Below are 115,343 nucleotides of genomic sequence, written 5' to 3' on the forward strand. Positions count from 1 at the left end.
AACAGTAAAACCCTTCAGATGCTGGTAAAGTTGATCACGGTCTTTATTAAGCTGATGGAAATCAAGTGACAAACGAACCGGAAGATTCTCAAGTCTTTTTGAAACACCAATTGTGATATCAAGCGGAAGATCCTCTTTTGTATCAACGTATGAAGAAAGCTGTGTTCCGAGATTGAGTACAGTTGCTGCAAGATTCATTTTTTGGTTTGGAATTTCATAATTAACTCCGAAATCAAGACCAATTGCACTTGATGATTTATCCTCAATGCTCGAGTAAATTACTTTTGCATTTGCACCATAATAAAAATTCTCAGTGAATTCATTTGTGTAGCCAAGGATAAAAGCGAGTTCACCTGCGCCAAACTCACCAGTCTTGTTTCCGAATTCGTCAGCACCATCGAATGTTCCATAGTTGATATATTTAACGGCAGTTCCGAATCTGCCGATGTTTTCAAATTCTGTTGAGTAAGCTAAGCTGAAAAGATTGATATCCATCAGGTGTTTTACAAAGGAAAATGAAACAGGATTTTTTTCAAGGAAGCTCATACCAGCAGGATTGTAGAAGAGAACATCAACATCATCGTTATTTGTAGAAAAGCTTCCGCCAAGTGCTGCTGCTCGGGCGCTCATATCAATATTCATAAATCTGTATGTATCTTGCCCAAAAGCGATTGAGCCTGCTAAAACAAAAATGATAAAAAGCGATGAAAGTATGGATCTCATTTAAACTCCTTGAAAAATGCTGTGTCTATTTAAGGATTATAGCAAATAAAGGCAAGGGGAGAAAGAATGGATAAGTAATAATTTATAATGTATCACAAAGAATTATGAAACCCATAATAAATATAGTCATCTCACAATATGTTGAAACGAAACTTTTCACAGCTTAGATTTGTTTCCACATTTAAAAAGGAGAAAAATTGAACGCGGTTAAAACAGTATTCTTAATGACATTAATGATGGCTCTTTTCCTGTTTATCGGCTATTATCTTGGCGGTAACACGGGAATGACCATCGCTTTATTATTTTCATTACTTATAAACTTCGGTTCGTTCTGGTTTTCGGATAAAATTGTTCTTGCGATGTACAGAGCAAAAGAAGTCAATCGTGAATCAGCACCAAAGTTTTATGATATGGTTGAAAGATTAGCACAGCAAGCTAATCTTCCGATGCCTAAAGTTTATTTGATAAATGATCCAACTCCGAATGCGTTTGCAACAGGAAGAAGTCCGCAGAAAGCAGCAGTCGCAGCTACAACTGGAATTCTACAAGGATTAAGCAACGATGAACTTGAGGGAGTAATGGCTCACGAACTTGCGCACGTGAAGAACAGAGATACATTGATCAGTACAATCGCAGCAACACTTGTCGGTTCGATTTCTTACATTGCTCAAATGGCGGGATGGGCAATGATGTTTGGCAGAAGTGATGACAGAGAAGGCGGAGGATTTGGTGGATTAGTTCTTTTGATTTTATCCCCGATTATGGCAATGCTTCTACAAATGGCTATTTCACGTTCACGTGAATTTTCTGCAGACAGAGGTGGAGCAGAGATCACCGGAAATCCATTAGGACTTGCTTCTGCACTTACAAAAATTTCAAGAGGAAATCAAATGAAGCCTGTTAATCATTCGGACCCGGCAACGGCACATATGTTTATTATCAATCCGTTAGCTGGTGGTGGAATTTCAAAATTGTTTTCAACTCATCCTCCAACTGAAGAGAGAATTAAAAGATTGCAGGCAATGGTTAGGTAATGTATAATTAACAATCTTGACCTGAACTTGTTTCAGGATCAAATTTAGAATTAAAAGCTGTCAGATTCCGGACGACCTGTCTGCCGAACAGGCGGGGCTGGATTGACAGCTTTTGTATTTCATACAAAAAACAAGTATCGAGTATTCAGCATCAAGAACGTCTTGAAACTCTTAGCCATTCTGTGGATATTTGCAGCGTAATGCAAATTAAGTTTGTGAATAAATATTTTCTTCGCATAGTGCGATTTTCCTTCCTGTTATCAATCCTGATTTCTTCTTTAAATCTAATTGCCCAAAAAAAAACTAATCTGGAAATTTTTTACACATTGACTGATTCGCTTGTAGATAAAATCTGCTCTGAACTTCCACAGTCAGAAAAAAATCTGCTTCTTAGATTAAATCTTGGTCAAAGCTACTCCCTGTTCTCGAACAATATCAAAGAAAGATTTAAAAGTAACGGAAAGGAAATTCTTCAACTTTCATCGGGTGATTTGGACAATCCTGAAATTAATATTGTATTGGAAGGTGCTGGAGTTGAATACGGTGAAATGTTCAGAGATGGCTGGTTTGGTACACATTACATTCAACGCTACTCCACAATTTTCGGAAATTATTTTAATACTTTCTCAGGAGGCAAAAAAACAGAATTTGAAATTACTAAACTCGATACTGTAAAAGTTGAAGATCTGAAATATCTTGAGAACGAATCTTTTCCATTCACAAAAGGAACTATTCCATCAGAACCATTTCTATCCGGATTTGCAGAACCATTAATTGCAATCGGGACTGCTGCTGCGGTTATTGTGTTGTTCTTCACTGTGAGAAGTGAATGAATGATTTTACCTTTGAAGCAACTTCAATTATAGCTAATATTGTCTGTTATTTTTTGAAATCAAAACACTTATGAGAAAATATCCATTATTATTTATAACACTTTTAGCAATTGTTTGGGGATGTAGTTCGACCCGCGATCTTAGCAATCTGTCAGCAGATGACAGATTAAAATATGCTATGCAGCTTTATCAGGAAGAAGATTTCGAAACCGCAGCTACTGAACTCGAAGCTCTGCTTCTTCAATATCCGGGAAGCAGTATTGTTGATGATGCTCAATATTATCTTGGCTTATGCAGATTTTTTCGTGAAGAATATATACTTTCTGCGTATGAGTTCAGCAAGCTGATAAAAAATATGCCAGCAAGTGAGTTAGTCGCAGATGCTCAGTTTATGCTTGCTGAAAGTTATTATGAACTTTCACCGGATTATACACTCGATCAAAAATATACTAAGAAAGCAATAGAAGAGTATCAGGCTTTTGTGGATTTCTTCCCGTTGAATGACAAAGTTGCACAGGCTGAAACTAAAATTTCTGAAATGAATGATAAACTCGCACGCAAAGAATTTACGATTGCAAGTATTTACGAGAAGATGGATTACTATACTGCTTCACTAAAATATTTTGATGCAGTCGTTGAAGTTTACCACGATACACAATATGCACCTTTAGCACTTTATCGCAAAATAAAATTACTTATGGACAGAGAGAGAGAAGACGAAGCTTTGAAAGAGATGAGAAAGTTTGTTCGTATGTATCCTGATGATGAACATTTCAAAGAAGTGAATGATTTAAAAAATTCACTCGAAGCAAAACTTAAAGGAGGCTTTTCCACTAATTAATGAACGTCAGGAAAGTTAGTGAATCTCAGATTACGATGACCGAGCTGGTTCTTCCTCATCATACTAATCAGTTAGGAACCCTGTTCGGCGGACAATTGATGTATTGGATAGATATGTGTGCTTCACTTAGTGCCGAAAAAATTACCGGACGAGTTTGTGTTACTGCTTCAGTTGATAAAGTAGATTTTCTTCATCCTGTAAAACTTGGCGATGCTGTTACACTTCTTTCATCAGTTAACAGGGTTTTTAATACTTCGCTGGAAATCGGAGTAAAAGTATTTGCACAAAACTTCAAAGAGGGTACGGTTAAACATACTAATTCAGCTTATCTGACTTTTGTAAATGTTGATCAGCAAGGTAAGCCTGTTAAAGCAGTAGAAGCTGTACCGGAAACAAATGAACAAAAAAGACGATTTAATGAGGCGCTCATCAGGAGAGAAAATAGGCTCAAAAGCAGATCTGTTGAAAAATAGTTTCATTTTATTTTTTTTATTATTTCAAACTCTATCCTTCAGCCAGGTTCCGATTAATGGATTTTGTTTTCGGAATGATTACACAATTCCCAAAGGTTATAATCAAATTATTTCTGCTGATCTGAATTTAAATGGCAGAAGTGAATTAATCCTGTATTCACCTGCACAAAAACATATTGGTGTACTATCAGGTATGCCTGAAGACACGGTATTCAATGATTTGGAAACAAAATTTGAAATCTTTCAACTTAAACATCTGAAGAATAAAACAAGCTCAAATAATCTTTTTGCTGTTGTAGAGCGCAAGCAAAGAAAAATTTCAGTGGTTAATATTTATGTTGACTCCATATCAGGAAAGCTGGCAGAGATTTCGTTCGATTCATATCCTGAAAATATTGTTACAGGTGATATTGATTTGAATGGCATTGAAGAGATTCTCGTCTATGGAAGCGGGTTTGATGGGCTCTCACTGCTTTATAGAGCTGAAGATGGAATAGGTGAAAGAAAAATTGTAACCGGTACAAGTTTCAGTGAAGCTGTCTTTATTGATTTGAATGATGATGGATATCCGGATGTTGCTGCATTTGATATTCTTGATAATTCTCTTCGGTTCTTTTTAAATAATACGAAAGGTGTTTTTCGTGCAACGCGTACAATCCCGTACTCCGAAAAAATAAAATCGCTGGAAAGTTATGATCTGAACAACGATGGTTTTGCAGAAATTATTTACGCAATAAATAATCAGTTAGAAATTTTGTATGGTGATTATCAATCTGCCTTTAACCAGAAGAAAGTTCTGAAACTTGGTGATAAACCTGTTTCACTATTAATTGGTGATTTTAACGGTGATAAATATCCTGGCATTATCTATTTAGTTTCAAATGGTATTTTGAATGTAACTATTGGTAAAAATGGTTTGGAATTTTTTGAACCGATTCATTTGTTAAAGGAAACTTCATTACTGGCTTTCACAAGGTTTAAATCTGAATCTAAAAATCACATTGCCTGTTTAACTCAGGAAGGAGAGCTTATCCTTTTCAGTTCAGGATATTTTAACGGGCAGGATCAGAATATTTTTTTTGCTATTGAAGCTAATACAGTAAAAAAATTTGATTTTGAAAATGATGGCATCCCCGATATAGCAGTAGTTGATAAATATGATAACCTTTTAAAGTTAATCCTGAACAATTCTGCTGCAGTACCAACAAAATATTATTCAATCCCGTTAGCCGAAGATCACAGTGAAATTCTTATTGATGAATTTTTCAGCTTCAGAAAAATTTTTTATTGCTATTCAAAAGGAGCTCCGCTGCTTGAAGTGTTCAGATACAATTTCAGAACTGATAAATTAAACAGGAAGCAGCTTTATGCACCGGGAGAATTGCTCGATGTAGCTTTCCAGCGGATTGACAGTTCTTTCGTGAATATTTTTGTATTGTATGAGAAAAATGCAAAAATGTATTTGGGAAAATTTGAAAATCGTGATGTAAGTATAACTTTCAAAGAATATCCTTTTATTGACAGGAATGTGATTGCCGCCGAACTTTTCATAACAGATGAACCTGTTGTTTACTATTGGAAATCCGAAAATGATAAGCTTGAATTTAATTCGGCTGTAATCAAATCCGGTCCGCACGAATTTAAAACGCATTTAATAGTACCAAAGACAAGTGAAACTCAGGTTGATCTGTATGGAGCAGATTTTTACGACAATGAATATCCATCCGTAGTAAGCGTAGTTCAAAGTGAAAGTGAAGAGTATTTAATTGTAGTCACCGCAGGCAGTGTGGATATATCCAAACAAATAAGAGAATTTAGTGGAAATAATAAACTTAAATTTGGACGTGCATTTTTTGGTGAAATCTCAATTAAAGGGATTATTAATTTTACAGTAAATAGTTCTAATGATAATTATATTTACAAACTGATTTATCGGCAGATTGATAAAGCATTTTCACTAAAACAAATCATTAAAGCTGAAAATGTGTCTGATTACTTTTTCGCAAGACTCGATAAGAAAAATTATTTTTTAGTTTATTCAAATAATAAAGAAGGCTGCATATCAATAAAATCACTCAAAAAATAATTCTATTGGGAATATTAGTTATTATTCTCTTTTCATCAAATTCTTATTCACAAAATTTGGATCGTAATCAGCTTGATTCACTTTATCGTAAATTTCTACAGTTGAGAGCGCCTGAATTATTACCTCAAACCGAAAAAACTTCTGAGCTAACACTTGAAGATAGAAAATGTGGATTTATTGTAGTAAATGATGTGAAAGCGAATTTTGATTTTTTCACCACTGAACAGCAAAATCTATTAAAAACTTTTCTAACCAGACCAACAACTCTGCAAACAAGTGTTGTTTCTCCATCAGGTTTATTCAGAATTCATTATGACTCAAGCGGAACTAACAGACCAAACTATTCAAGCGGACTGACAGTTGACCAAAATGTTGCAGAAGTAGCAAACGCACTTGATTCAGCCTACAGATATCAAATTGATTTTCTTGGTTTCCTTCCTCCTCCTGCTGACAACAATGCTGGTGGTGATTCGAAATATGATGTTTATATAATTAATCAAGACAACAGTGTTTATGGTTATACTGAATGGGAAAATAAAGTCGGTCCCGTAAACTGGATTTCGTTCATGGTTATTGATGATGATTATGCAGGATATTATTCAACTGGACTTAATGGAATGAAAGTAACAGTTGCTCACGAGTTCCATCATTCAATTCAATTGGGAAATTATTCTGTATTTAATGGGACAAATCCGTACAGATCTTCCGATACTTTTTTTTATGAACTTACTTCAACCTCGATGGAAGAATTTGTTTATGATGATGTGAATGATTATTACGCTTATATGGATTCATATTTCCGCAGACCATTTACTGCTCTCCCAAATCAGAATGGATATAACATTGCCATCTGGAATCTGTATTTAGTTCAAATGTTTGGACAGGAAACTGGATTTGGAATATTGAAAAGACAATGGGAATTAATTCCGAACATGGCAGCTATTCTTGCAATCAATCAAAGTCTGAATGAAGCAGAAACATCATTTCCCAGAGAGTTGAACAAATTTGGAGTATGGACTTACTTTACAAGTTTCAGATGGAATCCTGATCCACAAAAAGCATTCGAAGAGGGAAATAGTTATCCATTGGTCATACCAACTTTTACAATTCAGTTCCCATCTGTTCCACCGGATATGAAGTCAGCACCGACAGCCAACAACTTTGTTAAATTTAATATCTCATCAAATAGTGACACGTTAGTTGCGATAATAACTAATGCAGACGCCTCAGCAGCAAATGCAAACCCTACTCAATTATTTGATTTTCAGTACACACTATTTAATGACCCCAACAGCGGACAAAGAGAATTAACATCCGAATACTCTTCAACTTTTTCAGCTAGCAATCCTGGTTATTGGGCAGTTTCTGAAGTTCTCAATAATCAATTAATAAGAGAAGATAGTCTTATTATTCCTCCTGCAAGTAATCTCACGTATGCATATCCAAACCCGTTTAACTATAAATCGAATTTATTGAGTTCGCCATCAGTATTCATTCCGGTTGAAGCTTATGTTGGCGAAACTGTGGATTTAAATATTTATTCAACCGATATGCAATTGATTTACAGCCGGGAAACAATTATTCAAATTCTTCCTGGCGGGCAGGAAGGAATTAGCTGGAACGGAATGGACGATAATAACAACAAGCTTGCTTCAGGTGTTTACATTTACGTGATTAAAAAAGGGGATGAGGTTGGAAAAGGAAAAGTAGTAATCTTCAATGAGTAATTACTCAATCCAATCTCAAAATCTTTCCAAACTCTTCGGAAGAAGATTAATTTTTAAAGACATTAATTTTAATTGGATGGAGAATGGAATCTTTGGAATCTCAGGTCCAAATGGTTCAGGAAAATCTACTCTAGTAAAAATTGTTGCCGGACTCATTAGTGCTTCATCAGGCAAACTGATTCATAAAAATTCAATTGGCGAAATAATTCCGGAACAGATTCATAATCATATCGGTTTTGTTTCTCCCTATTTGGTTTTATACGAAGAATTTTCTGCGTGGGAAAATTTGAAAATATTTTCACAGATCCGTGGAGTTCCATTTAATGAGGAGCGAATATTATTTTATTTAAAACAATTTTTGCTCGATTCAAGAAAAAATGATCTTGTAAAAACCTATTCATCGGGAATGAAACAGAGGTTGAAATTCATTTTTGCTTTAATGCATTCTCCTGAAGTTCTGATTTTTGATGAACCAACTTCCAATCTTGATGAAGAAGGAAAAAAAGTTGTGTACGATATTGTTCGAGAAGAAGGAAAATCAAGAATCGTTGTAATCGCTTCAAATGAAGAACGGGATTTAGAATTGTGCCACGAAAAAATATTATTGGAAAATTTTAAAACAATAGAACGCAGGTGACGCAGATTTTAAAGATCAGCGCAGATCTGCTCAATCAGCGTAATCTGCGTTCTATTAAAAATTAAAAAAATATACAAGATTGAAACCATACTCATTATTTAAAAAAGATTTTCACTCAGAGATGAGAACTCGTTATGCGATAAACTCGCTAGCGATGTTTATCATTGTTGCCATTAGTGTTATTCTTTTCTCCATCGGGAATGAAACCATAACTGAAAGTTTAACCGGCGGACTTTTCTGGGTCGTAATTTTCTTTACCGCAATGTCCGGACTTTCAAGAGCTTTTGTTTCTGAGGAAGAAAGAGGAACAACTCTCACACTTCAACTAATTGCTTCTCCTTCCACAGTATTTTCCGGCAAACTGATTTTTAATCTGATTCTCGTCTTTTGTATGAACTTAGTAATTGCCATTCTCTATTCAGCGTTGTTCGAAAAGTTCGTTATTCAAAATTTTCCTCTTTTCTTATTAACGTTTATACTTGGAAATATTGGACTTGCTGTTTCATCAACTATTATTGCTGCCATTATTGCAAAAGCTGGTGCAAAAGGAACTCTTTATCCCGTTCTCTCATTTCCGATTTTATTACCTTTGATTCTTACCTGTGTACAATTAACTTTGTTCTCAATCGATGGTACAAGCTTTGAAGAATCTAAGTTTGAATTAGCAATAGTTGTTGGTTACGATGTAATTATGCTTACCGCATCTTATATGTTGTTCGATTTTATATGGAAAGATTAACCAATTTCACAGGATTTTTGAACAAATAAATTATGATCTGGAAAATTCTATTATTCTTACTTTTAGCATTTGTATCAATAGCAGGAATTGCATTTCCAATTGTTGAGAAACCGAGTGCGTGGTACGAATTTCCATTCATTCCCGGGCTTGAAGAAAACGCAAAAATTATATTCTTTCACGTTCCGACCGCATGGCTTACAGTGATTGCTTTTCTTATGTCAACAATCTTCAGTTTCAGATATCTTAGAACTAAAAATCTTGATGAAGACGCAAAAGCATATTCAGCAGCTCAGCTCGGTATGATTTTCTGTATTCTTGCTACTGTTACTGGTGCCGTTTGGGCAAAATTTGCATGGGGACAATTCTGGAGCTGGGATCCAAGACAAACAAGTATCTTTGCGATTTTATTAATCTATGGAGCTTTGTTTGCTCTACGTTCTTCAATTGAATCTGAAGATAAAAGAGCAACACTTTCTTCAGTCTATTCATTGATAGCTTTTGTAACAGTTCCATTTTTTATATTCATTATGCCGAGGATAATGAAAGGGCTTCATCCGGGATCAATACCAACAAATCCAGGTGAAGAACAAGTTAGCCCGGTAATAGATTTTAAAATGAATTCGAATATGCAGTTAATATTTTTCCTTTCATTAATTGGGTTTACAGTTTTATACTTTTGGATGTGGAGAGTTGGTTACAGATCAATAATCATTAAAGATAAACTTAATAAACAATTAACCGGTCAATCAGCAAGTTAATTAGGAGATATTTTGGACGGTCTATATAATTTTTTGCAGGACAATGCTATCTATATTGTGATGATAATTGTTCTTATAGTTTGGGTTGGAATATTTTTCTATATGTTCACACTCGATAAAAGATTAAAAAATATTGAAAAAGAATTAAGCGGAGATAAAAAATGAAAAATAAATATGTATTCGGCGGAATTATAATCGCGGTTTTTCTTGTGTTGATGGGTTATTTATTTACTCAAAGTAATATTGAGTACGTTGATGATTTCAACAAGGTGATGTCAACAGAAAAAACTGTAAAAGCAACAGGAAGCTGGGTTAAAGAAAAGAATTATCAGATCAACAATCAGAGTAAAACATTCTCTTTCGTGATGAGTGATCACAATGGAAAACAGATGAATGTAGTTTATGAAGGCACAATTCCTAATAACTTCGAAAGTGCAACAAGTGTTGTCGTAACCGGTAAATATCAAAACGGTTATTTTCACGCAAAGGACATTCTAACTAAATGTCCAAGCAAATATGAAGAGCAGACTACAAACTCATCATTATAAAAGTTTAAAATGGAAAAGTCAAAATTTGTTTTCACAGGAATTGTATTAAAGGATGGTTCAGCATTCAGTTCGCTATGTATTGAGGTTGATGTTGCATCGGAAGGAAAGAATATAGCCGAAGCAAAGAAAAATTTGTTTGAAGCTGTATCTTTATATATTGAATCTGCCATTGAAAATAATTTACCTGTACTGCGACCTGTTCCTATAGAAGGAAATCCATTATCACAGTCTCCCGAAAAAATTGTTGAAAAATTTCCACTTAAAATAAACTTTTCAGTGAAGGCGTATGCCTAAACTTCCTGTTGTAAAACCGGAAAGATTGATTAAAGCGCTTAAGAAAATTGAATTTATTGTGATTAGACAATGGGCAGCCACGTTCAGCTAAAGAAAGGAAATTTACTCGTTACTGTTCCCGTTCATAACAAGGACTTAAATCCAACCACGCTAAAATCAATTTTACGACAGGCAAGAATTTCGATTGATGAATTAGTTGAGATTTTGTAGTAATAATAATTTTGCCAGGTAACTTAAATTAAAAATCAGCATATAACATAGATCGAGGAATCAATGGTAGGAAGTATAATACTCACACTTGCGCTTGCATTCAGCATTATATCAATGATAATGTATTTCCTGAATTATCGTGGATATACCAACACACTTAATTATGGAAGAATCGCATTTCACGGAATGGCTGTTCTGGTCATTTCTGCTTCCGTGTTTTTATGGTATTCAATTTTAACACACCAGTATCAATATCAATACATTTACAGTTACAGTAATAATGCACTGAGAAATCTTGGACTTTTCCAGCTCGCTTCTTCATTTTGGGGAGGGCAGGAAGGAAGCTTTATGCTATGGCTATTAATGACTTCGATAGTTGGGATAATTCTTCAGTCATATACTTCTAAAAGAGGTGATCTCGAACCACGCGTAATGGCTGTTTTCACTTTGGCAACATCATTCTTACTTGTAATGGTTTCACCATGGTTTAAAAATCCTTTTGAATATATCTGGATGAACCCGACATTCATAAAAATTGAACATCTCAATTCAAACCTTTTTAATCTTCCTTTCATCCAGCAATTTTATTTTACTGATCAAAGTACGAATCAGGGATTTATAAAAATTGATTCACAATTTGCTTCACTGCTAACTCAAGCAGGATACTCAATGAATCAATTCATCATAGATGGCAAAGGATTGAATCCTCAACTATTAAACTTCTGGATGCAGATTCATCCACCCATTTTGTTTGCAGGATTTTCAATGGCAACTGTTCCATTTGCTTTCGCAATTGCTGCATTGATGAAAAATGATTACAGAGATTGGGTAAGACAGGCATTCCCATGGATGCTGGCTGGAATGGGAATACTTGGTTTAGGAATTATGCTTGGTGGTTACTGGGCTTATGAAATGCTTGGTTGGGGTGGTTATTGGGCATGGGATCCGGTTGAAAATTCAAGTTTGATTCCGTGGCTTGTTGGTGTTGCAGGAATTCACACTTTACTTGTTCAAAAGAAAAGTCAGGCAAAAGGTGGAATTGGTAAATACGCAAAGACTAATTTATTCTTATGCGTACTTACTTATGTACTGGTTCTTTACAGCACATTTTTAACGAGAAGCGGTGTACTCGGTGATGCTTCTGTTCATTCTTTTGTTGATCCGGGAATGATCGTTTATTTCTTCCTCGTATTATTTATGGGAACATTTTTGTTTCTTGGAATTGGTATGATTATTTACAGATGGAAAACTTTAAACGAAAATATTAAAGATGAAGAAAGTATTCTTTCCCGTGAACTCGCGCTTTTCACTGCAATGATTGTATTAATTGCTTCAGCAATAATTGTTCTTGCCGGCACTTCTGCACCTCTTTTTGGGACTTCAGTCGATACAGCCTTTTATAACGAAATGCATCTTCCTCTAGTAATTATAATAATGTTCTTAAATGGAATTAGTTTACTGATCAAATGGCAGAGATCAGATGCAAATGAACTTATAAAGAAATCGACTTATGCAGCAGTTGGTGCTGTTTTATTTACGATGATGCTTGTGATATTTGGTGGAGTCAGTGAAATAATGATAATAATACTTTCACTCACAACTTCATTTGCACTTTTTGTGAATCTTGATATCGCAATAAAAATTGTAAAAGGCAATATGAAAATGCTTGGTGCTTATGTTGCACATACCGGAATTGCTTTGTTTATACTTGGAGTAATTGGTTCGGCAGTTTACAGCCAGGAAGTTACAGTAGAACTTGTAAAAGGAAAACCCTCGACAGCTTTTGGTTATGAATTAACATTCACTGAAATTTATCCCGTTGAGAATAATACAAAGTATGCATTCAACGTAGATGTCAGAAAAGATAACTCAGTTTATACAATTGCTCCGGTGATGTATAGGAGCGATTTCAATAATAGTATAGTTCGTGAGCCTGCAATTCTTACTCTACTTACAAAAGATATTTATTTCGCTCCTCTTGGTTATGATGATGGCAGCCAGATGAATACCCAGCACTCACATAATCATATTTCACTCGAAAAAGGCGGCTCGACGGAGTTTGACGGAACAAAAATAACTTTTACAAAATTCGATATGGCTGCTGAAACAATGCAATTAATGAGTGAAGGAAAAGATTTCCAAATGGGTGCAGTAATAGAAATAGAAAAGGATGGAAAGAAGGTAGAAACTGAATTAATCAGAAAATTAACTAATGGTCAGGTCGAATTTACTTCATTCGAATCAAAGGATATGAATTTAAAAATCGAATTAGAAAATCTTTCAGCAGGCAATATTGATATTGCAGTATCTTCGCTTAATGGTAATGAAACTACAAACCAAATTCAGCAAACCCAATCTGAAGAGGTATTAAGTGTTTCAGCAAGCATAAAGCCTTTTATAAATCTCGTTTGGGTTGGTGTTGTGGTGATGGTTATCGGTTTCTTTATTGCAATGACAAGAAGGCTGAAGGAATCGAAGATAATTTCCTGAATTGAATTTCAATAAAACTAATTGCCCCGGAAATTAACGGGGCATTTTTTTGTACTAATTATTATCAAAAAAAAACCGGCTTCAAGCGAAGCCGGTATATGGTGGTTGTGGTTGAGTCGAGATAGGAAGAGTTAAAATTTTTTCCGCAGTTAATTTGTCATTTAATATTAGTTGTAAGTAAAAGTTATTCTTCATATCTCAACTGACATGCCATCGGTGGGTATGAATAGAATTTTGTCTCATTTAGCGAGTTGAAAAAGTCAGTTTTGGCGGAGTACACAAATTCATTTGGAAAAGGAAAAATATTTATTGAGAAAAGTTTTATTATGAGATGATAGAATTGTCGTCATGATAAATCCTTCCTGTAAATATTACGAAGAAGAATTTTTGATAGAGAATATTTTGGTGAAAAATAATTCTGTGAAAAAACCTCGTCGAAATTGACGTGAATATTTTTAAAAAACAGAAATCAAAAAGTGCTATTTATACTTCTCTCCCAAAATTTTTATTAACAAAATCAGGAACTTGAATCCTTCAATAAAGTGAATGCACTTCACGAAATAAAAACTTAAAATTGATTCAAAATGCACGAAGAAATCAACCTAAAAGAATTCTTGACATATGTTAAATGAGTCGTTAAATTTGTCCCTCAATTTCAAAGAATTCCGCAGTAGCTCAGTTGGTTAGAGCACCTGACTGTTAATCAGGGAGTCGTAGGTTCAAGTCCTACCTGCGGAGCTAATATCCGGTAGTTGCCGGATATTTTATTTTAAATAAAACAAGAAAAATGTATTACACTTACGCTTTGTATTCACGGAAATATGATAAGATATATGTTGGCTCAACATCTGACATAGACAAAAGAGTAGCTAACCACAACGAAGGAAAATCAAGATACACAAAAAGTTACATACCGTGGGAATTGATTTACTATGAAGAATTTGTGACAAGATCGTCAGCTATGAAAAGGGAGAAGGAATTGAAGACACATCAGGGAAGAGATTTTATAAGGAAGAAAATCTCAGTTGGTTAGAGTCCGGCAGATGCCGGATTAATCAGGGAGTCGTAGGTCGAAGATTCGGCAATTGACGAATTCTTCCGAAGGAATCCATTTGAAATAGTGTTGTTTGCTGAAATTAATTATCAGTTTATATTCCCGATTGTATATTTTAAACCTTGTAACACATTCTAAATTATAAATTCAAATTTTAGAAATGACTAATCTAATTACCGGTATAGTTTACGATCCCATTTTCTTACAACACGATTTTCATGGTCATCCTGAAAACTCCGCAAGGCTAAAGTCTATCATCACAACATTAAAAGAAAAAGGATTATTACAGGAACTTGCACAGGTAAAATCCCGGCAAGCTGATTTTAATGAAATAAGACTCTGTCATACAAAAGAATACATTCAATATGTAAAAAGTTTTTGTGAAAAGGGCGGAGGTTATCTTGATCCGGATACCTATTCAACCAAATATTCTTTTCTCGCTGCTGCAACTGCCGTAGGAAGTTCGATTGATTTAACTAAGAATGTAATCAATGGAAAATTAAAAAATGGATTTGCACTGCTTCGTCCTCCCGGACACCACGCACTTTCAAATCGTGCAATGGGATTTTGTTTATTTGGTAACATTGCAATCGCTGCAAAATTTGCTTTGACTCAAACAGGAATAAATAAAATTGCGATAGTTGATTTCGATGTTCATCACGGAAATGGAACCCAGGCACTTGTCGGTGATGATCCAAATATTCTTTTCATTTCATCTCATCAATATCCTTTTTATCCAGGTACCGGTTCAATAAATGAAATTGGATCAGGCGATGCAGAAGGAACTATTTTAAATATTCCTTTGCAAGCTGGAGTTGGTGATGAAGGATTGAAAATTGTTTATGAAGAGGTTGTAATTCCTTCCTTGGAAAGATTCAAACCTGATTTAATTTTAATATCTGCCGGTTACGATGCTCACTGGAAAGATCCACTTGCAAATCTTGATTTAAGTCTTGTTGGTTTCAATTGGATATCAAAACAATTAATTAATTTTGCAAAAAATATTTGCGGTGGAAAAATAATTTTCTTTCTGGAAGGAGGATATGACCTTGATGTATTAAGTTATGGTGTAACTAATACAATTCGCAGGCTTCTCGGAATTGATGAATTTGAAGACCCAATTGGTAAATCAAATCAAAATGAACCTGATATTAAAAAACTCATAAAAGAACTAATAAAGATTCATAATCTTTAATTGAATTCACTCAGGCAAATAAATCTGTAATAGCATTTTCATCTTCAAAATAGCAATGAATAAATTCGGCTTTTTCATTGTCCACTGCGCAAGCACCATAAATCGCATTACTTAATTTGAAAACTTCAATAAATAAATCTGCAGACTGCTTCTTCAAATTTACTTTGTATTTATAGGATTCGTCAGGTTTCAATTCTTTCAATTCCACATCAAAATCCTTTAGTGAGAATGAAAGTCCCATTCCGAATAATTTAATTACAGCTTCCTTTGCTGTCCAGCAGGAATAAAATCCATCACGCAATTTATCAGCTGGAAAAGAAAACAGGTTATCAAATTCCGAATTAGAAAAAAATCTTTTTGCGATCCTGAGATGGTCTTTCGATAGATTCATTAACTCTATATCAATCCCGATTTGGCTATTGATAATAAAACCGATACTTAAAAAGTTTTTAGAATGAGAAAGATTAAAGTGAAGATGCGTGCTGTTCCCATCAATTGCTAACGATGGCTTACCGAAATTATTAAAGACAAATTTAATTTCCTTTGCTGGAATCGATGTATAAATACTGACAAAATTTCTTAACAAACCTCTGTTGATAATGAACCAGTATTTATCTCTGTTAAAATAAAATTTACCGGCTCGGATTAATTCTTCACGGGATAAAATACTTTTGAACTTATCAATCAGATTAAGATATTTATTCAGATCGAAATTCCAGATGTGAGCTTCATTTTCACCAAGCCGGATTTCCTTGTTATTGAGTTTATAAATTCTTTTCTTCATTTGTGCTAATCTAATAAATATTCGAAGAACAGATTCAGTTTTATTGTTTTGAAGCTGAATTAATAAGTAATTCTTGTTAATGTTATTTATTTTTGCTTCGAGAATAATCATCAATTATTAATTAAGTATAATTAAATGAGAAAAATATTTCTGGTTTTCATTTCGGTCTGTGCATTCTTTTTATTTTATCGCTGTGGTGACAATACGCCGTCAGAGAATAAATTAAAGTATGAAGTAGTGAAGTATGAAAAACAATCTGCGGGATGTGATAGTCTGCGGGAGGATAATTGTGCAAAAATAAAAATTGAATTTCCGGAGATAACTGAATATGAGAATGAAACAATAAAAAATAAAGTCAACAAATCAATTGAAAACCTGTTCTCTTCAAGCGGTGAAGATGGAGCAGCTTCAATTGATTTTAATTCTCAGATGGAGATATTTATAAACGATTATGAATCATTTATGAAGGAATTTCCGGATGCCTTTCAATCGTGGTTTATTGAAAGATCAGGTGAAGTTAAATTTAACAAAGAAAATATTTTCTCTATTGATTATATGGAATACTCATATACTGGCGGGGCTCACCCGAATACTTACGTAACTTTTAAAAATTTTCTTCTGACTAACGGTGAAGAAATTTCTCTTGATGAAATTATTTCTGAAGATAAACAGCAGGAGTTAACAAAAATTGCAGAAGCCGAATTCAGAAAAATGAAAGAGCTTTCGCCTGATGCTGATCTTGGTCAGGCGGGATTCTGGTTTGAAAATAATAAGTTTTATCTGAATGATAATTTTTTGATTGGCGACAGCAGTCTTGTATTTTACTATAACAATTATGAAATTACTGCGTATGCTTTTGGTCCGACTGAACTGACAATACCTTATTCAGAATTAAAATCTATTATAGACAATAAGAGCGTACTTTATAAGTTAGTTAAATAATTGATGAAAAATTAAGTGAACCAACTAAATGCTCTGCCCCGTTTGTAATAATCCAATGATCGTGCTCGAGTTAGAGCAAGTGGAAGTTGATTACTGTACAAACTGTGCAGGAGTCTGGCTTGATGCAGGCGAGCTGGAACTGCTTCTTGAATCGCATGAAGAAAGAAACAGACTAATCAATTTGTTTAAAGAAGCTGAAGCTGTAAATGAAAAAAGCCACAAGTGCCCAATCTGCAGAAAGAAAATGATAAAAGTTGAAGTTGGTGAGAAAGGAAAAGTTGTAGTTGATAAATGCAAAAAGAATCACGGGATCTGGTTCGATAAAGGCGAACTTCAAAAAGTCGTTGAGTTCGGATCTGTGAACAAAGAAAATAAAATAATTAATCTTTTAAAAAATATGTTTGAAAATTCATCCCAAAATAATGGAGGTAATAAATGACCGGTTTAATTATCGTAATCATTGTGATCGCAGTGGTTGTATTGTTTGTGATTTCGATGTACAACTCGTTAATTCAGTTGAGGAACAGGGTAAAAAATGCCTGGTCGCAGATCGATGTTCAATTAAAAAGAAGACACGATCTTATTCCGAACCTTTTAGAAACTGTAAAAGGTTATATGAAGCACGAACGCGAGATTATGGAGAACATTACAAAATACCGAAGCCAGGCAATGGATGCCGGAACAGTTGGTGAAAAAGCACAAGCTGAGGGTTTACTAAGCGGTGCTCTTGGGCAACTTCGTGTTCAGGTTGAAAATTATCCGGACTTAAAAGCAAATCAAAATTTTCTTGCGCTGCAAGAAGAACTTACTTCAACTGAAAATAAAATTTCGTATGCAAGACAGAGTTATAACGATCAGGTATTATTTTATAATAATAAGATTCAGATGTTTCCATCAAACATTATTGCGGGAATGTTCAAGTTTATGCAGGAAGAATTTTTCCAGGTTGAAGATGCAAAGGAAAAAGAAGTACCAAAAGTTAGCTTCTGAAAATTTAGTTCTTTGTTTGTTGGTTTTTAGTTTTGGTTTAGAAGTTTTCGGTTATGTCTATTAGTTTCTACTTATTGGTTACCAGAAACAAAAACAGGCAACTAATAAACTATGACTATTAACAAATAACTAATAACTAAATAATTAAACACAGTATGCAATCATTAAAACATTCATCTATACAATTATATGGACAAAAGTTTTTTGGAGCAATTAACTGATGTGGGAACTTATACAGTCCAATAGAAGAAAATCGCTGATACTTTTTATTTCTCTTGGAATCACATTATTACTTCTGGGATATTTTTTTGGAAGTGCATATTACGCTGATGGCGGTGGGTTCATCGGAATCTTCTTTGCACTTGTGATCTGGGGAATACTTTCACTCATAAGTTACTTCAGCGGAAGTAAAATACTGTTAGCAGTAAGTGGTGCAAAAGAAGTTACAAAAGATGTTCATCCACAACTATTTAATGTAGTTGAAGAAATGAAAATATCTGCGGGACTTCCTGCTATGCCAAAAATTTATATCATGAATGAAACTGCACCGAACGCTTTCGCAACGGGTATCAAGCCAGAAAATAGTGCAGTTGCTGTTACTGCTGGCTTGCTTGCAAGATTGAACAGGGATGAACTGCAGGGAGTTATTGCTCACGAAGTTTCTCATATAGTCAATCGCGATGTTATGTTTATGACTTTTGCAGGAATTATGCTTGGAAGTATTGTTTTAATCTCTGAAGTTTTTCTAAGAAGTCTTTGGTTCGGTGGAGGAAGATATAGTTCAAAATCTTCAAAGAGCAGTGGACAGGGACAATTGATAATTATGATCGTTGCAATTGCATTCGCAATACTTGCGCCGATACTTGCTCAGCTTCTTTACTTTGCAATTTCAAGAAAGAGAGAATATTTAGCAGATGCATCAGCAGTTCGTTATACAAGATATCCCGAAGGACTTGCTTCTGCTCTGGAAAAAATTTCTCAAAATACGATTGAGTTAAAGACTGCGAACAAAGTAACCGCACCGATGTATATTGTTAATCCTTTAAAACCTAAAGAGCAAAAACTATCTGATCTTACAAGCACTCATCCACCAATCTCTGAAAGAATTAGAATTCTCAGAAGTATGTCAGGTGGAGCAAATTACATCGATTATCAGAATGCTTTCAATGTAGTAAAAAAACATAAAGTTAATCTGATTCCTTCTTCCGGACTTGCCGATCAAACTTCAGTTGGTTTGAAGGAAATAGTTTCTTCATCAATTCCACTTGGTTTGACCAAACAAGTAAAACGGGAAGCAGGTGACATAATGATGAAGGTCAATAACTATTCTTTCGTTGATTGTGAATGTGGACTGAAAATAAAAATTCCACCTGACTTTAAAAAAGATACTGTGATATGTCCACGCTGTGGAAGAACTCATAGTCTGGCTTCATGAACAAATGACTTTGTTCAGTAAAACAAAACGGAAAATTTTGATAAATATTGATCGTCAGTTAGTCAGAATGAAATAAGCTGGCGGAATTAATTAGTACCTGTAATCTTTAATACTCAAACTGCATTTACGGCAGTAACTAATACCTTTGATATCAACTTCTTCAATTCCCGGAGATGAATGCATCACACAATCCCAATCAAGACAATGACGAAGACCAAAACAATGACCTAATTCGTGAAGTGCTTCTTTAATTGTTCTTTCAAGCAGAAGATGTTTGTTCGAAATGTTTGAATAGAATTCCTCGTACAGCCGGCAGACGGAAAGAATAGAATGCTTTCCGTTTAACTGGGCTTCACCAAAAATGAAAGTCAGCGCCGGAACAAAAATGTCAACATCAGTTAGCATAACAATCTTGCCATCAAATTTATCAGTCAGCTTAATTGCTTCTGCAATAATCTGAGTTGAAAAATATTGCTTCCTTTCGGCTGAAAAGAAATTATCAATATTTAATTTTAAGTCTATTACTTTTATGTCTGAGGAAAATCGCTTTGATAATTCTTCAATAAGATTTTGAAGCAGAGGCATATTATGGAATTTAACAGGAGCAATGAAAAGTTCCATCAATACTCAGCTTTGCGCAAACTATATTTATCTATTTTGTTGTAGAGTGTAACTCTGTCAATCTCAAGTAACTGAGCAGCTTTGGAAATATTCCAGTTATTTTCATTTAATGTTCTAAGAATAAATTTTCTTTCCATCGATGCAAGACTTTTATCATCGTCAGTAAACAGACCATTGATTTGTGATAGATGGAAGGGAAGATCATCAACTGTAATAGAATTTGATTTACCAACAACCATCGCTCTTTCAATAGCATTCTCAAGCTCACGGACGTTGCCCGGCCAATCATGATTTATAAGGAATTCCATCGCTTCTTTTGAAACTGTTTTCACCGGCTTATTCATCACAGTTGAAAATTTCCTGATGAAAAAATTTGCAAGCAGAGGAATGTCATCTCTTCTTTCCCTTAATGGAGGGATAACAACTGAAAATACGTTCAACCTGTAATAAAGATCTTCTCTGAACTTTCCGGTTTTCACAAGTTCTTCAAGTGCCTCATTTGTAGCGGTGATAACTCTGAAATCACTTTTTATTAAATCATTTCCGCCAACCCGGTTGAATTGTTTTGATTCGATCACTCTTAAAAGTTCCACCTGCATTTTAAGGGAGATTGAACCGATCTCATCGAGGAATATTGTTCCACGGTCCGCCATTTCAAATTTTCCTTTTCTTCTGAATTGAGCACCGGTGAAAGACCCTTTCTCGTGCCCGAATAATTCGCTTTCAAGAAGTGATTCTGCAAGAGCTCCGCAGTTAACAGTTATAATCGGAAAATATTTTCTGTTACTGTTAATATGAATTGCTTTTGCGATCAGTTCTTTTCCGGTTCCGCTCTCACCCCTGATCATTACTGTAGTATCTGTTTTAGCAACGGTGTGTACCAGCTCAAGAATTTTTTTCATTTGAAAACTTTCACCGATCAGATTATCGGGCTTGATTATCTCATCAATATTTTCTTTCAACTGAATGTTTTCCATCTTCAGAGCTTTTTGTTCGAGAGCACGTTTAACAAGATGTGAAAGTTCATCAGGATCAATCGGTTTTGTTACATAATCGTATGCACCATTTTTCAAAGCAGTGATCGCAGTAGGAACTGAGGCAAATGCTGTGATGAGAATAATAAGAGCATCTTTATCAATTGCTTTAATTTTGGAGAGCAGGTCTAATCCGCTCATACCCGGCATCTTCATATCAACAAGAAGAAGATCATATTTCTCAACCGTATATTTTTTTAAAGCAATTTCACCGTTTTCTGCTGTGTCAACGAGATAATTGTCATCTTCAAACCAGTTTTGAAGTGATTCTCTGATAACCTTTTCATCATCTACTATCAGTATTTTTTCTTGCTTCTCCATAATTGAATTCCTTATACAGCGTGTTCGGCTGTTGGCAAAGTTATTTTAAATGTAGTTCCCTGGTTTGAAGTTTTTTCAACTTCAATATTTCCACCGTGATTAGTAATAATTCCGTAAGCAACTGGCAGCCCAAGTCCTGTACCGTTAGAATCTTCTTTAGTAGAATAAAATGGCTCAAAGATATGAGGTAAATCCTTATTCGAAATTCCGGTTCCTTCGTCTGCAACTTTTATTATTATGTTGTTTTGTTCGGGGACAATGCTGACGGTTATTTTTCCTCCATCAGGTGATGCTTCAATTGAGTTAATCAATAGAGCCATCAGTGCCTGCTGAATTTTGTCTGCATTACAATAAATTAAAATCGGAACATCAGGATAATCCTTTATCAACTTTATTCCATGAATTTCGAGATGATGATTGATAACAGTAATGCTGTTATCTGTAATTTTCAATAAGTCTTCTTTAGCATACTCATCTTGTTCAGAACGGGAAAATATCAACAAGTCTTTTACAATTTGACCGCATCGTGCAGCTTCGTGTGAGATAATGTCAAGAAATTCAATCATTTTCTGATGCTCAGTATCTTTCTGAAGATTCTGTAATTTTTTGGATATCAGCTTGCTGTAATTTAAAATTCCTGCAAGCGGATTATTCAATTCATGAGCTACTGTGGCAGATAATTTTCCAAGCGAAGCCAGTTTTTCAATTTGATTGACCTGATCATAAATATTTTTCAGCTCTTTTGTTTTTTCATTCACTTTATCATTTAGTGTTTCAGACCAGTTTTTAATTTCTTTGTATGCCTCATTTAATTTGGTTGACATTTCATTAAACCGGTAAGCCATTTGACCCAACTCGTTTTTAGAGTTGAGTTCAATTTTGTAATCTAAATTTCCATTACCAACTGCTTCTATACCGGCTCTGATTTTTTTAATCGGCTTATTAACTAACTTTGTTATGAACAGATCAGTAAAAAAAGAAATGATAAGAACCAGAAACACTGAAACCAAAATTACTCTTGTCGTACTTTCTTCAATTATAGTATCAAGCTCATCAAGAGTCACGCCTACATCAAGAACACCGAGAATATTTGTATCGGACGAATGAGCATGACAATCAGCATTTGAACAGTCAGGTTCATTTTGAATCGGATTAATCAAACCCAGTATTCTCTTATCATCTGAGTTTTTATAAATCCGGATTTTATCCTCGTTGGTTAAACTTTTTAAGGGAACAGAACTGTTATGACATACAATGCAAGCATCATCTGTTAAATCAACCTGAGAGAGAATCTCTTCCGGTTTGGTAGAAAAAATTACTATACCAAGTTTGTTATAAATGCGGATCTCTTCAACTCCAATCTCGGATCGAAGGGTATTTATAATCTGATGAACATCTTCCCGCCGATTTAAAAGCATTCCGTAGCGAGTAGATTTTTTAATTATGTCACTGATGTTATAAGCACTCTGAAATCTCAGGTGAGTCAGATAACTATCAAGATTTTTTATAATGAAGTAAGTATAAACTGAGAGAATTACAACGAGGATACACGAAATAGAAATGATGAGTCGAAAACTTAGTCTATTTAAAACCCCTATTTTCATAATTTTTTTAATCTAAGTGGTTTAAAGTTAGACAATACTTCAACGATTTACAATCTATTTCAAATGCACAAAGTAGTGAGAAAAAGGAATTGTGTTTTGGAGCAATTAAAAAAGCAAGATACTTATTAGCAAAATGATAAAATCTTAATTTGAAATCAGCGATTTTAAAATGTTTAAATACTTATTTTTTCCAACAAGCTGATAAAGATATTTTATCTTCGTTCCACCATCCATCATAGTATTACCAACCTGCGGGATGTATGATTTAATATCTTCAATTATACCGATTGCATTAGCGTGAAGATTTTTCAATTCAGGTTTGTATAACTTTCCTTTTTCAATTTCCTGATTTGCAGCATCAATTATTGCAAACCATTGTGAATTAAAAATAACCTTTGTCGGATCACCGGGAATATCGTGTATTAAAAAATTCATTGGTGCAGAAATACTCACAGAACCCCATTCACCTGAGATTTGAAGAATCTCCTTTCCTTTGATAATATTTTTTTTGCATTCGGATACTGTTATGCTATCTATAGAATCAAGAAAACTAATGAGTACAGGATTTAAACCAAGATAAAAAGTATTTGGACATATTTGCTTAACCATCAGGTTATTTTTCAGATAGATAATCTGATCATCAAACCTGATGCTGTTCAGATTTTGTGTAATAACATTTGTAATGTTTGAAATATCGTGATTCTCTGTTCGGTTATCACAAAGCAGATTCGTCATAACTTTATCAAACGGACAATTCTCACAATCAAAGTTGTTATCGCACAATTTGTACTCGACGATCTTTGAAGCCATCCAGATACACTTCAGGCTTTGATAATCGTTGTTTCTGAATATATCCTTGTTATTCATATTGTTCACTTAAAATTATTGGTTTCGGTTTATTTGAAGCAATGACGTTGCTTGTATGCTCAGAATCTTCATCTGCAAAAAGGGAGAAGTTCTTCGCAATTAATTTGAACGCAAATATTGCCATAACAACAAGCATCATTGTGATACTGATTTCATCGAATGATGGGAAATAATTTACTCCTGAGGTCGCGGCTAATCCTGTGATGGCAACATTTATTCTATTAAGTATCAATCCACTGATTACGCAAATTGAAATAATATAAAGCCACTTTTTATCCTGTCTGATTTTTTTATTGCTGAGCAAAATGATAGGGAAAATTGTTCCAAGAATTATTTCTAAATAAAATAAATTTGTTTCTAATGAAGGAACAGTTAGATAATGAAGTTTTCCATTGCTGATAAAATCATACAGCTTTAACAGCAATCCGGCAATCAGTGCAATCCAAACTACAAAGGCTGCACCAGATAAAATATTTATTTTCAAACCTGTATTAGTAAATCCTTGTTCTTTTGTACAACTTCTTGCAATCAGATACGATTCAAATATTATCATTGATAAACCTGCTGCAACACAGGAAATAAAAAAGTGCACAGGTAACAAAGACGAGTACCATAATGGATGTAATTTTCCCGGAACGATCAGGTAAAGAGAACCAAACGATGATTGGTGTAATGTTGAAAATAACACACCAGCAATCACGACAGGGATTGAAATTATTTTAAGAATTTTAATAGGACCTTTGAGTTTGAATTTTTCAAGAATGACCGGTGCAAATTCCAGAAGCAGAACAGTTGAATAACATATAATGCACCAGGTGATTTCAAACATAACTGAATGAATATTCCACATCACTAATGGATGCCAGAAGTTTTCTGGTCTGCCAAGATCTACCAGAAGCAAGCAGACAACAACCATATATCCGAGAAAAGCTGTTAGAATTGCAGGACGAACAAGAGACTCATATTTGTGAATATTAAATATGTGAACAGTTGCAGCGATAGTAAATCCTGCAGCAGCAAGACCTACACCAATAAAATCAAATCCAATCCATAATCCCCAGGGAACAGAATCTTGCAAGTTTGTTGTTGCGCCGAGTCCTTTTGTAAATCTAAGATAAGTGGAAACTAAGCCCATTGTTACAATGATAACTGAGACAACTTTCCAGAACGAAGGTTTTAATATTTTTTTAATAGTCATTTTCATTATTCTTTATTATTAATTTTTTCTTCTTTAGCTATTTGATTTTTTCTTTTAGTAAGCCAGTACATCCCGGCTAAAAACGCTCCACCACCAACAACAACGGATGGAATTTTATCCATCGCCTGCGCTGTGAAATCCGGCATTGCCTTTTTAGGAAGCTTTGAGATGTAACCTAATTGTTCGAATGGAACCGGAGATAAAATCATAACGTTACTGCCACCGGCTTCTTCAAGACCATAAATATGCTGATAATATTTCTCAGGGTTATTTAATAATCTTTTTTTGGCAATTTCGATCAACTGTTCTTTGTCACCGAATAAAGTTGCTTCGGTTGGGCAAGAATCAACACAAGCAGGCAGTTGACCTTTGCTAACACGTTCGGTGCACATATTACATTTTTTAATTCTTGGTTGTGTTGAACTCCATTCATATCTTGGAACATGATGAGGACAAGCCTGCATACAATATCTGCATCCAATGCATTTATCAGCATCATAAACCACAGCACCGGATTCCTGCTTCTTAATTGCGCCAACAAGACAAACGGAAACACAAGCCGGATCATTACAATGCATACAAAGTTTTCTTGCGTACAGGTTGTCATATTGCTCAACGATTGTAAATGTATTGTCGGATAGGTGATCTTTCAAAAAATCATTACTTGTTTGTTTTAAGTTATTCTGCTCTTTGCAGGCTTGGTAGCAAGCTCCACAACCTACACAAAGCGTTACATCAAATAGGAGTCCTTTTTCTTTCGACATTTAATTCCCAGTTTCTTTAAAGTGATAAAAATTCTTTTTCAAAATCAGTAATACTCAGTTCATCCAATGAATCAACTGTTTCATTTGTCAATGTTCCTCCATCAAACATTGTTGCACCAGCGGCTTCAACTTTCAGCAGATGCTTGTTGATAAATGATTTCAATCTGGAAGTCTCTTTCTTCATCCAGTTATTGGCATCATTACCGGTAAAAAAATTATCGCGGCTTTCAGTAAAATCCTTTGATGATAATTTAACGCCCCAGTTTTTATACGGATCGCCAATTTTTTTATTAATAATATTTGTGTTAGTTGAGTTTACAATTCCATCAATGGGAGAGAAGAATTTTACTTTTTTGTTTCCGTATGCGCCTTCAAATAATAAATCTCCCTGCCTGATTTGTTTACCCGTTTCTGCACAGGATAAAATTGATAATGAACCCAAAGCATTAGCTCCGAATTCATCCACACCAATTGCTACTAATCCATTATTATCCGGCTGCAGCCAGGTATGACCTTTCGATAAAAATATATTTGAAGGAACAGCAAATTTTGCTTTTTCAAAAATTGGCAGGCTCAGTTGAGATAATTCAGGTTCAAATGCGGGATGAAATTTTCCCTGGACTTTTAATACATAAAAGTCAACCACAAGAAATAATAAAAATACAGTCAGAACAAAAATCGCAACCATAATGTATCCTTTACTATTTAATTATTTTTATTTGAGTTTGAATCGCTTGTGGAATTCTCATCATTCGCATCAATCGGTTTACCGTCTTTGTGAATTTCACCACCGTCGTACATCGTTTCACTTGCAAGACGGATAGTAGGATCGAATCTTGGTATGTAGGTTTTCGCCAATTTGTTTTTCTTTTTTGATGCCAATGGTTCTATAACAAATCGGACAAGCAGTTCAACGCCGATGAAAACCATAACAAGAATTAAAATAAATGTTAGCATGATATTCTCCTTTCAAGAATGTTTTTATTAATGAAGTTGCAATCAAGATGCCAACTCAAAATAATTTTTTTTTATTCTTGTATCACATTGACTTGTAAGGACTTAAATTTTTTCTGACGAATTGTTAAACAATCCGGTTAACAAAAAATGTAAATTATTTCAACAGCCAACTGTTGAAAAACACATCACAAATTTTGAAGAGAAAAGTTTTAGGTGTTTAATTTTTTTTCTCAATGATCTCTGTTATGAAAAAAAATATTCGTGAACTGTTAATCAGTGAGTGAAAACATTTTTGGATGCTAAATGTTTATCATCAGTTAATAATTAGCAATAATTATAAAAAATTAACTTTTTTTAGGGATGCTTTCCATTCTTAAAAAAAAGATTACTTATTGTCAGTATTGATAAAAAATCAAGAAAATCTCATCAACTAAATAGATTTATGCTTCCCAACTATTGCTCTATTTAACAAATTCTAACAATTGAAGATCTGGCAATTATCATTAAGAATGGCATAAAATTATATCAGTATTGGCGATCCTTATCCGGTTTGAAAAATATTTAGTTAATTCTTGAAAGGAATAATAAGATGCCTGGTAAAAGCCGCCGTGATTTTCTTAAGACATCTGCTTTAGTCGGAGCCAGTGTAGCAGGTATTTCAACTGTTGCCAAAGCTGGTCCTAAAAACATTTTATCTGAAGACCGGATGGGAGTTTTAGTAGATACTACGGTTTGCGTTGGCTGCAGAAATTGTGAATGGGCTTGTAAAGATTCTCATAATCTGCCCGCAGGTGAATTACATTCTTATGAAGACAGAAAAATTCTTGATACAAAACGAAGACCAGACAATACAGCCTTAACAGTTGTGAACGAATTCTCTCCGGGAAAAAATTCTAACTTGCCTGTTGATGTAAAAGTTCAGTGTATGCATTGCGATCATCCTGCATGCGTGTCAGCATGTATCGTCGGTGCATTTAGTAAACATGAAAATGGAAGCGTAACGTGGGATACCGATATGTGTATCGGCTGCAGATACTGTATGGTCGCCTGTCCGTTTCAGGTACCTGCGTTTGAATATGATAAAGCACTAAACCCATTGATAATGAAATGTGATTTTTGTTTTGAAAGAGTAAAAGAAGGAAAAATTCCTGCGTGTGTGGAAATTTGTCCGGTTGAAGCACTCACTTATGGTGTGAGAAGTGATCTGATTAAAATTGCTCGTGATAGAATCAAAAGAAATCCTGAAAAATATGTCGATCATATTTTCGGAGAATATGAAGTTGGAGGGACTTCATGGTTATACTTAGCAAATAAGGAATTTGCAGAACTTGATTTTCCAAATCTTGGCGAGAAACCGGCTCCGGGTGTTTCGGAATCAATTCAACATGGAATTTTTGCTTATTTTGTTCCTCCTGTTTCATTGTATGCATTACTTGGAGGAATGATGTGGTTATCTAAACGTCGAAAAGAACTTGATAAGGAGGAAGAATAATGAGTCACGAGAATGTCCATCCTGTTCCTATCAAGCACAAGTTTTTTACACCAGGTGTAGTTGTATTAATTCTTATTGCATTAAATGGCATTGTGTTTTTGATGGGAAGATTTTTCTTCGGGCTTGGTGCTGTTACAAATCTGAATAATCAATATCCATGGGGATTATGGATTGGTGTTGATGTGGCAGCAGGAGTTGCGCTTGCAGCAGGCGGATTTACAACTGCTGCACTTGGTCATATAATGCATAAAAATGAATACCACGCAATCGTTCGTCCGGCATTACTAACTGCAATGCTTGGTTATACTTTTGTAGCATTCGGTGTATTTGTTGATATTGGAAGATGGTATTACATCTGGCATCCGTTGATTATGTGGAATGGTAATTCAGCTCTTTTCGAAGTTGGTATTTGTGTTATGATCTATCTGAGCGTTCTTTATATTGAATTTCTTCCCGTGATTACTGAAAGGTTTATTGGAAAAGTTAATCTTCCGGGAATTTTTTCAGGCTTAAATAATATTACTGATAAAGTACTTCGACTTCTTGATAAAGGTTTATCAAAGACGATGTTTATTTTTATTATTGCCGGTGTAGTGCTTTCAACATTGCATCAATCATCTTTAGGAACTTTGATGATAATTGCGGGACCAAAAATGCATCCACTCTGGCAAACACCAATTCTCCCGCTTTTATTTCTTCTTTCAGCAATATCAGTTGGCTTTCCGATGGTAATTTTTGAATCAATGCTTGCTTCAAGATCTTTGGGATTAAAACCTGAGATGCACTTACTTTCGAGATTAGGTTCAATGATTGCACCACTATTGGGAATTTATTTAGCTTTCAAAATTGGTGATATGTTTATTCGGGAAACATTTGTTTACTTAAATGAATTCAACACAGCAAGTGTGATGTTCACAATCGAAATGTTATTCGGAGTAATTATCCCACTCCGGATGTTTCTTTCAACAAAAGTATTAAAATCTCCGTTATTTCTTTTTATTGCATCTTGTTTAGTTGTCTTCGGCGTACTGCTGAACCGGATAAATAATTTTATAGTTGCATATGCACCACCGTACAGTACGGAATCTTACATACCATCATTCGGAGAAATTTCTTTGACAGTTGGTTTTGTAGCCTTATTAGTTCTTTTATATAGATTTTTTGTAATAAATTTTCCGGTGATAAGTTTACCCGGAAAAGAATCAGCACCGCGGACTAAGTACACTATCAGAGGAGAGAAGTGATGAGAAAATTATTTATAGTTATAATAATAATATTTTTTGCCACTTCAATTAATGCGCAGGTAAAGCAGCTTAAAGATCATTCGAAACTAAATATAAGCTGTAAAACATGTCACACGTGCGATGTCCCAACAAAGAGCGAACCTTGTCTTGTGCTGTGTCCCAGAGAAAAAGTAGCAACTGTATATCAAAAACCTGAACAAACACCTGAGTTAATTAAAATAGATCAGTTGAGTAACCGTTATAGTCCGGTTTATTTTTCTCACAGGATGCATGCACAGATGTCAGAAATGGGTGGAGGATGTCAGAGTTGTCATCATTATAATACTTCAGGTCCGATATTGAAATGCAGTAACTGCCATGAAACTTCAAGAAAACGTGAAGATGTCAGCGTTCCGGATTTGAATGCCGCTTATCACAGACAATGTATTGATTGTCATCGTGAATGGAGCCGTACAACAGATTGTAATTCTTGTCATATTCCTAAAAAGGATTTGAAGGGTGATGAAAAATTAGCATTGCAGAAAAATTATTCGAATAAAAATCATCCCGAAGTTCTTGAACCAACAAAATTAGTTTATCAGACAAAATCAGATAAAGGAAAACTCGTTACTTTTTTTCACAATGATCATACAAAGAAATTTGGATTGGATTGTGTAACCTGTCATAAACAGGAAAGCTGTACAAAATGTCACGATGTAAACAGAACAACAGACAGTAATCTTAAAACGGTAAGTACAAAGAAAACATTTGAAGAACAGCATAAGAATTGTATCAGTTGTCATCCCAAAAATGAAACATGCAGTAATTGTCATAGTGACAAAGCACTTGAACCATTTGATCATGGCAAGAGTACCGGCTGGGCATTGAAGACTTATCATTCAAAGTTGAGTTGCAGCAATTGTCATGGTTCTAAAATTCCATATAAAAAACTTGATAACAAATGTTCAAATTGTCATGTTGGCTGGAATAGTGAAACCTTCAAGCACTCAGTAACTGGTTTGCAATTAGATGAAACTCATACTGATTTCGAATGCAGCGACTGCCATGCGGGTGAAGATTATTCGAAGAAGCCATCCTGCGACGGATGTCATGATGATATGATATATCCGCAGAATAAGCCCGGGAAAACAATTAAATAGATGTTGGTTAACAGACACTGATTGAAATGATAATGAAAAAAGCAACAACAAAAATTAGTTTGAAGCTGATACTAACAGTCGGTGTTGTAACATTTGCAATCATTAGTATTTATTCTTTTTTAAGTATATCAGCACAAAGAAATGAACTGCTTTCTCAGGCGGAAAATTATGCAAGCAAACTGAGTGAAACGATAAAAAACAGTACGCACCTTAGTATGCTTCAGAACGAAACTGATAGAACTTATCAAATTATAAATATGATTTCACAGGAACCTGATTTGAGCGAGATACGTATCTTCAACAAAGAAGGAGAGATAATGTATTCCTCAAAAAAAGAATTGATTGGACAAATGGTCGATAAGAATACTGAAGCCTGCTATGCCTGCCATACAGCCAATGAACCACTTGAAAAACTTCCAATGGATGACAGGATGAGAATTTACCATGCACCTCAGGATTCAAGTCGTACACTTGGAATCATTAATCCGATTTACAATGAACCTTCATGCTCGGAAGCTGATTGTCACGTTCATCCGGCAGATCAAAAGGTGCTCGGAGTACTCGATGTAAAAGTTAGTCTTAAAGATGTAGATGCTCAGATCGCAGGCAGTGAATTCCGTTCGATTATTTTTGCAATAATTGCAATTGCATTGTTGAGTCTGATCATAGGAATTTTTGTGAGAAAGTGGATTGAAAGACCTGTTCACGAATTAGTCAATGCAACTGAACAAGTTGGAACTGGAAATTTAAATTATCTGATCAAAGACTTGAGTTCGGACGAACTTGGGCTGCTTGCCAAATCATTCAATAGTATGACCAACAAACTTGCTGAAGCAAGACTCCAGCTTTTTCAATCCGATAAAATGGCATCGATGGGAAGACTTGCGGCAGGAGTTGCTCACGAAATAAATAATCCATTAACTGCCGTTCTTACTTACAGCAGTTTCCTTTTAAAGCGAGTAAATGATCCTGAACTTCAGGAAGATTTGAAAGTAATCGTTAGAGAAACTAAAAGAAGCAGGGAAATAGTAAAAAGCTTATTGGATTTTGCAAGACAGTCGGTGCCTAAAAAAGGCAATGCAAACTTAAATGAAATTATAAATAATGCTGTCGCAGTGGTTGACAACCAGCTTTCAATGAAACACATCAAGCTGGAAAAAAATCTTGAAGAAAAGATTCCCATATTTAAAATTGATTCGAATCAAATGCAGCAAGTATTTATAAATCTGCTTGTCAATGCATCAGATGCTGTTCAGGAAAGAGAAGGTAAGATTGCAATTTCTTCCAGGCTGATCAGTCTCTCTCCGTATGGTACTCTCCAGATTAAAAATGCAGTTTGCTCAAAACGACATTCACTGATGGATGAAGAGGTAAGAATTGATGGCAAACCAAGTGTGAAATTAAAAATCGTTCAGAATGGAAAAGAAGGATTTGTAAACCTCGATCCGATTTACGGAAAGAATAAAGATAAATATGGACTAGAGATTAAAGCTTCTGAGCAAGTACAAATATCCTGTCCGAAGTGTAATATGTCAGTTATCGATAAAGAATTAACTTGTCCAAAATGCAAAAGCACGATTTACTCATTTGAAGTTCCACCACAGGGAATGTTTGAAGGATGTATAAATCCAAAATGCGACTGGCAGCGATGGACTTTTGTAGATGAAGCCGGTGTTAGAGATTATGTTGAGATAAAAATCTCAGATAATGGAATCGGAATTTCAAAAGAAGATTTGCCCAGAATATTCGAACCGTTCTACAGCACGAAAGGTCAGAAAGGTACCGGACTCGGATTAGCTGTTATCTGGGGAATAATTGATAATCATGACGGAACAATAAACGTTGAAAGCGAAATTGGAAAGGGAACAACTTTCTCAATACTTTTACCAATAAAGCAAAGTGCATAGCCAAAAATGTTTAGAGATGCAAAAATATTAGTTGTTGATGATGAACAAGTAATACTCAACGCAGTTTCGAGAATTGCTTCAGCAGAAGGATTCCAGGTTGATTCTGATAATGATGCATCATCTGCATTAAAAAAAATATCGCAGAAAGAGTATTCATTAATTTTATGCGATATAATGATGCCGCAGATGGATGGATTTTCATTTCTGGATGAGATTCAAAAAAGAAGAATTCTGACACCGGTGATTATGATAACCGGATTTTCGACTGTTGAGAATGCGGTGAAATCACTTTACAAAGGTGCGATTGATTTTGTGCCAAAACCATTTACATTCGAAGAGCTAAATAGTTCAATCAACAGAGGTATAAGATATTATCGGGTACAAAAGGGAATCGAAGATGCTAAATTCCGAAATGACAAAACATCAATCTCTTATGTTCCCGGACCACCAAAGTATAAACGACTTGGAAATCTTAGCTGGATGAATCTTGAGAATGAAGGTATTGCCGTGATCGGCGCAACAGATTTATTTCTTGAGACAATCGAAAAACTTGTAAAGATAGAATTGATGGAAAACGATGAAGAAATTATCCAGGGAGATACATCTGCAAATCTTTTAACGAGTGATGAACTCATTCACAAATTACTTTCACCTTTAAGTGGAAGAATTATTGAACGAAATGAAAAAATAATTAATGATATAAACTTACTTGAAAAAGATCCATATTTTGAAGGCTGGATATACAAAGTAATCCCTTCAAATATTGAGTTCGATTTGAAATATCTTGTGCCTTTTGCATCTGACAGATTGTAGGAACTTAAAATTGGAAGTAGAAAAAAATATTTTACGAAATTATAAAAGGGAGTTAACATGGCACTATTTGTATTAGCCGTAATAGTTTTCGTCATTGCTGATATTACAATCAGATATATTGCGAAAAGAGTAAATGAAAAGAAAGTACACCAGGAAAGAGAGGAAGCACTCAAAGTAAGTCTTAATCTTGATTTCAGCAGGGAAGCAAAAACGCTCAAGCGTGCTGACGTAGAAAATCCAAAAGCCAGAATTCTTTGTGTGGATGATGAATCTGTTATTCTCGACAGCTTCAGAAGAATTCTCGTGCTTGACGGATACTGTGTTGATACAGTTGAGAACGGGAAAGAAGCCCTTGGTCTTATTCAAACTCACTCGTATGATTTTGTATTTACAGATTTAAAAATGCCTGAGATGGATGGACTGGAAGTAACCAAATCTGTAAAACATCTCCGACCGGATATTGATGTCGTAATCATTACAGGTTTTGCAACTGTTGAAACTGCTGTTGACTGTATGAAATACGGTGCGATGGATTATGTTCAAAAACCTTTTACAGAAGATGAGCTGCTCGAATTCGTCAAGAAACTGCTTATCAAACGTGAAGATAGAATCAGTAAAACTCTTAAACCGAAAGTTCATATTACACATCTGAAAGAAGTTGCTGGAACAAAAGCTCCCGAATTTCAGATTCCGGGTGGAGTATTTATTTCTGATGGACATTGCTGGGCAACAGTGAGTGAAACAGGAACTGTTAAAGTTGGAATAGATGATTTTGCAAATAAAGTTATCGGGAAAATTGATTCAGTAGGTTTACCAAACTTAGGAATGGTAATTAAGAAAGGACAATCACTCTTTACAATCACTCAGGGACAAAGAACAATCTCATTTAAGTCGCCGGTCAGTGGCAAAGTTAAAGAAGTTAACAAGTTTATAAACAGCGAACTTGATTCATTCGAAATTTCTTCTTATGAAAAAAATTATGTTTGTGAAATAGACGCCGATGAATTGGATTCTGAAATTACTTCATTGAGAATTGGTAAATCTGCAGTTTCATTTTATCAGGAAGATATTGAAAGACTTCAGGTATTAAAAAAGAAAACTATGACCAGCAAAGAAGCCGGACTTGAACCCGAAGGTGCAATTTTCGTTGGAGAAATGGAAAAGCTGGACGATATTAACTGGAAGAGGTTCGCCGAAGAATTTTTCGAGAAGTAGGCCCCATCCCCAACCCTTCCCCCAAGGGGAAGGGAGTTTTAATTTACATTTTATAATTCGTTGATTTAAAGTTCGCGGTGTCATTCCAGCGCTCCACCAAAAGTGGAGAGTCCGGAATCTGAGTTCCTTATTTCGGCTTCTTTGCAGTTGCAGTAATTTTTATTTCACCTGCTTGTTTAAAGTGAAGAACAAACTCGCCTTTATCTCCATCATTAATATTTTGCTTTAGTTTCATTACCATAATATGATGTGCACCTGGTTTCAATTCAAAAGAACTTCCTCCTTCGATAATGATCATATCAACTTTACGCATACCCATCATTTCACCTTCCGAATACGTTTCATGCATTTCAACCTTTTCAGCGAGCCTGGAATCTATTTTAAATAATGTATCCGCAGTTTCAGATTTATTTTCAATTATAAAATAAAGTGCAGTTGTCATTTTTTCTGCTGATGGTCGCATCCATGCATCTTTGATTTGAATTTTATCTCCGGAGCCAAAGAAGACGAATAAGAGTGAAAATAAAATATTCATTTTTTATCCTTTAATAATTTTATGTCTTTAATTAATTCTTCAACGTTTAATTTGCTGCCCACATAATTTTTCTTCAGGCTGGAGTTTTCATCAATAAGAGAAATTCTATCTGTATGCATCATCGAATATTCATAGTTACCGGACGAATCTATTGCTTCATCTGTTTTGATGGCTTTTACATCAAACCTTTTTAACAACTCATTGATAGTGCTTCTCTCACCGGTTAACAATGTCCAGCTACTAAAATCCAGCTCACGCGCTTCTGCAAATTTTTTAAGTACTTCCGGAGTATCTCTTTCAGGATCAAAACTTAACGCCACGAATTTTACGTCATCAATTCCATCTTCCTTTAGTTTTTTTTCTGTCAGAAACATATTGTGAGTCGTCATCGGACAAATGTCAGGACAATGAGTGAAGATAAATCCCATTACAGTAATTTGTCCCTTTATAACATCAGGAAAAATCACGTTCAGGCTATCCTGATTAATTAATTGATAACTTTTCTTTGTCAAATCTTTATCAAGAGGCAGTTGCTCGGTGCACGAAAAAATTAAAATCAGGATAAATACTAATATGATCGGAGTAAATTTATTCATAGATATTTGATGTGAAATTATTTTTAATCACACACATAAACTTATCAAAATATACTAAGTGAATAAAGACAAATTCATTTCTTATTTTTCCGTCATAGATTATTTATAAACGAATGAGAAAAACTATGTCAGATATGCCAATTGAAGAATTCAGAAAAAGCGGTCATCAACTAATTGATTGGATTGCTGATTACTTAAATGATATTGAAAAATATCCACCACTGTCACAAGTAAATCCTGGCGATATTCTCAAAAGAATTCCTGAATCTCCACCACAGAAAGGCGAGGACATTGAAAATGTTTTGAAAGATGTTGACAAAATTTTGATGGATGGAATTACTCATTGGAATCATCCGGGGTTTATGGCTTACTTCAATTCAACTTCAAGTGGTCCGGGAATTCTCGCAGAGTTATTGACAGCAGGATTAGGAATAAACGGAATGCTGTGGAAAACTTCTCCTGTTTTCACTGAACTTGAAAGAGCAATGATGAATTGGTTCAGACAAATGATCGGTTTGCCGGAAAATTATTGGGGAATTATTTACGATACTGCTTCAACCAGTTCGATGCATGCGATTGCTTCTGCACGTGAGCAATTGAATTTGGTATTCAGAGAAAAAGGAATGACTGGAAGAGAAGAAATCCCAAAACTCAGAATGTATTGTTCAGAACACGCTCACTCATCAATAGAAAAAGGAGCCGTTACACTTGGAATTGGTATTGAAGGCGTGAAAAAAATTCCTGTCAACAATAAATTTGAATTGATTCCTAAAAAACTTGAGCAGAAAATTGTTGAAGATTTTTTAGAAGGGAATAAACCATTTTGTGTTGTTGCAACAGTTGGAACAACATCAACGACAAGTATCGATCCTATTGAGGAAATTGCTGAATTATGTGAGAAGTATAATATCTGGCTTCACATTGATGCTGCTTATGCTGGAGTTGCTGCAATGATTCCTGAAATGAAATGGATTACAAAAGCCTGGGAGAAAGCAGATTCAATAGTTGTTAATCCTCACAAATGGATGTTCACTCCAATGGATCTGAGCATCTACTTTACACGCAAGCCAGAAATACTTAAGCAAGCATTTAGTCTGGTTCCAGAATATCTTAAAACAAAAGTAGATGATGAAGTAGAAAATTTGATGGATTATGGAATTCAGCTTGGAAGAAGATTTCGTTCACTTAAATTGTGGTTCATCATAAGATATTTTGGAGTAGATGGATTAGCTTCAAGAATTAAAAATCATATTAAACTTGCAAAAGAATTTGCTGAATGGGTTGACAATGAAAATGATTTTGAGTTGATGGCTCCTGTGCTGTTTTCCACTATTTGTTTCAGATACAATCCCGGAAATAAAACAGAGGAAGAATTAAACAATTTAAATGAAAAACTATTTGAAAAAATTAATTTTTCCGGAAAAATATTTTTATCTCACACAAAACTTAATGACAAGTTTGTAATAAGACTGACAATTGGAAGTATAAGGCACGAAAGAAGACATATTGAAGAAGCATGGCAGATTATTAAAAAATTAACTCATAAGTAACACTTTCATCACAAATAATTATCAGGCTGCTCATACAATCGAATACATTTTCTTCTTATTTATCTTTTTCTTCTCAACGAATAGAAGTAAAAAGTTTTGTTCTAGTAATACTCACGTGAACGATTTAATGCTATTTTGATTATGCAATTATTGGACTGAATCTTATTACTGAACATTGCATCTTACTTCTACGATTTAACATATTTCTGAAGAAAGGGAGAAATGGAAACAAAAAAAGTTTACCTGAAGCAAGTAAAGGGATTGACATTTACGGCAAAAGGGGATACAAATCATTGGATTACAATGGATGGTCCTGAAAAATTAGGTGGAAGCGATGCTGGTTCAAGACCAAAAGAACTGGTTCTTATGGCATTAGCTGGCTGCACTGGAAGCGATGTTGTGAGCATTCTTCAAAAAAAGCGGGTTAATCTTTCTGATTTTGAAATTAATATCACGGCACAGCAAACCGAAACGCATCCAAAAGTATTTTCACACGTAGATTTGGAATACGTTTTTTACGGAAAAGACATAAAAGAAAAAGATGTTGAAAGAGCAATAGAACTTTCAACTCAAACTTATTGCGGTGTATCTGCAATGCTGCAAAAGGCAATGACTATAAATCATACTTACCGGATTGAAGAGACCGAAGAAGCAAAAATAATTTCAGCTTGATTAGTTTTTATACAAAAATTAATCTTAAAACTTATGAGCTTTTTTGATAAAGTCCGATGCTGTTGCCATCAAGATCAAAAATGACAGCGTACCAACCCATTGCGGGGATAGTAGTTTTTCCGGTTTTAATATGACCACCGGCAGAAATAGCTTTTTCCAGAATCTGCTCAAGATTATCAATAGTTACGTGGAAAACTGTACTATCCCCTTTAACTACAGATTCTACTTTTCTCAACCCTGCCATAATTCCCTGATGGTTGTTAAAGAGTAAATAACCATTCCCGAAAGGTTTGAATTCCCAATTAAAAACTTTTTTGAAAAATTCAGATGAACGTGTAAGATCTGTAGATGGAATTTCGATATGAGAAATAAGTGGATTTGACATTACAACTTCCTTAATTTTCTAAGAAGATTAAATAGAATTTATTACTTATCTGACTGTAAAAATAAAAATATATCTTTGAACCCGAAAACACTTTTTTAGTATGGTAAAAATTTTATCAAATACCGATTTTTATAATGAAATAGCATCAGGTTATGATGATATGGTGTCGTTTGGAAAATTAATTGAAAAGAAAAGTAAAGATTTAGCCGGATTCATAGATGATAAAATTAAATCTGCTGCAGACATTGGTTGCGGCACCGGTGTTGATTCGATAGCTCTTAGTTTATCAGGATTGAAAGTTACTGCATTCGATCCCTCATCTGAGATGATCAGTGTGGCAAAAACAAATGCAGCCATATATGACAGTCAAATTAATTTCTATATTTCTTCTTCTGACGAAATCCCGAAGGAGTTTAATGATCAATTTGATTTAGTAGTATCTCTTGGAAATACATTCGCTAATATTCCGTCAAACAAATTTGCTGAATCAATACAACGGTGTTATAGGATTCTAAAACCTGGAGGAAGATTATTAGTTCAGATTCTTAATTATGCAAATATTCTGAACAATGAAAAACGAATAGTAAATATCAGAGAGGGAAAAGACAATTATTTTATCAGGTTTTATGATTTTTATAATGAGTATTTAGTCTTCAATATTTTAACTTTCTCAAAATTAAAACCATCTGAACAGTCTCTGATTTCCACAAAACTTTTTCCACATTCTAGAGCGGATTTCGACAGAGAATTGCTCAAGACCGGCTTTTATTCAATTCAGTTTTTCTCAGATCTCGGCTTATCAGATTTTAATGTAGAATCTAAGGACCTGGTTGTCTCTGCATGGAAAAAATAAATATGGAATCCGATATTATCTTTACGTCATTTTGCTGATCTCATAAATTATGTCTGAATGTAAATCAGATGATAGTTTTAATAAAATAAACCGGCTCAACTAACTATTGATTTGAAAAGCTAATTTTGCTAAGTTTTGTGAGCAATCTATTATGAATTTAATTTTCCATGATGTTCAATTCGTAATAATATTAGAGTGCAAATAATTATTGACCATCAACAAAAAAATAATTTGATCGGAGGCTCAATTATGTGGAGAATAATTACCTACCTTTTCCTTTCTACAATAATCCTGCTTGCAGGTTGTGGTAAGGGAGATAATAACCAGCCAAATGAAAATCAAAAAAATGAATCTGAAGATAAAACAGGTATTAAAAGTCTGGATGATTTTGTAGATAATATGAAAGATGTCCAGAAAAATATTGAAGAAGGTAAAAAATATGAAGTTGTTGACTTTAGAGAACTGAAAGCTTTGTTACCCGAATCACTTGGTGATTTAAAACGAACAAATGCAGAAGGTGAAAAAAGCGGTGCAATGGGTTTTACTGTTTCGAAGGCTGAAGCAGATTACAATAATGAAGATTATTCCAAACGTATTGATTTGGAAATAACGGATATAAGCGGCGCAACCGGATTTACTGGTCTTGCAGCCTGGGGATGGTCAATAGCAGATATAGATAAAGAGGACGAATCAGGTTATGAAAAAACGATCAAATATAAAGGGCACAAAGGTTTTGAAAAATATAACAATCAGGATCAGTACGGAAGTTTTGAAGTTTTAATTTCAGGTAGATTTATTGTTGCGGTTCACGGCAATGCTGTTTCGATGGCTGAAATAAAATCTGCTATTGATCAGGTTGATATTGGTAAGCTGGAATCAATGAAAGAAGCAAACCCAATTAGTGAATAACGAATTTCTCTTTCACATTCATCAACATTAAAAGGAGTAATTTATGAACCTTGTTGAACGGGCAAAAAACATTATTATAACTCCCAAAACGGAGTGGGAGAAAGTAGCTGCTGAGGAACCAAATGTTCAGCAGATCATGGTTGGATATGTTCTTCCACTTGCATTAATACCAACGATTGCTTCGATAGTCGGCTGGGGTGTTATTGGCATTTTGGGTTTTACATCCGTTACTTACGGAATTGCCATGGGACTTGTTCAATTGCTAAACGCATTTTTATCAGTACTCATTGCAGCTTTTGTTATTGATGCATTAGCCGGAAGTTTTGGTTCTGCAAAAAACTTTGGACGAGCAGTTCAACTGGTAGCATATTCAATGACGCCAATTTGGATTGCGGGAATACTTGGCATTCTTCCGGCAATAGGTTGGCTTGCGTTTTTACTGGGTTTGTATGGACTGTTTTTGCTATACATGGGCTTATCTCCAATAATGAAAACCCCTGAAGATAAAAAAGCTGTTTACCTGATTGTTATTATTATTGTGCTGATTGCTATCTACTGGATTTTAACGCTGATCCTGACTGCTATTTTCTTTGCAGTATTTGGCTTAAGTCTTCTTTCAGCATTAACAACATATTAAGAAGGGCGTAATGCATTTTAAACCTGTCCGAATAATATTGGACAGGTTTTTTTATTAATTTTTTTTAACCGAACCAAATCATAATTGTGTTGAAGTGTGAAAAAAGTTAATCTAAGATTTTTTAGAGGAATGTGTTAGTGAATTTAACTTGCCACTAATTTTTCAAGGTAAGTAATATCTGCTTTTGAATCTATCTTTTTAAAATATCCAAGTGCTTCATTAAGATATTTACCGGCTTTCGCTAACTCGCCTTTTTTCTTAAACAAGACACCAAGTTCGCATGCAACCTCAGCTAAATTTAACTGGTTGTTCAAATCTTTATTCAACCTGTAAGCCGTGAGCAAAGAATTTTCAGCAGCTTCAATATTGTTCTTATGACTATTAATGATTCCTTTTATTTTATAAACTTCCGCAATGGAAAGTTTATCGTTTATTTTGTTGGCTATTTCCATAGATTTATTAGCGAAAGCGCCTGCAAAATCAAAGTCATTTTGCTGGAGATAAACAAAAGCTTTGTTGATGTAAGCGATACCTAAATTCTGCAAATAATTGGAACGGATAGATAGTTCAATACTTTCGTTGAACTCATTTATTGCAGTTGAATATTCTTTCTTCTTTGTATAAACCATTCCAAGATTCTGTTTAATTTCAGCTATTCTTTTTATGTCACCAATTTTTTCAAAATTCAAAAGTGCCCTTTTCAGGTATGAAAGAGCTTCATTAAAATTACCTTGCATACCATTGATTATTCCAAGATTAATTTCAATAGTACCGATTAATGAAATATCCTTTACTTCCTGCAATGCAATTAATGCATTTTCGAAATGCTCTTTAGCTTTGTTTAGATTTCCCTGATCACCATGAATAGTTCCGAGAATATTCTGACAGTGAATGTTTCCCCTGGTATCGTTTTCATTCCGGAAAATCTGAATTGACCTGTCCAGATAACTTATACTTAATTCCCATTGTGCCTGACGACTATAAATCTCACCTATTGCAAGCAGTGCGTTAGCTCCGATATCAGTCATCTCAATTTTATCATTGCACAAGTGGATAATTTTTTCGTGTATTTCCAATGCGATCGTATTTTCACCAGCGATGATTGTATGCTGACCAAGATAAAGTAAAAATTGAATAAACTTTTCTTCGTTTAATCTTGTCTCAGCAAAAGTAATTATCTGGTCTATCTGGTAACGAGTTTGCGGTGATGAACTTATATCTATAATACGATCTCTGGTGCTATCCTTTGCACTATCCTTTTGAACAGTATCAATGGACAGTTTGTCAACAAAATCTTTTCTATCAGCTTTATCGAAAAAATTTTTTAACGCTTCATCCACAATGGGGTGAGTATTTAATACTGTATTATTCACTCGGCTGTTCGTTCAATTCTTTATAACTGACTTATTAATGTTATGTTACGGCAAGCCTTGTGCCATCATGGAAATATTATGGTATTGGAATACCGAGTTTTTTGAATCGATTTAGGGTAAAATTTACAGTATGTATTCAAAAATCATAGCAAATCGCAATGTTTTTTTGCTGTTAGAAAATTTAACATTTGTAGTCAAAGCAAATGAACCACAGACCCACCTAATTTATTTAGATAGGTGATGAGTTTTAAAATAAGATACTTTAGCGTCCGCAAATAATATAATGTACAACCTCTATTGATAAAGCAAAAGAAAGAAGATAAGTTACAGACGGGAAATAAAAGCAGAAAGAAAGCGGGAGAAAAACCTTTCAATCAGTGGAGTAAAACTTTATGAAAAGAAGTTTGGAAAAAAAAGAACTTGACAAACAAAACAAATTGAGTAAACTTTCACTACTCACTACTCACTACTCACTACTCACTACTTACTTTTACTTTTTACCTATTGCTTCTATCTTCTAGCGTTACCGCCCAAGTAATAATAAAAGAAAGAGTTGAAATAGAACCGTTAAAAATACCTGTATCGAACAATCCTACATTTAATATCGACACATCAATCTGTAATAAATTTGAATATGATCCTGAAATAATTGTTACAGATGGAGATGATAAAACATATTCGGTATGGTATGGTGATTGTTCAGCCATCGGTTTTGGCGGATACAACGATTGTATTCACTTTGACTTTAATGATGATTACTGGATAGTAACAATAGAAGAAGGATTTGAATATGTTCAACCAAGGACAAGCTTCCTGGATTGTGATGGACCATATTCAGATGAGGGAGAAAATTTTTATATAGATTACAATTATTGCTTACATCTTGTTTTTAACAAACAGGGACCGGGGAATATGGCACAGGTAAAAATAAAATTTGCTAATAGTACAAAGGTTGCACATTATAGCTTTGAAGTTTACAGACCATTATTCCACATAACACCAACAGACACAATTGAGTTGATGGAATACGGAGATTATGAAGTAGTAGATAATTATGAAGTTTTGAACCAATGCAACACATATTGGCCGTGGCTACCGGATACAGTATCAATAATCAAGGAGATAATACAGGGCAATGAATATTGTCAGCTATGGAACTCAAACACAAATCAATATGGAACAACATTTATTGGTGGAGGAATATATATAGTTGCAAACGGAATAAGATCAGAGCAGGATGAAGAAGTAATAATAAGAATAAGCACAAGCGAATCAGGGATTGAGCCAATAAATTTACAATATAAAGTTAGGCCAGTTGAATTAGAAATCACAGCAATACCATCGGTGTTGGCACCAGGAGATACAGCCACAATAATTATACAAAAGAAATATCAGGATGGCACTATAGAAGATTTTCCTGAATGGCAGGGATTTGAAATAGCTAAAGTTGAAGGATGCGCATTAGGGGAGATATTGGTTGGAGGAGAGAGCGGAGCATATTTTTATGATGTATTACAACCGATACAATTTGTAGTTGATAGCATAGCTGAGAACGGAACAGTAAAGTTGCAAATAGGTGTACCAAAATCTCCAAGTTTTGGTACTCGACCAGTTAAGCAGAAAAACACAAATACAAACCAAACTAATTTAGCAGATAAACAAAAACAAAGACAGCAAACACCACCGGCCGAAAACCCTATATTATATTGTTCCGCAGAAATATTTGAATCCCTGTTGAATAACGATTTTTATCTGGAAGTGGGGGATGGGTGTGACAAACCTGAATGGGCTTGTCCTGTTTCGATAAAACGTCCTAAGATTGATGTTAAAGAAATTAATATGAGCAACTGTTTAGAGGATGAAAAAAATGATATAAAAAGTTTATGTACTGGTAAATATGGATTTTTTCATCCAATATATGATGGCCCGTTTTGGGAACCACAATTCACTGTAGAGCCTTATTTTGATAGTGTGAAAGGAATATGGCAGTTAAATTATAATTCAGATCCTATTTATATCAGAGCATACACAGTTTTCTGTCCTGAATGCGTACCTGAAAGTGGCATTATCAGAAGCTTGGATGATGTATGGAATAAAATTCCTGAAGATAAATTATGTAAAGCTCTGGAAGATTTCGAATTACAAAAGAAATATGGGGTAGATGTAGAATTTATAATTGAGGAACAAGTGATGGCACACGAGAGATTACATAAAACAGATTTTTTTACTGCCATAGCAAAGACCGTATATTATTATCCAGAAAATGATGTAGATAAATACAATACCACACTCCTAGATACAAAATACAAATGTAAAGATGCTCCTAATTACGATGTAGCAATTGATAAAATTCAAGTGTACCTGGATAATGTGTATCAAGAGTTTCAGAAGGATTTAAAAAAAGTTTATACATTTATAACAGGTAAAGATGAAACAATAGAAAACGAAACTTATGAAACTGTTTCCCACGATTTATATGAAGTGCAAAGTATTATTCAAGATTATATTGATGAAATAAATAATCGTATTATAAGTATTAATAAAAGCAGAACCGAAGAATTAAAAATAAAATGTAATTAATCTTTTAAGGTGGAAAAATGTGTAATAGATTTTCAATTTTAGCAATATTTCTTATTCTTCTAAGCATACAAATCAAAAGCCAGGAGATTGATGAGGAATTTAAACAAAAGATATTACTATATCTTTCAAGTGATAAAGGTTCAGTAGTGTGGGCTGGTGTAGATTATACGATACAATTCAAACTATACGAAGCTATACAAGTTTTAGAAAATATTATCTGGAAACAAGAAGTACCTATTCAACTTAGTATTCTATGGGCAATGGCTTATTTAAATGCCCCGAATACACAGCAATTGGCTATAGCATTTATAGATTCCGTTGATTTTTACAATTCATCCAGATTCTTTGGGAGTGAAAATAAACTAAGCGCAAAAGCCCATGTAAATCAAGCTTTATTTTACATAAATGATTATTCTCAAGCTGACTATGTAATGCAGCAACTACGGGTAAAACCTTACGATGTTGAATCAATATGGTTATTACCAAACCTGATTAGAAATGTTCCCCAATATGAGAATGAAGCAAAAAGTATATTAATAAATGCAGCTAACAATTCTGAAGATTATAGAATTAGATTTAATGCAGTTCATCAGTTGGAAGAAGTTTATGGTGCCGAAATGATACCGATTTATATTAATTTCTTTAAAAATGTTGAAGAATCTGGTAAAGAATTTAGCTCTTCAAGAATTATTTCATTTGAGTTTCTCTGTAAGTATAATTATGATGGCTTAGAAAATTTAATAAAAGAGCAGATATATAACGAACCTGCGGCTGTTTACAAAAGATATTTCATTGATACACTATTCAATCGCTATGGTAATCCTGAAAATTTAAATTATATAGTAAATTTTTATAATTGGGAAACAGATTCATTAGCAAAAAGGTTTGTAAGTCATGCATTAGAGAATTTTACACCTAAAGAATTTCCTATGAATATAACATTGCCGGAAATGATAGACAGTTTAAAAATTATAACAAATAAAACATTTGCATTTCAATGGATTGATAGTACTACTAAAAATTTACTTAATTACAATTTGGATAATGCAAAGACTAAAATATTAAACAGTGATTCTATATTCTGCGCAAATTATATAAAACAATATCAAGACTTAGTTAATTTTGAGTTTCAAGATACACTTAATACAACACCAGAATTTGTAACACTCGAAGGATGGCAATTTCTATATTATTATGCTCAGTACATTCTCGACAGACTTCCGGAACCGCAAGCAAACCCTAACTTACTTGTAAACCTAAAGAACAGTTTTGGGGTGCAAATACCAGCAGGTAATGTAACGTACTATGAGTCCGCCACAAGCGGATGGAAAGATGCAGTAAACAACGGAGATGGAACTTTTACAGTAATAACAACAAAATCAACAGTAAGCATAAGAATGTTCTACGAGTTTGCAAACCAAACTGTTCATAATGTTCCTGCACAAAACAACACTTATACATTTACAACAGTAAACACTGCAGTTCAGTTAAAGAACAGTTCAGGAAATTTGATGCCTGCCCCTTCGGGTGATCAGGGTACAGTTCAATACTATGCTGATGCTTGGAGAACATTTGGCACAACAACAAACGGAGTTGCATACAAAGAACTTCTGCCAATCAATTACAGTTTTAGAATGACTTATGAATATATACCTAATGACAAACAGCAGGATATAAGCACAAACAGTACAGTTACATTCACAACAGTATTGTGTACATTAAAAGTAACCAATGCAAACAATCAGCCGTTAGCAGGTGCAAGTACAAAATATTACTCAACAGCGTGGAGAGATATCGGACTTACAAATGCAGAAGGAATAATAACAAAAGAACTTCTTCCAAAAAACTTAAGCTTCAGAGCTACGTATGGTAATGTTAGTCTTGATAAACAGCAGGATATTTCTGTAAATATACTTGTAGAGATTCAGTTAAATGTTCCGTAGGAATGTATAATTCATAATGAATAATTAACAATTAAAAATTAACAATTAAGAATTAACAATGAAAAATTAAAAATGAAGAAGAAGGTTCTGATTCATAGCTCCGTAGGAGCGACATATTTATAGAAACAGAAAAAACAAAAAAAATCAAGTCCCGTCAGGGACGACATAGATGCAGAGGTAAGAAATGAAAATAAAAATTTTAATTATAGTATTGGCAATAGCACATTTTTCATATTCACAAACCGTTTATGAAATTACACCCGGAACAAAAGGCAACGAAATAACATTGACGGTTGCAAATGTTTCAGAAACAAATCCCGCAGAAAATGTTAAAGTAATGCCTCCCCAACCCCTCCAAATGAGGGGCTTTCAGGAAGAGCAAATTACATTTCACCAATCAGAACAAACGATTGAGAGGATAGAACCAGCAGCAGAAGCGGAAGTAACATTTACATTTGATATAAGCAGAAATGTTTCAATTACAAAGAAAGATACAATTGATTTTATGATAACAGATGCAAACGGACTGATGATGACAAAGACATTCATCTTCAGTTACATTGGTCCGAAAGAATTCAAGCTTGAGCAGAATTATCCGAATCCATTTAATCCAGCAACAACGATACAGTATCAAATACCGGCCTCCCCAAACCCCTCCAAAGGAGGGGCTTTTGTATCATTAAAAATTTACGATATACTTGGCAGTGAAGTCGTAACATTAGTAAATGCAGAACAGCAGCCAGGATATTACGAAGTTCAGTTCAACGGAAGTAATCTTGCAAGTGGAATGTATGTTTATAGATTGCAGGCAGGAGAATACATTTCTACAAAGAAGATGTTGATGATTAAATGATTCGATCAATTCATCTGCCTTACTGCAGACAGGTCAGAAATCCCGACCTTGTCGGGGATGGTGTTGAAATAAACGAATAGAAAAAAAGATTAAATTAATCCCGCAAGAAAACAGCGGGGTTTTTTATTTTAGTTAATAATGATTAAAAAAAAATTTGACGGAACACTCGAAGATTTTTCCCAATGGGATAGTTTTGAGATCGGAATGATAGAAGGATGCGATGCAGGATTGATTCTTAATAACGGAGCAATGGAAAATTATTTTGCAGAAGTATATCAGCCGATATATTTTGTTGCAGCGAATGATTTAACGGAGACGGATACAGTAAAGGTAAGAGTAGGATTGATAGAAGGAGGAGGAAGCAGCAGACCTGTGAATAAAGGTGGAGAAGAAAAAGAAGCTATTATAACTAATCCAAATAAAAACAAAAAAGAACCTGAGCCGCTACCAATGAATCCAAGTACTTACTGTTTTCCAGAAAATTTCTGGACACCACACGATCTGGAGGGTGTTAGCAAGGTGGTGGTGGGGGATGGGTGTGAAGATTACATTTGCAACGAAGTAATTTTAAGACCATCATTCCGTTTTGAACATTTTCCAAATGGATCTTTTAATAATGATGCGTGTACAATTGAACAAAATAATGCATCTCAAGGACAAGTAGTATCCGGTGTTTTCTCCGTAATGTGGTCAGAACTTAACGATCTAAATTATTTCAATATTAATAATATTAATGCTTGTTATGTTCATAATTTTAATATTTGGAGATTTGGACACAAACTCCCATTATTTCCTTATTTCAAAACAATAATGGATGTCTGTATTACAAACGTTACTAATGCTGGACAAAAGCCATTAAACCACATAAGCGAAATAACCACCGTTTATAATGACACTAAACTTTGTGATGCGAAAAAAGATTTAGAAGGACACAAATCATACCCATCAAAAGTACGAGCTGGAGGATATATTTTTCTTGAAGTTGAAATGGCACACGAAAATGCACACGGGCAGGATTTTCAGTGGGTCATAGATAGTTTGCAAAATGCTTTCCTTTATCCAACATTAGATTTGTTGGAAGTAACCTGTGGAAGTTATGATCAAGAAAATAAAAAAGCTAATAATCAGGAAAAGGCTAAACTAATTTATTTTAACTATTTACAGAAAATTGTCGCTGGAGAAACGGTTGGTGCCGTACGCACATATAATGGATTTGAGCAGAGATTAAAAATAGGATATGAAAACCATATAAATCAGAGTTTTATTATTAATGGACAAAAAGTCGATCACGAAAATTACATTAACGGTTTTCCGATAGTTACAAATAGAATCGATGTATTATTGAATGAGTTTGAAAACATTTGGGATTGTAATTAAATAAAAGGAAATTAAAATGAAGATAACTATAATTTTATTGTTAACTATAATATTTAGTTTTCCACTATGTGCTCAGGAATTAACGCAGCAAGAAAAGCAACGAATTATTGATAGTCTCGATAGTAATAATAATAGAGAAAATTACAATGCATTATTGAATGTCGAAAAATATAATATCGTTGAAGCGATCCCGAAATTAGAATCTAAAGCCCAAAACGGAGATTGCACTGCAATTTATTTAAGACTCTTACAAAAACTGGGTTCATATAATGTTCAGAGTCTAGCTCATATAGCTATTGATTCATCAAACAAATGTTATGACCCTGTTGAAACAAGATATGATTGTTCAAAAATATTAATTGAATTGGGAGATTACTCTGCTGCTGAATATATTATTGATTATTACAACAATAAAGCATCAAAATATTTCTTTGATATTACTTTAATTCCCAAGATCATTGATAATAGACCTGATCTGTTACAACAATCAAAAACTGTTGTGTTTGATTATGCACAAAATTTCAGAGGCTCATCTTTTACAAGATATATAGCAAATGCAATAATAGCAGATAAATATCCTAATGATGCTGTACCTGTTCTTGTTAATTCATTCAGGAACGAGCCGGACGATGCTTCAAGAATTTTATCACTTTGGTTATTATTTGTAATTGACTATTCTGAACTTCCGGAGCTTATGAGAGAAAGGCTGGTTCAAGAACCTGTTCCTTCATATCGTTATATAATAGCTGATTCTTTATTAAAAGAATTTGGAACTCTACAAAACTATCGGTTCGTAAAAGAATATGCAGTAAATGAATCTGATGAGGTAACCAGATCTCTGATAGAAAATGAAGTTGAAATATTTGTTCCAGTTCCACCAGATTCTACAAAACTCACACTTGATTTATTAGATAACTTAATTAATTATGTAGATAGTGTTTTAACTTACACCTGGCTCGGCGATCTAACATTTTCAAACGAACTTAAAAACATTTTAACCACTGCTAAAACAAACTTACAAAATGGCGATTCACTAACTTGCAGAGTTCAGGTAAAAACATTTCAGGATTTAGTAGATAATGTTTATAAAGATTCACTCAACTCAGATCCACGTTTTGTAACGATAGAAGGCTGGAAATTTCTTTACTGGAATGCTCAATACATTCTCGACAGACTTCCAGAGCCGCAAGCAAACCCAAACCTACTCGTAAACTTAAAGAACAGTTTGGGCAACCAAATAGAAGCAAGCAATGTAATGTATTATGAGTCCGCCACAAGCGGATGGAAAGATGCAGTAAACAACGGAGACGGAACGTTTACAGTGATAACAACAAAACCAACAGTAAGCGTAAGAATGTTCTATGAATATGCAAATCAAACTGTTCATAATGTTACTGCACAAAACAATACTTACACTTTTATAACAGTAAACGCAGCGGTAGAGTTAAGAAACAGTTCAGGAAATTTAATGCCTGCCCCTTCGGGGGATCAGGGTACAGTTCAATACTATGCTGATGCTTGGAGAACATTTGGAACAACATCAAACGGAGTTGCATACAAAGAACTACTTCCAATCAATTACAGTTTTAGAATGACTTACGAATATGTACCAAACGACAAACAGCAGGACATAAGCGTAAACAGCACAGTAACATTCGCAACAGTACTGTGTACATTAAAAGTAACCAATTTTAACAATCAGCCGCTTGCAGGTGCAAGTACAAAATATTACTCAACAGCTTGGCGAGATATCGGACTTACAAATTCAGAAGGAATAATAACAAAAGAGCTTTTACCAAAGAACTTAAGCTTCAGAGCTACGTATGGTAATGTTAGTCTTGATAAACAGCAGGATATTTCTGTAAATATACTTGTAGAGATTCAGTTAAACGTTCCGTAGGAATGTATAATTCATAATGAATAATTAACAATTAAAAATTAACAATTAAGAATTTACAATGAAAAATTAAAAATGAAGATGAAGGTTCTGATTCATAGCTCCGTAGGAGCGACATATTTATAGAAACAGAAAAAACAAAAAAAATCAAGTCCCGTCAGGGACGACATAGATGCAGAGGTAAGAAATGAAAATAAAAATTTTAATTATAGTATTGGCAATAACACATTATTCATTTTCACAAACCGTTTACGAAGTAACACCCGGAACAAAGGGAAATGAGTTAACACTAACGGTTGCAAATATTTCAGAAACAAATCCTGCAGAAAATGTTAAAGTAATGCCTCCTCAACTCCTACAAAGGAGGGGCTTTCAGGAAGAGCGAATTACATTTCACCAATCAGAACAAACGATTGAGAGGATAGAACCAATAGCAGAAGCGGAAGTAACATTCACATTTGATATAAGCAGAAATGTTTCAATTACAAAGAAAGATACAATTGATTTTATGATAACGGATGCAAACGGACTGATGATGACAAAGACATTCATCTTCAGTTACATTGGTCCGAAAGAATTCAAGCTTGAACAGAATTTCCCTAATCCGTTTAATCCAACAACAACGATACAGTATCAAATACCGGCCTCCCCAAACCCCTCCAAAGGAGGGGCTTTTGTATCATTAAAAATTTACGATATACTTGGCAGTGAAGTCGTAACATTAGTAAATGAAGAACAACAGCCTGGATATTATGAAGTTGAATTTAATGCTTCTCATTTAGCAAGTGGAATGTATGTGTACAGATTGCAAGCAGGAGAATACATTTCTACAAAGAAGATGTTGATGATTAAATGATCTGATCAATTCATCTGCCTTACGACAGACAGGTCAGAAATCCCGACCTTGTCGGGGATGGTGTACGAGTCTCTTTTTGTCAACCTGAACTCGTTTCTCCGAAGGAGTCCTTTGGACAGGTTCTTCTTATTCACCAAAACCGCGATTAAAGATTCCGAAACAAGTTCGGAATGACAGTCGTGCAACGCCCTGGGATGGTGGTGAAATAAAACCTATTTCACAATCTTTGAAATTTCTTTAAACTGCGGCGTACCGCAAACTTTCAGAAGTTCAAAAAGGATAGCTTCAGTTGTTGTGATTTCGGTACCGTGATATCTCATCCGGTCAAGAGCTGTGCGGTAATCAATTTCTTTGCGCGATGAAACAGCATCCGCTGCCAGGTTTACCTGCATCCCGTTTTCTATTAAATCCAAAACTGTCTGTTGAACACAGACGTGAGATTCCACTCCGCAAACTACAATTTGTGATAAGTTTCTCTTTTTAAATTCATTGAACAACTCCCCGGCTCCTGAACAACTGAACGACATTTTATCAAACAGTTTTAAGTCCACAAGTTCATCTGTAATCTTTTTGGTTGTTGGTCCGAGTCCTTTTGGATATTGTTCAGTATAATAGATTGGTAATCCTAAAGCTTTAAAACCTTTTATTAACTTCAATGTATATTCAACAACCCGTTCATGATTGCTGATAACCGGCAGGATTCTTTCCTGAATATCAATTATTAAAAGTGCTGTTGATTCCGGCTTTAATAATTTGCTGAATCTTTTTACTTCACTCATTTCTGAACTCAATTTTATGCATAGATTTTTTCCATACCATATTTACCGCAGGCATACATCATCAGCAGGCTGGTAATATCAACCAAAGCTTTTTTGTGTTCATCAATATAAATGATAAGATTGTACACATCTGCAATAAATTTCATTTTGTCAACAATTTTTCTAAGTTCGTTGTAGGTAGGTATTCCGTGCCAATACACAACTTCTTCTATTATCATCTTTTCATATCTTCTCAAAAACTCACCAAATGAAATTGTGTGGATTGATGTTGCAGTTCTTGGTTTGCAGATTGAAATTAAATCATTGAAATAAGTATCCCAATGTTTTGCAAGTTCAGAATTTTTCTTCTGCATTACATATCTGGCTTTAGCAAGAGTGAATTTTGCGCGTGTTCTCGGTTTAAAATTTGGAATCAGTGCATAACCATCAAAGCTTTTAAATTCATCATCCGGATCAATAAACTTCCATCTGCTCAGTAATTGCTTAGTTGAATAAATCCGAATGACTTTATCCTTCGAGCTGTCCATCAAAATAAATTTTCCCTGCTGCCAGTTTATGACAGTTATCCAATGTCCCCAGTTATCAACACTAAGAATACAAGGGAAACCTCTTTTGAGATGCTGTATAAGTACTTTTATTGCATCTTGTCCCACTTCACGACGAAAATATTTAAACCTGCAATCATAATATTTTGCAGCCTCTTCTAATCCTAATTCATCTGTACCATGCCACCAGGAACTGCCAGCTTTTCTTGCAATTGATTTTTCGCTCGTGAAAATTCCCAGCATTACAAGTGCGTACTTTAATGCAAAGGGTCCACATTGATATTTATTTGGTTGCGGGTAGAAACTCATGATCAATAATATTGAGATGCTAAATCTAATTAATCAAAATGAATTAGTCAGCACATTTCTTTCGATTAAAAAGAAAATATCTTTAAATTTGAGACATGAGAAGAGCCAAAATAAAAGTTGCCGTCGTTTATAATGAAGCTCAGCCGGAAATGTATCGAAAGGTATCAGAAACAGAGCCTAAAGAGATTGAGTTTAAGACCTATTTTGAGGTTGAGAAAACTACTCCGATGGAGGAATATGATTATATTGCTAAAAAACTAAGCTCAGTTGGATTTAATACATATACATTGAATATAAAAGATAACCTCGACCTTTTGCTCAATAATATAAAAGAACAGAAACCCGATGTCATCTTCAATTTTGTTGAAATTTACAAGGATAACCCTCGCCTCGAAATGAACATTGTTGGTTTATTTGAGCTTATGGGCGTTCCATATACTGGCGCTCCTGCGATGGGACTCGCAAATTGTCAAAACAAGATACTTGCAAAAAGATTACTTGGTTCTGCTGGTATCAGGATCCCTCATTTTTTTATTGTTCAGGTCAAATCAACAAAGTATCCTCATAGAATTAAATATCCGCTCCTGGTAAAACCTGCTTTTGAAGATGCGAGTGTAGGAATTGAAAATGATTCTATCGTTAATAACGGCAAACAGCTGCGAATAAGAATCGAGTATGTTTTAAAAAACTTTAATCAACCGGTTCTTGTGGAAGAATTTATTGAAGGGAGAGAATTGAATGTTGCAGTGATGGGTGATAAAAGATTGCGTGTTCTTCCGATAAGTGAAATTGATTTTTCGACAATGCCAGATCATCTTCACAATATCGTGAGTTACCAGGCAAAATGGGATCCTCAACATGAATCTTATCACAAAACAATTCCTATTTGTCCGGCACAACTTCCTCAAAAAATTGAAAAGAGAGCTAAAGAAATTGCTTTTAAAGCATTTAAAGTTATGGGATGCAGAGATTATGCAAGAGTAGATATGCGTCTCTCAAAAGAAAATAAGCTTTATGTTCTGGAGGTCAATCCAAATCCTGATATTACTGAAGGTGCAGGATTTATGCGATCTGCTGCTCACGGAGGAATGAGTTATGCACAAGCTTTGAAAAGAATTGTTAAATATGCAATGAGACGGGGAAGCATCAGAAAAGCTACTACAGAAATTCCTTCTGTATAATTGAAATTACTTCCTTCAGTGAGTGCGCTTCGTAGTTGGGAATTTTACTAACAGTACTATCGGGAGTGAATTTTGTTTTTCCAGTGTAAATAAGTATTCCTGTTCCGCCAATCATCTGTGCTGCAAGAATATCATTCTCAATATCATCACCTATCATAAAGAATCCCTTTTCAATATTGCAATTAATTTTTTCAAGTGCTGCTTTAAAAAAATTAGCTGAAGGTTTTCCGATAAGAATCGCTTCTTTATTTGAAGCGAATTCAATCCCGGTTATAAAAGCACCCGCATCAATTAAAAGTTCACCGTAAGGATTCCAGTATTTATTCTTGTGCATTGCGACCAAATCGGCGCCGGCTAAAACTTTTTTGAAGATATCATTTATGATCCGGTAATTCCATTTGTCTGCAATATCACCGATTACAATCGCTTCAGGATTTTCTTCATCAATCATTCCATTAAAATGATGTAGCAAATAATCACGACAATAGACCGAGACTTTTCTATAATTCTTTTTAACGTATGAAAGTGTTGCATCGAAGGCAGTTATAGCCGGAATTTTTAATTCTATTTTGTGTGAATTAAAAAATTCACTTACCAATTCGCTTGTTCTTAAAGTTGAATTGCTTAGTATGCAGGCAGGTAATTTATTTACTTCAATGAATCCGAAAAGCTCTTTTACATCAGGAGATGGTGAATTACCAATTTTCAAAACTCCATCGAGATCAATTAACAGTGGTTTCATAGAAATAATAAGGAGGCTGTCTCACAAGAAAAGTTATTGAGAGAACCTTTTGAGACAGCCTCTTACAATCAGACTTTGGAATCAGCAATTTGCGGTAATTTTTGTTTTGCTAAATGATATAAACCGAACAATACTCCAACGAAAAACAGATCGCTCAATAATGTCTGATGGAAAAACGGAATTGCTGCTGTGTAACATGCAGCTAATCCTGCACCTGTTTTTTCATAGTATGGTGTTGAAACCCATAAACCAAAATTCGTAATTATAAAAAAGCTGACTGAGGAAATAACTGATGCAAAGAAAATGCTTACAACTTTCTTTTCTTTTAACATTGTCATTCCAAACACTACTATCAAAGCAAAACTTAAATATACAGCCCACATTGTTTCGTGGAAACCAAGAATCAGATCTGTAACAAACATTGCGGTCAGCGGGACGAGAAATGCTGCCCACTTTTTATTGAAGTATGCGCCACCAAATAATGCCATCGCAGCGATTGGTGCAAAGTTTGGCGGATGAGGAATTAAACGCACAAATGCTGCAGCAAAAATCATTAGTGTGAGTACCCAGAATCTTGCGTTGATTTTGTTCCCCTCATTACCGGATTTCATTTCATTCAACATATTTTAATCCTTTCTAAAAAATATTTTGAAAATATTATCAGTTTATAATTGTTCAAAGATAAAGTTAATTTATTAATGTCAAAAGTCTAATTATTATTAAATAATATTTTATAATTTCATTCTTACTCAACACGGAGATTTATCCCACCATAAACAGAAAATCCCGGAGTTCCATAGCCATAAATTTCTTCATATTGTTTGTCAAGCAGATTGTCTATCCGCCCATAAATTCTCAGGAATTCCAGCAAGTCATAATGTGCTGCAATATTTATCAGTGTATAGTCAGCGAGAACAACTCTTTCAACAGGATATGAAGAAAAGTTTTTATCTTCTCTTTCGCCAGTGTAAATAATTTCAAAATTTATATTTACTTTTTCTGTCAGGTCTGAATTTATAAGCAAAGCAATTTTATGTTCCGGTCTTCTGAGTAATTTTTGATTGTAATCCGGTGAAGTTTCACTTTTATCTTCCGAATGTGTGAAAGTATAATTGAAATTAAAATCAAGCTCTCGCATTAAATTAGCTTTAGTAAAAAATTCTATCCCGTTTGTTTCAGCTTCTTCAATATTAATTGTTTTGAAATTTTCATCGGTACCGAAAAGATCCGTAAAGTTATTTGCGAAATAATTTATCCCGATTGAAATTCCATCAGACCACAAATACTGTTCGATACCTGCATCCCATCCGAAATTTTCTTCAGGATTCAGATTTTCATTTCCGAAAACAGGATCATACAAATAAAAAATTGAAGGCGCTTTGAATGCATTACCGATATTGAATTTTAACTTTGTTCCTGTTTGCCAGAATATGTAAGCAGGAGAAATTCTGTAAGTGACAGCTCCTCCGAATTTTTCATGATGATCATACCTGATTCCCACCGAAGTAAAAATTCTGTTATCAATATTTAACTGATCCAGTAAATAAAATCCAGTTGTTGAAACCTGGTGCTTTGGAATTAAGCTTTCATAAGGTCCGAATGATGAATTGTAATAGTATTCAGATTCAGCTTCTTCAGTTTCAAAATCAATTCCGGCAGATAAAATATTTGATCTGAACAGATTAAAATTATTTTGCCAATCCAGCTTGTATTTTTTGCCATCATATTTACTATCTGATGAAGCAGGATTATATAAAGTGGAATCGAAATTATATTCACGCAGATTTTTATGATATGAAACACCAAGTTTTTGATCCCACAGACCATCAAACAAATTAAAATAACCTTCAGCTCTTGTTGTGAACTCTTCGAGATTGTAAATGTAAGAAGGATCATCACCAAATTTTCCACCGAACTGATCCAGATCGGTTTTTGCTTTTGTGTAACGGAAGTAAAAATTCATTCCGGACTGTTTATTAAAATCATATCCTATTCTTGAAGAAAAATTATTTCCAGCGTAACCATCTGACTCTGTGTTCCCATATTTTTCGCCGGAAGCTGAAAAGCCATCTGATTGAATTCTTGCATACGACAAAACAAAATTCAGATCATTAAAACTTCCGGATACTCCCGCACTTCCTTTAAAAGATTTATAGGAACCGCCTTCTGCGGATAAAAGCAACGTGGAATTTCCAGTTCCTTTATTTGTAATAATATTCACAACTCCTGCTAAAGCATCAGAACCGTAAAGTGTACTTTGCGGTCCACGAAGTATTTCAATCCTGTTAACTTGTTCAACTGGTAGATTTGCAAAATCATAAACATTAGCCGCATCACTTGTCATATTCATTTCGATACCATCAATTAAAACTAAAACGTGTTCAGGATTTGATCCTCTGATATTTATCGTTGATAAAGCACCCTGACCGCCCGGCTGAGTTACCGACAACCCATATTCACTTTTTAATAAATCGAAAACATTTGTTTGATTACTATTAATAATTTGTGCTGAATCAATTACGGTTATCGAGTTTGCAAGTTCAAGTGTGCTTGATGATGTTTTAGAAGCAGATATTACTACATCAGTAAGTTTGTAAAAACCTGATGAATCAGTTTTATGCACATCGTTATTTTGTGCAGATGCAATCGCTGTTATTAGAAACGTAGAAAAAAATATTATGAATTTTATGTTTGTCATAGAAGTTACTCCTGTAAATAAAAGTTTAGTAAGTAACTTCGCGTATTAAAAAAGCTGAGATAAAACGATTGGAAATTTTATGATGCCATCGTTAATCTTACCTCTTTATCCCGTTTGCGGGATTTTCGCGAAGGCTGATTAAACTTGCCTGCCTGTGGCAGGTAAATTTACGGCAGGTCTCCTGGCTTATTCAATTAACAATGAATAACGAACAATTAAAAATTAGGAAATTGTTCATTGTAAATTTTTAATTGTTAATTGCTCTCACAGTTGCGCGACAGCGCCGGAGTTGATAATTCTATGTTGTCATTCCGAACTTGGTTCGGAATCTGGATCCTGAAACAAGTTCAGGATGACTATGATGAATTAATCGCACCGGACTTCCCTATAATTTCCCTTGCCCCGACAAGTCGGGGTGGGAACACCGTAATCCCGACAAATGTCGGGAAAAGAACTATTTAAACATAATTTGAAGCTGCCTTAATTCAAAATTAAAATTTCTTTTTGAGATTAATGATGAGAATAAATGATTACTATGACAAGCTTTTTAAACTGAAAATGAATAAGTTTAAAGAGTTGATTTAATAGTTTTAAACTCGGGGATTTTCAGACATTAAGTCTGTTAGATTATATTGCGCTAAAAATGCATCACTAACAGAAACTTTCCGGACACGCCAGTTCTGTTTTTGTACTCGCAAAGAACTATATCCTTTTCAAAGAAAAATAAAATCTAAAATTCAATCAATTTCATTAATCATTTGAGGTAGTGATGAAAAAATATTATTCAATTTTTGTATGCTTGCTTATGCTGTTTGTGCAGCTTTCAATTACAGCGCAAACACTTCCTGCATCTTTTGATTTGAGGAATGTTAATGGTGTGAATTATGTAACATCAGTCAAATCACAGCAAGGTGGAACTTGCTGGACACACGGTACGATGGCTGCAATGGAGGGTAATCTTTTGATGACAGGTGCCTGGGCAAATAACGGAGAAACTGGTGAGCCAAATCTGGCTGAGTACCATCTTGATTGGTGGAATGGTTTTAATCAGTTTTATAACGAAGATCTTAATCCGCCAACCGGTGATGGATTGGTAGTTCACGAAGGAGGAGATTACAGAGTTGCATCAGCTTATTTATCAAGAGGAGAAGGAGCCGTAAGAGATATTGATGGACAATCTTACAGCAATCCTCCACAAAGATCTGACACAAGCTGGCATTATTATTATCCTAGAGAAATTTATTGGTTAAATACCTATTCTGATTTGAGCAATATAAATACTCTAAAACAATTGATAATGGATTATGGAGTAATGGGCACATGCATGTGTTACGATGGTTCATTTATTCAAAACTATATTCACTACCAACCGCCAACATCAACATTAGATCCGAATCACGCAGTTTCCATTGTAGGCTGGGATGATAATAAGGTAACACAAGCTCCATTGCCGGGTGCTTGGCGTGTAAAAAATAGCTGGGGTGCCGGCTGGGGATTAAGTGGTTACTTCTGGATTTCATATTATGATAAACATTGCGGAAAAAATATTGAAATGGGCGCCGTCACATTTAAAGATGTTGAACCGCAGAGATATGATAACATTTATTATCATGACTATCATGGATGGCGAGCAACAAAAACAGATTGCAATGAAGGTTTTAATGCATTCATTGCTGGATCAAACGAATATTTAACAGCAGTAAGTTTCTTTGCTGCGGCAGACAGCTTTGATTATACAGTTAAAGTGTATGACACTTTTACGGGTGGTCAGCTCCAGAATGAATTATTTTCACAATCTGGATACAAACAGTTTACCGGTTTCTACACAATCGATATTGCAAATCCAATTCTTCTTGAAGATGGAAATGACTTTTATGTTTACCTGAATCTTTCGAGAGGTGGACAGCCTTTTGACAGGACATCTGAAGTTCCTGTACTTTTAGTCGGAGATTCATATTTAACTATTGTCACTTCTACTTCTCATCCGAATGAAAGTTTTTACTGGGATGGTTCTCAATGGCAGGATATGTATTATTATGCAGATCCTCCGTGGCCTGCGGGCAGTGCAAACCTTTGTATTAAAGCTTTAACTATGGATGAAAATAATGTTCCGGTTGAGCTTACTTCATTCACAGCAATAAACAAAGGAGCAAAAATTCTGATTGAGTGGGTAACTGCTACTGAAACTAACAATCAGCGGTTTGAAATTTATAGAAGAAATATTCAGGATGAAAAAACAAGTGACTGGATGTTGGTAGGATTCAGGGAAAGTAATGGCACAACCACCGAAACTCAATATTACAGCTACGAAGACGACATCACCGGAATAAATGCAACTGCATTAGAATATAGATTGAAGCAAATTGATTATAACGGAAAATACTCTTTCAGCGAAATAGCAGCAGTAGATAATTTAGCACCAAATGGATTTGTGCTCGAACAGAACTATCCGAATCCTTTCAATCCAAATACGGTAATCAGTTATCAGTTACCGGTGAGCGGTTTTGTATCACTAAAAGTTTATGATGTACTTGGTAATGAAGTTGCTACACTTGTGAATGAAGAAAAACAAGCAGGAAGTTATGAAATAGTCTTCAATGCAAATCATCTATCCGCAGGAGTTTACTATTATACTATAGTGACTGATAATTTTGTACAGACTAAGAAGATGATTTTAATGAAATAATTTTATTACGTGAGACTCACCTCGAAGGTGAGTCTCACATTGGTTTTGCTTTGTAGCACAGATTAGTGGCAAAGCCATTGAGTCTGTATGAATATTATTAACCCACAGTTTTAACTGTGGGAAAATGCAAAAAAAAACTAATTGCAACCGTTTTAACGGTTTTTCTGAATTTTCACACAACCTCCATTCCTTCGGAATAACTCTGTGCTACTTTTATTTTAAAAAACACAAAATCAAAATCTATAAGTAAGATTAGCCAAAAATCTCCCTGATGATTGAACGTCTTCTCCCGAAGTGATGGATTTCCAAAAAATTCCTTCATAAGTGAAATTCAGCAGAACAGGTTTCAGAAAGTAAGTATTTAGATTAATTGAAACCGAGTTCTGTTTGAGATCATCAATTCCTGATCTGAATTTATAATTAGTGAATCTGTAACCAAGCATAACATCAAATCCAAAGGCAATCGGTCGATTCAAACTTGCAGTCCAGATATCGCCTTCTGTATAGCTGCTGCTTAATTTATTAAAAGAAACTGTTACACTCGATTCAATTCCCGGAATTTGTGAATAGGAAATGCTTCCACCATAATTGTTTGAGGGTTTCAAGTCACCTTTGCGGTGGCGGTAACCGTAATCGCCGCCGATATAAAAATTATTAAATGGTTTGAGAGTTAACCTTGTTCTGAAACCCTGTCTTGTTTCATTTTCAATTATACTGTCAACAAGCGTTTTGAAAGTTTCATAGTAGATGACATTCTTTCTTGCATCATAAGAAATCATCACTGCAAAGAAATCACTCGGTCGGATGTTTACTGAAGTGAAAAGACTTGTGAGTGAAAATTCCGTTTTACTTTCACCCATTTCTTTTTTATAAAGATCAATCTCAGTTGATAGAAAAATTCTAGTGCTTTGAATTGCAGAATTTGAATGCTGATAATAGAGAAATCGTCTGTCAGTTTTAAAATCGTTTGTCTGCTCAAAGTAACCAAGAGTGTTTTGCATATCACCGTTTGCAAGTAAATCTGCTCTATTTATGTACGCACCATACTCAAACAATTTAAAGTTGTATCCCATATTGTTGAAATCTGGTCGTGAGCCAATAGCAGCACCAATTGACCATTCATTAATTCCTGATTCAAACTGAAGTCCGTCAATTGAACTGATGCTTGAAATTTTGTTATTGAGATGTCTTCCAAGCCAGATGAGTGTTCGTTCATTAAAATTGTATTTGACAGCAAGATCATAAACTCTTATCGCTTCTGAAAGATCAGAGGAGATTCTATTCCAGTCATCTGCCCGATATGCAAAACTGATATATTGTGAATAAGAAAATCCGGAACTTCCAATTCGGTTTGCATTTAACTGAAAAGTATATCTCCATCGCTGATAATCATAGCTTGCCTGATTATTCGTAAAGTTAGAATAAGATTGTACCGAAATCTTTCCAGAGAATGAGGAGACAGGTTCTAATGTAGTTTTAGTAATAATTTCCCCGGAAGTTACAGTTGGAATAACAACAGGAATAAGTGTTGTGGATATAACTGCTTCTGTTGTTGAATCTTTTATAATTTCAGGAATAATTGCATAAAGTAAATCATTGATCTCCAGCTTTCTGCTTATAATACTACTTCCGGCACACGAAGTTGAAGACTTATGATCTACTTTTATTGCAGGTAAAAAATCATTATTATTTTTTAGAAAAAGTGTATCGCCGATTTCAATTCCATTAGTGCTGACGAACTTTACATAAATATTTTGTGATGATATATAACTGATTACTCCTTCAAGAAGCCTCGTATTCTTTGTCTGAGCTGACAATATATTAAACGATATGATTAATAAAATAACGAGCTGCGATTTCATTATTCAACTCTCCTCATTTGTTTCAATCCAGGAGAATTATCATTCCAGTCAAAAGTAGAATGACAATCCCAGCAATTGGTTGGATCGCCCTGGTCATGTTCATCTAAAAAGTCTTCAAGATGACAACTGAGACATTGAGGCTGATAATTTGGTTCTGAATGACATTCGCTGCAATCAACGTTATTATGATCGCTTGAAATCGGGAAGAATGAATGATTGAAACTTGCCGGTATCCATCCATTCATATTATGACATTGCAAACAATCAGTAGAGAAATTTAATAACTGATGAGGTGGATTTACAGTTCCGTTAAATTCATTTTGATGACAGCCGATACAAGTATTCGGAGTGTTGTTATAATTTCCATTGTGACAATCATTGCAGTTTGTGATACTTGAATGAGCACCGAGTAATTCAAAGAATTGATTGTGAATCGGGAATGTTGCAGGCTGCCAGTCAGGATTAGTTGTATGGCATTGTACACAATCAGTTGGTAATGATAATGCAGTGTGATTTGGATTGCTGCTTTGCTGATAATCAGTTGTGTGACAATCATAACAGATCGTTGTTGTTCCTGTAAAACCAGATTCATGACAATCAGAACAATTTACATTGATATGAGCTCCGGTCAATTGGAAGTTGGTTGTGTTGTGATCAAAAGTAACCTGATTCCATGCAATAGAATTATGACACATTTCACAATTTGTTGGAAAACCCTGCGCAGCATGTTCCGGTGCAATATTATATTCTTCCTGATGACAGCCAATGCATGTATTTGAAGTGTTGCTATAATTTCCATTATGACAATCACTGCAGTTTGGAACATTTGCATGAGCACCGAGTAATTCGAAGAATTGATTGTGAATCGGGAATGTTGCAGGCTGCCAGTCAGGATTAGTTGTATGGCATTGTTCACATTCTGTTGGCAATGAAAGTACTGTATGACTTGGATTTGCAGAATTATTATATTGATTCTGATGACAGGCAAGACACTGTGCTGGAGTTCCTGAATACCCACTCTGATGACATTGAATACAATCAAGAGTTGTATGCGCGCCAGTTAATGGAAAAATTGAATTACTATGATTAAATGCATTCCCTTTTGTTCCATCCGGATGACAGGAGAGACAAGCATTACTTTCATAAACGTAACCCTGAACACTCTGATGTTTATCATCCATATCTTGCTGATTATGCTCGTGGCAACTTGTGCAGGTGAATACTGCAAAATTATTTGCTATCTCATGACAATCAGCACACAAATTCCATTCGCCGGCATGTTCACCGGTATAAATTGGGAAGTATTGTCCATCGTGATCAAATGTTGATGGAGCCCAGGCGGCAGTAGTATGACAGTCCACACAAGTAGTCGGAAAACCTGCGGCGATATGATTTGGATTTGTAGAATTATTATAATCTGCAGTGTGACAGAGAAAACAATCAATCGGTGTGTTTGTAAATCCCTGTTGATGACAACTGCTGCAATCTGTAGTGATATGTGCCCCGGTTAACGGAAACTGAGTTATGTTGTGATTAAAGTTTATGATTTCATCCCAGCCATTTGTGGTATGACAATCAGTGCATGTCGTTGAATAATTTTTTAATACATGATTCGGATCCTGTGTTGCATTGTAATCTTCCTGATGACAAGAAAAACAATTGGTAGGTGTGCCCGAGTAACCCGAAGTGTGACAGTTCTGGCATTGAACAGTTATATGCTGCCCGGTTAATGGAAACGCAGTTAATGCATGATCAAATGAAGATGGTGACCATCCATTAATAGTGTGGCAGAGCTGGCAGTCAGTAGGGAAGTTTGCAGCAATATGATTTGGATCATTTGCAGGATTATTATAATCATCATCATGACAAGCGAAACATTCAGGTGAAAGACCTGCAAAGTTTCCGCCGGTTTCATGACAGGCAAAACAATTTGAGATTGTATGACCACCAACAAGTGGAAAAAAGTCGTGAGCTATATTTACCGATGACCATGAAGAAGCTGTGAGATCATGACAATCTTCACACTGAGTTGAAAATTCCGCTGCCACATGGTTCGGGTTTTGGGTAGATTTATAATCATCATCATGACAAGCAAAACAATCCGTATTCAGCGGTTCAAAATACAGATCAATAAAACGAGTATGACACTGCTGGCAGTCTGCGGTTAAATGATTTCCGAGCAGAGGAAATCTTCCTTTCTGATGAAGCCCATTTATATCCTCAACCATCCAGGTTTTTGATGAATGACATTTCGAACAATCTTTTCCAACAGTTCCCTGGTGTAAATCTGTATGACACGAAATGCAATCAGAATTTATTTTTGAAAATTCAAGATTTGTATGGCAGCTTCTGCAGTCTGTGGCTTTATGCTGACCAACCAGCTCAAAAGTTGTTGTACTATGATCAAATTTGACATTCTTCACATCAATTTTCCAGCTTGAAGATTGATGGCAAAGTTCGCAATCGTAATTAAACTTTTCGCCATGAGGTGACTGCGCAAGCGAAGAAACAGTCAGAAATAAAATCAATATTATTTTTTGTGACAAGCAGCGCATTTAAAATCATCTAATTTGAATTTGATAAAAGTATTCCCATTTAATTCTACTTTTGGATGACATCCGGCACATTCCACTTTGTGATGAGCACCTTCCAAACTAAAATTTGTTTTGTTATGATCAAATTTTTCGGGCGTCCAGTTTTCAAAAGTATGGCATCTGCTGCAATCAGAAATTCCTTCAACTTTAAATTGATCAAAGTGAATATCTTTATGGCAAGTCTCACATTCTTTATTTAACGAAGTAAAAATAATTGATGAAATTTCTTCCTCAATTTTTCGATGGCACGAGCCACAGGAAATATAGCTGTGTTTTCCTTGCAAAACGAAAGAGGTTCTGTTGTGATCAAATGATATAGTATTCCAGCTTACAGTTTGGTGACAAAAACTGCAATTATTTTCAGGAAGATATTCGACTTTTAACTCATTTTTATGAATGTTTTCATGACAGCTAACACACGTAATTCCTATACCTTTAAAGTGCCAGATATTTTGCTGATAGTGGCAGCTTTCACAAGGCGTAGCTAAATGACCACCTGTAAGTTGAAATTGTGATTTGTTATGCTTCTCCAATGTATATAATGAGGGTTTGAATCCATTTTCAGAATGGCAGTCAGCACAATTCTCTGTGACATTGTTAACGATGAATTGTCCTTTGTGATAATCTGTGTGGCAGTCAGTACAGAGAGCAAATTGCATTTTATAACCGGATGGTGCTTTGTGACAGTTGTTGCAATTAACAGATTTATGTTTTCCTGCCAATGGAAATTTTGTTTTACTGTGGTCAAATGAGCCAGTAAGCAATTGCCTGAAACTTGATGTTTGATGACAACCTGAACAATTCTGTCCAAAGCTTCCGTTATGAACATCTTTATGACATGAGTTACAATTTTGAAAAGGAATTCCTTTAAATGTCTGAAATTCTTTTCCGTTTTTATTTTGAATTTTATGACAGCCACTGCACTCTACTTTCTGATGCGCACCGGTTAATTTAAACGCAGCCGAAGAGTGATCAAATTTTATTGCAGGTTTAAATGATTCTGAGTTATGACAACTGCTGCAATTTTCACCAAGGGTTTTTTGATGATAATCTTCGTGACAGGCAGAACAATCCGTACTCAAACCAAGATAAGTATTTTTTCTTTTTTTCAGATTTGAATCCGAAATGAAATCTGACTTGTGACATTCATTGCAATCAATATTGTCGTGTTTTCCTGTTAAGCTGAATCCTGTCTTCTCGTGATTAAATGATTCCGACTTGAAGTTTACTATTCTAAAATTTCTTCCGTGATGTTCGCTGTGGCAGTTTGAACAATTTTTACCTTTTACCCCGGAACTGGAATGGTAACCAGAACCTGAACTAATCCTCGTGTTTATTTCAGTATGACAATCAAGGCATTTTGAATTGTTAACCTGTTCACCAAGTTCATGACATTTTGTGCAATTACTTATTCCTTCAAGGTTAGCATGAAAACTTGTTAGATCGCCGGGAGAGATCTGTGCGAACAGAGGAAAATAAAATCCGAGAATTAAGAAGTATGTAGAAAATCTGATAATATTTCTTCCTGAAATCTATGAGTGCTTCAAAACTGCTTCACCGAATTTCTTGGTAATTCTTATACCAATTTCCTCTAAAAATTTTGTTGGCAGTATTCCACCAGCGAAAATATAAACCAGATCATTTTCTAAAACGAGAGGATTATTTTCATTTGATACTTTCAGCATCACGCTGTTATCAAAGATTTCAATAACTTCAGAATTAAGTATGACTTTTACTTTCCCGTTTTTTGAATAATTATTAATGCGTTCCAGATTTTTAGGTTTTAATCTTGAGAATGATTCATTCCTGTAGGAAAGGGTAACTTTATTGTTTTCATCTGCAAGCAGTAAAGCATTTTCTATTGCAGAATCACCACCGCCAACCACTAAAACTTTTTGATTGTGTATCAACTCTGGCTCTAATAATCTGTAATATACTTTTTCTTTTTGTTCGCCTGGTACGTCGAGTTTTCTTGGCGAACCTCTTCTTCCGATTGCAAGCAAAACAGATTTTGTGGTGTAATGATTTTTTGTTGTTTGAACTATTATCAAGTCACCTTGCTTCTCAATTTTTTCTACTTTCTCGAGTTCATTAATTATGATATTATTTTTTGATAGGACTTCATTCCATAATTCTAATAACTCTGATTTGGAAGTTTCAGTCAGTTTAACCTTTCCATGTAGAGGAAGTTCCATTGGTGAAGTCATAACAATTTTTGCTCTTGGAAAATTTGAAACCGTCCCTCCGAGTGTATCCTGCTCAAGTGTTACAAATTTTAGTTTTTGTTTGGTTGCTTCAAGCGAAGCGGAAATTCCAGCAGGTCCTGCACCTACAATTACAACATCATATTTTGTATTGACTTTACTTTTCAATTTTGAAGCGAGATAATTCATCGCTTGTTTTCCCTGTTCGACGGCGTTTTTTATTAATCCCATTCCCCCGAGTTCGCCAGCGATAAAAATTCCTGGTATCGTAGTTTCAAATTCTTCACTTATGTGAGGAAGTTCAACACCTCTTTTTTCAGTACCAATACAAAGTGAAATTGCCTGAACAGGGCAAGCGTGAAAGCAAGCTCCGTGTCCGACACATCTTGAAGCATTGATCGTTGTTGATTTTCCATTGATGAGACCAAGAATATCTTTTTCCGGACAAGCTGCAACACAAGCGCCGCTTCCAATGCATATATCATGATCAACAACCGGATGAAGCGATACAGGTTCGTGGAAGCCTAGTTCTTTAGCTTTGGCAATTTTCTTTTTGGTGCTCTGTGTTTTTTTCTTGTGTTGATTAATGTAGTAATAGAAGAGCAAGGCGATGAAAGCAATTACTATTAAATATGCTGCTATATTTTCAATAAGTACTTCCATCGCTTAAATGTTTTTGTAAGGCTTACCAAAATTACTTAATTCTTAATACAACTCCGGTAACAGCATCAATTCTGATTTCCCACTCCAGCGATATAATAAATCTGTATTCCCATCTGTTATCACTTTCATCTTTTTCTAATTTCCAATCTATGATATCACCATTCTTTACATTTAAGGCAATAGTTTTTGCAGTTGAATAATTAATTAAATTCATTCCGGGTTGAACTTCATAATCAAACGAAGGAGACGTACCCTTCATTTCAACCAATGTGCCATTATCAACACGGTACTTTATTTTTAATTCACCGCCTGATGTAGTAATCATGTAAACTTCCCAGACTTTAACGCCGTCATGGATTGTCGATTCTGTTTTAGTTACTGTTCCGGAATTTGTCTGCTGTGCCTTTTGAACTGCCTGCGTCTTATTAATATTTGAATCGCTATCCGGATTATTAACATCTTCAGAACATGCAATATTTAAAGTAAGTGAAAAAATAATTCCAACTGCGATAAAAATTTTTTGTAACATTTTAGACTCCTGTTAATTTATTGATAGTTGTGAATTATATAGTATTTGAATACTAACTTTGGTGACATCAATAAAGATTAGCGAATACAAATAGTTTAAATTAGCAGACGCGCCCAAATAATTCAGAGAGGGCATTAATTTTTTGGGGCTATTTCATCATAATCATTTTTTTCGTCTCAATAAAACTTTGTCCTGAGCCTGTCGAAGGATTATCTGCAGTTAATTGATAAAAATATACACCGCTTGAAAAACAGCTTCCATCAAATTTCAGATTGTAAATACCGGCTTGTTTGAATTCATTCACAAGAACTGCTATTTCAGTTCCCAATGCATCATAGATTTTTAATGAAATCTGACCAGCTTCAGGAATTGAGTAAGTAATCAAAGTAACAGGATTGAACGGATTCGGATAATTTTGTTCGAGGTTAAAACTTAATGGAATTTCATTTTGCTCATCTACAGAGACTGCACCAATACTAAATTCTCCAATTGCTATATTACTTCCCGCATAAGCTGCATCAACTGCTCGAAGCTGCCATTGATAATCTCCATTTTGTAATCCAGTCAATGACCATTCAACAACCGCACTGATATTTCCCGGCTCAGGCAAACGCGTAAGTACAATATTCGAAGGACTATTTTCATTTCCAATTGGGACGTGTGTTCCATTTCGTATGATAACAAGATCATAAGTTATAGCTTGTGAGGGTGTATGGTCATCTGTTGCAGGCAGCCACGATAAGAGAATTGAATTCTCAGAAAGAAGTGTACCTTCCAACCCTGTTGGTATTGTTGGAGCTTCATTTAATTCTAAAACATCATTGCGATAGACATGCATTTGAGCTTCAACTAATCCATTTCCACCCGGTACGAAATATTGACCGGCAATGAAATAATCAAGATCAGCATCACCATCTAAATCAAACCATGAAAAAGTTCCACCACGATCACCGGCTGCTCTCGGTGCCGGAAGAGTATTAGCAGTATCAGCAATGAAAGTTCCACCATCATTAGTATAAATCCGTGCGCGACCTTCGATTTGTGAACCAGAATTGTAATTGCCAGCTAATAAAATATCCATATCACCATCAGAATTATAATCAGCCCATGTTGCTGCAGTAATATCAAACCATCCTTCACAAGGTATGCAGTTTATAACTTCAAAGGGGATAAATGTTTCCGCTTCGTTTTTATAAATGCGAAGTGCCATGGCGGTATATGTGCTATCAATTTCTTTCAAGTTTCCAGCAACGAGTAAATCCAGATCACCATCACCATCATAATCTCCCCACTGAGATTCACCGTGTTCAATGCTTAAAGATCCGAGTATATTTTCGACTGTGAAATTTCCGCCGCCGTCATTCCTGTACCGCTTAATGAATCCATCATCAGTTAACGGAGCAACATTTACTAAAAGTAAATCGAGATCCTGATCACCATCGAAGTCAGCCCACGAACTCTGTGCATGGCTAGTTGGAGAAAATAAAGAATCAATTGCAGTAAAAAACCACCCGCCTCCGGTATTTGGTCCATCATTTCTCATAAGCACAGTCTTATAAGAAAAAGTTGAATTATCGAAAACTGATGGGATTAGAAGATCGGCATCACCATCATTATCATAATCTGCCCAGGTTATGGAACGAAGATCAAAATCTGCCTGACTGTTCTCTTCCCAATACCCGGGAAGGTTAATATCAGTTAACACGAGTGTTCCTTCATCATTACGATAGATGGATGTGCTGCCATCTGTTCCTACAACGAGATCAAGATCTGTATCACCATCAAAATCTCCCCATGCAAGATCAGATGCACCGGTTGTGAGTGAGCCGAGTGGAATGTTGATATATGAAAAATCCCATCTTGTGGAATCTGCCTGACCATTATTTTGAATAAGGATTAATCTGTCTTCAACACTCACGAAGTATTCTACAAAATAACCTAATACTGCAATATCAAGGTCACCATCATTATCGTAATCTGCAGGTGCAGTTGTTATTACCCAGAAATCTTCATCCTGTGATGTGACGAAGATTGAATCCGGAGGTGTAACCTCAGTGAAATCACCAAAAGTACCGCCAGGCCCGGGTTGCACAACAACGAGTTTCCCGATAGTTCCAGTATCTCCATCATCATCGGTGACTGTCAAAGTAACGATATAAGTATTGGCTATATTAAAAGTATGCGTTGGATTTTGCTGAGTTGAACTTGTTCCATCACCAAAATTCCATTCCCAACTTACAATGAATCCATCCGGGTCCGTACTAGTGTCAGTAAAATCAACTGTCAATCCATTTGTATTAAATTCAAAAGATGCTACTGGTGGTTGATTTACTGGTGGTGGTGGAGGACCTGTAAAATGTTCAATGTATCCTTGAGCACCAACTATCCATGCATCACCTCCGGGAACTGCAGTGATAGAACTGAAGATTCCAAAACCGTCTGAATCAATTTGTATAACAGACCAGCTCTGTCCTCCTGTCGCAGAATAATAAGCTACATTATTATTTGTGCTTATCCAGAGTTCATTTGCATTGAGTAAATGAATATCAGTAAAGTTATCGTTGGTGGATGGTGTGGGTAAAATTTCCCATGTTATTCCACCATCATTACTGCGAAAAGCCTGACCCCACCATCCAACCGCATAACCAATACTTTCATTTAAAAATTCCATATCCTCAATTTGAACCTGTGTAGAAGGAAGTTCAGCCTGAATCCATGTAGCACCATTATCAGTACTTCTGTAATAAATTTCACCGACGTTAGCAGCCCAAATATTTGAACCTTCTACATCAACAGATTTATAAGCGCCTAAAAAATCAGTAACCGGAATCCAGGTTGTTCCTCCATCAGTAGTATGATACAAAGCTCCGGTGTTAAAACTCACACCAATTACCCAACCATCAAGTAATGAGGTAAAATGAATATCTTCTGCTGAGGACATACTTGAAGGTTTATTAACGGTCGCTGTCCAATTCGTTCCTCCATCAGTGCTCATAAATACCTGACCTGTTTCATCAACAAGTACGGCTTCATTTGTTCCAACAGCCTGAACTGCTTTAAGATTATTTTGTGAAAATCTTTCATGTATTATCCAAGGTGTAAATCCATCACTCGAAAGAAGTGTCCCATTATCACCAACAGCAAGAAGGTTTCCATTTGAAAACATCGCAACATCATTTAGTGATTTTCCTGTACCACTTGAAATCTGGAACCACGAAGCACCTGAGTCAGTTGTTTTAATAACGAAGCCAGCACCATAAGCAAAATAGCCAACCTGAGTATTAGAAAAATATGGAGCAGAGCTATTGAAGAAACTTGGCTGTTGACCTCTTGAAACGAAAGTTTGTGTCCAATTCAATCCGGCATTAATAGATTGATGCATATTTCCAATTTCATCAGACGCAACAATAGTTTGAAAATCAACTACAGTAAATTCATCAACACCTTCAGGAATTATTTCTCCGAGATCTGTCCAGCTTTGTCCTCCATCTGAAGATCTTAAAACTCTGTCATCATAATTCGGCCAACCACCAGTTCTTCCCCATGCAATAATTACGCTTGAGGAGATTGCTGTTAGTTTAGTTCTTCCATTGGTTGAGACTACCGGACTCCACGTTAGTCCACCATCATCTGAACGATAAAAGGTTTCATTTATTATGCTAATTGCAATTGTATCTGAAAGAAAAACAGCCGCCTTTGCATCACCTGAAAGAACGGAGATGAATGTATTTCCACCATCATTTGATCTGAAAACACCGGCTTCAGAAACACCAAGTCCAATCTGATCATTTGTAAAATCAAATGCGAAAATATTATTTGGAGATACAACCCAGTTATTTCCTGCATCATAACTAACATACCGATCAAAATTTCCTGTTGCTAATCCGAAAGTTGTCGTATAAAATTTCATAAAATATGTTGAACCGAGAAAGGGAAGTTGTGTCCAGTTAGTTCCTCCGTCAGTTGTTCGATAATTATCGTTACCGAAAGCCCAGCCATTCTGACTATCGAGAAAAAATAATCCATTAAAGCCATCGAATAAACTGAAGGGAATGTTCCGCTGAACCCATGTGTTTCCACCATCATTCGATTCGAATAACGCACCACTATTGTCGAAAGAATTATCTTCGGTTGCGATAAAAACACGGTCAGCAGTTGGTGCTCCAACTCCTCTTACATCCAGAAAAGTTGGAATCGGACTTTGCGTGTTCCATTGTGCTGTAACATTTAAGTTAACTATGAATAATATTAACAATATGACAGGGGTTAAATATGATTTGACCCTGATATTTCGATCAGCAATTACATAAGGTTTAAATAGCATCCGCATAATAAAATCCTTTTCGGTTAAACGTTATTTATTCATAATAGTGTCTGAGCGATAAAAGATAGTGACATTTCTCTTAAATATTACAAAAAAGATATACCATTAGCTAAAGATGGACAAAAAGTTCTGTCTGTAATATTTTTTAATGAATAATCATACTATCTCAAGAGAAAAAACCCTCCCAGAAAGGAACCTGAGAGGGTGAATCATTAGATTGTTCGGTAAGTTATTTTGTAAGGATCATCTTCCGTGTGTATTTGAAATTGTTACTGCTTAACGTATAAAATAACACGCCGCTGTTTAATCCATCAGCATTGAATTCGATACTATATGAACCAGCTGATAAAACCTGATTTACGAGAGTTTTGACTTCAACACCTAAAGTGTTGTAAACCTTTAGCGATATGAATCCTGATGCGGGAATTGAAAACCAAATTGTTGTAGAAGGATTAAACGGATTCGGATAATTTTGTTCGAGGTTATAATTAAATGCAATATTATTTTCCAAATCGATTCCGCTTGGTGATGAGTAATTCGTAATTATTACTCCAAATTCTCCGACACCCCATACATTAATTCCATCGAAAGAATGAATAGAATTTAAATCCTGTATGGTTTGTGATTGTTCCGCAATCCAATTTAATCCTGCGTTTGTTGTTGAGTATAAATTTCCTGCATCTCCTACAACCCAACCAATGGACTGATTCACAAAATGTAACCCATCCAACTCATGTTGAATTCCTGAAGAACGTGAAACCCAGTTAGTACCACCATCACTTGTGAACATAAAAAATGAATTACTACCACAGGCAAATCCCGTTGACGCATCAATGAATTGAATATCTTTTATATCATCGCTTGCCGGATTGCTCATCGAAGCGAAAGTTGTCCCTCCATTACTTGAAAATAACATTAGACCATTTCTTGCACCGATCCAAACATTCTGATCAATTGCTGCGACACTATGAAGTTCTTGAACAGTACTGGTATTTAAACTTATCCAGGTGTTTCCATTATCAGTAGATTTGAAAGCTACACCTGTATCACCGACAGCAAAATAAGTTGAATTGCCTGCATAAGCTGCTCCATTGAAATCCGTGTTTGTGCCGCTGTTTTTTAAAATCCAATTTGTGCCGCCATTTGTAGTGGTGAAAATTTCTCCGTCATCGCCAACAACAATTCCATTGCTTGCATCTTTAAATACAATTTGATTCAGATCTGAACTTGTTAATGTAGAAACGGTCCAGGTATCTCCGGAATTTGTGGTATGAAGCATAACTCCGTCATCTCCGCATATCCAGCCTTCAGTGGAAGTGATCATGTGAATTCCTTCCAATTCTTTGATTGTATTTGAATTTTGAATGTGCCAGTTTTGTGCGAAGGAAAGTGAAGTGATCAAAATGGAAATAATAATTGCAGTTGATACTCTGGTAAAAATATAGTTATTCATTTTATACTCCTTATTATTTATTGAAATTTGCTGTTGATTAGAAAACTTAATGTTTATTTACTTTTTTTTGTTTAATTCTATTTATTTTATGCTGACATAGATATAGTGTCTATTAACTCACAAAGGTGACATAGAATTATCAGCGTCACCGAGAGATTTATAGGGATTATTGAGTGAGTTTTAAATAATGAAGAATTTAATTGAAGTATTAATTTATCTGACTCGGGAAATATGGTTCTATATGGACGAGAACATTAGTAATGTTTGAATATTCTTTCATCAATTCATCTTTCACTTTATGTGCAATTTCATGTCCTTTATAGACAGGAAGGTTTGCATCAACTAATACATGAATATCAACGAAGTAATCAAAACCCATTTTGCGTACGTAGCATTTATCAATCCCCATAACATTCTCAACTTTTCCTGCTATATCTCTTACTTTTTGAATTATCTGAGTAGGAGGTGCTGTATCGAGAAGTTCAAAAAGTGCAGGCTTGAAAATCCTATACGCATTGAAAATTATTATCACTGACGCAAATAAAGCAGCGAAGTCGTCAGCAGATTCATATCCTTTTCCACCGATCAGAGCTATTGAAATTCCGATGAATGCTGCTGCTGAAGTTATTGCATCACTTCTATGATGCCATGCATCACTTTTAATTGCAACACTGTTTGCAGTTGTGCCAACTTTAATTACAAACCTGAACAATGTTTCTTTAGTTATGATTACAAATATGAGTACAATTAATGTAAAAGGTTCTGGTGCGTGATGAGGTGTAATGATTTCGTACACACTTTGAACGATAATTGCCATTGCAGCAATAAAAATTCCGAAGGCAACTGCAACTCCGGCAAACGGTTCAGCTTTGCCGTGACCATAAGGATGATTTTCATCTGCGGGTTTTGCGGCAAAATATAATCCGGTTAAAATAATCGAAGAAGTGAAAATATCTGTGAGCGATTCAATACCGTCAGCAATAAGTGCGTATGAATTTCCAATAATTCCAGTAAAGATTTTTACTGCTGCGAGAACGAAGCTGGTAATTATTCCGGTTAACGTGGTTTTCAATCCACGTTTAATAAAACTTTTGTTGTTGTCAGATTTTGTATTCAAATTTAAATGAAATGATTAATTACTCACTAATTTAATCAATCAAATTCAAACAATCAGAAGTTTTTGAGATTTGAAAGTGAAAAGTAAATTTAATTTTGTGTTACTTCAGAAGCAGCATTTTTCGGCTTAGTCTGAAGTGATTTGCATCAAGAATCACAAAATAAATTCCTGATGATAATCCTTTTCCATCAAATACAACCGAATGTAAACCGGATGAAAGTTCATCATCAATCAGATTTGATATAGTTTCGCCAAGAATATTAATCACTTTTAATCGGACATAAGAAGTGGATGGTAAATAAAATGAAATATTTGTTGTTGGATTAAATGGGTTCGGATAGTTCTGATGTAAAAAATAATCTTTAGAAATCTGAACATCATCAGATATGTCATCAATAATGAAAGTTATGTTTATTCCACCCGCTATCACATTCAATGAATCTATTGTTACGATTTGACTAAACGCATTATCAAAACCGATTTTCTGTGCAACAATTTCGTATGTGCCGTAAGGAATATTATATATACTATAGTTTGCTTTTTCTTTTCCAAAATTATAAGAGTATAAAGCATTTGTGTTAATGTTTCGTGCGAGAAGAGTTATGCCTTCATAATTTGTCTGGTCGGAGAATGAAGTAAAATTGATCGAACCTTGAATAGTTCCATTTCCGTAAGATGAGTCCCGCACCAGTGAAATATTTTTATCTGTAACGCCACCATTAATATAAATTGAATCTGCATTCTGCCAGAAGACAGATGCAACTCCTTCATCATTGTAATATCCTGGTAAAAAATTATTTGTGTATGCCTGAAGGAAATAGTAGCTGCTCAATTCCGCATAAACTGTATAACTTCCATCCGGTTTAACGAAACCGGCAAAAGCGTTCAATGTATCTGTAAGAAATTGGTTTCCTTTTGATAGCGGAGAAGGAACGTGTGTACCTGTTCTTACAATAATGATTCCTTTGTCAATGTTTATAGTGTTAGTTGAATCGAAAACCTGTCCGGAAACAGAATTTGTGAAGTTAGTAATCCGCTTCATATTGAAATTGACGGTCAAAGTATCGTCATCATCAATTTCAATTAGTTCTGCAAAAAACGGATCATAAGTACTATCTTTAAACAAAACATAGTAACCGTTTCTTTCTGCGGCAATTGTGTAATCACCTTCAGGCAATTCTACTTGATAATTCCCAGATGCATCTGTTATAGCTTTGTCGATTAAATAAATTCCGTTATAGAAAAAGTAAATTGAAGTACTGTCAAGCGGTGTGAGGCTATCTCGGACAGTTCCAACAACAAAACCGAAATCATCCTCATAAAATTCTATTTCCACTTTAAGTTCTTCAACATTATTTATCCCATTATTATAAACAAACATTGTATCCGAAGTATCGCTATATGTTATATAATAAAAACCCACAAGAGTAACATTCATTTTGACTGAGTCATTCGGAAGTATCGTGAAAGGGATCTGTTGATTTTCCTCAAAATCCAGAATATAATCGGAACGATTATAATCAATGCTGTCTATCGTAAGAACTGCATTGCCTTTATTAATTAAATATGTATAATCTATTCTGCTGAATAGATCTTCAAATTCAATTTTGTTTGGCTTAATGTCCAATTCAGGCTGAGCTGCCAGAACAGCGGTAATAAAAATTACCAGCGATAATACTTTTTGCTTCATATCCTAACGCGTTTTTTTAACTTAGTATCAAGTTTAGTAATTTCGTGACAAAAATAAAGAGAGAAACATCAATTATTTAAATATTTCTGGTCAGGAGTTAAATCTTCTTCTTCAGAGGGCAAAGGATGGCGATTCTCAATCCTTCTCGAAACTATCCGCATACATTCGTCAGATTTCTTATTCTTATTATCTATCAAAATACAATCAGAAGAGAATAAAAAATCTTGATGATGTGGACGACCTTACGCAAAATGTTTACCTTTCTTTTGCTGAGCAGTATCAAATCGTTAATGAACCTGAAAAATGGCTCAGAAGAGTGTTGTTCTTAAACTTTGTTAGATGGTATAAATCAGAAAAAAATAAAACTTTTTCCTCACTTAAAGAAAATCTGCCGGCACCGGATAAATTTTCAGAAGCTGCGGATATAATTGACGCTGAACGAGTCTTGAATCTGATGAATACACTAAGTGAAGAGAAACAGGAAATTGTCAAACTAAGATTTTGGGGTGATTTGAAATTCAATGAGATTGCTGAGAAATTGAACAAGAATGAAGCTGCTGTTAAGAAAATGTTTTACAGGACTTTACTTGAGTTGAAGGAAAAATTAGAATAAATGTCACGAAATCATTATCTGTGATACTAAATGGTTGATAATCAATAAAATTGGTAGCAATGGAAAATCAAGAAAAAATATTTGAACTGCTTGATAAGCAGAACTTGACAGAGAATGAACAGAAATTATTAATGCAATATTCTGAGAAGGATGCTGAGATAAAGTCATTCATTAATATTTATAACAAACTCAAATCATCAATTTCATTGGGTGGACATATACCTGCGGAATTATTAGCATCATATATTTTGTATGAAGAGGAGAATGATTCAGGTGATAAAATAATGCAAATTCTCAGTGGAAGAATAAAAACTCACCTTGCAGATTGTGCAGAATGTAAAAATGTTTTTAACGATTTAAGAACCGAATACTCGCTGATAGATGAACATGTAAGTAAATCTGTAACTCAAAAATCAGAATCCGGCAAAAGTATTTCTATCAATAATTCTATATTTAAGCGAACAAGCTTCTTCAAATATGCGGTTGCTGCAATGGTAGTGATTGTTGTTTCCTACATTGGGTTGTTCTTTGTTTCATCTTCAATAACACCTGATTACAAAAGAAATATTTTTAAAAACGAAAGTGAAAATTCCTATTTAACACGTGGAAGAACTTCACCATTATTTCAACAGGGTTTAAATGCTATTGACGAGAAAAATTATTCTAAAGCTATTGAGTTTTTATCACAGGATATTGATGAGCATAAAAATGAAAAATCAATTTTTTATTCTCACTACGTTTTGGGGCTCACTTATCTCCGTGCCTCTGAGTCTGATTTCCTGGGCTTGTTCAATTCTTATAACATTGAAAATGTTAATTTAGCAATTACCAACTTTAATGAATCAATTGATAAAAATAATTCAGGAAGCTATGAAAGTCTGAAACTGAATACTTACTACTATCTCGGGCGAGCATATCTCTTAATTGATGACAGCAATTCTGCAATTTCAAACTTCCAAAAAGTTATCGAAGGTAATGGTAGTTTTGCACCAGAAGCAGCAAAATTAATTTCTGAGCTGGAGAAGAATTGATCGATGTTTCATTTAAAAAATTTTATTGTCTTTGCTATTTTTTTGATTTTAGCTTTGCTGATATTCGGAGGCAAGTTAAATTTTAATCAATCCGGCTCATCCTCAGAATCAGATAATCCTAAAAAATTTTCAAATACAGATTCGCTTGCAGAAACCTCAAAAAAATTCAAATACTATCTTGATCTTATATTAAACAATCCAATTGATAAACAAAAAATTCAATTAAGTTTAAAATCTTTTCAACCTTCATTTGAAAGAGAATACCTCTCAGCATTGTTGGAAAAAAGGTCAGGTCGATATGAGGAATCTTTCAAAGGATTTTTTTCATTGCTTGATAAGCTTCCAACTTATCCGGGGTTTTATGAGGAGTTAGCTTTATCGGCTAAAATTTCTGATAATCTGAATAAAATAACAGACTGGCTGAAGGTTCGTAAAGATGGTTCTGGTAATCCATTCTATTTATATCTTGAAGCAATGGTTGAATTTCAAAATGGGCAAACAACAGTTGGAGTTGAGAAATTAGAATTATTAGTTAACCAGAATTTTATTTTTAAGGAACTTTTTGTTCAACTTGCAAATGCATATAGAATTCTCGGTAACTATGATAAATCTTTCATCTGTCTTCTCAAAGCAGAAAAATTATGTTCGGACAATGATCCGTTTCTTGCCAAAATTATTAATCTGAAAGGAACAATATATTATCTGTCGGGTGAATATGATAAAGCAAATGCCGAATATAAATCAGCGTTGAAAAAATCTCAATCAACCGGGAATAAAATTGAAGAAATAAAATCTGTTGCTAACCTTGCAATTATTAAAGATCTTTATGGAGAAATCTATGAAGCAAGAGATGACTTTCATCAGGCTATTGAGATGGCAAAAATTATTGAGAATACAGAATTGCTGGCTTTTCTTCATTCTGAATTGGGCGTTTCTTATACATATACGAATAATCTTATTGATTCACGCAAGAATTATGAAACAAGTTTGGAACTCTATGAACTAATAAAAAACACAGAGAGATTATCTTATCTTTCAAGTAACATTGGCTCATTATACTTGCAGATTTCTAATTACAATTCAGCGTTCGAATACTTCAAAAAAGGTTTAACTCATGCCGGTGAAAATAAATTTGCTAAAATATTGAACCTCACCGGGCTTGGTGATGTTTACTCGAACGAATCTAATTATGCAAAAGCTCTGGAATATTATTCGCTTGCAAAAGCTATTGCAGATTCAGTAAAGGATGTTTCTTCGATCCTCAAAATCGAACAGGGGATTGGTGCATTATACTTCAATGTCAACAAACCTTATGAAGCTCTTGAAATTTTAATGAAAACCGAATCGAAAATATCATCTACAGAATCACCTTATGAACAGATTAAATTATTTTCAAAAATTGGTACCGTTCTCACTTCAGTTGATAGTTTAGCAGCGGCTGAAAACTACTTTGAAAAGGCACTTAGCCTCGCAGAATATGTTGATGATATTTATAGTTCATTATTGATTAAAACTGAACTTGCTCACAATTCATATCAGCAAAATAATTATGACAAAGCATTAAAACTTTTAAATCAAGTTCAAACTTTATCAAAAAAATATGATCTCACACAACTTTTTGGAGTGCAGGAATTTTACAAAGGGAAAATTTTTTGTGCACAGCGAAAGAATAATTTATCAGACAGGAATCTTGAAAACGCTTTCAATATTAGTGGTGAAGTGCATGATTACAATAATCAAATCGAAGCTGCATATTTACTGGGAAAGAATTTTGATGAAAGAACTGAATATTCAAAAGCAGAAACTTGGTACAATAATGCTATTAAAATAATTGAAAGAATTTCTTTATCGTTGACGCTTAATCAGGAAATTCAGATATCACATTTTTCAGGAGTGAATTCAGTGTATAACTCACTTGCTGAATTGTATTTAAAGCAGGGAAAAGGCAAGGAAGCATTTTTTATAATTGATAAAGCAAGATCGCGGAATACAAAATCAAATCTTAACAGATTAAAACTGCTTGCGCATCTTAAAAATGAAAGCGAGTACAAACAGTTGATTGATTTACAATGGATGATTACTTCCGGGTTGTATGATAAATCTGTGACAGACTCACTTGATCAGTTATTAGCTGACTTCACAAAAAATTTAAGTTCGCGTTCAAAAGAACTTGAAGCTTTACTTAACTCTGACTATTCATTAGATATTTCTGAATTGCAGAAAGGTTTTACAGATGATGATTATATAATATCAGTGTATGTCAGTGATGAGTTTTTAACCCTGTTCAGTTTAAGTTCAGCTAATTTCAATTTTAAAACTTTACCGATAAATCGTGATAGTCTCATTGCGATGCTGCAAAGTGTATCACCGGTTTATCAGTCCGATCTGGAAAGTCAGGAAATTTATATCAATGAAGATTTATTCTCATTCAATGCATTAGCTTCGTTCAAACTGTATAATTCAGTGTTTAAAGATTTTCTTGTTTCAATTCCAAAAAATTCAAACCTGATTTTTAATCTGCCAACAGAGCTTTTAAAATTTCCGGTTGAAATGTTAGTTACAGAATGGAGAACAGGAGAGAGTCCTTATTTATATAGTGATAAAAGTTTTCTGCTTAACGATTATAAAATATCATATTCACCTTCATCAACTATTTATATTATGCAGAATTATAATTCTGTAAATGTGAGCGATCAAAATTTACTTATCGGTGATCCATACATAATGGATTCAGAATATTCGCTAAGTGTGCGAAGTGGATTATTGAACATAAACCCCACAAATTCAAGAAGTATTTCATTGTCCCCTCTGAAATATTCGAAAAACGAAATTGAAAGTATAGATGAAACAATTAACAGCAACCTGATATTTAAATCAGAAGAAGCAACAGAAACTAACTTTAAAAATAATGCGCATCAAAGTAATGTTATCCATATCTCAACACATTCTTTTCTGATCAAAGATCAGCCACTAATTTTATTTGCAAATCAAAATGATGGTCAGGATGACGGATTTTTAGAACTTGGCGAAATTGTTCAATTAAATCTGAATAGTGATTTAGTTGTATTAAGTTCCTGTCGTTCGGGTCTTGGCAGACTTGATGAAGCTGGAAGGAATTATAGGAATGCAAAAAGCTTTCTTTGATGCCGGAAGTAAAAGCGTATTAGTTTCTTTGTGGGATGTGAATGATAAATACACATCATTTTTTATGAAGGATTTTTATACTCATCTGGCGAATGGAAAATCCAAAACCGAAGCATTAAGACAAACAAAACTGGACTTTATAAAAAATTATTCGGCAAATCCCTACTATTGGTCTGCGTTTGTTTTGTCAGGCAATTCATCTCCAATAAATATTGAACAAGCCTCACCAGTGAGTATTGTTAATGTGTTGACGATTCTTTTACTGGCATCCATAATTTATTTTATTTTTTCAAGGATCCGTTCAAGAAAATCAAGATAATATTTTTAAGAAAATTTAAAGTTTACCCAAATACTCTTCTGCTAACTTTGCCGTTTCACTTTCCGGATTAATTGAAATCACTTTATTCCAGATTTCTTTCGCTTTTTCTTTATTCCCCTGTGTTGCTGCAACTGCACCAATGTTAAAAAGTGCCATTTGATTTTTTGGATCGAAGGCAAGTACCTTTTTATTTACTTCTTCACATTTAACGAAATCCTGCTGGTTGTAATAGATTAATGCGAGCGAGAAATAAACATCTGTCCTTTTTGGATTAATATCCAGAATTTTATTGTAGTACGAAATTGCTTCGTCCATTTTGTGAGAAGCTGAAAGATAATCAGCATAGTTCTTTAATGCGGTTGTATCATTCGGATTCTTTTTTACTGCCTGCTCAAGTTCAGCCAATCTTTTTTTGTATTCCTCATTTACATTTTCTTTACCAGGTGAAGAATTCATTTGATTCTTTAATTGTTTGTGAACATCGTCATCAGGTATATTCTGTTCGTTATTAATTGTAATATCAGTTGAGTTGGAATTTTCCTGAATAGCTACGATGATTAGTATGATAATCGCTATCAGAACAACTACACTGTATAAGTAAATGGGTTTAAATTTCATTTCATTCCTCTTCAATAATCATTGACTAAATTAAAAGATCCATTTGTAACCGAAAATAATTGTAACTGCAACGTGAATAATCATTATAACAAACATTGTGATCGCAAATGGCAGATGGAAAATATGCCACCAGTGAAATAACTTTTGAAATGTTCTTAAAAAAGCAATTCGTCTTGCTACAATAATTTCTGATTTTGCCATTGTGAGAAGTTCTTTTCTTTCTGTTGGATTTATTCCAAGCCATACCATTCTCTTTCCGAGTAGTCTCATCACTTTTTTTAAATCAAAATAATCCCTGAAAATAAAACCAATAGCAGCCGATAAATTAAAAGCTTTGTAACGATCGGCAGAAGATATTCTTTCGAACTCTGAAAGAGTTGAAGCATCTTCACTCAAAACAGTTCTGATTCTTTTTGCGAGATCTTCTTTCATTGAACTTAACTCATTTATACTCAATTCTTGTCCCTGGATAGTTCTTGGTATTTGAACATAAATAAATCTTCCAACAACACCGCTTAAAACCACCAGCACCATACTCCAGAAACTCACTGATACTATTCCCCCAAATTTAAAGGATGTATGATATAAAACGAGAACTGGTCCAACTGAGCAAAGGAAAATATGAAATTCGAGCCAATGCTTCAGGTAACCGAAATTAAAAAATTTTCTGTACCGCTTTCTGATCATATATGTACTGACACCAATGATCATCATCAACGTACCGATAATTCCAAAACCGTGTCCCCAATATCCGCTGGGTTTTAACAGTTCGTGTTGAGAACTGAAAAATCTTTCTTCAAGTGGTGTTGAGTAATACTGATATCCATTTACACCAAGCAGAATAGCTACACTAATCCCAACTGTAAAAAATAAACCGATATAAACTTTATGAATTGTTTTATTCATTATAATAAATAATATAAAATTCAGGTTAATTTATAAACTAAAAATAATTTGTTGGTCTGAATATACTATGAACTATTATATGGAAGAGTATTTATGAAATAAAAGTATCCGATCCGGTGGGACGATTACGGATTTTTACTAATTTTGTTTTTATAACCGATAGCTAAGAACCTTAATCGGACAAGAATGAAATAATTTTTCTGATCTTGCAGATTATAGATAGAAAAGCGTCACAAAAAAAGTTAATAACAAAATATTTGCTGCCAGGTACGTCCAGAATAATCCAGAGTCAGAAATGTGTGTTTGGACTTTTTGTAATAAATCTTTCATATCTCAGTTTAATCTGTTGTTGAATAAATTCTGTAATAAAAAATTTCTGCTGTATGTTTTGCAAGTTTGTCTTCTTTTTGCTGCTACTTCTGATAATAATTCAACTAAATCATTAGTATCCTCGCTGGAAATAGTAACAAGGTATGCACCGGTGTAGGTTTTAAGATCGAAATCTTTTGTCTCGATATTCTTTTTATTTATAATATCTAATTGATTTAATAGTTGTTGAAAGCCAGCGAAGGAAAAAACGATCTCAGAGTTATTGTAAGTGAGAAAAAACCTATCGTCGTCAGACTGTTTGATTATAATATTATTTTTTCTTGCAATTGTAATTCTTCTGTTTATCATCTCTGTAATTAAAGTTATTTTTATCAACCAGAAATTTCATAAAGAATTAAGAAATACAAGTAAACGATTCCTATCTGAAATATTTAATTGCATAAAATTATTCTTTGATTGTTCTGCTTCTCCTCCATGCCAGAGTATAGCTTCTTCAATATTTCTTGCTCTTCCATCATGAAGAAAATTTGTATGACCGTTAACAACACTCACCAATCCAATTCCCCATAGTGGTGGAGTTCTCCATTCATTTCCATTAGCTCTAAAGTCAGTTCGGTTATCAGCTAATTCATCACCCAAATCGTGTAAAAGCAAATCTGTGTAAGGAAAAATTCTCTGGTCTGAAAGTTCAGATACTGGATGAGTTCCTGTTGTGAATTCCGGTGTATGGCAATTACCACAACCAATTGAAATAAATAATTCCTTACCGGCAATTACATCAGCTTTATCAAAATTCCTTCTCCCGGGAACTGCAAGTGTCTGAACATAAAATTCAACGGATTCAAGAATTTCATTTGAGATTTCAGGATCATCACTAAGTGTGTCACATACTGCATTGTTATGACAATTTTCTAATTGATATAATGGATTTGTAATTCCGATATCATTAACATAGGCAGCAGCAGATTGCTGATATAAATTCGGTTGATTTGCTTTCCAACCAAACCTTCCGAGCTTTGTTGTCTGATCTCTGTCATCATACACATAATTTGGTTTACCTGAAATCCCATTTCCATCTGAATCAAGTTCGTCAGAATTTGCGAGAATATCAGTCTCAGAAATTGCTTCGAGTAATCCCAATCCAAAAACAAATGGTGCAACTCGTGGTGAAATATTAACTCCAGATGGGACTTGTCCTGCTAATTGATAAGTTGGTTTTCTTAAAGAGTATGTATTTCCATCCGGATAATTTCCGATAATTTCAGTATAACTAATTATTACATTACCTTCTGGTTCATATCCGAAGATAGATTTATCCTGAAGTTGTCCACCAAATCCGGGAACGGGATTGGGACCACCGTTAGTTCCTGTTCCATCAATACTAATTCTTATCAGCATCGTTTCAAGTGCTTCATTGCCAAGTGGAGGTCTGCCTCTTCCATCTGCAATATGACAATTAAAGCATGAAACATTATTAAAAAAAGGACCAAGCCCACTGTTAAGTGGTGCGGGTGCTTTTACAAATGATTGTTCAAAATTTAAATCACCAACTAAATGTTTAGAAAGTGATGTGTTTACTAAATTAGCGGCAGGGTTTGAGAAAGCCTGACTGCTGAATATAAAAGTTGTTGTTCCGCCTCCTGAATATTTTTCAGCGGGGTCAACAGGTGATGGTGGATCAGGATTGTTTATATCTTCAGAACAGGAAGTTAGCATAGATAGCAGTAATCCTGAGAACAATAAAATTATAATTCTGTATAGCATAATTTGAATATTAGTTAGTGATTAATGGTTTTACGTCTTCCAGAAAAGTGTTCATCAAAGTATTACATGCGTTGATGGCAGCAGTTATTTCAGCATCAGCATATAGATTATTTCTGAACGGTGCAGGTATTGCATCAATTGCGTTGTAAGCATCTGTTATTTCCTGTCTTACTCTTGTATCAAGATTCTGATTTATGTTCCGGATAAAATCATCCAAACCAACTCCATCAATACCGGATGGATTTCTTCCAAGGTAAGAATTCTCGATGCTTATTATATTATTCTTAAAGTCTGTTAAGGAATTCCAACTGAATTGAGATTCAACACTTTGAACATCTTTTGTATGATACGGAGTTCCAATCTTGCCATTACCAACTTCATCAGCAATAACAATGATTCCTTCAATTATTTCCTGAACTGCCTGAAATTGCGATGCATATCTGCTGCCTGATGAACCGGCTTTAACAAATTCATTTCTGAATCCATTGTGCCATTCGTTATGGAGAGTTTCTGTATCTTCAAGTAAAACTTGAGTTACTGAACTCAAATATTCCTTTTCACGTTGAGTCATATTGGCTGCATTTTTTGGATTCCCATCAATGAATATTAAAAACTCGATTGTATGAAATCCCCTGAGAGAATACCCAAGACCGTTACGAATGAACTCTGGAGTTAAATCAAACTGACTTGACAGAACTGCCTGCAATTGTGCCTGATCTAAAGGCCAGCTATCCATCGATGGATCGAGACTTAAAAAAGCGACAGGACCAAATAAAAATCCCTCACTCATTTCCCACGATTCTCTCGCATCTCTCCACGCGGTACATACTGCATCTAAATTTGCCTGGTTAGAAGTTTGTACAAATAAATCAACAGCAGTTTTTAGCTCACCTGTTTTTTCTTCCAGCTTATGGTAAGTTGCAACAACAACTTCGTCAGCATAATTTGTTATGATTTGAGTGTAATCGTTTTGTCCCGGAGTAACTGGTTCATCATCTGAACATCCCCAGTTAACAAGAAGGATTGTTGATATTAGTAAAGACAGAAGTTTTTTAGACATTTAATATTCTCCTTAGTTTGATTATTAAAATTCTACGAACGAATCGTAAAAACCGATTGAAAGTCCAAAAGTGTTTTCATCATTATAGATAGAATCGAAACCCCCTACTTTGCGCATTGAGTAATCAGCTTTGAGTACAAGGTTTGGCAGAACGAAAAAATTTATTCCAAAAGTGATAAGGTTTCTTTTAAATCGCGGATCTGCGAATACACTTCCTGTCACCTGTTCCATTGAGTTATAGTATTCGTATCGTCCGAATGGGAAAAGTTTCAGGGGTGTATTAGTATCAAAAAATCTTAGAATGTTATAACCTGCTTCAATGTAGTAACTCATAGCTGATTCAGCTACGGGAGTTCTTGGTGATTGAATATTTCTAGATATACTTGAATTTCTCTGGCTTATAATATCTGAGTTAGTAAGATGTCCGAATAAAAATAATCCCCGCGCTATAAAATCATTACTATTATAAGCTGCATGAAAATCTAAAATCCCAACATTTCCGTTGACATTTTGCATATCTTCAGGTTTTGGTCTGTTACCCGAAGTATTTCCATAATAACCGCTTACACCAAAAAGCAAATTTTCAATTCCAGAATAATCCAATCTTATTGCAATAGCGAGATTAGTTGCTTTAATAAATTCAAATTTTTTTTGATGACCTTCTACTATCCATTTTTCTGACGAGAATCCGGTTGATTCTAAACCATTAATCACTTGTGCTCTATAGTTAAGTGAACCGAATAACTTTCCAAAAACTTCTATACCTGTTTCGCTCCAAACAACGGGTATGATTTGTGATTCTGATTCAGGTCGTATTGAGGTGAAATAATCAGTTGGGCGATGAGCTTTGTTTAGTAAACCAACAGGAACGTAAAACCTTCCTACACGTAGTTTCAATTCATCAAGAAAAATTTTTGTGATGTGTAATTCTTCCAGAAGGATTTCTCCTCCTTTTTCAGATTCAAATTCATATTCACCAAATTCTTCGTATTCTAGTTCGAGTGCTGATCCTGTCCCAAGATGTTCGAACTCAACTTCGGTTTCAAGATAGATATCATCTGTGAAATAACTTACTAATGAAAGTGCAAATCTTGGTATATCAACTTCAGCCCGACTGTCAGCGAGTGAGCCGGTTGTTGAAGCTTTTTGATTCGGACCGTAATCGAAGTGTCTGTAAAGTATCTCACCGTAACCACCAAATTTTATTTTTTTTGATTGTTCGGTACTATCCTGAGAGTAAATACAGTTACTGGAAATTAAAATAAAAAGTAATAAGTAAAATTTCTTCAAAAAAACCTCCAAAGATAATTTGTCTTTAATAGATTGGTTTAGATTAATGATTCGTTTTCAATAGCGATTCATATTTATTTAATCTTCCATAATTGATCAGAATGCTACTCCCGTTCTTAACCCTGCAGTAAAAGCGTAACTTGATTCTTGTGCAAAAATCGGATTAATGACATACTGCAGATCAGGCTGTAGTGTTAACCAGTCGAGCAACTTGAAACTATAGGTTAATTCAAGGATAGTTTCAAATATTTTCTCTACCCTCGTAATTTCTTTATACTCTTCTGCTAAATGTATTGTTGTAAAAGCTAAACCGAATACATCTGCATCCCGCTCAGGAATTAATCCTGTGTAATTAATCCCTCCTAGAATCGAAAAATCTGATTGATTAAATTTGCCGTTTGCTATTCCGAATCTTCCGAATAGAGCAAGTCCTTGCGTCTGTGATAAGTTCTCAGCGTAAACAAATTGTTCACCGCTAACATAGATTCCAAAATTACCTTTTTCATTTTTGTTGTTTGATAAATTTTCAAAATCAGATGTATAGTACCATAAACCGATCAGATATTTAGAATAGTTTTGTCCAAACTCTCTTGTCGAAGGAAAGAATATTAATTCCGTAGATAACATCGCACCTTCATCTTTATTCCATTGCACCTGAAATCCTTTCTCATCATCCAAACTTCCTGGAACACCATCGAATACGGCTGTTAATATTTTAAAAGATTCAGATAGGTTGTAATTAATTCTTAATGCTAACGATGCATAGGGGAATATAGACGGACCATTTTCTCCGCTCTGTGCAAAATCAAATCCAATCCCAAAAGATGGATTGATGAATATCCCGGAAGATTCTCTGACATCAAATTCTGAGTTAAGATCATACAAACCGATAAGGATAGAAAGATCTTCGTTTAGAAAATTCTGTTCAATCCATGCCTCGTAAAGTTTCCAATGATTCACACCAGCTATATTGCTTATACCTTGCATAGCACCAGTATTTTGCATGAAAGTCCCGCCTTGTATTCCTAAACCAGAGAGATTGAGAGATAGACCATCAGCACCAGCCAACTTATTCATATCGATTCCAGTACTAACCAGAATGTTATTGATAAATGAATCTTCTTTTTGAATTCCTCCGGAAAGATTCGAAAAATAATCACCGATGAAAGACGTGCTGAAATCAACCCCATATTTTAAAAGATAATTTTGGAAAAATAATGTCTTAGAATCTTGCAAACTCTCGTCCTGAGCAACGATAGAGTGAGTAAAAAATAAAAAAGCCATTGTGAAGTTGAACCAAATAGTAAATAGATATTTTAGCATTGATTGATCCAGAGTTAGTGGATGAATGAAGGTATCAAATTTTATTAATTCTTATCTAAACTTAATCTTAATAAGCATAATAATCAAGCGATTTTTTCTATTCAAACAATAATTAAAGCATAAAATTGATTTTATTGGATGTTAGTGATAATTTTGTTTAAGAAATTTCATCTTTTAGAAACTACATATCTAAAAATTATTGACTAATTATAACATTATCTCTCCGTGATTATATGAACCAAATAATTTTTTTTATTTCTTCAATTTTAAATTCATTTAATAATGGATGAAGAAGGAGTCTGTGCATGAGTTCAGTTACTATCTTTCTTAATTCCTCAATTGGTAAGAAGTTAATTATGGCTGTGACTGGTAGCTTTCTGATAATTTTTCTTATCGTCCATCTGATTGGAAACATTACGTTGTTTTTTGGTGCAAATGCTTTCAATGGGTACGTAGCTACTCTTGATGTTATTAAACCTCTTATCCGGGTAATTGAGGTTGTACTTCTGACGGCATTTGTATTACATATTTTTAATGGCACTAAATTGTGGATTGAGAATAAGAGAGCCCGCGGTATTAATTATAAAGTGAATGGTTCATCAGAAAATAGTAATGTTTATTCACGGACAATGTTTTTATCCGGTTCAATTATTTTCATTTTTCTGATCTCACATCTTGGAACTTTCTTTTGGAGGTTTAATGTTTACGATCCAATGGGGCTGGCAGATATTCATCAGTATTTTGATATTGTTGTTTATTTTTTCGGAATATGGTGGTATGTAATTCTTTATATAATTGCTATGATTCTGCTTGGTATCCATCTTAATCATGGTTTCCAAAGTGCATTTCAAACTTTTGGATGGAACCACAAAACATATTTTCCTCTAATTCAAAAAATTGGAACTATATACGCTGTAATTATGTCTATCGGATTTGCTTCGATGCCAGTTTATTTCTTTTTCTTTTACGGAGGTAACTAATGACAAAACTTGATTCTAAAATTCCTACTGGAAATATTTCTGAAAAATGGACTAACCACAAATTCAATATGAAACTTGTGAATCCTGCTAATAAAAGAAAGTACACAATTATTGTAGTTGGAACAGGTCTCGCTGGTGCTTCGGCTGCAGCTTCACTTGGTGAACTTGGATATAATGTTCTGGCTTTTACTTTTCATGACAGCGCAAGAAGAGCACACAGTATTGCTGCTCAGGGTGGAATAAATGCTTCCAAAAATTATCAGAATGATGGAGATTCAACATACAGGCTTTTTTATGATACTGTAAAAGGAGGCGATTTTCGTGCTCGTGAAGCCAATGTTCATCGACTGGCAGAAGTGAGTGGCAATATCATAGATCAATGTGTAGCTCAGGGAGTTCCATTTGCAAGAGAATATGGTGGTTTGCTTGATAACAGATCTTTCGGAGGGGCACAGGTATCGAGAACATTTTATGCAAGGGGACAAACAGGTCAGCAGCTTCTGCTTGGTGCAGTTAGTGCACTCAACAGGCAAGTAGGAGAGGGAAATGTTAAACTTTTTACTCGTCGCGAAATGCTTGATTTAGTCGTTATTGATGGCGCTGCTAAAGGAATTGTTTGCAGAAATCTGTTAACAGGTGAATTTGAAAAATACTCTGCTCATGCAGTTTGTCTTGCTACAGGTGGTTACTCGAATGTTTTTTTCTTATCCACCAATGCAATGAATTGTAATGTGACGGCAATCTGGCGAGCTCATAAACGAGGCGCATTTTTTGCCAATCCTTGTTTTACTCAGATACATCCAACTTGTTTACCGCTTCACGGTGATTCACAATCAAAATTAACTCTGATGAGTGAATCGTTAAGAAATGATGGCAGAGTATGGGTTTCTAAGAAAAAGCAGGATACACGAAATCCAAATGATATTCCGGAAGATGAAAGAGATTATTATCTTGAAAGAAAATATCCTTCATTCGGCAATCTTTCTCCAAGAGATATTTCTTCTCGTGCTGCAAAAGAAGTTTGTGATGAAGGTCGTGGGATAAAAGGTGGTGAAGCTGTTTACCTTGATTTTAAGGACGCAATGAAACGACTTGGAAAACATGTTATAGAAGAACGATATGGAAATCTCTTTGAAATTTATGAAACAATAACAGGTGAAAATCCTTACAATGTTCCTATGATGATTTACCCCGCACCTCATTACACAATGGGTGGATTGTGGGTTGACTATAATCTGATGAGTACGATTCCGGGATTGTTTGTTCTTGGTGAAGCTAATTTCTCTGATCATGGTGCGAACAGACTTGGAGCATCAGCTCTGATGCAAGGTTTAGCTGATGGTTATTTTGTAATTCCTTACACAATGGGAAATTATCTGGGAGGAGAAAAACCTACATTAGTTAAAACAGATCATCCTGAATTTGAAAAAGCTGCTGACGAAGTTAAAGGAATTACCAACAAACTGCTTTCGGTAAAAGGAAAACGAACGGTTGATGACATTCATAAGCAGCTTGGAAGAATTATGTGGAATAAAGTTGGAATGGCTCGCAATGAAAAAGGCTTAAAAGAAGCTGTGAATGAAATAAGAAATTTGAAAGATGAGTTCTGGAAGAATGTAACAATTCCGGGAAGTGGTGACGATGTTAATCAAACACTTGAACGTGCAGGCAGATTAGTAGATTATTTTGAATTAGGTGAATTGATGGCAATTGATGCACTGAACAGAAATGAATCTTGTGGCGGACATTTCAGAGTTGAATATCAATTTGAAGATGGAGAAGCAAAACGTGATGATGCAAATTATTCTCATGTTTCAGCCTGGGAATTTAACGGAGAAAATAAATGGAATCTTCACAAAGAACCCCTTGAATTTGAATATGTGAAACCTGCAGTAAGGAGTTACAAATAATGGAAGCAAAAAATATTAATCTAACACTTAAAATCTGGAGACAAAAAAATTTTAACTCGGCAGGCAGCTTTATTGACTATAAAATTAGTGTTTCTCCTGATGCATCCTTCCTGGAAATGCTTGACGAGTTGAATAATACTCTTGAGCTGAAGGGAGAAGAAGCCGTTCACTTTGAAAGCGATTGCCGTGAAGGTATTTGTGGAACTTGCGGATTGGTAATCAATGGAAGACCACACGGACCGCTTGCGAAAATTGCAACTTGTCAGTTACATATGAGAAATTTCAAAGATGGAGATATCATTTGGGTGGAACCTTTCAGAGCAAAAGCATTTCCCGTAATTAAAGATTTGATGGTTGACCGCTCTGGTTTTGATAAAATACTTCAGGCAGGTGGTTTCGTCTCTATTAATACTGGCGGTGTACCCGATGCTAATGCAATACCAATCTCGAAAGAAATTTCTAGCTTAGCAATGGACGCCGCAGCTTGCATTGGTTGTGGTGCCTGTGTTGCCGCATGTAAAAACGCTTCTGCAATGTTATTTGTATCAGCTAAAATTTCTCAATACGCGTTGCTTCCGCAAGGTCAACCAGAACGTTATCAACGTGTGGAGAAAATGGTAAAAGTAATGGATGAAGTAGGATTTGGTAGTTGTACAAATACTTATGCTTGTGAAGCTGAATGTCCAAAAGGAATTTCTGTCAGGAATATTGCAAGGTTGAACAGAGAGTATATCATGTCTAAAGTAAAATCTAAAGAGGAAGTGGTATAAATTAACCGAACCATCAAATAATATTCTAAAGAATCCTGCCCAAAAGCGGGATTTTTTATAGGCCTGAATTTTGGGAAATATTGGGATAAAATTTGCCTATCGTATTGTGGTTTCTTAATTTGAGACTTGAAATTTAGAGAGAAATGTGATGTTTGAAAAAGAAATAAAATTTATTGGTGATTTTTCGTTTAACCAGGTAAGAAGTCTTGGAAACACTTTTACTCTGGATAAAATAATTGCAACCGGAATTCACCCCGCTATTGTTCAATACATTTCCGCTGAGTTGGAATATATGATTTATTCTGATCGGCAGAAATTACTTCAGCAATCTTATTTTGATTATACTGGGAAAGAGATATCAGATCACTTCCAAAAAATTTCCAGCGAAATTAAAAAACAGAAAAAAATCTCTATTGATGATTCTAAAAAATTAATCTTCCAGGCAGTTTCTTTTAATATAAATTATCTCGTTCGACCCCGTTGGTCTCTTACAAAATTAATATTTAATGAGCAGCCGGTAATCTCTGCCGAAGAAATGAAAATGATGCTTAATTATTTATACTACTATGAATATTTTAAGAAAGTACTGACTGGTTATATTAGTAAAAGAAACTTAATGCAGATTTCATCCACAGAATTTGAAATAATTCTGGATAAAATTGATAATGAACTTATAAACTCAAATCAACGACAATTAGTCACTAATTCATTCATATCGATTGGAGATTTCTTTAACATAGGCGGTGTTGATAAAAATCTTCTCCCGTTAACATCCGTAGAAATATTTTGTAAAGAAAAAAATCTTTTGAACTTATTAGTTAGACTTAGAAAAGTTATTCCAAATGATGTTAAACGACGCTTTGACAGAGTTGAAATAGAAAGAATCTTATTCACGTCCGATGCCCAATTTAAGCAAGAAGACTCATCAATGTTTGAGACTGAAATTAAAACCGATGAGATGATAAACAAGATTGATGCTGAAGATGTCAAATCTGAGCAAGAGAAAGACAACACTCTTGAAAAAGATGAAATGCAAAAATCAGATTTGGAAACATTTTTAAGTCCGGAGGAGGAAGAAGCATTACTTTCTTTGTACAGTGAAGAGTCAAAAAATTCCGAAGTAGTATTAAATAAGCCCAAAAGTCAAACTGAAGAAAAAATAGTTGTTGAAGAAGAGAAAGAAATTGTTTCTTTCACTGATACTGATTCTGTGGATGATGATAATATAGAAGTTAATATTCCTGAATCTGAAAGTTATTTAGCAGAAGAATCATTATCGTATAATGAAAGTATAGAACCCGTTAATTCCGTCCCGCCATTAGAGGATATTTTAAATACAGATAAGGAACTTGATGAACTAGTTGAAGCAATTACAGAAACTAAGTCTTCAAATGATATTGAAAGCGAAGATACCATAAAAAATGAAATTGAAGAGTTAGAAGAAACTGAGATAAGTGATTCTGAAATAGAAGCCGATCAAACAAATACCTCAATCGAAAAAGAAATAGTTCAGGAAATGATAGAAGATATGTATTCAGAAAAAATATCTGATACATCTGAAATCGATGAAATTGAAGACGTTGAAATTAAATTCAATAAAGTTGATGAAGATATTAAATCAGAAGTTGTTGAAAATAAAATTGAATCACTTGAAAATGACCTGCTGAATATATTTGAGGGTTTGGACAATCTGGATTTAACACTGCCGCAAAAAGGGAAAATGTTTGAGGAAACATCAGAATTTGAAAACTCTGAAATAGATTTTGAAAAAAGTAACTTAAATGAAACACAAGCTGAGCAAAACGAAAACTTTGATGACTACTTGAACAGTATGGATGAAGTTGTCTTCTCGGAAAAAGTACCGGAGAATTTTGAAGAAAAAGCTCAAATAAAAAATGATTACGCTGAAGTAGAACAAAAAATAGAAGAAAAGACTAACGTTTTATCAGTTCAGGAGAAGAATGAAAAAACTGTGGTTCATCCAAGAAACGTTAGACCTAAAGATCTCTTTAGTTATTTGAGAAAGAAAGAAATTAAAAAAATCGTTTCTTATATTTTTGCAAATGATGAGGAAGATTTTACAAACACTGTTGAGAGGGTAATGGATTGCCACTCTTATAAAGAGGCATCCGAAATATTAAAAGCAGTATTCACCTCGTACAAAATAAGCCCTTATTCAAAAGAAGCAATTACATTCACAAACGCGGTTTCTAATTACTTCAGGCAAGCCTGATGTTTATTGATTTTGCTCTCATCGAAATTACTTCCGGAAAAGGAGGTGATGGTGCAGTTACATTCCGACGTGAAAAATATGTTCCCAAGGGAGGACCATCAGGTGGTGATGGTGGAAACGGTGGCAGTGTTATATTTATCGCAAGCAGTAATCTTCATACACTTCTGGATTTCAAGTATAAAAAAAAATATATCGCAGGCAATGGAGAAAACGGTGGCAATTCTTTAAAAGATGGAAAGAATGGCAGAGATATAATTGTTAAAGTGCCGGTTGGAACGATCATAAAAGATTCCGAAACTAATGAACTCATTGTTGATTTAGATAAAGAAGGCAACGAATTTGTTATTGCAAACGGTGGGAAAGGCGGAAGAGGGAATAGTAAATTTGCAACATCAACTAACCAAACTCCACGCTTTGCTGAAGATGGAAAATCAGGTGAGTACAAAAAAGTAATTCTGGAATTAAAATTAATTGCAGATGTTGGTCTTGTAGGATTTCCAAACGCTGGAAAGTCAACCTTAATATCGAAGATATCAGCAGCAAGACCAAAGATCGCAGACTATCCATTTACTACTCTCGAACCAAATCTTGGAATCGTTAAGTACAAAGATTTTCACAGCTTTACTGTCGCAGATATTCCAGGAATAATTGAAGGGGCATCTCATGGAAAAGGACTTGGCTATCAATTTTTAAGACATATTGAGAGGACAAAAGTTATACTTTTTTTAATTGATTGTTCATCAGATGATTTACAATCTGATTTTAAAATATTATTGAATGAATTAAAAAACTACAGTTCAAAATTAGTTCAAAAAAAAATGTTGGTATCACTATCAAAAGCTGATTTAATCGAAACCGGAACAAAGAAAAAATTATCAGCTTTCAAATTTAAAGGGATAAAAGAAAAACCATTAATCTTTTCAGCAGTTACTGGTGAGGGCTTAAACAAATTGCTTGACATCTTATGGGATTGCATCGAAAAAGAAGTGTAGTTATTCAACCATTTATTTTATAGCTTTCCAAACAATTATTCTTTGAAAATGTAGGTGAATGTGGCTATATTTGCCTCCCAATTCTGGTATATAAAACGAATTGGCGGGGTAGCTCAGTCGGTTAGAGCAGTGGAATCATAATCCACGTGTCGGGGGTTCGAATCCCTCCCCCGCTACAATAACTCAAATTGAAAGATTTAAGAAAACAGAAAAAAGGAAAAATTATGTATAGTATTCTGGTTTTAATTGCATCAATAGCAGCCGTGCTTTTAATAATAGTTGTATTAATGCAGTCGAGTAAAGGTGGTGGATTGGCAGGAACATTTGGTGGTGCAAGTAATATGGGCTCTATGTTTGGTACAAGAAGGACAGCGGATTTTCTAAGCAGAGCAACATGGTGGCTGGGTGGAATTGTAGCAGCTCTTGCTTTAGTTGCTAATTTGTTCTTCTTACCCGGAAAAGTAACACAGGAACAAAGAAGTATTATTCAGGAATCAGGCAGACAGAATATACCGCAAACTCCTTCACTTCCTCAGCAATCTCCAGTACAAGAATAAATATTAACTTTTTTTAACGAGCCCTGAAAAAATCTTTTCGGGGCTCTAATTTTTTAACTCAGCCAGATATTCCACAATTTTGTCTTGAATATTCTTGTGTTTATTTGCACCACCCTCTTTAAATTCAAACATAATACAAACAATTAAGTCATCGTCATTACTAGTTCTGATGTAGCCGGCGAGAGATGAAACTCCATTTAAAGTTCCGGTTTTCCCCCTAAAATTATTTTCGGCTAAAGTACTAATCATGCGTCTATGTAATGTACCATCAACTCCTGCAATACTGAGTGAGTTAAAAAAATCATCATACTGATCAATATTGAAATAGACTTTTTCAAGCAATCCAACTATTGCACCTGCAGTTACCTGATCAAATCTGGATATACCGGAACCGTCAACTAATTTTGTACCCGTTGAGTAAATACTATTGTCCTCAATGAAGTTAAGAATTGCCTGTGTTGAATAGAATGAATTTCCCTGACGACCGCTAAAAACCGATCCAACAGTTTTAAATAAGCATTCAGCATAAAAGTTATCACTGTGTTTATTTATTTCTTGAATTAGTTTTCGCAATTCAATTGATGATTCCAATAGTGGAATTGCATTGCCCGGAGTTTGTCCAGAAAGTGTTTTTCCATCAGACTCAATTCCAAACTCAACTAATTTTTCTTTTAGCTTTTTTGCTGCAAACAAAGGAGGATCCTGCACATTGACAAAGTAATTCCTGTATCGTCCTTTTCGCTTTTTTGAGACTATCGTTCTATTCCTGTCGATTATCAGAGCGGAAATCGGAGGCAACGTAACATTCGCTTTTTCTTCGCTGATCCAATCATCTCTTGAATAAACATTATCAAAAAAAGTATCATCTCCATAAATATTTCCTGTGATTTTTCTAAGACCTGACTGATAGAGTTTACTTACCAATTCTTCAAGATCTTCAGTTGTAAATGTGGGATTGCCAAATCCTTTTAAATAAATATTTCCATCTAATCTGCCATCTGAAAAATCTTTATCATCAGCAAATAGTTTTGTGGATATCAGATAGTCTCCGCCCATTAATTCCAATGCTGTTGCAGTTGTAAATAATTTAGTATTCGAAGCGGGGATCATACTTGTCGTATGATTAATGCTGAATAATGTATCCTGAGTCAAGGGATTGTAAATCATTACAGCCATTTTTGTACTCTTAGGTACATCCAGAATCATTTTATTCAAATGCTCAAATATTTTTTCAGGTGTTTCTGCAAATAAATTGTAACAGAACAAAACAAAGAAAAGTAACTTCAATAATGATTTCATTAAAACCCGACTGCAATAATTCAATAATTTAAATTTGAATAATTAACAATATGTTTATATTTCACATATTAAAAATGGAAATAATTATTGCCTCCAAATAAATAGTTCTGTTCACAAACATTCAACTTCTCACAAATAATTTTATATCAAAAGGTAAAATGGAAAAAACAGTTAAAGCCTATCAGGATAATGAATTCCTGAACTCTTCAGATGGAAGATCAATAAGAATTCTTGCAGAGTATCTCCAGCCAAAAAGTAAATTTAAAAAATATAAAATAATGGATACCATTGTGTTCTATGGATCGGCACGACTTAAATCCCGTAGAAATGCTTTGAAAGATTACAATAGAATAAAAAATACTAACCCAAAACAAATTGAAAATTTTGCAAAACAGTTACGTGAAGCGCAACTTTATCTTGATATGTCGAGATATTATGAAGATGCTGTTGAACTTTCAAGAAGATTAACTGAATGGTCATTGAATCTTGAAACTACAGCAAACAGGTTCATTGTGTGTACTGGTGGCGGGCCCGGAATAATGGAAGCAGCTAATAAAGGTGCAAAGAAAGCAGGAGGGTATTCTATTGGGTTGAATATCAGTATCCCGTTCGAACAATTCGTCAACAATTATGTTACACCTGATTTGAGTTTTGAATTCCATTATTTCTTTATGAGGAAATTCTGGTTTGCATATTTATCAAAAGCACTTGTTGTTTTTCCGGGTGGATTTGGAACGATGGATGAACTATTTGAGATATTGACTTTAGTTCAGACTGCAAAAGTCAGAAAGAAACTTGCTGTTATTATCTATGATAGAAAGTACTGGAGCAAAATAATTAATTTTGATGCACTTGTAGAAATGGGGATGATAAGTAATTCAGATTTAAGCTTATTCTCCATGTGTGATTCAATCGATGAAGCTTATGAAGCAGTGGTCAGGCATCTGAAAAAATATTATTCAAAAGGAAAAGAACCGACTATAATAGAACCGGTATTACATCTTAAGTAGTAATAAAAAACCCCTCGCTGTGAGGGGTTAACAAATCAATATTCATCGGATCGCTGGAAGCGACGGGCAGCTTTGATTTTTTCCATTCGTTTCTTAACAGACGGCTTTACAAAAAATGTACGCTTTTTATATTCTTTCAGAATTCCTGACCTTTCGTATTTCTTTTTAAATCGTCTGAGAGCTTTATCAATGGATTCATTTTCTCCAATAGAAATGCCAACCAAATTATTTCACCTCGCTTCTTGGTTATTTAGTGATTCAATTAATTTTTTTAAACCCGATTTTTGAAATTCAACAGATATTGAACTTTTTCCATTTGACAGAATCTCTTTTGAAAGAACTCTGCCGAAATCATCCCAATTTTCGTGGTAGATTGTCTCGCCTACTTCAAATGTGCTCAATGGCGAATATTTTTTACAATCTTCATTCTCAATCCCTTCGAGAGAAGTATTGGCACTCTTCAAAATATCACTGATATCTACCACCATTACCTGTTTACAAGATTTACATTTCGCCCATTTTTTATATTCTGATTCTTCGCCGGTTACACTGCTCGTAATTTCCATTTTTTGAATCGAACCGCACGAATTACAAAACGCTTCTATGTTTTTAATCCTAGCCATAATCAACTCTTATTTTATTCAGGCTTCTAATTTAAACTTATACTGCCCGATAGTCAAATTTTGCAGTCACTGGAATTATTGGCGAGAAGATGATTGTTTGTTTTACTTCAAAAAATGAAGATTATGAGTATTGAGACAGGAGCTTTTTATCACTGAATCTGTTAATTATCTGTAACTAAATCTTTTTCTTGCCCGTTTATTGATTTTAGCTTTAATAGCTTCTACATCCGATTTTTTTTCAATAAGATTTGCCAAAAGATTCTTTACCTCTTTTTGAATTGAGAATTCAGCCATTAATCTTTGATCATTCTGTAACGATAGAAAGAAAGTCGAATGTTGAACTTCCGGTAACTCATTATCAATTTGGCAGGAACAGTCTCTGTATTTGAAAATTAGTTTTGAAGGATCATCCGTCATACCAAGATGTTCTATCTTATCAAGATTTGATTTATCAAGTAAATACATAAACAACAATTTTCTTGCTCGAAAGATCCGTGTTGCAGCAACACCGATAGGAATATCTACTAAATCAGAAATTTTTTCATAATTAAATTGAGCTGATTCTCTCATCATTAATGGAATTCGCAGAATGGAAGGAAGCATTTGCAGAGAATCAACTATTTTTTTTGTCATTGTTTCACCGGTTAAAAATGTTGATGAGCTGCTTATTTCCATTTGGAAATTTTCTATAAAACTAAAATCAGTATTTTTATCATTTTCTTTCCCCTCATAAAATTCAATAATCTCACGCATCCAGATTCTTTCAATCCAGCTTTGCCAGTCGGCTTCATTCTTTGTTATATCGCAGTCTTCGATAGCCTCTTTGAATACCTGCTGAATTATTTTCTTTGTTGATTTTTTATCCTGCAAAATCCAATAAGTTAAATTGTAAAGTTTATCTAATAATGGCAGGGCTTCATTTGTGAACTCATTGCCGAGTTTTTGAAGTTCTTCCTTGCTTGTATTAAAACGATCTCTTAAATATTTCGAACGCATATTAAAACAGCCTGTTACTTTTCATAAATAATCGAATTGCCATTCCATTTTTCTAATTTTTGAATGTCAACTACGAATCCATTCACAATTGCATATCTGACTTCACCTTCCTTTTTAATAATGAAATTCGCAGGTTCTTCTGTTTTGATTGAAACCTCTGGAATATTCTGTTCACTCAAAAAAATATTGAAAGGGAAGTGCGAATATTCTCCATGAAAATTCTCATTCTTTAAAACTATGTTTGTGTATCCTTCCTGGTAGAGTTGAGTTGGATCTATTTTTGCAAGTTCATTCTGTGAATGAAAAATATCAACTTTTGTTTTTCCTGTTTCAACGGAATAACCTGAAAAATCAAACTCATCGTAACCGCGAAATACAGAGAGATCTCCGATATCAGCAATCTCTGCTTCAAGATAAAAATCTTTTGCTCCATTAATATTTATTTCTTCGAAGTTTATTCCTATGTCAATGGTGTATTCAATTTCATCTTTTTTAACCAGAAGGTTTCTGAGAATAACATCCATCATAAACTTTTCGTTTTGTGGAATTGTCTCATAAACATCTAATTCAGTTGTTTCATAAATATGGCTTGCAATGCTGTTAAGAGCAGATAAAATTATTATGTAATTAATTTTCCGTAGAAATTGTTTCTCGCGATCTCCTCGCCAACCACCACTTTCAAGAAGTACAACACTTGTTCCCCATTTAGTAAAATTATCTCCGACTGCTCTCGGCTCGAAATCATCCGGGTATTTTGCAATATGACCGGGAATAAATTCATTTAAAATGTTAAAGAGATTACCAATAAGTTTCATTGCTTTTAATCTTGGCTCGGTCAAACTCTTTTCATAATCCGGTGAAGGTGCAAGAAATGATATTGATGCAGGATTAAAAGAATTTCCGGCAGAATAATCTCTTCCCTGATCATGCAGGTTGAATCCAAAACCCGGTTTAATACTATCGAACACTGTTTTTAATATTTTCATTTCATTTGTTTGCTGCCTGATTACATCACGATTGAGATCAATTTCAATAATATTTCTTCTCTGGAACTTTTCAGCACCATCCGGATTTAACATTGGAATAAAATAAATGCTGAGATTGGCGAGTAAATATTTTTTGAAATCAGCAAATGAATTATCATCTGAAAAAAAATTAAAAATATCAAATAATGCTGCTGTTGCTGTTGGTTCATCGCCGTGCATTTGTGACCAGAGAAAAACTTTGGTTTTACCGGTTCCAAGTGAAATCAGGTAAATATCTCTTCCTTCAATTGATTTGCCTGCTTTATCAACTTTAAAAATATTTTTATTTTTCAGTCGTTCGATTAATGGAACAATATCAGAATGTTTAAATCGTCGTGTTGTTAAACTTTTTTCATTGAAATTTTCGTACGAATGATAAAGATCCCAGGCGAGTTGTTTTTCCTGTGCCATAATGTTTCCTGAAAATAGAATTTGAATGAGTACAAATAAAAATGAAATATTATTGATTCTGAAAAGAGATTTTTTCATAACGATTTTAATTTAATTATTAGCTTTGTTATTTACTAAAAGTAGAAGGAGTTTTTTCAATGGCGACAAATACTCTTAAGATTGGATCACCGGCGCCCGATTTTAATTTAACAGGAGTTGATGGAAAAAATTATTCATTAAAATCATTTTCAGATAAACAAGCGCTGATAATTATTTTTAGCTGCAACCATTGTCCTTATGTACAAGCTTATGAGGGAAGAATCAAACAAATTCAGGATGATTACCATGAACCTGGAGTAGAAGTTGTTGCAATCAACTCAAACGAAGCTAAAGGATATCCTGAAGATAGTTTTGAAAATATGAAGAAGCGAGCAACTGAACAGAAATTTAATTTTTTGTATTTGAGGGATGAAGAACAATCAGTTGCACGAGCATTCGATGCCACACACACACCTGAAATTTTTCTTTTTGATAAACAAAGAAAACTGGCTTTTCACGGAAAGATTGACGATAATTGGCAGAAGCCTGATAAAGTACAAAATCATTATCTGAGAAATGCACTCGATGAACTTCTTGCCGGAAAAGAAATTTCGGTGCCTGAAACTTTTACTATTGGATGTACTATCAAATGGAAGAAATGAAGAGAAGGATTAAATTGCAGAGAAATTTTAATACATAAATCCGAAATTAATCGTGATGAAGAAACCGCTCAAATAACTTTTATATCTGCCTTTTAGTATTTCAACACCTTCGTCAAGAAACTGAGCGTAGTAATATCTCACGTTTATTCCAATCAGGTTGCTTTGATCCAGACCGAAGTTCGCACCGAATCCGGCATAACCACCAGCAGCATAGTGAACTTGTGTATAAGAAAACGCTCGAAAAAATTCTTCAGCGTACGGAGTTGTTAGTGCGATCGTAGGTCCAACACCAGCACTAATATACGGACGCAGATTGTCTGTCAATTCATTTTCAAAGAAACGATATTGAGCGCCAAAAGTAAATGGAATCTGGAACACCCGGTTTTGTTTTCCAACAGTAAACGTTTGTCCATAGATATCAACGTATTCGATTTCGCGCTCATCTTTGGCTTCAGAAATGGAAACATCTCCAAACACTGTAATTTTTGTACCGAGTTGTCTTCTATAAAATCCGCCAAAACCAAATCCGCTTTCACCAATTAGCAGGTCAAATCCTAATGCATTATTTGGGAAATGCAAGGGAGGTTTAGGCGGTGCAAGTTCTCCAATCTCTTGTGAAAACAAGAGAGTAGTTGGAATTATGAACAATATTAAAAATATTAACTGATACATATTCTAATAAATATATGGTTCTAAAATAATCAACCATTGTTTATAATCAACAGAATAAATGTTGGTCTAAAGTGAGTTATAGAGATTTTTAGCTTATTTTTTCAGCGGGTAAATAACGTAAATGATTATTGCAAAACATCACATAGATAAAATTGATATTGATTTTTTAATCAATTCAAAATTGAGTGAAGGAAAAATTGATGAAGTACTATTCATTGTTCCAACTAAAAGAAAAATCCGGTATCTTACACGGGATTTGGTTTCATTAAGTCCTGCTAATTCTCTTTTCGGACTTAAAATTGAAACTATTGGTTCCTTCACAGAAAAGATTCTTACAGAAATTGATGGTAACATCGTACAGATAAGTGAGCAGGTTGCAATTCTTCATTTAAATCATTGTTTTAAAAAAGTAAATCTAAATTATTTTTCGCAATACAGAGATCAGATTCCTTTTGGTACACTTGAAAGAATAAAGAATGTGATTGCTGAGTATAAAAGGCATGGTATAACACCCAATCGTCTTAAAGAAGAAGCTAAAAAATTATCGGGAAGAGAAAAACTTAAAGCAATTGATATAGCTGAAGTATATGATGAATACCAGAAAACGCTCGCGAGAAATAAAATAAAAGAAACTGGTGATGTTTATCTTACTCTGAACTCTAAAAGCAAAAAAGAATTTGATGAGTCATTCAATTTTATTTACTCCGGATGCAAATATGTTTTAGTTAATGGATTTGATGAATTCACGGCTCCGGAAGTTGAAATTATAAATGCAGCTTCAGAAGTAAATGAGACAGAACTTTTTGTCATATTGGATTATTACAAATTTAATCCTGCAGTTTTTTCACATTTGAATTCCTGTCACAATCATCTTTTATCAAAAGGTTTTTCAGAAGCAGTAGATCTCTCAACTGCTGCTCAATCCAGGTTTTTGAACATAGTACGTGAAAATCTATCCATCAGAAAATTTGATACGAAGGAATCCAATTTTAAAGATTCAGTAAATGAAGTATCAGCAGTGAACCGGGAAGAAGAAGTTGAACTTATTGCAAAAGAGATTAAGAAACTGATATTGATCAATAAAGTTGATCCTGAAAAAATTTGTGTGGTATTTAACCTTATCGGGAATTATTCTGCAATTATTCGGGACAGGTTTAATGTTTACGGAATCCCATTCAATCTTACTGACCGATTTTCGCTTAACACATCATCACCTGTAAAAGCGGTAATCAATTTTCTCGAAATTCTTGAGAACGATTTTTTTTATAAGAATATATTCCGTGCATTGAGCAATGATTTTTTTGCCGGGTTGAACATTGATATTTCAAACCTTCTGAAAATTTCAACCGAATTAAAAATTGTTTCCGGATATGAAATATGGCTGAGTAAATTGAAATTGAAAATCTCCGAACTTTCCGCATCAGAAAATTATTCGGGCAAATCTGACAGCAAGATAAATAGCTACGAATCTGCATTATCAGATCTTGAAAAAATAAAAAAGAGTTTAAAACCCTTTGCGTTGAAAATAACTCCGGCTGAATTCAAGGAAAATTTGTTCACGTTGATATTTAATCTCAATTTTCCTTCCTCTCTGCTTAATGCTCCACCAGAAGTTATTGAGAATGACATTGCTGCTTTTAATTCCTTTTTGAAATTGATTGATGAAGTGATGGATATGATTCAACTTGAGTACGGGGAGAAAACTGCTTTCCCTGTTCATTTTTTTCTTAATCAGATAAGAACCAGCACAGTATTTACAAGATATAACGTTTCAGAAAAGCCTGGCTATGGTGTACAAATAACTACGCTTAATGAAATTCGTGGATTAAGTTTTGATTATTTATTTATTGGTGGTTTGAATGACGGGGATCTTCCGACAAGATTTACACCGGAAATATTTTTCTCGGGGTCTTTTGTTCGTGAGGAAATTCGGCACCAGGTTGAACAAAGATATTTATTCTATCAGGCTTTATGTACCTGGAAGAAAAAACTTTATCTCAGCTTTCCTCAAACTGATGACAAACGTGAACTGGTCAAATCTAGTTTTTTGCAGGATTTTAATTCTTTGTTCGAATCAAAAATAATATCAGGTAACAACTTCAAAGATGAAATCTATTCCAGGGAAGAGCTTCTTGATTTTATCGGTAAACTATCAGATAGCGAAAGATTAAATTTAAGATTAACGGACGAGTACGCAGTTGATCTCGAGACCATTAGCAGAAAAATCGAAGTGGATAAAAAAAGAATTGAAAATCCATTTCAGGAATTCGAATATGCTGGTTTTATTTCACCTGAAATTAGCAATAATGTGAAAAAGAGACTTTCTAAAGTAACAGAAGGAGAATTCTCAGCAACTCAGCTTGAAAATTATGCGAAGTGTCCCTATAAATATCTGGTAGAAAATATTCTCAAACTTGAAACCGTTGAAGAACCAAAAGAGGAACTTGAAGCATTTGAATACGGCAGTTTGATTCACTCAATACTTTATGAGTTTTATACCAAGTTGAAGGAAAAGAGTATCGTTCTTTACAATTGCAGCAAAGAACAATTTAAATCTGCAGAAGAACTATTATTTAAAATCGCAGATAGAAAATTTGATAAGTTAAATCTGAATCCCGAGTTTTCTTTTTATGAACGTGAGAAACTACTTGGCTTAAACGGAAGAAGAACGCAATCGCTTCTTTACAAATTTCTTGAAGAAGAACTTAACAATGATGGAGGATATATTCCTGAATTCTTTGAGCTAAGTTTTGGAAAAGTTAAAAATGAAGAAGTCAAAAATCAAAAAGTAAGTGAGCCTGTTAATGCTGCGGAAATAAAACTGCGTGGTAAAATAGACAGGATAGATATTAATGAAAAGAGTAAAACTTTTAAAGTGATTGATTATAAGCTTGGTGGTACAAAACCAACTTCAGAAGATCTTTCGACAGGAATTTCATTACAGCTTCCATTATATCTTTTCGCAGCAAAAGAATTAATAAAACGCGAATTGTTTGATAATTACGAACCAGCAGGTGCACAAATATTCTCACTGAAATTCAATGTGAATGATTTTGGGAAGAAGGATGTCCGGATAAAAAGAAAATCCAAAACTGAAAACGTTGAGGAAGATGTTTCCTCCTCTGAAGAAATGATTAATATTTGCCTTGAGATGATAAAAAATATTACAAAAGATATATCAAATGGAAAGTTTCATCTTTCAACATTGGAAAACCGCGAAGAAAAAGTCTGTCGCTACTGCCATTTTAAAAGGATTTGCAGAATTCAGGAAGTTGATTGATTTTTTGAAATTGTTGTAAGGGCTCAAAATTTTGAACCCTTACTATTAAAAACAATTATTTACTTGATAAGCACCATCTTCTTCGTCGAAACAAATGTACTTCCATCTAAACCATTCGCACTAATTGTATAGTAATAAACACCATTAGAAAGTTTTGATGCATCAAAATTAATTTCGTGATTACCGATACTGTAATCTCTGTTAGTTAGTTCATCAACTTTTTCACCCAAAGTATTAAACAATTCGATACGAACATAAGAATCAACCGGTAACGAAAACTTTATCATTGTAGATGGATTGAAAGGATTTGGATAGTTCTGTGAAAGATCGAATACCGCAGGTCCATTAATTTCAGTTTCAATTACATTTGAATAAGTAGCAGTGCCGTCAAAGTCAATTTGTTTGAGTCGGTAAAAATATTTACCCACAGTTAAAACTGCATCTCTGTATTCATAATCAGTTACTTCGGTTGATGTTCCATTACCATTAACAAATGCAATTTCTGAAAAATCAATATTGTTTGAACTTCTTTCAATCATAAATCCGGAATTATTCGTTTCAGTTGCTGTTGTCCATTTCAACATTATTCCATCTTCAACTTTAATGGCGAAGAACGCTGTAAGTTCAACGGGAATATTATCAGTAATAGTGAAATTAACATTTGAAAGATCAAAGAAGACGTTGCCAACTGCTTCAACTTTTATTCTTGCCTGTGTTGTTGGAAAATTTGGGAGAAAAATATCTTCGGTGCCGTCGTTTGCGGTGTTAGCAGCAAGAGTTTGCGTAAAATTATTTCCACCATCGGTTGATAACAAAATATTTACTTGTGTTACATTAACAGGTGCAACACTTGTATTTGCCACATTCCAGGTAATTGTATTATTTGTATTGCCTTGCCAAGTAACAGCGGTGTTTGGTTGAGTTACAAGAAAAGGTCCTGCAGTATTTGTTACATTTATTGCCTGCATCTGCGCATATTTAACACCACCTCCGCCAGCACGATTATCCCTAACGGTCAATCTGAAAGTTAATGTTCGTGTGTATGTTGGCAGAATCTCTCCAATCGTTTGATTATTATTTAAAATGTTTGACAGTTTTGGAAAATATCTATAAGGTACAGTAACAGGATCAAACGATCTGAAGATCGGTGCATTACCAGAAGGTGAGTTTGGATGTCCTGCTGGTCCGAGATCCATTTCTTCCCAGCAGTATGTTAATGGATCATTATCAGGATCAGATCCGGAACCAGTCAGTATAAATGGTGTGCTGATTGGAATTGTAAACCCACCAGCCGGAACAGATGCTGTTGGTTCTCCATTTCCAGTATTTGTAATAACGGGACATGAGTTTCCACCGCCAGTAGTTGTATAATTGACAATTTCTACAAAACTTATATTATGAAAGTAATCATCGCTGTTATTCTGTAAATTATGACTACCGCAAATTCCTGCATAAGCCATAATCGTGCTTCCGCTTCCAGGTTCATACGCAGTGGAAGAATTCCTGTTTCCACCACCGCAGGAACCTGCGTTTCCATTAAACGAATGATTACCGCCATACTGGTGTCCCATTTCATGGGCAACGTAATCAATATAAAACGGATCACCGATTGGTTGCGGCAAACCAGTTACTCCCTGTGCTTTATATCCTGCCTGGCAGATAACTCCCAGGTATGCAACACCACCGCCGCCGGTACTGAAAACATGACCAATATCATAATTTGCTGATCCAATAACTGCATCCAGATTAGTTTGGTTTTGTGAAAGCATTGCAAAACCATCATTATTTGTGTAAGGATCTGTCGAAGGATTAGTATAAATGATAAGATCATTATTTGCAATTAATATCATCCTGACTGCAACCTCATTTTCATAAACTCCGGTAACACGATTTAATGCAGTTACAACGGCAGCTAAACCAAGAGGAACTGTACCTCCATGAAAATTTGTGTACTCACCGGTTGCAGCGATCGCTGTTCGATAAGTTCTTAATTGAGGTCCAGTCATTACTAACGGATTTTCTGCAACTAATTGTTTGATCTGATTGCCAAATTCTGAGTCAGTTCCTAAAAGAGTGCATTCAAGATTTAATCTCTCTTCAGTTGGAGTGTAATCTCTCTTATAATAAGAAATGTAGTATATTGTTTCACCTAATGAATAAGGATCAATATAAACTGTACCATTTGATAAAAAAATTATTGCATGAAATCCAGCAGGTGTAACATCAAAACGAACTCTTGCATCTGAATTTTCATCTATTCCTTGCCCGAGGTAAGTTTTTATTTCAGGATATTTAACAGCAAGCTCTTCTGCCATCACCGGCGATTGAACAATTTTAAAAGTTGCAAAAGAATTATTCGGTAGCGGCAGACTTAAAATAAATCTTGAATTTTTTACACTGGTAGTTTTCTCTTCAGGAACTTGTGTTAATGCAGTTGACAAATTTTGTAAATCCAATTCAAGTGTTCGGTAGGTTTCAGGAATTATATATCGTGTTCCAATGGCATCTAATCCTGTTTCTGAAATATTGCTCCACAAATTTGCAAAATTATTTTGTGCAGTTAAATTATTTGTGCAAACAATAAAAATACTGATGATTAAAAACGCAAAGTTTCTCGGAGATAGAAAGTAAATCATATTTTAAACTCCTAAGTAATGATGATTATTATTAATTAAAACGGTGCTAAAATACCTACCTTCAAGTTGTTTGTCAAACAGCAACTTTTCTTGTTTCATCATCTCATTGAAGATAAAAATTAAACAGTGTTTATTTATTGGTTTAACCACTATTTTAACATGAAATATTAATTTTTAAAAGCAGGATTAAAATGATAAAATACATTTTTACAATTGTTCTTCTAACATCTTTCATTCTGATTGCTCAGGATGAATACAAACCCTGGATTAAAACTGAAAGAGAAAGACACGCCAGATCAATGCAAATGTCAAAAGTTCTCTATCCGGGAGATACTAAAATAGATGTCACTTATTATGGTCTCGATTTAACAATCACCACAAGCCCGAATTATCTCACAGGCAGAATTATAATCGGAGTTAAGGCAGATACAACAACTATCAACTCTTGTTTTTTGGATCTGAGAAGTTTTTTAATTGTAGATTCAGTTTTGATCAATGGTTTATCTGCATTATTCACACATACAAATAATCTTATCAATATCACACTTGATCAAACTTACAATGAAGGAGAATCCTTTACACTTGAAGTTTTTTACCGTGGTGTACCAAGCGGGACTAATTTCGGTGGTTTTGATTTTAGTACACATAATGGTTCACCAATTATATCAACTTTGAGTGAAGCATTCAGTGGTCCGTATTGGTGGCCTCAGAAAGATACGCCCGGAGACAAAGCAGATTCATCTGATGTTTGGATGACTGTTGCAAGCAATTTAATTGGTGTATCAAATGGAACTCTTGAAAGTGTTGTTGATAATGGGAATGGAACAAAAACATATCACTGGAAAAATCACTATAGCATCGCTAATTATTTAATTTCACTTGCTATTTCAAATTATACTCAGTACGATACTTATTATCATTACGGTCAATCAGATTCAATGGTGATAATGAATTTTATTTATCCTGAAAATTTCAACTATGTAAAACCCATTGTTGAAGAAACTGATGAGATGATAACAGTATTCGCAAACCGATATGGTGAATATCCTTTTATTCAGGAAAAATACGGACATGCAGAATTTGAATGGGGTGGAGCTATGGAACATCAAACCTGTACTTCTATGGGCTTCTGGGGATCGGGAGTTATTTCTCACGAACTTGCTCATCAGTGGTACGGTGATATGATTACCTGCGCAGACTGGCATAACATCTGGCTTAACGAAGGTTTCGCAACTTACTCTGAAGCAGTTTATGTTGAAGCAAAGAGCGGTAAAGCAGCTTATAATTCTCAGATATTATCAGAAATGAACAGCGCAAAAAATGCACAGGGAAGTGTCTGGGTACAGGATATTTCAAATGAATGGGAAATTTTTGATGGTTCGCGAACATATTCAAAAGGTTGTGTTGTTCTTCATATGCTCAGAGGTGTTGTTGGTGATTCAACATTTTTTGATATTACAAGAACATACAGCGCACATCCTTCAGTTTCTTATGGAGTTGCAACTACAGAAGACTTTCAGGCAATTGCTGAGAGTGTTTACGGTCAGAGTCTCGATTACTTCTTCCAGGAATGGATTTACGGGGAGAACGAACCGACTTATACAGTTGGTTGGAATAAATCCTTCGTAGGTGGTGATGTTTATAATATTTCGCTCAACATAAACCAGGTAGTAAATTCCAATCCTTCTTTCTTCACAATGCCAGTGCAGATCAGAATCAATACTACTCTAGGAGATACAACCGTTACTTTATTTAACAATGCACAGACTCAGAACTTTCAATTCCAGGTTATTGGAAACCCAGGATCAATTGTATTTGATCCCGGTAACTGGATTCTGAAAAACAATACCATCATCACCGAAGTTGAAAATATCAGCCAGCCATTTAGCTATGGTCTCGAACAGAATTACCCGAATCCGTTCAATCCATCAACTACGATTGAGTTCAGCATTCCGCAAAACGGTTTTGTTACAATTAAGGTATTTAATGTTCTCGGAAAAGAAATTGCAACTTTGATAAATGAGCAGGTTATGGCTGGAAAACACAAAATAGATTTTAATGCTACAGGACTGAGCAGTGGAGTTTATTTTTATAAATTGCTTGTCTCGGATTTGCAAAGCAAAGACGGAAAAATGGAAAATTTTGCGGAGACAAGGAAGATGATCCTCCTCCGATAAACCTTCGTCGGACAGGTACTTCTCAAATAATCCAGCCTTGACAAGGTAAGTTCAAATTCTTAATTTTGCCCTGCCACTGTCCTGATATTCAGGACGGTGGCAATTTTTTTTATCAAATCAAAAGGATAGAAATGGCAGATGGAAACTTTGTTTATCTCACAAGAGAGAGAATAATCGAGATTGAAAAGGAACTATTAGAAATGAAAACCAACGGCAGAAAAGCAATGGCAGAAAAAATTGCTGAAGCTCGTGCTCACGGTGACCTTTCTGAAAATGCTGAATATGATGCCGCAAAAGAAGAACAGGGATTGTTTGAATTAAAAATTGCAAAGATTGAAGACATGCTTTCGCGTGCACGAGAGATTGATCCCTCACAATTTGAAGAGGACAAAGTGCATATTCTATCCAAAGTAAAAATTAAAAACCTGAAAAACGGAAAAATGTTTGATTACCTGCTTGTATCTCCCGAAGAAGCAGATTTTCAGGCAGGAAAAATTTCTATCACTTCTCCTGTAGGGAAAGGATTGTTGGGAACTCAAGTTGGAGATAAAGTGAAAATACACGCACCTGCCGGAATACTTGATTATGAGATTATTGAGATAAACTAAATTTTTAAGATTAATTATTACTTATAGAGTTTTGTCATTCTGGTTTGTCCAGAATTTTAAGATCGATAGGATCAGATTCCGGACTGTCCGTCAATTGCTGGTTCGCTGGAATGACTTAAATACTATGAGTCTTTAAAATATCCTTTTTCCATAAGTTTGTTAACACAATTCATCTCTACATAAATGATAAAAACCATCGAACAAAAAGCACTGAAGTTTATTGATGAAAATCATCTCATTGATTTTGGCGATAAAATCCTCGTTGCATTGAGTGGTGGGGCAGATTCAGTTTTCCTTCTTTCATTTCTACTAAAATTTAAAAAGCGATTCAGGATTAAGTTAGCAGCGTTTCATTTAAACCATAAGCTTCGGGGTAAATCCGCTGATGACGATGAAAAATTCTGCAAAGATTTTTGTTCGGAAAATAATGTGCCGTTTGTAAGTGTCTCAAACGAAGTAAAAGCTAATGCCAAGAAATCTAAACTTTCGATCGAGGAAGCCGCGAGAAAAATCCGCTATCAGGAATTACAAAAAGCTGCAACGAAACTTGGCTGCAATAAAATTGCCACAGCACACAACTCAAGTGATAATGTTGAAACCATTCTTTTGAATTTGTTTAAAGGTGCAGGATTAAAAGGGCTATCAGGTATTCCTGTAAAAAGAGAAAATATAATTCGACCGATCCTTAGTCTTACTTCAGATGAAATCAGAAAGTATCTGGTGCAAAATAAAATTCATTTTCGGATTGACGAAAGCAACCTTAAATCTGATTATGAAAGAAATTTTTTGCGTAATAAAATTATTCCAGAGTTAAAAAAGAGATTGAATCCGCAGCTTGAAGAGAAGATCAGTAAAACATCGAAAATAATTTCAGAGATCAGTTTGGTAGTAGAGAAAGAGATTGAAAAGCTGGAAAGAAATGCTGTTATTAAAAAAGACGGGAAGGTCTTTATTAACTTAAACAAATTTTCAAAACGTGATAGAAACTTTGTGGGAGTTTTTTTAAAATCACTAATCGAAAGAAATTTCAGAATTGAACTTTCATCAGCGAATATTTGTGATCTGACGAATCTGATAAATTCGCAATCAGGTAAATCAATTCATCTGAAAGAAAAAGTATCTGCACTCAGAGAAAGAGATAAATTAGTAATCTGCAAAAATCTTATTGATAAAAATAATACTGTCTTTCTTGTAAGCGCAGATGAGAAAATTGAACTTAATGGCACAGAGTTTTCAATTGAAGAAGTAAACAAGAAAATGATTAAGTTCACTAATAATAAATTTTCAGAATTTATTTCCGGAGATGGACTGGGAAAGAAATTTGAAATCAGGAGATGGAGAGAGGGAGATAAGTTTCAACCAATTGGAATGAAAGGCACAAAGAAGTTATCCGACTTTCTATCAGATGTAAAAATATCATCAGTTGATAAAAAAGATCAGTACGTTTTAACTAATTCAGGAAAAATTGTTTGGGTAATTGGATTACGTCTTGATGAAACATTTAAGGTTACACCCGGAACAAAGAGGATTTTCAAACTAACTTTAAAAGTAAAGTGACTGCATCTGAAAAATTAGTAATAGGCAGCGATGAATTCATTCTTCTTTTTTCAGAAGAGCAAATTCAAAACAGGATTAAAGAACTTGCGCACCAGATTTCATCAGATTATAAATCAAGTTTACCTGTTTTCATTGGTGTATTAAACGGTTCATTTCTTTTTATGTCTGATCTGATTAGATATCTGACCATCAATTGTGAAATTGATTTCTTCAAACTATCAAGTTATGGTGATGCAAAAATCTCTTCCGGTGATGTGAAGCTGCTCAAAGAGCTCAACTGCGAGGTAAACCACAGAGATATAATAATTGTTGAAGATATTGTTGATACTGGATTATCTATAAAGTATATAGCGGAACTTTTTGCCGAAAAAAGTCCGAATAGTATGAAAGTAGTTTCACTTCTGGTGAAGCCCGGAAGCCTGAAATATAACGTGAAAATTGATTATATTGGCTTTAAAATTCCTGATAAATTCGTAATCGGTTATGGTCTGGACTTTGCTCAGAAATACCGGAATTTACGTGGAATTTACGTTTTAAAAGAAAATGGAGATTAAACTTTTTAATGAATATAGATTTTAAAAAATTTTTTATGACTGATAATAATGAAAATAAAAAGCCACCTAAAAATCCGAAAGGATCGGGCCCAAACAAACCTGATGATAACTTTGATTGGTCAAAAGTTCTTAAAATGGTATTCGGATGGGGAGCGGTTATTGTTGCGGCAATAATCGTTATGCAGGTTTTCAGAACCACACAAGAACAGTACGTTGATATTCCATTTGCTGAATACCGCAGACTTCTGAATGATACTGATAAAATTAAAGAAGCAACTATAACTAAATCAGACATTAATGATTATTTCTTCCGCGCTGAATTAACATCCGAAACTTCTGTAAAGATTAACGGAACTGAAACTAAAGTTAAAGCTATTTCGGTTTACATTCCCGAACCAATAATCAAAGAAGAAGAAACACTCTGGAAAGAAAAGGGAATAAATTATTCATTCGACAAACAATCGAGCGAATGGTTGAATGTTCTTCTCGGATTTCTTCCATGGCTGCTTATAATAGCAATCTGGATAATTATTATGAGAAGAATGCAGGGACAAGGTGGCGGCTCAAGAGGAATTTTTTCATTCGGTAAAAGCAAAGCAAAACTAATCAGTCAG

The 115,343-nt window shown here is 34.6% G+C and carries 98 protein-coding genes, 2 tRNA genes, 4 pseudogenes and 1 riboswitch (2 of these 105 cut by a window edge); of the genes and pseudogenes, 59 read left to right on the top strand and 45 right to left on the bottom strand.

All coding sequences use genetic code 11. The annotated features are described in order from the left end of the window. Positions 1-723, bottom strand: partial view of a type IX secretion system protein PorQ gene (porQ, locus tag HND39_10365; GenBank protein ID QKJ96651.1) — the 5' portion only. It extends 213 nt beyond the left edge of the window; 723 of the gene's 936 nt are visible here — the first part of the coding sequence; it begins with the start codon at positions 721-723; the stop codon falls past the left edge of the window. Between the two features lie 197 nt (positions 724-920). Between porQ and htpX the strand changes: the two genes are divergently transcribed. The 17 genes and pseudogenes from htpX to HND39_10450 all read left to right on the top strand — a co-directional run bounded on the left by htpX (position 921) and on the right by HND39_10450 (position 15,642). Then, positions 921-1,757, top strand: a complete 837-nt coding sequence (gene htpX, locus HND39_10370; protein QKJ96652.1) for a zinc metalloprotease HtpX — start codon at positions 921-923, stop codon at positions 1,755-1,757. Between the two features lie 200 nt (positions 1,758-1,957). Then, positions 1,958-2,590 (top strand): hypothetical protein, encoded by a 633-nt coding sequence (locus tag HND39_10375; GenBank protein QKJ96653.1) that lies wholly within the window; start codon positions 1,958-1,960, stop codon positions 2,588-2,590. A 70-nt stretch (positions 2,591-2,660) separates the two neighbouring features. Continuing rightward, complete coding sequence (gene bamD, locus HND39_10380) at positions 2,661-3,431, top strand: outer membrane protein assembly factor BamD (protein ID QKJ96654.1); 771 nt, start codon at positions 2,661-2,663, stop codon at positions 3,429-3,431. Continuing rightward, positions 3,431-3,904 carry an acyl-CoA thioesterase gene (locus tag HND39_10385; protein QKJ96655.1) on the top strand — a complete coding sequence of 158 codons (474 nt, stop codon included), beginning with the start codon at positions 3,431-3,433 and terminating at the stop codon, positions 3,902-3,904. The genes bamD and HND39_10385 overlap by 1 nt, the downstream gene beginning before the upstream one ends. Then, on the top strand, positions 3,849-5,990 hold the full coding sequence (locus HND39_10390) for a VCBS repeat-containing protein (protein ID QKJ96656.1): 2,142 nt from the start codon (positions 3,849-3,851) through the stop codon (positions 5,988-5,990). The genes HND39_10385 and HND39_10390 overlap by 56 nt, the downstream gene beginning before the upstream one ends. 5 nt (positions 5,991-5,995) lie before the next feature. Next, complete coding sequence (locus HND39_10395; protein ID QKJ96657.1) at positions 5,996-7,717, top strand: hypothetical protein; 1,722 nt, start codon at positions 5,996-5,998, stop codon at positions 7,715-7,717. Further along, positions 7,710-8,354 carry an ABC transporter ATP-binding protein gene (locus tag HND39_10400; GenBank protein ID QKJ96658.1) on the top strand — a complete coding sequence of 215 codons (645 nt, stop codon included), beginning with the start codon at positions 7,710-7,712 and terminating at the stop codon, positions 8,352-8,354. Before HND39_10395 ends, HND39_10400 begins: the two co-directional genes overlap by 8 nt. A gap of 79 nt (positions 8,355-8,433) precedes the next feature. Then, positions 8,434-9,093, top strand: coding sequence for an ABC transporter permease (locus HND39_10405; protein ID QKJ96659.1), 660 nt, complete (start codon positions 8,434-8,436; stop codon positions 9,091-9,093). Between the two features lie 32 nt (positions 9,094-9,125). Then, positions 9,126-9,851 (top strand): cytochrome c biogenesis protein CcsA, encoded by a 726-nt coding sequence (gene ccsA, locus HND39_10410; protein ID QKJ96660.1) that lies wholly within the window; start codon positions 9,126-9,128, stop codon positions 9,849-9,851. 60 nt (positions 9,852-9,911) lie between these two features. Next, a complete protein-coding gene (locus tag HND39_10415) occupies positions 9,912-10,016 on the top strand; it encodes a CcmD family protein (protein ID QKJ97968.1) in 105 nt (34 codons plus the stop codon). Continuing rightward, positions 10,013-10,399 (top strand): cytochrome c maturation protein CcmE, encoded by a 387-nt coding sequence (locus HND39_10420; protein QKJ96661.1) that lies wholly within the window; start codon positions 10,013-10,015, stop codon positions 10,397-10,399. The genes HND39_10415 and HND39_10420 overlap by 4 nt, the downstream gene beginning before the upstream one ends. A 9-nt stretch (positions 10,400-10,408) precedes the next feature. Beyond that, the gene (locus HND39_10425; protein ID QKJ96662.1) at positions 10,409-10,693 is read left to right on the top strand and encodes a hypothetical protein; all 285 of its coding nucleotides are present in this window, start codon (positions 10,409-10,411) and stop codon (positions 10,691-10,693) included. Then, positions 10,686-10,903, top strand: a pseudogene (locus HND39_10430) (addiction module toxin, HicA family). The gene HND39_10425 and the pseudogene HND39_10430 overlap by 8 nt, the downstream one beginning before the upstream one ends. A 63-nt stretch (positions 10,904-10,966) precedes the next feature. Continuing rightward, on the top strand, positions 10,967-13,393 hold the full coding sequence (gene ccsA, locus HND39_10435; GenBank protein QKJ96663.1) for a cytochrome c biogenesis protein CcsA: 2,427 nt from the start codon (positions 10,967-10,969) through the stop codon (positions 13,391-13,393). A gap of 664 nt (positions 13,394-14,057) precedes the next feature. Continuing rightward, positions 14,058-14,131: transfer RNA gene (locus HND39_10440), tRNA-Asn, on the top strand. A 49-nt stretch (positions 14,132-14,180) separates the two neighbouring features. Continuing rightward, complete coding sequence (locus tag HND39_10445; GenBank protein ID QKJ96664.1) at positions 14,181-14,426, top strand: GIY-YIG nuclease family protein; 246 nt, start codon at positions 14,181-14,183, stop codon at positions 14,424-14,426. 181 nt (positions 14,427-14,607) lie between these two features. Next, complete coding sequence (locus HND39_10450) at positions 14,608-15,642, top strand: histone deacetylase (protein QKJ96665.1); 1,035 nt, start codon at positions 14,608-14,610, stop codon at positions 15,640-15,642. 10 nt (positions 15,643-15,652) lie between these two features. Here the strand turns inward: HND39_10450 and HND39_10455 are convergent, their stop codons facing one another. Then, complete coding sequence (locus tag HND39_10455) at positions 15,653-16,426, bottom strand: 4'-phosphopantetheinyl transferase superfamily protein (GenBank protein ID QKJ96666.1); 774 nt, start codon at positions 16,424-16,426, stop codon at positions 15,653-15,655. A 135-nt stretch (positions 16,427-16,561) separates the two neighbouring features. On the opposite strand from HND39_10455, the gene HND39_10460 reads away from it, so the two are divergent. The 4 genes from HND39_10460 to HND39_10475 all read left to right on the top strand — a co-directional run bounded on the left by HND39_10460 (position 16,562) and on the right by HND39_10475 (position 19,793). Further along, on the top strand, positions 16,562-17,368 hold the full coding sequence (locus HND39_10460) for a DUF3298 and DUF4163 domain-containing protein (protein ID QKJ96667.1): 807 nt from the start codon (positions 16,562-16,564) through the stop codon (positions 17,366-17,368). Positions 17,369-17,396: 28 nt separating this feature from the next. Then, positions 17,397-17,807, top strand: coding sequence for a zf-TFIIB domain-containing protein (locus tag HND39_10465; GenBank protein ID QKJ96668.1), 411 nt, complete (start codon positions 17,397-17,399; stop codon positions 17,805-17,807). Further along, positions 17,804-18,358 (top strand): LemA family protein, encoded by a 555-nt coding sequence (locus HND39_10470; protein ID QKJ96669.1) that lies wholly within the window; start codon positions 17,804-17,806, stop codon positions 18,356-18,358. The genes HND39_10465 and HND39_10470 overlap by 4 nt, the downstream gene beginning before the upstream one ends. 220 nt (positions 18,359-18,578) lie before the next feature. Next, complete coding sequence (locus HND39_10475; protein QKJ96670.1) at positions 18,579-19,793, top strand: M48 family metallopeptidase; 1,215 nt, start codon at positions 18,579-18,581, stop codon at positions 19,791-19,793. 90 nt (positions 19,794-19,883) lie between these two features. Here the strand turns inward: HND39_10475 and HND39_10480 are convergent, their stop codons facing one another. The 8 genes from HND39_10480 to HND39_10515 all read right to left on the bottom strand — a co-directional run bounded on the left by HND39_10480 (position 19,884) and on the right by HND39_10515 (position 27,159). Further along, a complete protein-coding gene (locus HND39_10480; protein QKJ96671.1) occupies positions 19,884-20,414 on the bottom strand; it encodes an archaemetzincin family Zn-dependent metalloprotease in 531 nt (176 codons plus the stop codon). Then, positions 20,414-21,769 (bottom strand): sigma-54-dependent Fis family transcriptional regulator, encoded by a 1,356-nt coding sequence (locus HND39_10485; GenBank protein ID QKJ96672.1) that lies wholly within the window; start codon positions 21,767-21,769, stop codon positions 20,414-20,416. Before HND39_10485 ends, HND39_10480 begins: the two co-directional genes overlap by 1 nt. Positions 21,770-21,780: 11 nt before the next feature. Continuing rightward, positions 21,781-23,373 (bottom strand): HAMP domain-containing histidine kinase, encoded by a 1,593-nt coding sequence (locus HND39_10490; protein QKJ96673.1) that lies wholly within the window; start codon positions 23,371-23,373, stop codon positions 21,781-21,783. A 144-nt stretch (positions 23,374-23,517) separates the two neighbouring features. Next, positions 23,518-24,240, bottom strand: a complete 723-nt coding sequence (locus HND39_10495; protein QKJ96674.1) for a hypothetical protein — start codon at positions 24,238-24,240, stop codon at positions 23,518-23,520. Further along, on the bottom strand, positions 24,233-25,444 hold the full coding sequence (gene hybB / locus HND39_10500; protein ID QKJ96675.1) for a Ni/Fe-hydrogenase cytochrome b subunit: 1,212 nt from the start codon (positions 25,442-25,444) through the stop codon (positions 24,233-24,235). Before hybB (HND39_10500) ends, HND39_10495 begins: the two co-directional genes overlap by 8 nt. After that, positions 25,444-26,202 carry a 4Fe-4S dicluster domain-containing protein gene (locus HND39_10505; protein ID QKJ96676.1) on the bottom strand — a complete coding sequence of 253 codons (759 nt, stop codon included), beginning with the start codon at positions 26,200-26,202 and terminating at the stop codon, positions 25,444-25,446. The genes hybB (HND39_10500) and HND39_10505 overlap by 1 nt, the downstream gene beginning before the upstream one ends. Positions 26,203-26,218: 16 nt before the next feature. Continuing rightward, a complete protein-coding gene (locus HND39_10510) occupies positions 26,219-26,890 on the bottom strand; it encodes a hypothetical protein (protein QKJ96677.1) in 672 nt (223 codons plus the stop codon). 17 nt (positions 26,891-26,907) lie between these two features. Continuing rightward, entirely contained in the window at positions 26,908-27,159 is a 252-nt protein-coding gene (locus HND39_10515) for a hypothetical protein (GenBank protein QKJ96678.1), read from the bottom strand. 589 nt (positions 27,160-27,748) lie between these two features. Between HND39_10515 and HND39_10520 the strand changes: the two genes are divergently transcribed. From HND39_10520 to HND39_10545, 6 genes are read left to right on the top strand one after another with little or no spacing between them, the layout of a single operon-like run. Further along, on the top strand, positions 27,749-28,651 hold the full coding sequence (locus HND39_10520) for a 4Fe-4S dicluster domain-containing protein (GenBank protein ID QKJ96679.1): 903 nt from the start codon (positions 27,749-27,751) through the stop codon (positions 28,649-28,651). Further along, on the top strand, positions 28,651-29,895 hold the full coding sequence (hybB, locus tag HND39_10525) for a Ni/Fe-hydrogenase cytochrome b subunit (protein QKJ96680.1): 1,245 nt from the start codon (positions 28,651-28,653) through the stop codon (positions 29,893-29,895). Before HND39_10520 ends, hybB (HND39_10525) begins: the two co-directional genes overlap by 1 nt. Beyond that, on the top strand, positions 29,895-31,034 hold the full coding sequence (locus HND39_10530; protein ID QKJ96681.1) for a cytochrome c3 family protein: 1,140 nt from the start codon (positions 29,895-29,897) through the stop codon (positions 31,032-31,034). The genes hybB (HND39_10525) and HND39_10530 overlap by 1 nt, the downstream gene beginning before the upstream one ends. A 32-nt stretch (positions 31,035-31,066) precedes the next feature. Beyond that, positions 31,067-32,941, top strand: a complete 1,875-nt coding sequence (locus HND39_10535) for a HAMP domain-containing protein (protein ID QKJ96682.1) — start codon at positions 31,067-31,069, stop codon at positions 32,939-32,941. A gap of 6 nt (positions 32,942-32,947) precedes the next feature. Continuing rightward, positions 32,948-33,754, top strand: coding sequence for a response regulator (locus tag HND39_10540; protein QKJ96683.1), 807 nt, complete (start codon positions 32,948-32,950; stop codon positions 33,752-33,754). A gap of 57 nt (positions 33,755-33,811) precedes the next feature. Further along, on the top strand, positions 33,812-34,969 hold the full coding sequence (locus tag HND39_10545; protein QKJ96684.1) for a response regulator: 1,158 nt from the start codon (positions 33,812-33,814) through the stop codon (positions 34,967-34,969). A 127-nt stretch (positions 34,970-35,096) separates the two neighbouring features. Here the strand turns inward: HND39_10545 and HND39_10550 are convergent, their stop codons facing one another. Both HND39_10550 and HND39_10555 read right to left on the bottom strand, forming a co-directional pair. Continuing rightward, a complete protein-coding gene (locus HND39_10550) occupies positions 35,097-35,504 on the bottom strand; it encodes a copper chaperone PCu(A)C (GenBank protein QKJ96685.1) in 408 nt (135 codons plus the stop codon). Next, entirely contained in the window at positions 35,501-36,100 is a 600-nt protein-coding gene (locus HND39_10555; protein QKJ96686.1) for an SCO family protein, read from the bottom strand. The genes HND39_10550 and HND39_10555 overlap by 4 nt, the downstream gene beginning before the upstream one ends. Before the next feature lie 113 nt (positions 36,101-36,213). Between HND39_10555 and HND39_10560 the strand changes: the two genes are divergently transcribed. Together HND39_10560 and HND39_10565 are read left to right on the top strand one after the other, a co-directional pair. Next, a complete protein-coding gene (locus HND39_10560) occupies positions 36,214-37,650 on the top strand; it encodes an amino acid decarboxylase (GenBank protein ID QKJ96687.1) in 1,437 nt (478 codons plus the stop codon). A 222-nt stretch (positions 37,651-37,872) separates the two neighbouring features. Beyond that, entirely contained in the window at positions 37,873-38,322 is a 450-nt protein-coding gene (locus HND39_10565) for an osmotically inducible protein OsmC (GenBank protein QKJ96688.1), read from the top strand. Positions 38,323-38,353: 31 nt separating this feature from the next. Here the strand turns inward: HND39_10565 and HND39_10570 are convergent, their stop codons facing one another. Then, positions 38,354-38,707, bottom strand: coding sequence for a VOC family protein (locus tag HND39_10570; GenBank protein ID QKJ96689.1), 354 nt, complete (start codon positions 38,705-38,707; stop codon positions 38,354-38,356). Between the two features lie 100 nt (positions 38,708-38,807). On the opposite strand from HND39_10570, the gene HND39_10575 reads away from it, so the two are divergent. The 3 genes from HND39_10575 to HND39_10585 all read left to right on the top strand — a co-directional run bounded on the left by HND39_10575 (position 38,808) and on the right by HND39_10585 (position 41,106). Continuing rightward, entirely contained in the window at positions 38,808-39,560 is a 753-nt protein-coding gene (locus HND39_10575) for a methyltransferase domain-containing protein (GenBank protein ID QKJ96690.1), read from the top strand. 249 nt (positions 39,561-39,809) lie between these two features. Next, positions 39,810-40,469, top strand: a complete 660-nt coding sequence (locus HND39_10580; protein QKJ96691.1) for a hypothetical protein — start codon at positions 39,810-39,812, stop codon at positions 40,467-40,469. Positions 40,470-40,512: 43 nt separating this feature from the next. After that, positions 40,513-41,106, top strand: a complete 594-nt coding sequence (locus HND39_10585) for a DUF1282 family protein (GenBank protein QKJ96692.1) — start codon at positions 40,513-40,515, stop codon at positions 41,104-41,106. A gap of 143 nt (positions 41,107-41,249) precedes the next feature. Here the strand turns inward: HND39_10585 and HND39_10590 are convergent, their stop codons facing one another. Further along, positions 41,250-42,479 carry a tetratricopeptide repeat protein gene (locus HND39_10590; protein QKJ96693.1) on the bottom strand — a complete coding sequence of 410 codons (1,230 nt, stop codon included), beginning with the start codon at positions 42,477-42,479 and terminating at the stop codon, positions 41,250-41,252. A 504-nt stretch (positions 42,480-42,983) separates the two neighbouring features. Here HND39_10590 and HND39_10595 point away from each other — a divergent pair. From HND39_10595 to HND39_10620, 6 genes are all read left to right on the top strand, one after another. Continuing rightward, positions 42,984-45,059: a hypothetical protein gene (locus tag HND39_10595; protein QKJ96694.1), complete on the top strand. Its 2,076-nt coding sequence runs from the start codon at positions 42,984-42,986 to the stop codon at positions 45,057-45,059. A gap of 17 nt (positions 45,060-45,076) precedes the next feature. After that, positions 45,077-47,002 (top strand): hypothetical protein, encoded by a 1,926-nt coding sequence (locus HND39_10600; protein QKJ96695.1) that lies wholly within the window; start codon positions 45,077-45,079, stop codon positions 47,000-47,002. A 184-nt stretch (positions 47,003-47,186) separates the two neighbouring features. Then, a complete protein-coding gene (locus HND39_10605) occupies positions 47,187-47,855 on the top strand; it encodes a T9SS type A sorting domain-containing protein (GenBank protein QKJ96696.1) in 669 nt (222 codons plus the stop codon). A 138-nt stretch (positions 47,856-47,993) separates the two neighbouring features. Then, the gene (locus HND39_10610) at positions 47,994-49,232 is read left to right on the top strand and encodes a hypothetical protein (GenBank protein QKJ96697.1); all 1,239 of its coding nucleotides are present in this window, start codon (positions 47,994-47,996) and stop codon (positions 49,230-49,232) included. A gap of 16 nt (positions 49,233-49,248) precedes the next feature. Then, entirely contained in the window at positions 49,249-51,132 is a 1,884-nt protein-coding gene (locus HND39_10615; GenBank protein ID QKJ96698.1) for a hypothetical protein, read from the top strand. Between the two features lie 184 nt (positions 51,133-51,316). Then, positions 51,317-51,985, top strand: coding sequence for a T9SS type A sorting domain-containing protein (locus HND39_10620; GenBank protein QKJ96699.1), 669 nt, complete (start codon positions 51,317-51,319; stop codon positions 51,983-51,985). Between the two features lie 212 nt (positions 51,986-52,197). Here HND39_10620 and HND39_10625 read toward each other — a convergent pair whose 3' ends face one another. Together HND39_10625 and HND39_10630 are read right to left on the bottom strand one after the other, a co-directional pair. Further along, positions 52,198-52,764, bottom strand: a complete 567-nt coding sequence (locus HND39_10625) for a hydrolase (GenBank protein ID QKJ96700.1) — start codon at positions 52,762-52,764, stop codon at positions 52,198-52,200. Positions 52,765-52,778: 14 nt separating this feature from the next. Further along, positions 52,779-53,618 (bottom strand): hypothetical protein, encoded by an 840-nt coding sequence (locus HND39_10630; GenBank protein ID QKJ96701.1) that lies wholly within the window; start codon positions 53,616-53,618, stop codon positions 52,779-52,781. Between the two features lie 95 nt (positions 53,619-53,713). Here HND39_10630 and HND39_10635 point away from each other — a divergent pair, with 95 nt between their 5' ends. Next, on the top strand, positions 53,714-54,799 hold the full coding sequence (locus tag HND39_10635; GenBank protein ID QKJ96702.1) for an ATP-grasp domain-containing protein: 1,086 nt from the start codon (positions 53,714-53,716) through the stop codon (positions 54,797-54,799). On the opposite strand, the gene HND39_10640 is transcribed toward HND39_10635, so the two are convergent. The 3 genes from HND39_10640 to HND39_10650 all read right to left on the bottom strand — a co-directional run bounded on the left by HND39_10640 (position 54,777) and on the right by HND39_10650 (position 58,239). Then, entirely contained in the window at positions 54,777-55,541 is a 765-nt protein-coding gene (locus HND39_10640; GenBank protein QKJ96703.1) for an HAD hydrolase-like protein, read from the bottom strand. The genes HND39_10635 and HND39_10640 overlap by 23 nt on opposite strands. Positions 55,542-55,609: 68 nt before the next feature. Next, the gene (locus tag HND39_10645; protein ID QKJ97969.1) at positions 55,610-56,095 is read right to left on the bottom strand and encodes a hypothetical protein; all 486 of its coding nucleotides are present in this window, start codon (positions 56,093-56,095) and stop codon (positions 55,610-55,612) included. Positions 56,096-56,286: 191 nt separating this feature from the next. After that, positions 56,287-58,239, bottom strand: a complete 1,953-nt coding sequence (locus tag HND39_10650; GenBank protein ID QKJ96704.1) for a TonB-dependent receptor — start codon at positions 58,237-58,239, stop codon at positions 56,287-56,289. A gap of 153 nt (positions 58,240-58,392) precedes the next feature. Continuing rightward, positions 58,393-58,683: riboswitch (cobalamin riboswitch) on the bottom strand. Between the two features lie 325 nt (positions 58,684-59,008). Here HND39_10650 and HND39_10655 point away from each other — a divergent pair. Continuing rightward, positions 59,009-60,925 carry a T9SS type A sorting domain-containing protein gene (locus HND39_10655; protein QKJ96705.1) on the top strand — a complete coding sequence of 639 codons (1,917 nt, stop codon included), beginning with the start codon at positions 59,009-59,011 and terminating at the stop codon, positions 60,923-60,925. Positions 60,926-61,158: 233 nt separating this feature from the next. On the opposite strand, the gene HND39_10660 is transcribed toward HND39_10655, so the two are convergent. From HND39_10660 to HND39_10715, 12 genes and pseudogenes are all read right to left on the bottom strand, one after another. Continuing rightward, positions 61,159-62,787, bottom strand: coding sequence for a hypothetical protein (locus HND39_10660; GenBank protein ID QKJ96706.1), 1,629 nt, complete (start codon positions 62,785-62,787; stop codon positions 61,159-61,161). Beyond that, positions 62,787-65,342 carry a hypothetical protein gene (locus HND39_10665; protein ID QKJ96707.1) on the bottom strand — a complete coding sequence of 852 codons (2,556 nt, stop codon included), beginning with the start codon at positions 65,340-65,342 and terminating at the stop codon, positions 62,787-62,789. The genes HND39_10660 and HND39_10665 overlap by 1 nt, the downstream gene beginning before the upstream one ends. Then, a complete protein-coding gene (locus tag HND39_10670) occupies positions 65,318-66,850 on the bottom strand; it encodes a cytochrome C (protein ID QKJ97970.1) in 1,533 nt (510 codons plus the stop codon). Before HND39_10670 ends, HND39_10665 begins: the two co-directional genes overlap by 25 nt. A gap of 63 nt (positions 66,851-66,913) precedes the next feature. Then, positions 66,914-68,248 carry an NAD(P)-binding domain-containing protein gene (locus tag HND39_10675; GenBank protein QKJ96708.1) on the bottom strand — a complete coding sequence of 445 codons (1,335 nt, stop codon included), beginning with the start codon at positions 68,246-68,248 and terminating at the stop codon, positions 66,914-66,916. A 31-nt stretch (positions 68,249-68,279) separates the two neighbouring features. Beyond that, the gene (locus HND39_10680) at positions 68,280-68,777 is read right to left on the bottom strand and encodes a PepSY domain-containing protein (protein ID QKJ96709.1); all 498 of its coding nucleotides are present in this window, start codon (positions 68,775-68,777) and stop codon (positions 68,280-68,282) included. Positions 68,778-68,925: 148 nt separating this feature from the next. After that, positions 68,926-69,615, bottom strand: coding sequence for a T9SS type A sorting domain-containing protein (locus HND39_10685; protein QKJ97971.1), 690 nt, complete (start codon positions 69,613-69,615; stop codon positions 68,926-68,928). A gap of 48 nt (positions 69,616-69,663) precedes the next feature. After that, positions 69,664-69,987: pseudogene (locus HND39_10690) on the bottom strand (VCBS repeat-containing protein). A 39-nt stretch (positions 69,988-70,026) separates the two neighbouring features. Continuing rightward, a pseudogene (locus tag HND39_10695) lies at positions 70,027-70,320 on the bottom strand (hypothetical protein). 546 nt (positions 70,321-70,866) lie between these two features. Beyond that, positions 70,867-71,232: pseudogene (locus tag HND39_10700) on the bottom strand (PKD domain-containing protein). A 2,098-nt stretch (positions 71,233-73,330) separates the two neighbouring features. Next, the gene (locus HND39_10705; protein ID QKJ96710.1) at positions 73,331-74,554 is read right to left on the bottom strand and encodes a T9SS type A sorting domain-containing protein; all 1,224 of its coding nucleotides are present in this window, start codon (positions 74,552-74,554) and stop codon (positions 73,331-73,333) included. 208 nt (positions 74,555-74,762) lie between these two features. After that, on the bottom strand, positions 74,763-75,671 hold the full coding sequence (locus HND39_10710; protein QKJ96711.1) for a cation transporter: 909 nt from the start codon (positions 75,669-75,671) through the stop codon (positions 74,763-74,765). Positions 75,672-75,771: 100 nt separating this feature from the next. Further along, positions 75,772-77,361 carry a carboxypeptidase regulatory-like domain-containing protein gene (locus tag HND39_10715; protein QKJ96712.1) on the bottom strand — a complete coding sequence of 530 codons (1,590 nt, stop codon included), beginning with the start codon at positions 77,359-77,361 and terminating at the stop codon, positions 75,772-75,774. Positions 77,362-77,593: 232 nt separating this feature from the next. On the opposite strand from HND39_10715, the gene HND39_10720 reads away from it, so the two are divergent. The 4 genes from HND39_10720 to HND39_10735 are packed head-to-tail and all read left to right on the top strand — an operon-like array spanning position 77,594 to position 82,468. Continuing rightward, complete coding sequence (locus HND39_10720; protein QKJ96713.1) at positions 77,594-77,974, top strand: RNA polymerase sigma factor; 381 nt, start codon at positions 77,594-77,596, stop codon at positions 77,972-77,974. 59 nt (positions 77,975-78,033) lie between these two features. Next, entirely contained in the window at positions 78,034-79,005 is a 972-nt protein-coding gene (locus tag HND39_10725) for a hypothetical protein (GenBank protein QKJ96714.1), read from the top strand. Positions 79,006-79,008: 3 nt separating this feature from the next. Then, a complete protein-coding gene (locus HND39_10730; GenBank protein QKJ96715.1) occupies positions 79,009-82,149 on the top strand; it encodes a tetratricopeptide repeat protein in 3,141 nt (1,046 codons plus the stop codon). Further along, entirely contained in the window at positions 82,106-82,468 is a 363-nt protein-coding gene (locus HND39_10735; GenBank protein QKJ96716.1) for a CHAT domain-containing protein, read from the top strand. Before HND39_10730 ends, HND39_10735 begins: the two co-directional genes overlap by 44 nt. A gap of 15 nt (positions 82,469-82,483) precedes the next feature. On the opposite strand, the gene HND39_10740 is transcribed toward HND39_10735, so the two are convergent. From HND39_10740 to HND39_10770, 7 genes are all read right to left on the bottom strand, one after another. Further along, complete coding sequence (locus HND39_10740; protein QKJ96717.1) at positions 82,484-83,086, bottom strand: tetratricopeptide repeat protein; 603 nt, start codon at positions 83,084-83,086, stop codon at positions 82,484-82,486. A gap of 30 nt (positions 83,087-83,116) precedes the next feature. After that, entirely contained in the window at positions 83,117-83,992 is an 876-nt protein-coding gene (locus HND39_10745; GenBank protein ID QKJ96718.1) for a hypothetical protein, read from the bottom strand. A gap of 333 nt (positions 83,993-84,325) precedes the next feature. After that, complete coding sequence (locus HND39_10750; GenBank protein QKJ96719.1) at positions 84,326-84,670, bottom strand: hypothetical protein; 345 nt, start codon at positions 84,668-84,670, stop codon at positions 84,326-84,328. 36 nt (positions 84,671-84,706) lie between these two features. Beyond that, complete coding sequence (locus HND39_10755) at positions 84,707-86,086, bottom strand: thiol oxidoreductase (protein ID QKJ96720.1); 1,380 nt, start codon at positions 86,084-86,086, stop codon at positions 84,707-84,709. 10 nt (positions 86,087-86,096) lie between these two features. Then, complete coding sequence (locus tag HND39_10760; protein QKJ96721.1) at positions 86,097-87,146, bottom strand: peptidase M75; 1,050 nt, start codon at positions 87,144-87,146, stop codon at positions 86,097-86,099. A 24-nt stretch (positions 87,147-87,170) separates the two neighbouring features. Then, on the bottom strand, positions 87,171-88,436 hold the full coding sequence (locus tag HND39_10765; GenBank protein QKJ96722.1) for a hypothetical protein: 1,266 nt from the start codon (positions 88,434-88,436) through the stop codon (positions 87,171-87,173). Between the two features lie 96 nt (positions 88,437-88,532). Then, positions 88,533-89,759: a carbohydrate porin gene (locus tag HND39_10770; GenBank protein ID QKJ96723.1), complete on the bottom strand. Its 1,227-nt coding sequence runs from the start codon at positions 89,757-89,759 to the stop codon at positions 88,533-88,535. Between the two features lie 305 nt (positions 89,760-90,064). Here HND39_10770 and HND39_10775 point away from each other — a divergent pair, with 305 nt between their 5' ends. From HND39_10775 to secG, 7 genes are all read left to right on the top strand, one after another. Further along, positions 90,065-90,739, top strand: a complete 675-nt coding sequence (locus HND39_10775) for a succinate dehydrogenase cytochrome b subunit (protein ID QKJ96724.1) — start codon at positions 90,065-90,067, stop codon at positions 90,737-90,739. After that, on the top strand, positions 90,739-92,649 hold the full coding sequence (locus tag HND39_10780; GenBank protein QKJ96725.1) for a fumarate reductase/succinate dehydrogenase flavoprotein subunit: 1,911 nt from the start codon (positions 90,739-90,741) through the stop codon (positions 92,647-92,649). The genes HND39_10775 and HND39_10780 overlap by 1 nt, the downstream gene beginning before the upstream one ends. A gap of 14 nt (positions 92,650-92,663) precedes the next feature. Further along, on the top strand, positions 92,664-93,419 hold the full coding sequence (locus tag HND39_10785) for a succinate dehydrogenase/fumarate reductase iron-sulfur subunit (GenBank protein QKJ97972.1): 756 nt from the start codon (positions 92,664-92,666) through the stop codon (positions 93,417-93,419). Between the two features lie 805 nt (positions 93,420-94,224). Next, positions 94,225-95,652, top strand: a complete 1,428-nt coding sequence (locus HND39_10790) for a hypothetical protein (GenBank protein ID QKJ96726.1) — start codon at positions 94,225-94,227, stop codon at positions 95,650-95,652. Next, on the top strand, positions 95,652-96,644 hold the full coding sequence (obgE, locus tag HND39_10795; GenBank protein QKJ96727.1) for a GTPase ObgE: 993 nt from the start codon (positions 95,652-95,654) through the stop codon (positions 96,642-96,644). Before HND39_10790 ends, obgE begins: the two co-directional genes overlap by 1 nt. Before the next feature lie 102 nt (positions 96,645-96,746). Beyond that, a tRNA-Met gene (locus HND39_10800) sits at positions 96,747-96,820 on the top strand. A gap of 48 nt (positions 96,821-96,868) precedes the next feature. Further along, entirely contained in the window at positions 96,869-97,201 is a 333-nt protein-coding gene (gene secG, locus HND39_10805) for a preprotein translocase subunit SecG (GenBank protein ID QKJ96728.1), read from the top strand. A gap of 45 nt (positions 97,202-97,246) precedes the next feature. Here the strand turns inward: secG and dacB are convergent, their stop codons facing one another. Then, the gene (gene dacB / locus HND39_10810) at positions 97,247-98,500 is read right to left on the bottom strand and encodes a D-alanyl-D-alanine carboxypeptidase/D-alanyl-D-alanine-endopeptidase (protein ID QKJ96729.1); all 1,254 of its coding nucleotides are present in this window, start codon (positions 98,498-98,500) and stop codon (positions 97,247-97,249) included. Positions 98,501-98,658: 158 nt separating this feature from the next. Between dacB and HND39_10815 the strand changes: the two genes are divergently transcribed. After that, positions 98,659-99,510, top strand: a complete 852-nt coding sequence (locus tag HND39_10815) for a TIGR00730 family Rossman fold protein (protein QKJ96730.1) — start codon at positions 98,659-98,661, stop codon at positions 99,508-99,510. A 35-nt stretch (positions 99,511-99,545) separates the two neighbouring features. Here HND39_10815 and rpsU read toward each other — a convergent pair whose 3' ends face one another. The 4 genes from rpsU to HND39_10835 form a co-directional block, all read right to left on the bottom strand. Further along, positions 99,546-99,734: a 30S ribosomal protein S21 gene (gene rpsU / locus HND39_10820; protein QKJ96731.1), complete on the bottom strand. Its 189-nt coding sequence runs from the start codon at positions 99,732-99,734 to the stop codon at positions 99,546-99,548. Between the two features lie 6 nt (positions 99,735-99,740). Further along, positions 99,741-100,133, bottom strand: a complete 393-nt coding sequence (locus HND39_10825) for a hypothetical protein (protein ID QKJ96732.1) — start codon at positions 100,131-100,133, stop codon at positions 99,741-99,743. Positions 100,134-100,298: 165 nt separating this feature from the next. Next, positions 100,299-101,129 carry a hypothetical protein gene (locus HND39_10830; GenBank protein QKJ96733.1) on the bottom strand — a complete coding sequence of 277 codons (831 nt, stop codon included), beginning with the start codon at positions 101,127-101,129 and terminating at the stop codon, positions 100,299-100,301. Between the two features lie 14 nt (positions 101,130-101,143). Next, entirely contained in the window at positions 101,144-102,643 is a 1,500-nt protein-coding gene (locus HND39_10835) for a peptidase M14 (protein ID QKJ96734.1), read from the bottom strand. 59 nt (positions 102,644-102,702) lie between these two features. Between HND39_10835 and HND39_10840 the strand changes: the two genes are divergently transcribed. After that, on the top strand, positions 102,703-103,245 hold the full coding sequence (locus HND39_10840; GenBank protein ID QKJ96735.1) for a thioredoxin family protein: 543 nt from the start codon (positions 102,703-102,705) through the stop codon (positions 103,243-103,245). Positions 103,246-103,272: 27 nt separating this feature from the next. On the opposite strand, the gene HND39_10845 is transcribed toward HND39_10840, so the two are convergent. Further along, positions 103,273-103,917 (bottom strand): hypothetical protein, encoded by a 645-nt coding sequence (locus HND39_10845; protein ID QKJ96736.1) that lies wholly within the window; start codon positions 103,915-103,917, stop codon positions 103,273-103,275. Positions 103,918-104,038: 121 nt separating this feature from the next. On the opposite strand from HND39_10845, the gene HND39_10850 reads away from it, so the two are divergent. Next, the gene (locus HND39_10850) at positions 104,039-107,197 is read left to right on the top strand and encodes a hypothetical protein (protein QKJ96737.1); all 3,159 of its coding nucleotides are present in this window, start codon (positions 104,039-104,041) and stop codon (positions 107,195-107,197) included. A gap of 59 nt (positions 107,198-107,256) precedes the next feature. On the opposite strand, the gene HND39_10855 is transcribed toward HND39_10850, so the two are convergent. Continuing rightward, positions 107,257-109,833: a T9SS type A sorting domain-containing protein gene (locus HND39_10855; protein ID QKJ96738.1), complete on the bottom strand. Its 2,577-nt coding sequence runs from the start codon at positions 109,831-109,833 to the stop codon at positions 107,257-107,259. Between the two features lie 191 nt (positions 109,834-110,024). Between HND39_10855 and HND39_10860 the strand changes: the two genes are divergently transcribed. The 5 genes from HND39_10860 to HND39_10880 all read left to right on the top strand — a co-directional run. Continuing rightward, entirely contained in the window at positions 110,025-112,010 is a 1,986-nt protein-coding gene (locus HND39_10860) for a T9SS type A sorting domain-containing protein (protein QKJ96739.1), read from the top strand. Between the two features lie 131 nt (positions 112,011-112,141). Next, a complete protein-coding gene (greA, locus tag HND39_10865) occupies positions 112,142-112,618 on the top strand; it encodes a transcription elongation factor GreA (GenBank protein QKJ96740.1) in 477 nt (158 codons plus the stop codon). Between the two features lie 183 nt (positions 112,619-112,801). After that, entirely contained in the window at positions 112,802-114,175 is a 1,374-nt protein-coding gene (gene tilS, locus HND39_10870) for a tRNA lysidine(34) synthetase TilS (GenBank protein QKJ96741.1), read from the top strand. Between the two features lie 20 nt (positions 114,176-114,195). After that, a complete protein-coding gene (gene hpt, locus HND39_10875) occupies positions 114,196-114,729 on the top strand; it encodes a hypoxanthine phosphoribosyltransferase (protein QKJ97973.1) in 534 nt (177 codons plus the stop codon). Positions 114,730-114,737: 8 nt separating this feature from the next. Continuing rightward, on the top strand, positions 114,738-115,343 hold the 5' portion of the coding sequence (locus HND39_10880) for an ATP-dependent zinc metalloprotease FtsH (GenBank protein ID QKJ96742.1). Its footprint extends 1,473 nt past the window's final position; only the first 606 of its 2,079 coding nucleotides appear in the window; the start codon lies at positions 114,738-114,740; its stop codon lies off the right edge, out of view.

Source organism: Ignavibacteriota bacterium, assembly GCA_013285405.1.
Lineage (GTDB): Bacteria > Bacteroidota > Ignavibacteria > Ignavibacteriales > Ignavibacteriaceae > IGN2.

Excerpts from the sequence above, each read along its gene's own strand:
- HND39_10510 (QKJ96677.1), bottom strand. The coding sequence starts at position 26,890 with ATGGTTGCGATTTTTGTTCTGACTGTATTTTTATTATTTCTTGTGGTT.
- HND39_10650 (QKJ96704.1), bottom strand. The coding sequence starts at position 58,239 with ATGACAAACATAAAATTCATAATATTTTTTTCTACGTTTCTAATAACA.
- ccsA (QKJ96660.1), top strand. The coding sequence starts at position 9,126 with ATGATCTGGAAAATTCTATTATTCTTACTTTTAGCATTTGTATCAATA.
- HND39_10495 (QKJ96674.1), bottom strand. The coding sequence starts at position 24,240 with ATGAATAACAAGGATATATTCAGAAACAACGATTATCAAAGCCTGAAG.
- HND39_10545 (QKJ96684.1), top strand. The coding sequence starts at position 33,812 with ATGGCACTATTTGTATTAGCCGTAATAGTTTTCGTCATTGCTGATATT.
- HND39_10705 (QKJ96710.1), bottom strand. The coding sequence starts at position 74,554 with ATGAATAACTATATTTTTACCAGAGTATCAACTGCAATTATTATTTCC.
- HND39_10530 (QKJ96681.1), top strand. The coding sequence starts at position 29,895 with ATGAGAAAATTATTTATAGTTATAATAATAATATTTTTTGCCACTTCA.
- HND39_10620 (QKJ96699.1), top strand. The coding sequence starts at position 51,317 with ATGAAAATAAAAATTTTAATTATAGTATTGGCAATAACACATTATTCA.
- bamD (QKJ96654.1), top strand. The coding sequence starts at position 2,661 with ATGAGAAAATATCCATTATTATTTATAACACTTTTAGCAATTGTTTGG.
- HND39_10815 (QKJ96730.1), top strand. The coding sequence starts at position 98,659 with ATGGAAAAAACAGTTAAAGCCTATCAGGATAATGAATTCCTGAACTCT.
- HND39_10580 (QKJ96691.1), top strand. The coding sequence starts at position 39,810 with ATGTGGAGAATAATTACCTACCTTTTCCTTTCTACAATAATCCTGCTT.
- HND39_10735 (QKJ96716.1), top strand. The coding sequence starts at position 82,106 with ATGAAGCTGGAAGGAATTATAGGAATGCAAAAAGCTTTCTTTGATGCC.
- HND39_10375 (QKJ96653.1), top strand. The coding sequence starts at position 1,958 with ATGCAAATTAAGTTTGTGAATAAATATTTTCTTCGCATAGTGCGATTT.
- tilS (QKJ96741.1), top strand. The coding sequence starts at position 112,802 with ATGATAAAAACCATCGAACAAAAAGCACTGAAGTTTATTGATGAAAAT.
- HND39_10560 (QKJ96687.1), top strand. The coding sequence starts at position 36,214 with ATGAGAAAAACTATGTCAGATATGCCAATTGAAGAATTCAGAAAAAGC.
- HND39_10575 (QKJ96690.1), top strand. The coding sequence starts at position 38,808 with ATGGTAAAAATTTTATCAAATACCGATTTTTATAATGAAATAGCATCA.
- HND39_10505 (QKJ96676.1), bottom strand. The coding sequence starts at position 26,202 with ATGTCGAAAGAAAAAGGACTCCTATTTGATGTAACGCTTTGTGTAGGT.
- ccsA (QKJ96663.1), top strand. The coding sequence starts at position 10,967 with ATGGTAGGAAGTATAATACTCACACTTGCGCTTGCATTCAGCATTATA.
- HND39_10600 (QKJ96695.1), top strand. The coding sequence starts at position 45,077 with ATGTGTAATAGATTTTCAATTTTAGCAATATTTCTTATTCTTCTAAGC.
- HND39_10775 (QKJ96724.1), top strand. The coding sequence starts at position 90,065 with ATGAGTTCAGTTACTATCTTTCTTAATTCCTCAATTGGTAAGAAGTTA.
- HND39_10520 (QKJ96679.1), top strand. The coding sequence starts at position 27,749 with ATGCCTGGTAAAAGCCGCCGTGATTTTCTTAAGACATCTGCTTTAGTC.
- HND39_10615 (QKJ96698.1), top strand. The coding sequence starts at position 49,249 with ATGAAGATAACTATAATTTTATTGTTAACTATAATATTTAGTTTTCCA.
- HND39_10535 (QKJ96682.1), top strand. The coding sequence starts at position 31,067 with ATGAAAAAAGCAACAACAAAAATTAGTTTGAAGCTGATACTAACAGTC.
- hybB (QKJ96675.1), bottom strand. The coding sequence starts at position 25,444 with ATGAAAATGACTATTAAAAAAATATTAAAACCTTCGTTCTGGAAAGTT.
- HND39_10630 (QKJ96701.1), bottom strand. The coding sequence starts at position 53,618 with ATGAGTTTCTACCCGCAACCAAATAAATATCAATGTGGACCCTTTGCA.
- HND39_10685 (QKJ97971.1), bottom strand. The coding sequence starts at position 69,615 with ATGCATGTCTATCGCAATGATGTTTTAGAATTAAATGAAGCTCCAACA.
- HND39_10730 (QKJ96715.1), top strand. The coding sequence starts at position 79,009 with ATGTTTCATTTAAAAAATTTTATTGTCTTTGCTATTTTTTTGATTTTA.
- HND39_10445 (QKJ96664.1), top strand. The coding sequence starts at position 14,181 with ATGTATTACACTTACGCTTTGTATTCACGGAAATATGATAAGATATAT.
- HND39_10565 (QKJ96688.1), top strand. The coding sequence starts at position 37,873 with ATGGAAACAAAAAAAGTTTACCTGAAGCAAGTAAAGGGATTGACATTT.
- HND39_10715 (QKJ96712.1), bottom strand. The coding sequence starts at position 77,361 with ATGAAGCAAAAAGTATTATCGCTGGTAATTTTTATTACCGCTGTTCTG.
- hybB (QKJ96680.1), top strand. The coding sequence starts at position 28,651 with ATGAGTCACGAGAATGTCCATCCTGTTCCTATCAAGCACAAGTTTTTT.
- HND39_10745 (QKJ96718.1), bottom strand. The coding sequence starts at position 83,992 with ATGAATAAAACAATTCATAAAGTTTATATCGGTTTATTTTTTACAGTT.
- HND39_10450 (QKJ96665.1), top strand. The coding sequence starts at position 14,608 with ATGACTAATCTAATTACCGGTATAGTTTACGATCCCATTTTCTTACAA.
- HND39_10825 (QKJ96732.1), bottom strand. The coding sequence starts at position 100,133 with ATGGCTAGGATTAAAAACATAGAAGCGTTTTGTAATTCGTGCGGTTCG.
- HND39_10860 (QKJ96739.1), top strand. The coding sequence starts at position 110,025 with ATGATAAAATACATTTTTACAATTGTTCTTCTAACATCTTTCATTCTG.
- HND39_10400 (QKJ96658.1), top strand. The coding sequence starts at position 7,710 with ATGAGTAATTACTCAATCCAATCTCAAAATCTTTCCAAACTCTTCGGA.
- HND39_10780 (QKJ96725.1), top strand. The coding sequence starts at position 90,739 with ATGACAAAACTTGATTCTAAAATTCCTACTGGAAATATTTCTGAAAAA.
- HND39_10570 (QKJ96689.1), bottom strand. The coding sequence starts at position 38,707 with ATGTCAAATCCACTTATTTCTCATATCGAAATTCCATCTACAGATCTT.
- HND39_10485 (QKJ96672.1), bottom strand. The coding sequence starts at position 21,769 with ATGGAGAAGCAAGAAAAAATACTGATAGTAGATGATGAAAAGGTTATC.
- HND39_10830 (QKJ96733.1), bottom strand. The coding sequence starts at position 101,129 with ATGCGTTCGAAATATTTAAGAGATCGTTTTAATACAAGCAAGGAAGAA.
- HND39_10475 (QKJ96670.1), top strand. The coding sequence starts at position 18,579 with ATGTGGGAACTTATACAGTCCAATAGAAGAAAATCGCTGATACTTTTT.
- HND39_10835 (QKJ96734.1), bottom strand. The coding sequence starts at position 102,643 with ATGAAAAAATCTCTTTTCAGAATCAATAATATTTCATTTTTATTTGTA.
- HND39_10550 (QKJ96685.1), bottom strand. The coding sequence starts at position 35,504 with ATGAATATTTTATTTTCACTCTTATTCGTCTTCTTTGGCTCCGGAGAT.
- obgE (QKJ96727.1), top strand. The coding sequence starts at position 95,652 with ATGTTTATTGATTTTGCTCTCATCGAAATTACTTCCGGAAAAGGAGGT.
- dacB (QKJ96729.1), bottom strand. The coding sequence starts at position 98,500 with ATGAAATCATTATTGAAGTTACTTTTCTTTGTTTTGTTCTGTTACAAT.
- HND39_10425 (QKJ96662.1), top strand. The coding sequence starts at position 10,409 with ATGGAAAAGTCAAAATTTGTTTTCACAGGAATTGTATTAAAGGATGGT.
- greA (QKJ96740.1), top strand. The coding sequence starts at position 112,142 with ATGGCAGATGGAAACTTTGTTTATCTCACAAGAGAGAGAATAATCGAG.
- HND39_10455 (QKJ96666.1), bottom strand. The coding sequence starts at position 16,426 with ATGAAGAAAAGAATTTATAAACTCAATAACAAGGAAATCCGGCTTGGT.
- HND39_10760 (QKJ96721.1), bottom strand. The coding sequence starts at position 87,146 with ATGTCTAAAAAACTTCTGTCTTTACTAATATCAACAATCCTTCTTGTT.
- HND39_10610 (QKJ96697.1), top strand. The coding sequence starts at position 47,994 with ATGATTAAAAAAAAATTTGACGGAACACTCGAAGATTTTTCCCAATGG.
- HND39_10645 (QKJ97969.1), bottom strand. The coding sequence starts at position 56,095 with ATGATTTTTGCTGCAGCATTTGTGCGTTTAATTCCTCATCCGCCAAAC.
- HND39_10465 (QKJ96668.1), top strand. The coding sequence starts at position 17,397 with ATGCTCTGCCCCGTTTGTAATAATCCAATGATCGTGCTCGAGTTAGAG.
- HND39_10665 (QKJ96707.1), bottom strand. The coding sequence starts at position 65,342 with ATGCGCTGCTTGTCACAAAAAATAATATTGATTTTATTTCTGACTGTT.
- HND39_10480 (QKJ96671.1), bottom strand. The coding sequence starts at position 20,414 with ATGGAACTTTTCATTGCTCCTGTTAAATTCCATAATATGCCTCTGCTT.
- HND39_10675 (QKJ96708.1), bottom strand. The coding sequence starts at position 68,248 with ATGGAAGTACTTATTGAAAATATAGCAGCATATTTAATAGTAATTGCT.
- HND39_10415 (QKJ97968.1), top strand. The coding sequence starts at position 9,912 with ATGATAATTGTTCTTATAGTTTGGGTTGGAATATTTTTCTATATGTTC.
- HND39_10555 (QKJ96686.1), bottom strand. The coding sequence starts at position 36,100 with ATGAATAAATTTACTCCGATCATATTAGTATTTATCCTGATTTTAATT.
- secG (QKJ96728.1), top strand. The coding sequence starts at position 96,869 with ATGTATAGTATTCTGGTTTTAATTGCATCAATAGCAGCCGTGCTTTTA.
- HND39_10660 (QKJ96706.1), bottom strand. The coding sequence starts at position 62,787 with ATGAAATCGCAGCTCGTTATTTTATTAATCATATCGTTTAATATATTG.
- HND39_10850 (QKJ96737.1), top strand. The coding sequence starts at position 104,039 with ATGATTATTGCAAAACATCACATAGATAAAATTGATATTGATTTTTTA.
- HND39_10585 (QKJ96692.1), top strand. The coding sequence starts at position 40,513 with ATGAACCTTGTTGAACGGGCAAAAAACATTATTATAACTCCCAAAACG.
- HND39_10515 (QKJ96678.1), bottom strand. The coding sequence starts at position 27,159 with ATGCTAACATTTATTTTAATTCTTGTTATGGTTTTCATCGGCGTTGAA.
- HND39_10755 (QKJ96720.1), bottom strand. The coding sequence starts at position 86,086 with ATGCTATACAGAATTATAATTTTATTGTTCTCAGGATTACTGCTATCT.
- HND39_10845 (QKJ96736.1), bottom strand. The coding sequence starts at position 103,917 with ATGTATCAGTTAATATTTTTAATATTGTTCATAATTCCAACTACTCTC.
- HND39_10680 (QKJ96709.1), bottom strand. The coding sequence starts at position 68,777 with ATGTTACAAAAAATTTTTATCGCAGTTGGAATTATTTTTTCACTTACT.
- HND39_10390 (QKJ96656.1), top strand. The coding sequence starts at position 3,849 with ATGAGGCGCTCATCAGGAGAGAAAATAGGCTCAAAAGCAGATCTGTTG.
- HND39_10750 (QKJ96719.1), bottom strand. The coding sequence starts at position 84,670 with ATGATAAACAGAAGAATTACAATTGCAAGAAAAAATAATATTATAATC.
- HND39_10770 (QKJ96723.1), bottom strand. The coding sequence starts at position 89,759 with ATGCTAAAATATCTATTTACTATTTGGTTCAACTTCACAATGGCTTTT.
- HND39_10460 (QKJ96667.1), top strand. The coding sequence starts at position 16,562 with ATGAGAAAAATATTTCTGGTTTTCATTTCGGTCTGTGCATTCTTTTTA.
- HND39_10740 (QKJ96717.1), bottom strand. The coding sequence starts at position 83,086 with ATGAAATTTAAACCCATTTACTTATACAGTGTAGTTGTTCTGATAGCG.
- HND39_10420 (QKJ96661.1), top strand. The coding sequence starts at position 10,013 with ATGAAAAATAAATATGTATTCGGCGGAATTATAATCGCGGTTTTTCTT.
- HND39_10605 (QKJ96696.1), top strand. The coding sequence starts at position 47,187 with ATGAAAATAAAAATTTTAATTATAGTATTGGCAATAGCACATTTTTCA.
- HND39_10540 (QKJ96683.1), top strand. The coding sequence starts at position 32,948 with ATGTTTAGAGATGCAAAAATATTAGTTGTTGATGATGAACAAGTAATA.
- HND39_10625 (QKJ96700.1), bottom strand. The coding sequence starts at position 52,764 with ATGAGTGAAGTAAAAAGATTCAGCAAATTATTAAAGCCGGAATCAACA.
- HND39_10640 (QKJ96703.1), bottom strand. The coding sequence starts at position 55,541 with ATGAAACCACTGTTAATTGATCTCGATGGAGTTTTGAAAATTGGTAAT.
- HND39_10385 (QKJ96655.1), top strand. The coding sequence starts at position 3,431 with ATGAACGTCAGGAAAGTTAGTGAATCTCAGATTACGATGACCGAGCTG.
- HND39_10490 (QKJ96673.1), bottom strand. The coding sequence starts at position 23,373 with ATGAAAATAGGGGTTTTAAATAGACTAAGTTTTCGACTCATCATTTCT.
- HND39_10855 (QKJ96738.1), bottom strand. The coding sequence starts at position 109,833 with ATGATTTACTTTCTATCTCCGAGAAACTTTGCGTTTTTAATCATCAGT.
- HND39_10655 (QKJ96705.1), top strand. The coding sequence starts at position 59,009 with ATGAAAAAATATTATTCAATTTTTGTATGCTTGCTTATGCTGTTTGTG.
- HND39_10840 (QKJ96735.1), top strand. The coding sequence starts at position 102,703 with ATGGCGACAAATACTCTTAAGATTGGATCACCGGCGCCCGATTTTAAT.
- HND39_10470 (QKJ96669.1), top strand. The coding sequence starts at position 17,804 with ATGACCGGTTTAATTATCGTAATCATTGTGATCGCAGTGGTTGTATTG.
- HND39_10725 (QKJ96714.1), top strand. The coding sequence starts at position 78,034 with ATGGAAAATCAAGAAAAAATATTTGAACTGCTTGATAAGCAGAACTTG.
- HND39_10635 (QKJ96702.1), top strand. The coding sequence starts at position 53,714 with ATGAGAAGAGCCAAAATAAAAGTTGCCGTCGTTTATAATGAAGCTCAG.